87 protein-coding genes are annotated in these 93,705 nt (G+C 41.7%); 45 read left to right on the top strand and 42 right to left on the bottom strand.

The features are described from left to right. The 3 genes from C8D94_RS14000 to C8D94_RS13990 all read left to right on the top strand — a co-directional run. Window positions 1-8,079 (top strand): gliding motility-associated C-terminal domain-containing protein (locus C8D94_RS14000; RefSeq protein ID WP_147278563.1); only part of this gene is annotated, 8,079 nt, incomplete at its 5' end. Window positions 8,080-8,135: 56 nt separating this feature from the next. Continuing rightward, window positions 8,136-9,080, top strand: coding sequence for a PorP/SprF family type IX secretion system membrane protein (locus C8D94_RS13995; RefSeq protein ID WP_115124590.1), 945 nt, complete (start codon window positions 8,136-8,138; stop codon window positions 9,078-9,080). A 24-nt stretch (window positions 9,081-9,104) separates the two neighbouring features. Continuing rightward, the gene (locus C8D94_RS13990) at window positions 9,105-11,051 is read left to right on the top strand and encodes an OmpA family protein (protein WP_115124589.1); all 1,947 of its coding nucleotides are present in this window, start codon (window positions 9,105-9,107) and stop codon (window positions 11,049-11,051) included. 77 nt (window positions 11,052-11,128) lie between these two features. Here the strand turns inward: C8D94_RS13990 and C8D94_RS13985 are convergent, their stop codons facing one another. From C8D94_RS13985 to C8D94_RS13975, 3 genes are read right to left on the bottom strand one after another with little or no spacing between them, the layout of a single operon-like run. Further along, the gene (locus C8D94_RS13985; RefSeq protein WP_115124588.1) at window positions 11,129-11,401 is read right to left on the bottom strand and encodes a hypothetical protein; all 273 of its coding nucleotides are present in this window, start codon (window positions 11,399-11,401) and stop codon (window positions 11,129-11,131) included. A 38-nt stretch (window positions 11,402-11,439) separates the two neighbouring features. Continuing rightward, the gene (locus tag C8D94_RS13980) at window positions 11,440-12,234 is read right to left on the bottom strand and encodes a TIGR03915 family putative DNA repair protein (RefSeq protein ID WP_115124587.1); all 795 of its coding nucleotides are present in this window, start codon (window positions 12,232-12,234) and stop codon (window positions 11,440-11,442) included. Next, window positions 12,231-13,517, bottom strand: a complete 1,287-nt coding sequence (locus tag C8D94_RS13975) for a putative DNA modification/repair radical SAM protein (protein ID WP_115124586.1) — start codon at window positions 13,515-13,517, stop codon at window positions 12,231-12,233. Before C8D94_RS13975 ends, C8D94_RS13980 begins: the two co-directional genes overlap by 4 nt. Window positions 13,518-13,619: 102 nt before the next feature. On the opposite strand from C8D94_RS13975, the gene C8D94_RS13970 reads away from it, so the two are divergent. Further along, window positions 13,620-14,390, top strand: a complete 771-nt coding sequence (locus C8D94_RS13970; RefSeq protein ID WP_115124585.1) for a LexA family transcriptional regulator — start codon at window positions 13,620-13,622, stop codon at window positions 14,388-14,390. A gap of 53 nt (window positions 14,391-14,443) precedes the next feature. Here the strand turns inward: C8D94_RS13970 and C8D94_RS13965 are convergent, their stop codons facing one another. The 3 genes from C8D94_RS13965 to C8D94_RS13955 are packed head-to-tail and all read right to left on the bottom strand — an operon-like array spanning window position 14,444 to window position 15,206. Next, a complete protein-coding gene (locus C8D94_RS13965; RefSeq protein ID WP_115124584.1) occupies window positions 14,444-14,695 on the bottom strand; it encodes a DUF4097 family beta strand repeat-containing protein in 252 nt (83 codons plus the stop codon). A 17-nt stretch (window positions 14,696-14,712) separates the two neighbouring features. Beyond that, window positions 14,713-14,952, bottom strand: coding sequence for a hypothetical protein (locus tag C8D94_RS13960; RefSeq protein ID WP_115124583.1), 240 nt, complete (start codon window positions 14,950-14,952; stop codon window positions 14,713-14,715). A gap of 35 nt (window positions 14,953-14,987) precedes the next feature. Continuing rightward, the gene (locus C8D94_RS13955) at window positions 14,988-15,206 is read right to left on the bottom strand and encodes a hypothetical protein (protein ID WP_115124595.1); all 219 of its coding nucleotides are present in this window, start codon (window positions 15,204-15,206) and stop codon (window positions 14,988-14,990) included. Between the two features lie 122 nt (window positions 15,207-15,328). On the opposite strand from C8D94_RS13955, the gene C8D94_RS13950 reads away from it, so the two are divergent. Further along, complete coding sequence (locus tag C8D94_RS13950; protein WP_115124582.1) at window positions 15,329-15,982, top strand: DUF2461 domain-containing protein; 654 nt, start codon at window positions 15,329-15,331, stop codon at window positions 15,980-15,982. Here the strand turns inward: C8D94_RS13950 and C8D94_RS13945 are convergent. Beyond that, on the bottom strand, window positions 15,979-17,190 hold the full coding sequence (locus tag C8D94_RS13945) for a 3-deoxy-D-manno-octulosonic acid transferase (protein WP_245946342.1): 1,212 nt from the start codon (window positions 17,188-17,190) through the stop codon (window positions 15,979-15,981). The genes C8D94_RS13950 and C8D94_RS13945 overlap by 4 nt on opposite strands. A 138-nt stretch (window positions 17,191-17,328) precedes the next feature. On the opposite strand from C8D94_RS13945, the gene C8D94_RS13940 reads away from it, so the two are divergent. From C8D94_RS13940 to C8D94_RS13930, 3 genes are all read left to right on the top strand, one after another. Beyond that, window positions 17,329-18,486, top strand: a complete 1,158-nt coding sequence (locus C8D94_RS13940) for a DegT/DnrJ/EryC1/StrS family aminotransferase (RefSeq protein ID WP_115124580.1) — start codon at window positions 17,329-17,331, stop codon at window positions 18,484-18,486. Further along, a complete protein-coding gene (gene galE, locus C8D94_RS13935) occupies window positions 18,487-19,506 on the top strand; it encodes a UDP-glucose 4-epimerase GalE (RefSeq protein ID WP_115124579.1) in 1,020 nt (339 codons plus the stop codon). A gap of 105 nt (window positions 19,507-19,611) precedes the next feature. Then, on the top strand, window positions 19,612-19,803 hold the full coding sequence (locus C8D94_RS13930) for a hypothetical protein (RefSeq protein ID WP_115124578.1): 192 nt from the start codon (window positions 19,612-19,614) through the stop codon (window positions 19,801-19,803). Window positions 19,804-19,874: 71 nt separating this feature from the next. Here the strand turns inward: C8D94_RS13930 and fabD are convergent, their stop codons facing one another. The 5 genes from fabD to C8D94_RS13905 all read right to left on the bottom strand — a co-directional run bounded on the left by fabD (window position 19,875) and on the right by C8D94_RS13905 (window position 23,226). Next, window positions 19,875-20,756, bottom strand: a complete 882-nt coding sequence (gene fabD / locus C8D94_RS13925; protein ID WP_115124594.1) for an ACP S-malonyltransferase — start codon at window positions 20,754-20,756, stop codon at window positions 19,875-19,877. 85 nt (window positions 20,757-20,841) lie between these two features. Next, the gene (locus C8D94_RS13920) at window positions 20,842-21,342 is read right to left on the bottom strand and encodes a pyridoxamine 5'-phosphate oxidase family protein (RefSeq protein ID WP_115124577.1); all 501 of its coding nucleotides are present in this window, start codon (window positions 21,340-21,342) and stop codon (window positions 20,842-20,844) included. Window positions 21,343-21,425: 83 nt separating this feature from the next. Beyond that, a complete protein-coding gene (locus tag C8D94_RS13915) occupies window positions 21,426-22,271 on the bottom strand; it encodes a fructosamine kinase family protein (RefSeq protein WP_115124576.1) in 846 nt (281 codons plus the stop codon). Window positions 22,272-22,285: 14 nt separating this feature from the next. Then, on the bottom strand, window positions 22,286-22,768 hold the full coding sequence (locus C8D94_RS13910; protein WP_115124575.1) for a dihydrofolate reductase: 483 nt from the start codon (window positions 22,766-22,768) through the stop codon (window positions 22,286-22,288). Further along, window positions 22,765-23,226 carry a 2TM domain-containing protein gene (locus C8D94_RS13905; RefSeq protein ID WP_115124574.1) on the bottom strand — a complete coding sequence of 154 codons (462 nt, stop codon included), beginning with the start codon at window positions 23,224-23,226 and terminating at the stop codon, window positions 22,765-22,767. Before C8D94_RS13905 ends, C8D94_RS13910 begins: the two co-directional genes overlap by 4 nt. Before the next feature lie 155 nt (window positions 23,227-23,381). Here C8D94_RS13905 and C8D94_RS13900 point away from each other — a divergent pair, with 155 nt between their 5' ends. Together C8D94_RS13900 and C8D94_RS13895 are read left to right on the top strand one after the other, a co-directional pair. Beyond that, window positions 23,382-24,455 carry an aminotransferase class V-fold PLP-dependent enzyme gene (locus C8D94_RS13900; protein WP_115124593.1) on the top strand — a complete coding sequence of 358 codons (1,074 nt, stop codon included), beginning with the start codon at window positions 23,382-23,384 and terminating at the stop codon, window positions 24,453-24,455. A gap of 111 nt (window positions 24,456-24,566) precedes the next feature. After that, on the top strand, window positions 24,567-27,617 hold the full coding sequence (locus C8D94_RS13895) for an HYR domain-containing protein (protein ID WP_115124573.1): 3,051 nt from the start codon (window positions 24,567-24,569) through the stop codon (window positions 27,615-27,617). Between the two features lie 47 nt (window positions 27,618-27,664). Here C8D94_RS13895 and C8D94_RS13890 read toward each other — a convergent pair whose 3' ends face one another. From C8D94_RS13890 to C8D94_RS13870, 5 genes are all read right to left on the bottom strand, one after another. After that, window positions 27,665-27,946: a DUF427 domain-containing protein gene (locus tag C8D94_RS13890; RefSeq protein WP_115124572.1), complete on the bottom strand. Its 282-nt coding sequence runs from the start codon at window positions 27,944-27,946 to the stop codon at window positions 27,665-27,667. Between the two features lie 30 nt (window positions 27,947-27,976). Next, the gene (locus tag C8D94_RS13885; protein WP_115124571.1) at window positions 27,977-28,948 is read right to left on the bottom strand and encodes an L-histidine N(alpha)-methyltransferase; all 972 of its coding nucleotides are present in this window, start codon (window positions 28,946-28,948) and stop codon (window positions 27,977-27,979) included. A 14-nt stretch (window positions 28,949-28,962) separates the two neighbouring features. After that, window positions 28,963-30,123, bottom strand: coding sequence for an ergothioneine biosynthesis protein EgtB (gene egtB / locus C8D94_RS13880; protein WP_115124570.1), 1,161 nt, complete (start codon window positions 30,121-30,123; stop codon window positions 28,963-28,965). A gap of 111 nt (window positions 30,124-30,234) precedes the next feature. Next, a complete protein-coding gene (locus tag C8D94_RS13875) occupies window positions 30,235-30,669 on the bottom strand; it encodes an energy transducer TonB (protein WP_115124569.1) in 435 nt (144 codons plus the stop codon). A 22-nt stretch (window positions 30,670-30,691) separates the two neighbouring features. Continuing rightward, entirely contained in the window at window positions 30,692-31,543 is an 852-nt protein-coding gene (locus C8D94_RS13870) for a thymidylate synthase (RefSeq protein WP_115124568.1), read from the bottom strand. A 142-nt stretch (window positions 31,544-31,685) separates the two neighbouring features. On the opposite strand from C8D94_RS13870, the gene C8D94_RS13865 reads away from it, so the two are divergent. Further along, a complete protein-coding gene (locus tag C8D94_RS13865) occupies window positions 31,686-32,051 on the top strand; it encodes a hypothetical protein (RefSeq protein WP_115124567.1) in 366 nt (121 codons plus the stop codon). Here C8D94_RS13865 and C8D94_RS13860 read toward each other — a convergent pair. From C8D94_RS13860 to C8D94_RS13800, 14 genes are all read right to left on the bottom strand, one after another. Next, entirely contained in the window at window positions 32,048-33,799 is a 1,752-nt protein-coding gene (locus C8D94_RS13860) for a NupC/NupG family nucleoside CNT transporter (RefSeq protein ID WP_115124566.1), read from the bottom strand. The genes C8D94_RS13865 and C8D94_RS13860 overlap by 4 nt on opposite strands. A 19-nt stretch (window positions 33,800-33,818) precedes the next feature. Further along, on the bottom strand, window positions 33,819-34,445 hold the full coding sequence (locus tag C8D94_RS13855) for a bifunctional nuclease family protein (protein ID WP_115124565.1): 627 nt from the start codon (window positions 34,443-34,445) through the stop codon (window positions 33,819-33,821). Between the two features lie 201 nt (window positions 34,446-34,646). Continuing rightward, complete coding sequence (locus C8D94_RS13850) at window positions 34,647-35,615, bottom strand: electron transfer flavoprotein subunit alpha/FixB family protein (protein ID WP_115124564.1); 969 nt, start codon at window positions 35,613-35,615, stop codon at window positions 34,647-34,649. Window positions 35,616-35,731: 116 nt separating this feature from the next. After that, entirely contained in the window at window positions 35,732-36,472 is a 741-nt protein-coding gene (locus C8D94_RS13845) for an electron transfer flavoprotein subunit beta/FixA family protein (RefSeq protein WP_115124563.1), read from the bottom strand. A 194-nt stretch (window positions 36,473-36,666) separates the two neighbouring features. After that, the gene (locus C8D94_RS13840) at window positions 36,667-36,963 is read right to left on the bottom strand and encodes a hypothetical protein (RefSeq protein WP_115124562.1); all 297 of its coding nucleotides are present in this window, start codon (window positions 36,961-36,963) and stop codon (window positions 36,667-36,669) included. Window positions 36,964-37,029: 66 nt separating this feature from the next. After that, window positions 37,030-38,154 carry a T9SS type A sorting domain-containing protein gene (locus tag C8D94_RS13835; protein WP_115124561.1) on the bottom strand — a complete coding sequence of 375 codons (1,125 nt, stop codon included), beginning with the start codon at window positions 38,152-38,154 and terminating at the stop codon, window positions 37,030-37,032. 2 nt (window positions 38,155-38,156) lie between these two features. After that, window positions 38,157-38,486, bottom strand: coding sequence for a hypothetical protein (locus C8D94_RS13830; protein WP_115124560.1), 330 nt, complete (start codon window positions 38,484-38,486; stop codon window positions 38,157-38,159). A 10-nt stretch (window positions 38,487-38,496) separates the two neighbouring features. Beyond that, window positions 38,497-38,832: a hypothetical protein gene (locus C8D94_RS13825; protein WP_115124559.1), complete on the bottom strand. Its 336-nt coding sequence runs from the start codon at window positions 38,830-38,832 to the stop codon at window positions 38,497-38,499. A 6-nt stretch (window positions 38,833-38,838) separates the two neighbouring features. Next, a complete protein-coding gene (locus C8D94_RS13820; RefSeq protein ID WP_115124558.1) occupies window positions 38,839-39,411 on the bottom strand; it encodes a hypothetical protein in 573 nt (190 codons plus the stop codon). 97 nt (window positions 39,412-39,508) lie between these two features. Further along, window positions 39,509-40,309, bottom strand: coding sequence for a response regulator transcription factor (locus C8D94_RS13815; protein WP_115124557.1), 801 nt, complete (start codon window positions 40,307-40,309; stop codon window positions 39,509-39,511). 10 nt (window positions 40,310-40,319) lie between these two features. Then, on the bottom strand, window positions 40,320-42,179 hold the full coding sequence (locus C8D94_RS13810; RefSeq protein WP_115124556.1) for a histidine kinase dimerization/phosphoacceptor domain -containing protein: 1,860 nt from the start codon (window positions 42,177-42,179) through the stop codon (window positions 40,320-40,322). 99 nt (window positions 42,180-42,278) lie between these two features. Next, on the bottom strand, window positions 42,279-42,428 hold the full coding sequence (locus C8D94_RS15370) for a hypothetical protein (protein ID WP_170134784.1): 150 nt from the start codon (window positions 42,426-42,428) through the stop codon (window positions 42,279-42,281). 189 nt (window positions 42,429-42,617) lie between these two features. After that, entirely contained in the window at window positions 42,618-43,268 is a 651-nt protein-coding gene (locus tag C8D94_RS13805; RefSeq protein ID WP_115124555.1) for a response regulator, read from the bottom strand. Beyond that, window positions 43,269-45,290 (bottom strand): tetratricopeptide repeat-containing sensor histidine kinase, encoded by a 2,022-nt coding sequence (locus tag C8D94_RS13800; protein WP_115124554.1) that lies wholly within the window; start codon window positions 45,288-45,290, stop codon window positions 43,269-43,271. A gap of 332 nt (window positions 45,291-45,622) precedes the next feature. Between C8D94_RS13800 and C8D94_RS13795 the strand changes: the two genes are divergently transcribed. From C8D94_RS13795 to C8D94_RS13770, 6 genes are all read left to right on the top strand, one after another. Next, window positions 45,623-46,639 (top strand): pyruvate dehydrogenase complex E1 component subunit beta, encoded by a 1,017-nt coding sequence (locus C8D94_RS13795; protein ID WP_262510550.1) that lies wholly within the window; start codon window positions 45,623-45,625, stop codon window positions 46,637-46,639. 316 nt (window positions 46,640-46,955) lie between these two features. Continuing rightward, window positions 46,956-49,436 carry a DUF5686 and carboxypeptidase-like regulatory domain-containing protein gene (locus C8D94_RS13790; RefSeq protein ID WP_115124552.1) on the top strand — a complete coding sequence of 827 codons (2,481 nt, stop codon included), beginning with the start codon at window positions 46,956-46,958 and terminating at the stop codon, window positions 49,434-49,436. Between the two features lie 104 nt (window positions 49,437-49,540). Next, a complete protein-coding gene (locus C8D94_RS13785) occupies window positions 49,541-50,068 on the top strand; it encodes an inorganic diphosphatase (RefSeq protein ID WP_115124551.1) in 528 nt (175 codons plus the stop codon). Window positions 50,069-50,174: 106 nt separating this feature from the next. Then, the gene (locus C8D94_RS13780) at window positions 50,175-52,679 is read left to right on the top strand and encodes a sodium-translocating pyrophosphatase (RefSeq protein ID WP_115124550.1); all 2,505 of its coding nucleotides are present in this window, start codon (window positions 50,175-50,177) and stop codon (window positions 52,677-52,679) included. 120 nt (window positions 52,680-52,799) lie between these two features. Next, entirely contained in the window at window positions 52,800-54,068 is a 1,269-nt protein-coding gene (locus C8D94_RS13775; protein WP_115124549.1) for an MgtC/SapB family protein, read from the top strand. An 11-nt stretch (window positions 54,069-54,079) separates the two neighbouring features. Then, window positions 54,080-55,078, top strand: a complete 999-nt coding sequence (locus tag C8D94_RS13770) for an App1 family protein (protein ID WP_115124548.1) — start codon at window positions 54,080-54,082, stop codon at window positions 55,076-55,078. On the opposite strand, the gene ppk1 is transcribed toward C8D94_RS13770, so the two are convergent. The 3 genes from ppk1 to C8D94_RS13755 all read right to left on the bottom strand — a co-directional run bounded on the left by ppk1 (window position 55,071) and on the right by C8D94_RS13755 (window position 58,659). Then, entirely contained in the window at window positions 55,071-57,095 is a 2,025-nt protein-coding gene (gene ppk1 / locus C8D94_RS13765) for a polyphosphate kinase 1 (RefSeq protein WP_115124547.1), read from the bottom strand. The genes C8D94_RS13770 and ppk1 overlap by 8 nt on opposite strands. A gap of 159 nt (window positions 57,096-57,254) precedes the next feature. Further along, window positions 57,255-57,869 carry a deoxynucleoside kinase gene (locus C8D94_RS13760; protein ID WP_115124546.1) on the bottom strand — a complete coding sequence of 205 codons (615 nt, stop codon included), beginning with the start codon at window positions 57,867-57,869 and terminating at the stop codon, window positions 57,255-57,257. Window positions 57,870-57,873: 4 nt separating this feature from the next. Then, a complete protein-coding gene (locus tag C8D94_RS13755) occupies window positions 57,874-58,659 on the bottom strand; it encodes a hypothetical protein (protein ID WP_147278562.1) in 786 nt (261 codons plus the stop codon). Between the two features lie 101 nt (window positions 58,660-58,760). Here C8D94_RS13755 and C8D94_RS13750 point away from each other — a divergent pair, with 101 nt between their 5' ends. From C8D94_RS13750 to C8D94_RS13735, 4 genes are all read left to right on the top strand, one after another. Further along, the gene (locus C8D94_RS13750; protein WP_115124544.1) at window positions 58,761-59,591 is read left to right on the top strand and encodes a GLPGLI family protein; all 831 of its coding nucleotides are present in this window, start codon (window positions 58,761-58,763) and stop codon (window positions 59,589-59,591) included. A gap of 95 nt (window positions 59,592-59,686) precedes the next feature. After that, entirely contained in the window at window positions 59,687-60,616 is a 930-nt protein-coding gene (locus C8D94_RS13745; protein WP_115124592.1) for a GLPGLI family protein, read from the top strand. Window positions 60,617-60,672: 56 nt separating this feature from the next. Further along, window positions 60,673-63,399 carry a carboxypeptidase regulatory-like domain-containing protein gene (locus C8D94_RS13740; protein ID WP_115124543.1) on the top strand — a complete coding sequence of 909 codons (2,727 nt, stop codon included), beginning with the start codon at window positions 60,673-60,675 and terminating at the stop codon, window positions 63,397-63,399. A gap of 30 nt (window positions 63,400-63,429) precedes the next feature. Further along, window positions 63,430-64,044, top strand: a complete 615-nt coding sequence (locus C8D94_RS13735; RefSeq protein ID WP_115124542.1) for a DUF4230 domain-containing protein — start codon at window positions 63,430-63,432, stop codon at window positions 64,042-64,044. On the opposite strand, the gene C8D94_RS13730 is transcribed toward C8D94_RS13735, so the two are convergent. The 3 genes from C8D94_RS13730 to C8D94_RS13720 form a co-directional block, all read right to left on the bottom strand. Next, the gene (locus tag C8D94_RS13730) at window positions 64,036-64,362 is read right to left on the bottom strand and encodes a thermonuclease family protein (RefSeq protein ID WP_115124541.1); all 327 of its coding nucleotides are present in this window, start codon (window positions 64,360-64,362) and stop codon (window positions 64,036-64,038) included. The genes C8D94_RS13735 and C8D94_RS13730 overlap by 9 nt on opposite strands. A 79-nt stretch (window positions 64,363-64,441) precedes the next feature. After that, a complete protein-coding gene (locus tag C8D94_RS13725; protein WP_115124540.1) occupies window positions 64,442-64,750 on the bottom strand; it encodes a rhodanese-like domain-containing protein in 309 nt (102 codons plus the stop codon). 27 nt (window positions 64,751-64,777) lie between these two features. Continuing rightward, complete coding sequence (locus C8D94_RS13720; protein WP_245946341.1) at window positions 64,778-66,604, bottom strand: aromatic amino acid hydroxylase; 1,827 nt, start codon at window positions 66,602-66,604, stop codon at window positions 64,778-64,780. A gap of 72 nt (window positions 66,605-66,676) precedes the next feature. Between C8D94_RS13720 and C8D94_RS13715 the strand changes: the two genes are divergently transcribed. From C8D94_RS13715 to C8D94_RS13615, 23 genes are all read left to right on the top strand, one after another. Continuing rightward, the gene (locus C8D94_RS13715; RefSeq protein ID WP_115124539.1) at window positions 66,677-67,243 is read left to right on the top strand and encodes a TetR/AcrR family transcriptional regulator; all 567 of its coding nucleotides are present in this window, start codon (window positions 66,677-66,679) and stop codon (window positions 67,241-67,243) included. Between the two features lie 153 nt (window positions 67,244-67,396). Continuing rightward, window positions 67,397-68,470, top strand: coding sequence for a 2Fe-2S iron-sulfur cluster-binding protein (locus tag C8D94_RS13710; protein ID WP_115124538.1), 1,074 nt, complete (start codon window positions 67,397-67,399; stop codon window positions 68,468-68,470). A 23-nt stretch (window positions 68,471-68,493) separates the two neighbouring features. After that, window positions 68,494-69,471, top strand: coding sequence for a 1,2-phenylacetyl-CoA epoxidase subunit PaaA (paaA, locus tag C8D94_RS13705; RefSeq protein WP_115124537.1), 978 nt, complete (start codon window positions 68,494-68,496; stop codon window positions 69,469-69,471). A gap of 117 nt (window positions 69,472-69,588) precedes the next feature. Continuing rightward, window positions 69,589-69,873, top strand: a complete 285-nt coding sequence (gene paaB / locus C8D94_RS13700) for a 1,2-phenylacetyl-CoA epoxidase subunit PaaB (protein ID WP_115124536.1) — start codon at window positions 69,589-69,591, stop codon at window positions 69,871-69,873. Window positions 69,874-69,940: 67 nt separating this feature from the next. Then, the gene (locus C8D94_RS15490) at window positions 69,941-70,147 is read left to right on the top strand and encodes a hypothetical protein (protein ID WP_245946343.1); all 207 of its coding nucleotides are present in this window, start codon (window positions 69,941-69,943) and stop codon (window positions 70,145-70,147) included. Continuing rightward, window positions 70,096-70,287: a four helix bundle protein gene (locus C8D94_RS15485; RefSeq protein ID WP_245946339.1), complete on the top strand. Its 192-nt coding sequence runs from the start codon at window positions 70,096-70,098 to the stop codon at window positions 70,285-70,287. The genes C8D94_RS15490 and C8D94_RS15485 overlap by 52 nt, the downstream gene beginning before the upstream one ends. Before the next feature lie 60 nt (window positions 70,288-70,347). Next, on the top strand, window positions 70,348-71,103 hold the full coding sequence (gene paaC, locus C8D94_RS13690) for a 1,2-phenylacetyl-CoA epoxidase subunit PaaC (protein WP_115124535.1): 756 nt from the start codon (window positions 70,348-70,350) through the stop codon (window positions 71,101-71,103). Between the two features lie 91 nt (window positions 71,104-71,194). Next, on the top strand, window positions 71,195-71,698 hold the full coding sequence (paaD, locus tag C8D94_RS13685) for a 1,2-phenylacetyl-CoA epoxidase subunit PaaD (protein ID WP_115124534.1): 504 nt from the start codon (window positions 71,195-71,197) through the stop codon (window positions 71,696-71,698). A gap of 102 nt (window positions 71,699-71,800) precedes the next feature. Beyond that, complete coding sequence (locus C8D94_RS13680; RefSeq protein ID WP_115124533.1) at window positions 71,801-72,580, top strand: enoyl-CoA hydratase-related protein; 780 nt, start codon at window positions 71,801-71,803, stop codon at window positions 72,578-72,580. Window positions 72,581-72,637: 57 nt separating this feature from the next. After that, window positions 72,638-73,000 carry a four helix bundle protein gene (locus C8D94_RS13675; RefSeq protein WP_115124532.1) on the top strand — a complete coding sequence of 121 codons (363 nt, stop codon included), beginning with the start codon at window positions 72,638-72,640 and terminating at the stop codon, window positions 72,998-73,000. A gap of 45 nt (window positions 73,001-73,045) precedes the next feature. Then, window positions 73,046-74,281, top strand: a complete 1,236-nt coding sequence (locus C8D94_RS13670) for a 3-hydroxyacyl-CoA dehydrogenase NAD-binding domain-containing protein (protein WP_115124531.1) — start codon at window positions 73,046-73,048, stop codon at window positions 74,279-74,281. Window positions 74,282-74,310: 29 nt separating this feature from the next. Beyond that, window positions 74,311-74,676, top strand: a complete 366-nt coding sequence (locus C8D94_RS13665) for a four helix bundle protein (protein ID WP_115124530.1) — start codon at window positions 74,311-74,313, stop codon at window positions 74,674-74,676. A 42-nt stretch (window positions 74,677-74,718) separates the two neighbouring features. Beyond that, the gene (locus C8D94_RS13660) at window positions 74,719-75,126 is read left to right on the top strand and encodes a PaaI family thioesterase (RefSeq protein WP_115124529.1); all 408 of its coding nucleotides are present in this window, start codon (window positions 74,719-74,721) and stop codon (window positions 75,124-75,126) included. 167 nt (window positions 75,127-75,293) lie between these two features. Beyond that, window positions 75,294-76,505 carry a 3-oxoadipyl-CoA thiolase gene (pcaF, locus tag C8D94_RS13655; RefSeq protein WP_115124528.1) on the top strand — a complete coding sequence of 404 codons (1,212 nt, stop codon included), beginning with the start codon at window positions 75,294-75,296 and terminating at the stop codon, window positions 76,503-76,505. A gap of 9 nt (window positions 76,506-76,514) precedes the next feature. Then, window positions 76,515-79,055, top strand: a complete 2,541-nt coding sequence (gene paaZ / locus C8D94_RS13650; RefSeq protein ID WP_115124527.1) for a phenylacetic acid degradation bifunctional protein PaaZ — start codon at window positions 76,515-76,517, stop codon at window positions 79,053-79,055. A gap of 60 nt (window positions 79,056-79,115) precedes the next feature. Beyond that, on the top strand, window positions 79,116-79,868 hold the full coding sequence (locus C8D94_RS13645) for an enoyl-CoA hydratase/isomerase family protein (protein WP_115124526.1): 753 nt from the start codon (window positions 79,116-79,118) through the stop codon (window positions 79,866-79,868). Window positions 79,869-79,901: 33 nt separating this feature from the next. Then, window positions 79,902-80,276: a four helix bundle protein gene (locus C8D94_RS13640; protein ID WP_115124525.1), complete on the top strand. Its 375-nt coding sequence runs from the start codon at window positions 79,902-79,904 to the stop codon at window positions 80,274-80,276. A 37-nt stretch (window positions 80,277-80,313) separates the two neighbouring features. After that, window positions 80,314-80,919, top strand: a complete 606-nt coding sequence (locus C8D94_RS13635; RefSeq protein ID WP_115124524.1) for an acyltransferase — start codon at window positions 80,314-80,316, stop codon at window positions 80,917-80,919. An 82-nt stretch (window positions 80,920-81,001) separates the two neighbouring features. Then, window positions 81,002-82,273: a dihydrolipoamide acetyltransferase family protein gene (locus C8D94_RS13630; protein WP_115124523.1), complete on the top strand. Its 1,272-nt coding sequence runs from the start codon at window positions 81,002-81,004 to the stop codon at window positions 82,271-82,273. Between the two features lie 92 nt (window positions 82,274-82,365). Beyond that, window positions 82,366-84,435, top strand: coding sequence for an alpha-ketoacid dehydrogenase subunit alpha/beta (locus C8D94_RS13625; RefSeq protein WP_115124522.1), 2,070 nt, complete (start codon window positions 82,366-82,368; stop codon window positions 84,433-84,435). 32 nt (window positions 84,436-84,467) lie between these two features. Continuing rightward, window positions 84,468-86,075 carry a tetratricopeptide repeat protein gene (locus C8D94_RS13620; RefSeq protein ID WP_115124521.1) on the top strand — a complete coding sequence of 536 codons (1,608 nt, stop codon included), beginning with the start codon at window positions 84,468-84,470 and terminating at the stop codon, window positions 86,073-86,075. Window positions 86,076-86,273: 198 nt separating this feature from the next. Continuing rightward, entirely contained in the window at window positions 86,274-86,402 is a 129-nt protein-coding gene (locus tag C8D94_RS15515; RefSeq protein ID WP_262510549.1) for a hypothetical protein, read from the top strand. Then, the gene (locus C8D94_RS13615; protein WP_115124520.1) at window positions 86,377-88,524 is read left to right on the top strand and encodes a T9SS type A sorting domain-containing protein; all 2,148 of its coding nucleotides are present in this window, start codon (window positions 86,377-86,379) and stop codon (window positions 88,522-88,524) included. Before C8D94_RS15515 ends, C8D94_RS13615 begins: the two co-directional genes overlap by 26 nt. An 87-nt stretch (window positions 88,525-88,611) precedes the next feature. Here C8D94_RS13615 and C8D94_RS13610 read toward each other — a convergent pair whose 3' ends face one another. The 3 genes from C8D94_RS13610 to C8D94_RS13600 are packed head-to-tail and all read right to left on the bottom strand — an operon-like array spanning window position 88,612 to window position 91,377. Next, window positions 88,612-89,154: a DUF4136 domain-containing protein gene (locus C8D94_RS13610; RefSeq protein ID WP_115124519.1), complete on the bottom strand. Its 543-nt coding sequence runs from the start codon at window positions 89,152-89,154 to the stop codon at window positions 88,612-88,614. Window positions 89,155-89,166: 12 nt separating this feature from the next. After that, the gene (locus C8D94_RS13605) at window positions 89,167-91,152 is read right to left on the bottom strand and encodes a urocanate hydratase (RefSeq protein ID WP_115124518.1); all 1,986 of its coding nucleotides are present in this window, start codon (window positions 91,150-91,152) and stop codon (window positions 89,167-89,169) included. A 33-nt stretch (window positions 91,153-91,185) separates the two neighbouring features. Continuing rightward, window positions 91,186-91,377, bottom strand: a complete 192-nt coding sequence (locus tag C8D94_RS13600; protein WP_115124517.1) for a DUF5522 domain-containing protein — start codon at window positions 91,375-91,377, stop codon at window positions 91,186-91,188. A 45-nt stretch (window positions 91,378-91,422) separates the two neighbouring features. On the opposite strand from C8D94_RS13600, the gene C8D94_RS13595 reads away from it, so the two are divergent. Further along, window positions 91,423-91,737: a hypothetical protein gene (locus C8D94_RS13595; RefSeq protein ID WP_317047737.1), complete on the top strand. Its 315-nt coding sequence runs from the start codon at window positions 91,423-91,425 to the stop codon at window positions 91,735-91,737. Window positions 91,738-91,746: 9 nt separating this feature from the next. Here the strand turns inward: C8D94_RS13595 and C8D94_RS13590 are convergent, their stop codons facing one another. Both C8D94_RS13590 and C8D94_RS13585 read right to left on the bottom strand, forming a co-directional pair. Beyond that, a complete protein-coding gene (locus tag C8D94_RS13590) occupies window positions 91,747-93,054 on the bottom strand; it encodes a tail fiber domain-containing protein (RefSeq protein WP_115124515.1) in 1,308 nt (435 codons plus the stop codon). Window positions 93,055-93,360: 306 nt separating this feature from the next. Further along, a partial coding sequence (locus C8D94_RS13585) for a T9SS type A sorting domain-containing protein (protein WP_147278561.1) occupies window positions 93,361-93,705 on the bottom strand: 345 nt, incomplete at its 5' end.

Below are 93,705 nucleotides of genomic sequence, written 5' to 3'. Positions count from 1 at the left end.
TGTACAGACGGTGATGGTGATGGGGTTTGTGATACCATAGATCCTGCCTTCGATTTCGATCAGGATGGCGTACCAAACCATTTCGACCTGGATGCCGATAACGATGGTGTCTACGATGTAGTAGAAACTGGAGGAGTAGATGCCAATAACGACGGTCGTGCAGACGATACGGACGGTAACCCAGCCAACAATGATGGTGTCCCAAGTACTGCAGGAACAGGTAATGCACCTATAGACAGCGGTACAGACCCAACAACGCCAGACTTCTTAGACCTAGATAGTGACGAGGATGGATGTAGCGATGCTAACGAAGCATACAACGATCCTAATGCTGATGCTGGTGATGGAGGACAATATGGAGCCGGAGACCCACTAACACTAGGTGCTGGTGTTGATCCGGACGGAACGGTAACGGCCGCACCATACACTGCCCCTGCAGATAATGATACAAACGGAATTGCAGATTATACTGAAATGGGACCAGATGCAGATGCTGATGGTATCCCAGATGGTTGTGATGATACCTTCAACGATGCCGATATGGATGGAATCCCCGATGGCATCGATGTAGATGATGATAACGACGGGATTGATGATATAACTGAAAGTGGAGGAAACGAACCAAACGGTGATGCAGATGGTGATGGTGTTCCAAACTATTTAGATACAACAGACGATGCTGGTACAGGTGATGGATCAGTTACAGACTACACAGATAGTAACGGTGACGGAATCCCAGATGTGTACGACTTTGATAATGACGGTATCCCGAACCACTTAGATCTTGATGGTGATAACGATGGTATCTTAGATATTGTTGAAAGTGGAAACGGAGCCCTAGATACCGATGGTGATGGAGACGTTGATGATGGTGATGCCGTATTTAGCGACGCCAACATGGACGGTCAGGATGATAATGCAGCCCTGAACACACCAACCGACAGCGATGGAGGTAACGGCAATCCAGACTTCTTGGATATAGATGCAGACGATGATGGTATTCCAGATAATGTTGAAGCACAACCAACAGATGCCTACGTAAGCCTTACGCCAATATTTGTGGATAGCAATATGAATGGTGTGAACGATAGCTACGAAGGAGGCCTAATGGTTGAAGATACCGATGGCGATATGATCCCAGATTACCAAGACCCCGACAGTGACAATGATGGCGTGAGCGATCTATTGGAAGCAGGTCAGGGTACCTTTACAGGAGCCGATACAGATGGCGATGGACTTGACGATGGTTTCGACGACGACAACAGTGCTCCCGGTGTACCTTTCGATGTTAATGATAACTTGGATACAGGTGCCGATGGTACCGATAACGATGACGACCCATCAACTGCCGAAGTGGATTTCAGAGAGACAACAGATAACGATGGAGATGGTGTGCCAGATTCATTGGATCTTGATGATGATAACGATGGTATTGCCGATGTTGATGAAAACCCGAACGGTCAAGACCCAACAGGCGATGACAACGGTGACGGTATCCCTAACTTTATGGACCCTGTAACCGGCGGAGGTGATGCAAACGGTGACGGTATTGCAGACGATTTCGACTTCGATGGAGACGGAGTGCCAAACCATTTCGACCTGGATGCAGACAATGACGGTATCTACGACGTAACTGAAACTGGAGGAACCGACGATAACAACGACGGACTTGCAGATGATACCGATGGAGACCCAACAAACAATAACGGAATTCCAAACACGGCTGGAACGGGCAACACGCCAATAAACAGCGGAACCGATCCGGCAACACCAGACTTCTTGGACCTTGACAGTGATGAGGACGGATGTAGCGACGCCAATGAATATTTCAATGGTGCCAATGCAGACGGTGGCGACGGTGGCCAGTATGGAGTTGGTGACCCACTTACCCTAGCAGGTGGCGGTGTAGACACCAACGGTGCAGTGATCACTGCACCTTATAATAATACTGGTGGAGAGGATACCGATGGAAACGGAGTTTCAGACTATACTGAAATAGGTCCAGAGGCCGATGCCGATGGTATCGCCAATGCTTGCGACCTTGACGATGATGGCGACGGTAACCCAGACGATAACGAAATAGCGAACGGTAACGACCCGTTGAGCCCGAATACGATGGACGATTTCGGAATGACCAACGTGGGGACACCAATAACTGTGGATATTCTTGCGAACGATGATTACCTTCCACAGAACGATCCAAACGTATTGGGTACAACTACAATTACCGATACCGGTCTTGGAACCGCTATGGGAACCGTAGTGTTCGACCCTGCTACTGGTGAGGTAACCTATACCCCAGATGCGGCAGAGAATGGTGACGTGACAATTGTTTATGAAGTATGTAGTGACGATGGAACCAATGCGCCTGTTTGTATGACGGCAGTGATTACCATTACCATTACAGGAACTGATAACGATGGTGACGGAGTATTTGACTTTGCCGACCTCGATGATGACAATGACGGAATACTAGATACAGACGAAACCCCAGCAGGTTTCCCGAACCCAAGTGACGATGATGATAGCGATGGAATCCCGAACTATGCTGATACTGATATTGGGGTAGATGCCAATGGTGATGGGATCGTGGATGCTTATGATAACGATGGAGACGGTGTGCCGAACCATTTCGATCTGGATGCCGATAACGACGGTATTTATGATGTAATCGAAAGTGGCGGTATCGATACCGATAACGACGGAAGGGCAGATGATACCGATGGAGACCCATCGAACAATAACGGTATTCCTAACAGTGCCGGAACAGGAAACACGCCAATAAACAGTGGAACCGATCCAGCAACGCCAGACTTCCTCGATATCGATAGTGACGAGGACGGATGTAGTGATGCCAACGAATATTTCAACAATCCCAATGCCGATGGTGGCGACGGTGGTCAGTATGGAGTTGGAGACCCACTTACCCTAGCGGGAGGTGATGTAGATGCCAACGGTGCTGTAATCACTGCTCCATACAACAACAGTGGCGGTGAAGACACCGATGGAAATTCAATTTCCGATTACACAGAGGTAGGTCCAGAATTCGATACCGATGGAATTGCGAATGCTTGTGATCCAGATGATGATGGTGATGGTAATCCAGACGACATGGATCCAAATCCAACAGCAGCAACAGCTGTGGATGACTCAGCAATGACCGATGTAGGTGTGGCAGTTACAACAAGTGTCTTGGATAACGACGACTATTTGGACAATAACGATCCTAACAACCTTGGAACAACAACGGTTACGGATACGGCAACTGGTACCGCAACAGGAGTAGTGACCATAGATCCTATAACAGGTGAGGTTACGTATGTGCCTTCAGCAAACGAAGCTGGTCAAACGGTAACCATTGTATACGAAGTATGTAATGATGAGAGTGGTGTGCCAGTATGTACACAGGCTACTATCTTCATTGATGTGGACGGTCCTGACAACGATGGAGATGGAGTTTTGGATATTGTCGACCTAGACGATGATAACGATGGTATCTTGGATACAGATGAAACCCCAGCTGGTTTCCCTGCACCAAGTGGAGATGATGATAACGATGGTATCCCGAATTATATGGATACAGACCTTGGTCCAGATGCCAACGGTGATGGAATTGTAGATGCGTATGATAATGATGGTGACGGAGTGCCAAACCACTTCGATCTTGATGCCGATAATGACGGAATCTATGATGTGACCGAAACAGGAGGAACCGACGATAACAACGACGGCCTGGCTGACGATACCGACGGAGATCCAACCAATAACAATGGTATACCAAGTACCGCTGGAACAGGGAATACCCCAATAAATAGCGGAACCGACCCAGCTACACCAGATTTCTTAGATCTTGATAGTGACGAGGACGGATGTAGTGATGCGAACGAAGCATATAACGATCCTAATGCAGATGCCGCTGACGGAGGTCAATACGGTGCTGGAGACCCATTAACCTTAGGTGCCGGAGTGGAGCCAGACGGTACAGTGACGGCCGCCCCATACACCAATCCAAACGTGCCTGCGAACAACTTCCCAGCCGATACGGATGCGAACGGAATTCCAGACTACCAAGAGGTTGGTCCAGAGGCAGATGCCGATGGTATCGCCAATGCGTGTGACCTTGATGATGATGGTGATGGTAACCCAGACGACAATGAGATAGCAAACGGTAATGATCCCTTGAGTCCTAACACAATGGACGATTTTGGTATGACCAATGTAGGTACACCAGTAACCATAGACATACTTTCAAACGATGACTATCTGCCAAATAACGATCCTAACGTTCTTGGTACTACGACCATAACCGATACTGGTCTTGGAACTGCTATGGGAACTGTAGTGTTCGACCCTGCAACAGGTGAAGTTACATATACCCCAGACGCAGCAGAGTTTGGAGATGTGACCATAGTTTATGAGGTGTGTAGTGATGATGGTGTGAACGCTCCTGTTTGTATGCAGGCAACCGTTACAATCACCATAATGGGTACAGATAACGATGGAGATGGTGTTCCGGATGCTGTAGATCTTGATGATGATAACGATGGGATATTAGACAGCGATGAGGCAATGGGACTATTAGATCCTAGCGATGATGATGATAACGATGGTATCCCGAATTATATGGATACAGACCTTGGTGTCGATGCTAACGGAGACGGTATTGTAGATGCGTACGACTTTGATGGCGACGGAGTACCAAACCATTTCGACCTGGATGCCGATAATGATGGTATTTACGATGTTGATGAAACAGAAGGAATAGATACGAACAACGATGGATTGGCCGATGATAACGACGGTGATCCAACGAACAATAACGGAGTCCCCAACACTGCCAACGGTGGTGCAGGTAACCCGCCAATAAACAGTGGAACCGATCCAGCTACACCAGACTTCTTGGATCTTGACAGTGACGAGGACGGATGTAGCGATGCCAACGAGGCATACAACGATCCGAATGCCGATGCAGGAGACGGTGGCCAGTTTGGACTAGGCGATCCGCTTACCTTAGGTGAAGGTGAAGTTGCTCCAAATGGTACTGTAATAGCAGCTGGATACGACACAGGAGTTGTATCAGACGTTACAACCCCAGGCCCAGACATCGATAACGATGGATTGGCCGCGGTTTGCGATCCTGATGACGATGGAGACGGTAACCCAGACGATACCGATCCTAATCCGCTAACACCAGTAGCCGTAGATGATAACGCTGCTACCGATATAGGTGTGCCAGTAACAGTGAGTGTTCTTGATAACGATGATTATTTAGACAATAACGATCCAACAAACCTTGGAATAACTACAGTTACCGATACTGGAACAGGGACAGCAATTGGAGCCGTTACAATAGACCCAGTAACTGGTGAGATAACATACACCCCGGCAGCTACTGAAGCAGGCCAAACAGTCACTATAGTATACGAGGTATGTAATGACGAGAGTGGAGCACCAATATGTACACAGGCAACTGTATTCATAGAAGTAGATGGTCCTGATAATGATGGTGATGGTGTGCCAGATGCAGTAGATTTAGACGATGATAACGATGGTGTCCTAGATACAGATGAAGCAGCTGGTCTATTAGACCCAAGTGGAGATGATGACTTAGATGGCATCCCTAACTTTATGGATACAGACCTTGGTCCAGATGCCAACGGTGACGGAATCGTGGATGATTACGACTTTGACGGTGACGGTGTGCCAAACCACTTCGATCTGGATGCCGACAACGATGGTATCTATGATGTAGACGAAACTGGAGGAACCGATGATAATAACGATGGATTGGCCGATGATAACGACGGTGACCCAACGAACAATAATGGTGTGCCAAACACTGCCAACGGTGGTACAGGTAACCCACCAATTGACAGTGGCCCAACAGCAGGTACTCCAGACTTCTTGGATCTTGACAGTGACGAGGACGGATGTAGCGATGCCAACGAGGCATACAACGATCCAAATGCCGATGCAGGAGACGGTGGCCAGTTTGGACTAGGCGATCCGCTTACCTTAGGTGAAGGTGAAGTTGCTCCAAACGGTACTGTAATAGCAGCTGGATACGACACAGGAGTTGTATCAGACGTTACAACCCCAGGCCCAGACATCGATAACGATGGAATAGCCGCGGTTTGTGATCCTGATGACGATGGAGACGGTAACCCAGACGAGACAGATCCTAACCCACTCACCCCTGTAGCGGTTGATGATAATGGGGAGACTCAAGCTGGAGTTCCGGTTACAGTGGGCGTTCTTGATAACGACGACTATTTGGATAACAACGATCCAAACAACCTAGGAACTACAACAGTAACAGATACAGGTCTAGGAACAGCCCAAGGTATTGTTGTGATAGATCCTATTACAGGAGAAATTACATACACTCCAACGGCTGAAGAGAATGGAAGCACAGTAACAATAGTATATGAAGTGTGTAATGATGAGTCAGGTACTCCTATCTGTACACAAGCAACAGTATTCATAGTTGTAACAGGACCTGATACAGATGGTGATGGTGTGCCAGATTCAATAGACCTTGACGATGATAACGACGGTATTTTAGATACTGACGAAGCAATGGGGCTTCCAATACCAAGTAACGATGATGATATGGACGGAATACCAAACTTCGCAGATCCAGATAATGGACCTGACGCAAACGGAGATGGTATTGTAGATGCGTACGATCAAGATGGTGATGGTGTTCCAAACCACTTAGACCTGGATGCTGATAATGATGGTATCTACGACGTTGATGAAGTAGGAGGTATAGATGCTAACAACGATGGTTTTGCAGATGATACCGATGGTGACCCAACCAACAACAATGGTGTGCCTAATAGTGCAAATAGCGGACTTGGTACCATACCATTTGATACCGATGGAGACGGAGACCTAGACTTCTTAGACCTAGACAGTGATGATGACGGTTGTAGCGATGCCAACGAGGCATACAACGACCCGAATGCAGATGGTGGCGACGGCGGAATGTACGGAGTTGGTGATCCACTAACACTTGCTGAAGGTGAAGTAGATGACTTTGGTAGCGTTGAAACAGCACCTTATGACACAGGTCAAGTAATAGCAGTAGTAGAAGCTGGACCAGACCCAGATCAAGATGGTCTTGCAAACTCGTGCGACCTTGACGACGATGGAGACGGTGTGAGTGATGAGCAAGAAATCATTGACGGTACAGATCCTTTAGATCCTTGTGATTATGTTGAGGAAAACCAAGACCCTAACAACACTGCTGCTTCCTACGATGCACTGGATTGTGACGGAGATGGCGTTACCAATGGAGACGAACTCAACGATGGCACTAGCCCTTTAGATCCTTGTGACTTTGTAATAGCTAGTATCACGCTACCGCCTTCAGGAGACTTCCTAGTGGCAGATTGTGATGGAGACGGTGTAATCAATGGAGATGAATTGTCCGACGGAACAGACCCATTAGACCTATGTGATTTTGTAACCTCCAGTATTACGGTTCAACCCTCGCAAGAATGGCTAGATTTTGACTGTGATGGTGATGGCGTAAGCAACGGTCAGGAATTGATGGACGAGACGGAACCTCTGGATCCTTGTGATTATGATTTCAACAGTCAAACCATAGATTACGAGAACCAGATTGTCGAAGGAGTTAGCGACGATTGGCTAGAGCTGGATTGTGATGATGACGGACTTATAAACGGAATTGAGATTGCCGATAACAATGACAATGGTATTCCGGATTATGACGAAGTGAACAACGGAGATCCAAACTCAGATGATAATCTGGACGTGTTCGATATCTTGACACCAAACGGAGATGGATTGAATGATGTATTTGTAATACGTGGTATAGAACAATACCCTAACAATACATTGGAGATTTACAACCGTTGGGGAGTAAAAGTATACGTTGCCGAAGGGTACGGTCAAGGGGATAAATTCTTTAGAGGATTCTCTGACGGAAGAGCGACTGTAGATAGAGGAGAGCGTTTGCCTGTAGGAACTTACTATTACATACTTAACTATGTAAATGACAATGGCGAGAACAAACGCCTTGCAGGACCTTTATACATAAATAGAAGATAACATCATAAAATAACCTGCCAGGGGATAGACTCCTGGTAGGTCAAATATCAATACCTATGAAAAAATTATACATAACCGTTTTAGCGCTACTGGCCTTAGGATTGTACACCTTTGAAACCAAGGCACAGCAGGATGCGCAATACACACAGTATATGTACAACACCTTGAGCATTAACCCTGCCTATGCTGGCTCTCGGGATGTGTTCAGCTTTGTTGGCCTGTATAGGAGCCAATGGGTTGGGCTTGAAGGTGCCCCACGGTCCTTCACAGCTTCGGCACATTCACCCGTTGGAAAAAAGGTGGGTCTGGGTCTTAATATTACCCGTGATGAAATTTTCATCGCCCAAGAAACCTATATAGATGTAGATTTCAGCTACACCTTAGATGTTTCAGATGAAGGTAAATTGGCACTGGGACTTAAAGGAGGTTTGCACCTTTTGGACATAGATACGGATAGGCTCAACACTGGCCCTTTCAACCCAGGAGATCCTCAAGCACAAATAAATATTGATAATAAGCTGTCCCCGCAAATAGGTGCAGGGGTGTACTACTATACCCAGAAGTTTTATCTAGGGATTAGTGCTCCCAATTTTATAGAGACCGAACATTTTGATGAATCTTCAAACAGTAACAACTCCAGTGCGACCGCAAAAGAACGGGTAAATTATTACTTGATGACGGGCTACACATTTGATGTTACTGAAAACTTAAAATTCAAACCAGCATTTTTGCTCAAATATGTAGACGGGGCACCGCTAGGAGCAGACCTTTCAGCAAATTTCCTCATACACGAAAAATTGACCCTTGGTGCAGCCTACCGCTGGAGTGCAGCATTTAGTGGTTTGGTAGGTTTTCAAATTACAGACCAGTTGATGCTCGGGCTTGCCTACGATAGAGAAACAACCGAGTTACAACAATATAACGATGGCTCGTATGAGGTGTTCCTTCGTTTCGAATTGTTCAACAAGAAAAAGCGTATGATTTCGCCTAGATTCTTTTAAACCAACCCAAAAAATTAGTTACACATGAAAAAGTTTTTAAAAGTATGTATAGCATTCCTACTGTTGGCTGGGGTTTCTGGTTTGGCACAGGAAAAAGCTATTGAAGATGGAAACGAAGAATTTAATGAATTTGCATTTATAGACGCCCGTGAGGCCTACCTCAAGGTTGCTGAAGAAGGATACAGGGACGAAAATATGCTGAAAAAACTAGGAGATTCCTACTACTTCACTGCAGACTATACAAACGCCGCTAAGTGGTACGGGGCCCTATATGATATTTCAGATCCTATGGACCCAGAATATCTTTACAGATACGGTCTTTCCCTAAAAAGTACACAGCAATACGATGCTTCAGATAATGTAATGGAAGAATTTTACGCTTCCAAAGGACAAGATTATAGAGCAAGACTCTTTGCGAATGAAAGAAATTACTTAACCGAGATAGAACAACAATCGGGCAGGTTCGAATTGATAAACATAGGTTTCAACTCTGAACTTTCAGACTTTGCACCCGCTTTCAACCAAGGAAACTTGGTGTTCGCTTCAAACCGAAAAAAAGGGAATATGTCCCGCAGGGTACACGACTGGAATGAAGAGCCCTTTTTAGATCTGTTTATGGTAAATACAGGAAATGAGCAAACTTCAAATGTGGATCATTTCAGTAACGATATAAATACTAAATACCACGAATCTACCGCTGTATTTTCAAAAGATGGGAATACGATGTATTTCACAAGAAATAATTATACAGATAAAGATTACAAAACTGGCTCAAACGGGATTAACCACCTCAAGCTATACCGTGCCAAGAAAAATGGAGACGATTGGGAAGTAGAAGAACTCCCCTTTAATAGCGATGAATATTCTGTAGCACATCCAGCGTTGAGCAAAGACGGTAAAACACTTTATTTTGCGAGCGACATGCCTGGAGGAAAAGGCCAGAGCGATCTCTATAAAGTGACCATTAGTGGCGATGGCTTTGGAAACCCAGTAAGTCTGGGAGACGGTATCAATACCGAAGGACGTGAAACGTTCCCTTTTGTAAGCTCTAAGGACAAACTTTATTTTGCATCAGACGGACACGTAGGCCTGGGAGGTCTGGACGTTTTTGTTGCCGATATGACTACCAATGGTTTTGGAGATGTCTACAATGTAGGAAGACCCATTAACAGCCCTCAAGATGACTTTACCTTCGTTATAAACGGAACCACTGGTATAGGGTATTTTGCCTCTAACCGCGAGGGTGGTGTAGGGAATGATGATATTTATAGCTTTAACAGGGTTAAGGATTTAATTACCGGTTGCACACAAACCCTTAACGGAACTGTGTTGGATCAAAACACCAACGAGGCCATAGGAGGTGCCAAAGTTGTGCTTTTGAATGCCGATGGTGATATGGAAGCTGAAACAATGTCTGCATTGGATGGGAGCTTTACATTTCCACTAAATTGCTCTTCACAATACTCCATTAGGGCTATAAAAGATAACTATGAAACTGCAGAAAAAGCCTTTGCAACATCAAACATACTTAGTGCCGATATTAAGAAAACCCTTTATATGAAAGGTGGAAGAGACTTAGGTGTAACACCGGCGGGCATTGGGTCTGATTTGGTGGGCATTCTAGGGTTAAGCCCAATTTACTTCGATTATGATAAGGATAACATCCGTTACGATGCCGAGATTGAGCTACGCAAGGTAGTGGCCGTAATGAAAACATATCCTAGTATGAAAATAGATGTTCGCTCCCATACCGATAGCAGGGCAGACGATGCTTATAATATGGATCTCTCGGAGCGTAGAGCACAATCTACCATTGAGTGGCTCGTTACCCAAGGAGGGATAGAGAGAAGCCGTCTTTCTGGTAAGGGCTACGGGGAGACCCAACTTACCAACGGCTGTGTAAATGGAGCAAAATGTTCAGAAGGAGCACACCAAATGAACAGAAGGTCAGAATTTATAATTATGCAGTAAAGGTTATTATTTGAATTAAAGTAAAAACGCCCATTCTCAAGAAGGATGGGCGTTTTGTTTAGGGTTGTAGGCCTATTTTATTGGTTGTCGTCTGTTTCGTCCATTTCCTCTTCTATTTCTTCTTCGGTGCCCTCAACGGCATTTTCAATAGATTCGCCAGCTTCTTCAAGGGCATCTTCTGTTTCCTCGGCAGCGTCCTCAATAGCTTCGCCAGCTGCTTCAAGATTGTTTTCTGTGTCTTCTGCAGCAGCTTCAATGGCTTCTTCAGCTTTCTCTCCAGTGGTCTCTCTACAAGAATATACACTTAACGTTAGGGCCAATGCGGCAAATCCTACAAATACTTTTTTCATAATGGTTGGGTTTTAATGTTAATTTACTATAAAAGTACTCATTTTTTTAAATCGGGAAATTTTTCAGACAAGTATTTCCAGTATCTTTTGGGGACGTGTTGTACGTGCAGTTTCAGGTTTTTTCGAGAGGGGATGTTCGTGCTCTTAAAATAATTCTGCCAAAGTTCTTGAAATACTTGTTCGTCTTCGGTAAAATAATAGGTGGCCATACTGGCGTTGTTTATGGTATTGGATACTTCTAGCGAGATATAGTCTACACATTCTAAATCGTAGTAAATACCATACTTTCGTCTTGTGTCATAAATGAGCCATTTTTGGTCCGCATACCTGTTCTTGAAATGTTTTGCGTTTAAGGGGAGCACATTAAAATCTGGCGATACGGTTGCAAAATACAACCCGTCTTTGGTAAGCCTAAACCTAACGAACGCATCCATGCGGTGTTTTTCCCTATGTACCATTTTTACCACTTTTGATATTTTCAGGATTTCGGGATCTGCAAAATCTGTATGGATTTTCTTGCTCTTTCGGATGTCCCCTTCCGAAAATGTTCGCTGTATAAAATGTAATAAGGTGTTTTCGATAGTGAAAATTTCACTCAAAAAAGCTTTGTAGATATTGTTTCTTCCTTCTCCTGAACATCGTTGTGCCAATCCTTTCCATACGCGCTGCGCTTTTTGTGTGTCGGTAACTACGGTTTCAGTACGGTCAAATAATGTTTCGGTGGCAAGGGCTTCTTTCTCTATTATAACATTTGTGAGTTTTTCTTCGAATATCTGAAAAACTGTACTCAAAAATCCTTCGAAAGTACCATCGTACAGCATTTTTGTTTTCATACAGCCATAGGTGTTTCAACGGAAGAAAATAAGTTGAGTTGCTGATTATGGGTGTTTTGGTATTTACTGTTGGAATGTTGTAAAATCAGGCTCTTTATCTGTGCTGCCGTTCGGTCCTTTCGCTCAAAATCACGAGAATCGCACACCATAAAATATTGTGCCCTGTTCATAGCAATACCAATGGCTTTTAAATGTCCCCAGTTCAATTTTCTGAAACGTCTCGCATGCACTATTTTGTTTACGGATTTCATCCCCACACCAGGGATACGGGCCAGCATGGTCTTGTCCGCTTTGTTTACATCCACAGGGAACAAATGTAAATTTCGAAGCGCATAACTCAATTTTGGGTCTATGTCGCTATCTAGGTTTGGGTGCTCTTTGTTGAGGAGTTCACGAATGTCAAACCCGTAGAACCGCAGCAGCCAATCTGTCTGGTACAATCTGTTTTCGCGCAGCATAGGGACCTCGGTGCCAATACTGGGCAAACGGCTGTCGTAACTTATGGGGATGTAGCCAGAGTAATACACCCGTTTCATATTGAATTGTTTGTAGAAGTACGCGGAAGTATACATAATCTCAGCATCGGTCTCGCCGCTGGCACCTATGATCATTTGTGTGCTTTGCCCAGCAGGAGCATAAATAGGGGTGCTTTTTATGAGTTTTTTTTCAGCTTTGTATTGAATAATTTCATTTTTCACTTTTTCCATAGGTTTGATGAAATCTTCCCGCTTTTTGTCCGGGGCCAACAATTTCAAACCTTCTTCAGAAGGTATCTCAATGTTTACCGAAAGTCTGTCTGCATATAATCCCGCTTCCCGCATGAGTTCGTCACTAGCTCCGGGGATGGATTTTAAGTGGATGTAGCCGTTAAAATTTTCTTCTTCCCTAAGCTTCTTGGCAACCTGGACCAAACGATCCATCGTGGTATCGGCATCTTTAAAGATGCCACTGCTCAAAAAAAGACCTTCTATATAATTGCGTCTATAAAATGCTATCGTTAAATCTACCACCTCCTGCACCTTAAAGGCAGCGCGTTTAATATCGTTGCTCTTTCGGGTAACACAATAAGCACAATCGAATATACAATGGTTGGTGAGAAGTATCTTGAGCAGGGAAACACAGCGACCATCCTCGGTATAGCTATGGCAAATACCCATGCCCGAACTATCGCCTAGCCCCTTGTTTTTATTTGTGCGCTTGCTACCACTAGAGGAGCAGGAGACATCATACTTGGCAGCATCAGCAAGGATGTTCAATTTTTCTTTTATTCGTTCAAAATTCATAGCAAAAAAGGAATATATACAAAAATATGGAATGATTCCTTTTACTTGGAAATTATCCCTGTTAAAGTTTGGATATATTCCAAAATATAGTATCTTCGAAGTATGGAAAGCAAATTATCTATTGAGGCCCGACGATTCAAAAAAGTTCGTGAAGAACAGAACCATACACAGCAATCGTTTGCTGAATTACTACAGATAGGTGCTACCACTGCCGATATTGAGCGCGGTAAAACCAAGCTATCGGGCAAGGTGGTCATGGAATTGTTACAGCAGTTTCAAATAAACCCCTTATGGTTGTTTGGCAAAAGCTTTAACCAATATTTGGATGTAAGCGGTGGGAACGTGGCTCCAAAAGTTGTCTCGATAGATCAAGATAACAACGATAGCATTTTGTTGGTAAATCAAAAAGCCGCAGCGGGTTATCCTCACAACATACAGGATGTAGAGTGGTACGAAACCTTGCCAGCATTCAATATCCCTTTACCGCAGTACAGAAATGCAACCTATCGTGGTTTTCAGGTTGAAGGGGACAGTATGCTGCCCAATATAAGGCCTAATGAGTGGGTTTTGGGGAAAGCCGTACCCAGTGTTTCAGAAGCAAGTGATAGTAAAATATATATTGTGGTGCTTCACGACTCGGTCCTCGTGAAGAAACTTCAAAAAATATCTAATTCTCCAGAAAAAGTAAGACTTATCTCGTTGAATCCGGAATACCTGCCTATAGACGTGGAGGTGAAGAATATCCAAGAGTTATGGCTGGTTAACAGCAAACTCACCTTTGGACTTGACGAACCTTCTGAGAGTGTGCTACTGCGACAGTTGCAGCAATCTATGGAAGAACTGAAAGGGCAAATCCAAAATTTGAATACATAAAAAAGCCCTGTGGTTTACCACAAGGCTTTTCTGGGTCGTTAAAAAAAAAGCTTTTAATTATCGTCGTTGTCGGTCTTTACCTTTATTTTTTGGTCTCCGTCATCTTCTTTAATCTTTACTTTTTTATTTTCGGTCTCCATTTTAATCTTTACGTCTCCATCGTCTTCTTTTACCTTAACCTCGGCACCTTCGGCTTGCATTTCTTCTACAAGTTCTTCGGCTTCGGTTTTTTCGGTATCCCTACAAGAGGTAAAGCTTATGGCTACGATTAAAATTGAAATTCCCGTTAAAAGGACTTTTTTCATAATTCTTATATCTTAGATTAGTTGTCGTCTTCGCCAGTAGTGGCGTCCTCAACATCATCGGCAGCGTCTTCAATGGCGTCTCCCGTATCGTTTGCTGCGTCCTCAATGGCATCTCCTGCATCGTCCATAGCATCCTCTACGTCGTCTGCAACATCGTCTGCTTCAACTTCAACTTTAGTTTCTTTTGTGTCTCTACACGAAACAAATGCGGTACTCAATGTAAATAGTACGGCTAGGCTTAAAATTACTTTTTTCATAATGGTTTGTGTTTATTGGTTTACTTGTTTATTAATTAATCGTCGTTTCCTATTTTGTCAATTTCTTCATCAATCTCTTCGTTCACTTCTTTGTCAACTTCCTCTCCAACACGTTCAATGATTCCTTTGTCGTCATCGTTATCCACTTCAACTTCTTTTTCAACGATTACTTCTCTGGTTTCTGTCTTTGTTTCTCGACAAGAGGTTACAAAAACTGCACAAACTAATGCAGCGGCAATCATGACTTTTTTCATAATACTATGGTTTATCTTATGTTTATGTAACAAATCTACATTATTTAACATTTGGCGAATCGTAAAGTTTTATTAAAGTTTTGCACCCGCAATGGACGATTATGTAGCTTTAAAAGAAAAATATGAGCTTTTCAGCAATGTATACTTTTCTCAAAAAACTGCAACAAAACAATACTAAGGAGTGGATGGACGCTCATAGGGAAGAATACCATAAGGTACGTGATTTTTATATTGAATGGCTGGATAAAATGAACCTAAAACTTGCGAAAATAGACCCCAACTATTATGACACCCCAGGGAAAAAGGCCATCAATCGTATAAACAATAACCTGATGTTCCACCCCAACAAACCTATTTATAAGGACCATTTTGGGGCGGGGCTGGACCAGGTGAGCAAGCAGGGTGATTTTTATATACATTTGGGAACTTCCGAAAGTTTTATTGGTGGTGGCTACTGGCATCCCTCTCCCAAAATCCTGAAGAGCATCCGCCAGGCCATAGATTACAATGGCGAGGAACTTAAGAAAATCCTCAACAAGAAAAGCTTTAGGGAGATGTTTGGGGAAATGGTCGTAGACAATCCCTTAAAAACCGCTCCTAAAGGCTATTCGCAAGAGCATGAGCACATAGATTTGCTACGGAGAAAATCGTTTGCAGTGACGGTGGGTCTTACCCAAAAAGAGGTGATGAGCAATAATTTTGAAGAAAGGGTTGTTGAAATCTATAATGAAATGCTACCCTTTAGAAGATACCTGAACCAAGCGATAACGGTTTAAAATTTTAGGTTCCTGAAATAATCCAGCACCATATGCGTAGCTCCCGTATTACTGTTTACAAAGTGTCCGGCAATCATTCCTGATTTTTCCCTAAAAGTTCTATCGGTTGTTAATTTTTTGAGTATTGCTGAACATTCATCAGTGTTTTCAATGCTGAAAAGACCTGCGAGCGACTGCAAACGTTCGGCTTCTGGAAAATTATCATAATTTTTCCCAATGACCACGGGAACCCCAAAAGTTGCAGGCTCCAAGATGTTATGTAGCCCTTCGTTCCCCATGCCTCCACCCACATAAGCAACATCTGCATAGCTATAAATCTTGGTGAGCAACCCAATGGTGTCCACGATAAGCACCGAAGCTTCGGCAAGTGCACCACTTTTGGTATCCAATTGTGTATAGCGAATACTGGCGTGTTTCAGCTTTTTTTCAAAAGAAGAAATTTTGCCCTTGTCCATTTGGTGCGGTGCAACTACAAATTTCACTTTTGGATTGTTGTTGATGAATGGAAGTAGAACGGTATCGTCTTCTGGCCAAGTGCTTCCGCAGACCACACATAACGTATCGCCTTTAAAACTATCCATAAAGGCCAAGTTGTTGTCCTGTTCAATTTGGTGCGAAACCCTATCAAACCTAGTGTCGCCACTTACGGAAACTTTAGTCAAGCCAATTTCTTTCAACAACTTTTCAGAATTTTTATTCTGTACAAATATATGGTTGAAGCATTGTAGCGCCTTTCGCATAAAACCTCCGTACCATTTAAAGAACACTTGGTTCTCCCTAAAAACACCCGAGATCAGCACCGTATGTACGCCTTGTTTCTTCAGCTGAAAAAGATAATTGGGCCAAAACTCGTACTTCACAAAAAAAGCAGCGGTGGGATGTATCGTCTCAACAAACTTACGAGCAGTGACCATGGTGTCCATGGGGAGATATACAACGGCATCTGCAATTGGCGTATTTTTTTTGATCTCATAACCCGAAGGCGAAAAAAAGGAAACTACAATTTTATAAGCTGGGTGTTCCTTTTTAATAGCTTCCATAATGGGAAGACCTTGCTCGAATTCTCCCAGAGATGCACAATGGAACCAAAGCGTCTTGTCCGCAGGCTGTACCTTCTCCTTTAAAATTGAAAAGGTTTGCTGCCTGCCGCGAACAAAAAGCCCCATTTTCTTGCTGAACCCTTGTGAAATCCAAAGGAAAAAGCTCATAATATATGTCGCTATGTTGTAGAGTATCGCCACGGCTCAAAATTATGAAAATTACGGTAGCTATTGTTATTCTTTAAATAATATGGTAGGGGCTTGTGTTTTTCGTATTTTTACGTGCGCAAATTATTATTGGAATAGATGAAAAAAATACAGATGGTCGATCTTAAAGGCCAGTACGAACATATTAAGGAACAAGTAGATACATCGGTACTTCAAGTGCTGGAATCTACTGCCTATATAAACGGGCCAGAGGTACACGCATTCCAAAAAGAACTGGAAGAGTATCTGGGCGTAAAGCATGTGATACCCTGTGCCAACGGTACCGATGCACTGCAAATAGCTATGATGGGGTTAGGGTTGCAACCCGGTGACGAGGTAATTACGGCCGATTTTACTTTTGCTGCTACGGTTGAGGTAATTGCGCTATTGCAGCTCACTCCCGTATTGGTAGATGTAGATCCCGTAAATTTCAATATTGATATAGAGGCCGTTAAAAAAGCGATCACGCCCAGGACTAAGGCCATTGTGCCCGTGCACCTTTTTGGCCTTGCTGCCAATATGGATGCTATTATGGAATTGGCCAACGAGCACGATTTGTATGTAATTGAGGATAACGCGCAGGGAATTGGCGCCAATTATACTTCAAAAGATGGAACAAAAACCAAAACAGGTGCCATTGGGCACGTGGGGTCCACTTCCTTCTTTCCTTCAAAAAATTTAGGATGCTATGGCGATGGCGGTGCAATTTTCACGAATGATGATGACCTTGCACACACCATACGTGGTATAGTCAACCACGGAATGTATGTGCGGTATCACCACGATGTGGTTGGGGTAAATTCGCGGCTAGATTCAATACAGGCTGCTATTTTACGAGCCAAGCTGCCTCATCTGGATACGTACAATGCCGCACGTAGAAATGCTGCAAGAAAATATACCCAGGCCTTCGCTGGGATTGAGGGGATTATCACCCCTAAAGGTTTTTGCGATGTGGGAAATTGTGTTTGTGACGTTTGCGATTGCCACGTGTTTCACCAATACACCCTTAGAATTACCAATGCCGATAGGGACGAACTCGTACAACATCTAAACGAAAACAATATTCCCTGTGGCGTGTATTATCCCATTCCTCTGCACCTACAAAAAGCGTATGCGGACGAGCGATATAACGAAGCAGATTTTGCCGTAACCAACCAGCTGGTAAAAGAAGTAATTTCCTTGCCAATGCATACCGAATTGGACGATGAGCAAATAGCTTTTATTACTGAAACGGTTATTAACTTTGTCTCAAAATAGATGAAAACAATTTTGGTCACAGGCGGGCTTGGATATATTGGCTCCCATACAGTAGTTGCACTGCAAGAAGAAGGATACGAAGTTATTATCGTTGACAACCTTTCCAATACCACTATCGAGGTATTGGAAGGAATTACCGAAATAACCAAAAAACCACCCGTGTTCGAACGGATGGATCTTCGGGTGAAAAGCGACGTTGTACAGTTTTTTAAAAAATATAGCGTTATCGATGGGATTATCCATTTTGCTGCAAGCAAGGCCGTGGGGGAGAGTGTGGAAAATCCGTTATTATATTACGAAAACAATATACATTCGCTTGTGTACTTGCTTCAGGAGTGTAGGGCACATAACATTTCAAATCTTATCTTCAGTTCCTCATGTACCGTGTACGGAGAACCGGATAGTTTGCCCATAGATGAAACGGCTCCCATTAAGGAAGCTACCTCACCCTATGGAAACACAAAACAGATAAACGAAGAAATTTTAAGGGACACATGCAGGGTGACGGATATAAATACAATCGCACTTCGATATTTCAACCCCATAGGTGCACATGAATCTGCACGAATAGGTGAATTGCCCGTGGGTGTGCCACAGAATTTGGTGCCATTCATAACCCAAACGGCTGCGGGCATTAGAGAAGAACTCTCGGTCTTTGGGGACGATTATGACACCCCGGATGGTAGCTGTATTCGTGATTACATCCACGTAGTAGACCTTGCCAAAGCCCACGTAAAAGCCGTAGAGCGTCTCATAAATGCCGAAAATGACACAAAATTTGAAGTGTTTAACGTAGGCACAGGAACCGGAAACAGTGTACTGGAAGTGGTAAATGCTTTTGAAGAAGTGACTGGCAAAAAGCTGAACTACAAAATAACAGCAAGACGTCCAGGGGACGTAGTGGCCGTGTATGCCGATACCAAAAAAGCTAATGAAGTACTGGGCTGGAAGGCTAAAAAAAGCTTAAAAGAATCCCTCGCTTCGGCCTGGAAATGGGAACAAAACATTAGAAAGGATTAATTTTCAAGAAATTTCCTTAACATTTTATTAATAAAGTTTAACAGCCAAAGCTTGGTTTTGGTGTTAATGCTTTGTTGCTTTGCACTTTAAATAAATTAAAACGTAATGCAACTAGTATCAGTCAGAAGAAAGACTAAGAAAGAGAAACGATTTTCAGAAACCATGGGAATATTGACCACCAATGTGGTGTACATCCAAAAAACACTACTCAATATCCCTGTAAAGACCCTTCACAAATACCGTGAAACCTATTACGGAAAAATAAAGGATTGTACCGAATGTAGGATCAGTGCATAAAAAATAAAAACTACCAACCATAAAAAATCCCGAAGTTCATCGCTTCGGGATTTTTTATGGCTTTTAAAATACTATACTTCAGCCTTTCCGGTCTCCACACTTCGGTCTATTTTCCGCATCAATCCCTGTAGCACATTTCCAGGCCCCACCTCAACAAATTGGGTAGCACCATCTTTAATCATATTTTGGATGCTCTGTGTCCATTTTACGGGAGCGGTGAGCTGGAACATTAAGTTCTTTTTTATGTCGGCTGGATTTGTCACGGCAAAGGTGGAAACATTTTGATAGATTGGGCAGGCAGGTTCTGTAAATACAGTATCTTCAATAGCGGCTGCCAGTTCCTCTCGGGCTGGTTCCATCATCGGGCTGTGAAAGGCACCTCCCACAGGAAGTAGCAATGCCCTTTTGGCACCAGCTTCCTTTAAGGCTTCGCAGGCATTGTTCACGGCTTCAATTTCGCCACTAATGACCAATTGCCCAGGACAGTTGTAGTTTGCCGCCACTACGATTCCGTTTTGGTCCGCACAAATGGCTTCAACTATATGGTCGTCCAGTCCCAAAACTGCTGCCATGGTAGAGGGTGCTGCTTCACAAGCCTTTTGCATGGCCTGCGCCCTTTTGGATACAAGCGTTAGCCCATCGCTAAAGGCAAGCGTTCTGTTGGCCACCAAGGCCGAAATCTCCCCAAGAGAATGTCCCGCCACCATGTCCGGTTGGAAGGTATCGCCCATTACTTTGGCGAGAATGGTGGAATGCAAAAATATCGCTGGTTGCGTCACTTTGGTTTCCTTGAGTTCCTCTGCAGAACCTTCAAACATGATCTTGGTAATATCAAAACCCAAAACCTTGTTGGCCTCGTTGAAGAGTTCCTTCGCTTCAGCCGATTTTTCGTATAAATCTTGTCCCATTCCTGTAAACTGGGCTCCCTGTCCAGGGAATATGTATGCTTTCATAAAAGTTGGTTTTAAGTGTGTAAAAATACCATAAAAAATCCCCATCTTGAAATTTCCAAAATGGGGAGGGTAAAGTAATGAGTTCTTAAACGTGCATCTTGCCAGAGGTTCCAATTTCTTGGTCGTTTCCAGTTACTGCCGCTCTTGCCAGTTTAAAGAGCGTGACAAGTTTGTTGCCGTCGTTGCTCCAGTAAGCTGCCTCTTGTGGGGTGAATTTAATGGCGGTAATATTTGGGTCGTCCTCACCATCAAACCACGCATTGTCCGCACTGCTGTACAGTTCTTTAATAATATCCCTGTCGTATATAATTTCAGAAAAACCATATACACTCAAAAATTTCATGCTGCTGGTGCCGCTGTACAATAATTGGGTGTTTTCGTCTTTTACGATAGCTGTGTTGTGGTCGCTATCCTTATTGCTCAAAAACCAAATGGTTCCTGTGTCGTCCACTTTTTTTGTGCTCATGGGAATAGCACTTATGGGTTGTACGCTTAGGTTGGTTGCCATCATACAGAAATCTACATCGGTTGCGATTTCCTTGATTTTGTCTATAGCCTCTTGGCTGTATAAGTTCTCTTTGCTCATAATTTTCTTTCTTTTTTCTTAAAGATACTTATTGCAAACCACGAAGTAGCCCAACAAAATGCCAAACTCTTTTGAAAGTTTTGTTAACTGAATTTTTTAAGAATTCCCTTTACTTGCTGAAGATACCCGTGACCGAACAAATTGAGATGTACCAATAAATAGTACAGCTGAAAAAGCGGCACACGTTCCTTCCAATCTTCCTGTAAGTTGAAAATTTCATCATAGGTTGAAAATACCTCCTGCGGAAATCCGCCGAACAACTGCATCATTGCCAGGTCCATTTCACATGGGGCATAAGCTACTGCGGGATCTATGAGGACAGGTGCTCCTTTTTCTGAAATCAAATAGTTGCCGTTCCACAAATCGCCGTGGACCAACGAAGGAGCTCCATCTGGAATAAGCCGCAACACTTTTTTGTAAAATTTGCCCAAATCCTCAAATTGAAAACCATTGTCCATAGCCAATCGAAATTGCGGAATCAGGCGTTGGTTCAAGTAGAAATCTGCTGCGGTTGTTTCGGGACAATTAAATTGTTTCAAGCTGCCAATGTAGTTGTCGTGGTCCAGCCCGAATCGGTTGTGGGAAGTTTTGTGGAGTGCAGCTAAATTTTCAGCAAACCGTTCCCAAAATCCCGAAACTGGTTTGTCTTGGGGGATGTGTTCTAGCAACAGGTATGCATACCCAGAAATTTCCCCCGTTCCCAATACCTTGGGAATTTTAAAACTTTTTGATGCTGCGAGCCGTTGCAATCCTTTGGCCTCGGCCTCGAACAAAGTGGGAAATTTACTGGCAAGGTTCAGTTTTGCAACAAGATTAGTCTCTTTACATTTCAGTAAAAATACTTGGTTAATATCCCCACCGGAAAGCGGTTTCACTTCGTTTAGGTTACAATCGTGCCGCAGCGCTATTTCCTTTAAGAGAGATTTCATTTTTCTACTTTTGGTTACCTTCTTACCCAGGTTTCATAAGTAAACGCATAGTTGTGGCGTTCATCCTTTTCGTGATGGACCTCGCTAATAAGCTCCCATTGGTTTTTGTCAATTTCGGGGAAAAAGGTATCTGCATCAAAGGTTCCGTGTACCCTGGTGAGTTCGATCTTGTCCGCCACGTCCATCGCCATGTTGTAAATCTCGCCACCACCTATTACAAAGGGTTGCACATCGCTGGCAGCTTTTAGCAATGCTGCATCCAACGAATGTACCACGACGGCGCTTTCTTTTTTATAATCTTTGTTTCTGGTAATTACTACATGGGTTCGGTTTGGAAGGGGCTTGGGGAAACTCTCAAACGTCTTGCGCCCCATGATAATGTAGTGACCGGTGGTAAGTTGTTTAAAACGTTTAAAATCGTCTGGCAGGTGCCACACAAGATCATTGTCCTTGCCCAGCTCGTTGTTTTGGCCTGCGGCGGCTATCATGGTAATCATTTGCTCTCGGGAGGTAATTGGTTGGGGGCGTTTTTTTTTACTGGCGTATTTTGAAGGGCGTCTACTTCACGGGCCGCTTTCACCTCGTCCACGGTAACTTCCTGTACGGCCTGTTTCTTCAATTGGGCGATACGGGTTTCTTGTTGTTTTTTCAGTTTTTCCAATTGTTTGTCTTCCCACTCCTTGCCCATAAACTTGTTGGTAACAAATACATTGAACACGTGGATGAGCAATAGAAAAACCCACGCCAGCACTACCCAGACAGACCAATCTTTCATGAGGGTTTCGTGCCCTTTTTTTAGTACAAGGTCTATTACCAAGAGTAGGATAGCGCCTACCAGGAATATGATGAAATGGGTCATCAACCCCTTTTTTTGCTTTATGCGTTTTCGGGCATATTCGTACTGCTCACGCTGTTCTGCATCTAATCTTTCTTTTTTGTTGGATTTTGAAAACATAGTTGGTTACCTTTAGTCTCAAGTTAATTAACTTGGGCAAGTCCGTAAGACATCAGTTGGAAAATAACTTTTTGACTTTGCGACAAGCCTCGGAATATTTAAGTCTCGATTATCAAGTAAAAATACCGAAATTTAACCGCAAACATCCTTCAGTTATGGAAGATTTAAGAAATCTGTTTCCCGTTAGCAATACCCATACCTATTTAAACACGGCATCATCTGGACTGCTTTCAACCCATTTGTTGGAATGGCGCCGAGAGCACGACACCTCTTTTTTGAACGGTGGAAGTATTTTTAGAGGAGAACAAAAACAGTTCTTGGACGGTGTGCGTGAGACGGTTGCATCCTTTTTGGGCGGTGGAGAACACGAGGTTGCTTTGGTCCCCAACTTTTCCTTTGGGTTGAATACACTGCTGGAAGGGATCCCAGAGGGGAAAAAGGTCTTGCTGCTGGAACGGGACTACCCAAGTATAAACTGGGCTTTTGAGCACCGTGACTTTAATGTATGCTATGCTGAAGTGGACGCAAACCTAGAGGAGAATATCGAAACCGCCGTGGCACGCCATAGACCAGATATTTTTGCTTTTAGTATAGTGCAATATTTGAACGGTGTTAAAATAGATTTCGATTTCTTGAAACAACTGAAAGCCTATCATCCCGAACTCTTGCTCATTGCAGATGGTACCCAGTACGTGGGAACCGAACCTTTCGATTTTGGCAACAGTGCCATTGATGTCCTGGGTGCAAGTGCCTATAAATGGTTGCTAGCGGGATATGGTAACGGTTTTTTTATGGTGAAGGAGGCTGCGCAACAGGATATCCACCCCAGTACCATTGGGTTCAATTCTGCCGATGCTATGTTTGGGAATAAAGAACGTATTCCCTTTATGAAACGTTTTGAGCCAGGGCATCAGGACACGCTCAATTATGGAAGTTTAGGACAGAGTCTTCAATTTTTTAAAAAAATAGGAGTCGATAAAATTTCCGAAGACTTGAAACAGCTTTGTGCGACCGCAAGAGAAGCCTTTCTCGAAAGGGGGCTATTGGATACAGCTGTAGCAAATAGAGATCAATTTTCAACAATATTCAATATTACTGGAGGGGATAAACTCTTTCAGAAACTGGAACAAGAAAAGATAATCTGCTCCCAGCGGGGCAATGGGCTACGGGTGAGCTTCCATTTGTACAACTCGAGGGAAGACCTGAAAAAACTGTTACATTTCTTGTGATATCGTACTAAGAATTGTCTCTAAAAATGCGTAGATGAGATTTGTAAAGTTTTTTTCTGTATCTTTCACTATTAAACCAGTTGCATGATATAAAATTACAATCCTCACCTTATGAAAAAAATTACTCAACTCTCAGTATTGCTGACGTTTCTTTTTACACTATTTTCAAGCACTTCTCTTTTAGCTTCTGAGGCTGAAGTACCCCCAACCTTGAATTGCCCTGCCGATTTGGTGATTTCCAATGATCCCGGAGTTTGTGGGGCTATTGTGGATTATTTGAGCATGGCATCGGCCATAGATCCTGAGGACGGAGATATTTCCATGGCTATCATTACGACCATAGGGCCTACGAATAACTCACTCTTCCCTATTGGCCTTACCGTGGTTGAATTGAGTGTGACCGATAGTGAGGGTAATACGGTGACCTGTAGCTTTTCGGTTACTGTTAATGATACGGAACCCCCAACCATTAATTGCCCTGCAGATATGATGCTTAACAACGATCCCGGTCTATGTGGTGCAGAAGCAAACTTTACCGTTACGGGATCCGACAATTGCGGTGGTGGTGCAACAGCAGGAGAACTTACTACCACATTTGGAAACAATAATGGACAGAATGGGATCATGTTCGATGTAACTGCTTCTGGTGGTGAGGATGTTTCACTTTATGAGATTTTAGGACACTGTGGTCCTAGTTTTGGAAGTCAAATGGTTAATATTTGGGTTATGACAGGCTCACATGTTGGGTTTGAGGCCAATCCAGCTCCGTGGACTCTTCACCAAACGGTGAATGTTATAGACAATGGAAATACAGGGCCGGGAGGAAATATGCCAACCCCCTTGTCTCCCTCTATTGTGATTCCAGCTGGTACAACAATGGGGATCTTTTACGAGACAGATGGTACAGAAGGTATGGATTATACCGATGGTACCACATCATATAATGATGCCTTTATTACTGTAGACAGTGGTTCAGGTAAGGCAATGGGAGGTGCAAATGCTTTTGATGGTACCACATTTACACCACGAATTTTTAATGGAACGTTTTACTATACCACTGGAACCATAAATTCTACCCAAACAGCAGGTTTGCCTAGCGGAAGTATATTTCCGGTAGGTGTAACTACAAATACTTTTGAAATTACAGATCCATCGGGTAATACGATATCTTGTAGTTTTGACATTACGGTAGCCGATACCGAACCTCCTGTAGCCAATTGCCAGAACGTCACAGTGCAGCTGGACGCAACTGGAAATGCAACCATCACTGCTGCCCAAGTTGAAAACGGAAGCACAGATAATTGTGGAGTTGCTTCATCAAGTATAGATACTACCAACTTTACCTGTAACGATGTAGGGACCAATAATGTAACCCTAACCGTTACGGATATATATGGAAATACAGGGACCTGTAATGCTGTTGTCACGGTGCAGGACGTAACGCCTCCTACAGCTGTTTGTCAAGATATTACAGTACAGCTAGATGCCTCCGGTACAGTAACCATAGCCCCGTCTTCTTTGGATGGTGGTAGTACGGACCTTTGTAGCATTGGAGGGTTTGCGGTAGATATTGATACCTTTACCTGTGCCGATCTTGGCCCCAACGATGTAACACTTATTGTCTCGGACGGTAGCGGAAATACAAGTACCTGTACCGCAGTTGTAACAGTGGAAGATGCCGTAGCACCTACTGCTATATGTCAGGATATTACCGTGCAACTGGATCCTTCGGGAACTGTAACTATTGCTCCTGGTGATGTAGATGCTGGAAGCACCGATAACTGTGGTCCTGTAACAGGAAGCTTGGACATTGATACATTTACGTGTGCCGATATTGGGCCAAATAACGTTACACTAACCGTGACAGATAATGAAGGAAATACAAGTTCTTGTGTAGCGGTTGTAACAGTTACTGAGACACAAAGTCCTACAGTGGTTTGTCAAGATATTACCGTAGCGTTGGATGCTACTGGAATGGTCGTAATCACTCCCGCCGATATAGACAACGGAAGCTCAGACAATTGTGATATTGCTTCTATGACGTTAAATAACGATACGTTTACCTGTGTAAATGTAGGTATTCCCAATAATGTGATACTTACGGTAACAGATACTTCAGGAAATACTTCAAGTTGTAATGCAACAGTAACCGTGATAGACGATATGCCTATAGACGCTGTATGCCAAGATATAACCGTTACCTTGGACAATGATGGGGAAGTTACCATAACAGCGGCAGATGTTGATGGAGGTAGCTCAGATAATTGTGGTGTTTCCAACCTGAGTGTGTCACAAACTTTATTTACCTGCGCAGATGTTGGCCCTAATGAAGTAACCCTTACGGTAACCAACTCAAATGGTGAAACAGCTACCTGTACGGCAGTTGTTACAGTACAGGAAACTATTTTACCTCCCACTGCTATATGCCAAAATGTTACGGCTCCGTTAGGTCCTGATGGTACTGTAACCATTTCGCCCAACGCAGTTAACAACGATTCTTTGGGAATTGGATGTAATGGAACACTTAGTTTAGATCTAGACACCTTTACTTGTGATGATGTAGGAGACCCTATTCCCGTAACTCTTACAGTTATGAACGAAGATGGTGAGATAGATACGTGTACAGCATTTGTTCACGTTGTAGATTCTTTGGATCCAACTATTGAATGCCCCGATACTCAAAACGTACAATCTGCAGGACCCTATACTCTGCCAGATTATTTTGCACAAGGCGATGTTATAGTGACAGATAACTGCGAAAACAATCTCACGATAACACAAACACCACCACCTGGAACTGTTTTGGATGCAGGCGGTTACAATATAACCATGACGGTAACCGATCCTTCTGAAAACGAAGCTGAATGTACCTTCCAGTTATATATTGATAATACCTTAGGCGTTGATAACCAAAAGGATATTTCCTCTTTAGTATTGTACCCTAACCCAGCTTCAACGTATGTGGCCTTGGCAAATCCACAGGGAATCTTGCTCAAGGATGTTACCTTGTTCGATATTGGAGGGCGTATTATAAAGCGTGTGAACCTTGAGGATATGGGACTGGAACAAAGGATAGATGTTTCTGGGTTGGCAAGTGCGACCTATATGGTTGTAATCAGTTCAGATACAGGTACCCTGGTGAAACAATTTATCAAAGAGTAGCGAATATGATCTTTCTTGAGAATCCCTTCAGTTTTGGAGGGATTTTTTTATTCTGAAATTTCTACTCCCTTCCAAAATGCAACGTAACCTTCAATGGGTTTTGCAGCGTGACTGGTTTCTGGATAATACCAAGCAGCATCTTTATTGGTTTGGCCGTTTACTTCAATAGTGTAATAGGAAGCTTCTCCTTTCCACGGACAATGGGTATGGGTATTGGATGTCTTGAAGTATTTCAAATCGATACTTCCTGGGGGGAAATAATGGTTGTTTTCAATCACTTTGGTGTCATTGCTTTGGGCCAATACAGCTCCTTTCCAAATAGCTCTCATCTTTACAGTGAATTTTTTAAGTATTATTAGTTACGCTCTCTTAAAGACGTAATTTTTATAAAAACCTTTTTCATCTTCAAAAGAGGTGTGGATTTTCAATCCTGCAGATTCGGCCAACCATTGCACTACCTTGTCGTCATACTTTTGCGAAATCTCTGTATGGATGGTTTCCCAAGCATCAAAATGTACATTGAGATCTAATGCGCTTATGGCCACATCCATGGCTTCGGTGGCTACCAAAAAGCTTTTTGCAGTTCCCGTCTCAGGATTATAAACCTCCCAATGTTTAAACTTTTCAAGATTGAAATCGCCACCTAGCTCTCTATTGATACGGGTAAGCAGGTTTTTGTTGAATGCTTCGGTTACTCCCGTTGCATCATTGTACGCATCGAGAACTATTTGCGGATCTTTCTTTTGGTCAAACCCCATAAACAGGAAATCTTGCGTGCTCATAATATCCTTGAGCTTTGTTAAAAAATCTATGGCCTTTGGGTGCAATAAATTCCCAATGTTAGAGCCCAATACCATAAGCACTTTTTTCCGAGAGTTGTAGTGTTGTAGTTGTTCCAACACTTCAAAATACATCCCTTTTTCACCTTCTACGGTAATGTTTGGAAATTCTTCGGAAAGATTTTTTGATAAAGAATCTATCGCATTCTGGCTTATATCAATAGGCTTATAGACAAAATTGAAATCGTTTTCAGCTAGATGTCCCAAGAGAACCTTGGTTTTTTTACCATCTCCGGCTCCCAATTCTATAAGATCAAAACCTTTGTCAGGGTCGTTGAAAAGTTGTGCTATCTCTTCGGTATGAAGGGATAGGATGTCAAACTCACAGTTGGTAAGGTAGTACTCTGGAAGATTCATTATTTCCTGAAAAAGTTTGTCCCCCTTTTCATCGTAGATATATTTTGAGTACAAAAACTTGGGAAAGGTAGTGAGCCCCTTGTGTACATCAGTTTTAAAAGATACATCTATTGCTATGGAATTATTTACGCTCATAAATAGTATGGGATTTATTTTACAAGTCTTATACCGGTATATTGCCACCGCAGGTTGGCTTGGAAAAAGTTTCGATAGGTAGGCCTTGTGTGGTTGGGCGGTGTTACTACAGAGCCGCCCCTAAGCACTTTCTGGTTCACCATAAACTTACCGTTGTACTCACCAATAGCACCGGGTGCTTTAGTATATCCAGGATAAGGTAGGTAGGCACTCTCGGTCCATTCCCATCGCTTTCCCCAGTTTAATCGTTGTTGTGCTACTTCCCATTCAAACTCTGTGGGGAGACGGTGTCCTTTCCACTGTGCATAGGCAAAAGCTTCGTAATAGGAGACGTGGCAAAGCGGTGCCTTTGGATCGATGGGTTTGAGGCCTTGTAACGTATAGTGATGCCAGTCCCCGTTGACCTTGTGCCAATACATAGGATGTGCATGGTTTTCTTCTTTTACCCACTCCCAGCCGTCTGCATGCCAGTAGTTGAAATCTTGATAGCCCCCAGCTTCAATAAACTCTATAAACGCTCCATTGGTGACCAGTTTGTTGGAAATCTCAAAATCTTGGATATACGTTTTGTGTCTTCCCAACTCATTGTCATAACAAAAAGTGTCTTTGTTGTGTCCTATCTCATAAACACCCTCAGTAAAGGAAAGCCACTCTTGGGTTTCGGTTTGTGGTGTATGTTCCTTAAAATCGTTGCTGTATTTGGGAAGCAGGGGATTGTTGCCAAGAATATATTTAATGTCGGTCATCAATAACTCCTGATGTTGTTTTTCGTGATGGATTCCTATCTGGATCAATTCTTCTATTTCTGCTGAAATTTCAGTAGCCAGAAGCTCTTTTATTTCATTGGTCACATAGTGCCTATAATCGTAAACCTTGGCAACTCCAGGTCTTGAAAGGTTTCCACGGTTGCTACGTACCACACGCTCGCCCAAGGTTTCGTAATAACTGTTGAAAACATAGGCAAAATCCTCGTGGAAAAGTTTGTAGTTGGGCTTGTGGTGCTTCAGTATAAATTCTTCAAAAAACCAAGTGGTGTGTCCTAAGTGCCACTTTGGGGGGGAGACATCCATAGCGGGCTGTACCACGTAGTCTTCGATTTCCAGAGGCTTGCAAAGGGTTTCGGTATGGTTCCTGGTATCAGTAAAGAGATCTAAGAGTGTTTGTGTGTCAATCATAAAAAAAGTGTAAAAACGTAAATGTTTCTACACTTTAAATATACGGTTTATAGATGTTTTTTTCTGAAACCTATACCGTTAAACCCGTGTTAAACTAGGGTTTTTGATATGCTATCTGCCTGTCTTAAAGGTGATTGGCACAATGTATTGGATGGCTCTTGGTTTTCCTCCCATCATACCTGGTTTTTCCATCTTAGGAATTAAGCTAATATTTCGCTTAGCCTCTGCTTGCAAAGCTGGGGTGCCGCCTGTTACTTTTTTTATATCCACCAATCCTTCTTCAGTGATATAAAATTCTACAACTACGCGCCCTTGTTCATTCTTCTTATAGGAATCTTTAGGGTATTTGAAGTTTTTTGCAATGTGGGTTGCTAACTTTTGTTTGAAACAAGTGTCCTTTAGAGAGCCGGTTTGCGACTCGCACCCTGGCCAAACAGGGGCTATTTCTTTAAGGGTAAGTTTGTTCTTTTCCATGTCTCCCCACTCTCTTTGGGCCAAAAGGGTGGTGCTGAAAAGTAAACTGAAGATAATAACTGCGTATTTCATAAAAGGAATTAATTTTTTGGGGTTAAATCGCAACGGCACCTTTAATGTGCGGATGTGGATTGTAATCTACCAGTGTAAAGTCATCAAATTTAAAGCCAAAGATATCTTTTACATTTGGATTTAACAACATTTTTGGTAATGGGCGGGGTTCCCGAGACAATTGTAACTCCAATTGTTCGAAATGGTTGCTGTAAATATGGGCGTCTCCAAAGGTATGGACAAAGTCCCCAACTTGGTAGCCACATACCTGTGCCATCATCATTGTGAGCAATGCGTAAGAAGCTATATTAAAAGGAACTCCCAGAAAAATATCGGCGCTACGTTGGTACAGTTGGCAAGATAGCTTTCGGGTACTTTCGTCTCCTTCAACCTCGGGTGCGCTAACATAAAACTGAAAGAATGCATGGCAAGGAGGAAGCGCAGCTTTTCCTTTGGCTACGTTTTCAGAAAAAGGGATGGATGTATTGGGCATCACGCTGGGATTCCAAGCGCTTACCAACATTCTTCGGCTATCTGGATTGGTTTTTAAGGTCTTGATGATTTCCGAGATCTGGTCTATCTCTTCACTGTTCCAGTTTCGCCATTGGTGGCCATATACAGGACCTAGATCGCCGTTTTCGTCTGCCCATTCGTTCCAGATTCGCACTCCGTTTTCTTGCAGATATTTAATATTGGTGTCTCCGTTCAAAAACCACAATAATTCATAGATAATAGATTTTAAGTGCAGTTTTTTGGTGGTGACCATAGGGAACCCTTCCCTTAAGTCGAAGCGCATCTGGTACCCAAAAACACTCTTGGTGCCAGTCCCTGTCCGGTCGTTTTTTTCATTTCCGTTTTCTAGTACGTGTTTAACTAGGTCGTGGTATTGCTTCATCTCTCTCCTTGTTTTTTAAGGCTTTAAATGTAAAAAAGAAGGGTGTTACTTGTAACTGAAATTTGTTGGATTTATTACAAGTTATCAACGAATGTATGTTTGTTAAAAATTTCTTAAATTGCATTAGTGAAAGCTAACGCTTATGAAAACTACTTACAAAACGCCTCACGGCCCTATGGACTGTTACTCTAATTACTTGGTCTTTAGACTGGAGGGTGATGGTATCTCTGAAATTTCAGCTAAAGAAATTATGCAATATGCATATAACCATTATGGAAGGAACCCTTTTGTTTTTATCTCAAATCGTGAGTTTGCCTCAAACATAGACCCAAAGGCGTACAATGCCATAGACCCTAAGTTAATGATCGGGCTTGCTATAGTTTCTGCAGAAGAAGCAGTAAAGCAGGAAGCGTTTAATGAGCAGAAATTGTTTGAAGGTTCCTTTAGTTATTTTAAAACTGTTGAAGAAGCCATGGGTTGGGCCGATACGGTCGTGAAAAACCATTAGCCAATCAACATTCCAGCAATGGTAGCAGTGAGCAATGCTGCAACCGTACCACCAATAAGCGCTTTAATACCAAATTTGGCCAAGGTGGTTCTTTGTTTGGGCGCTAAGACCCCTATCCCCCCAATCTGGATTCCTATAGAGGCAAAATTCGCAAATCCGCAAAGGGCATAGGTCGCAATTACGATAGACCTATAATTTGTAATCGCGCCAGCTTGCTTCAATTCGCTCAACGAAGCATACGCATAGAATTCGTTTAAAATGGTTTTTTCACCCAAGAGTTGCCCGATCACTACAATGTCTTCGGCAGGGACGCCAATGATCCAAGCTACCGGTGCAAAGATATTCCCCAAAATGTATTGTAGCGAGAAACTATCGTACCTACCTTCGGTTGCTGATGCAATTACATCGTTGAGGCCAGTGGGAGCGCCAATGAGATCGGCAGTGATCCAGTTAAAAACAGCAATCACTGCTGTAAATACCAATAGCATGGCACCTACGTTAACGGCTAGTTTTAGTCCTTCGGTAGTCCCCCTGGAAATAGCATCTAGGATATTGGTTCCAATTTTTTCCTTGCTTATGTTCAGTTTTTTATCTACCGTTTCGGTTTCGGGATAGAGCATCTTTGCAATGATTATAGCTGCAGGGGCCGACATAATAGAAGCCGTTAACAGGTGTTTCGCAAAAATTATTTTTTCAGCATCACTATCACCGCCCAAAAAGGCAATGAAAGCTGCCAGGACCCCACCAGCAATGGTAGCCATGCCGCCTACCATAAGGCAGAGCATTTCAGACTTTGTCATTCGGTCCAAGTAGGGTTTAACCACGAGGGGTGCTTCAGTCTGGCCTATAAAAATGTTTGCTGCCGCCGCAAGACTCTCGGCTCCGGAAAGACGCATGGTCTTGCTCATGACCCATGCAAATGCTTTTACGAACAATTGTAAAATACCCAGATAGTAGAGTAGTGAGGTAAATGCCGAAAAGAACACAATCGTGGGCAGTACCTTAAAAGCAAAGATGTACCCAAAGGTATCCATATCTGTCCCTAATCCGCCAAATAGAAACTCTGCACCTTTTTCGCTGAAATTTAAGAAGGTAACCACTTTATCGCTTATCCAATCAAAAACAGAGGCAACTAGCGGTACCTTTAGTACGAGTAGCGCAAAGATGATTTGCAACGCGAGCCCAGTACCCACCAATTGCCAATTAATGTGCTTTCGGTTGCTGCTCAATAAAAAACAAACAAGCAGCAAAAAAACCATCCCAATGATACCGCGATAAATACTCTTTAATGTTATTCCTACGCCTTTGGTAACGTCCAGTGCAATATTGCTCTTGTCGTTGCCCTCTAATTTCTGGGATGAGGTGGAGAGGTCCGAAATTTCAGTTTCCGAAGGAGCTGTAAAGTGGTATGTAATATTGTTTTCGGTAAAACTTAGTTCGGTATCTGTGAGCTGTGAAATCCTGTAACGCCGTATGGTGTCTTGTGGCTTGTTGTAAAAAAGGACTAATAAATTATTCTGAAATATATAATCTCCCGAAGCTTGTAGGCTATCCTTTGCCAATAGTTGGTATTCAAAAGCTCCTTCACTTAGGGTGAAAGTATCGTTCTCAGAAATGCTGAAAAGTGACTTTCCTGAAGCATCCTCAATGGATGAAAAGTTCCAATCCCTCTCTATGGACTGTCCAAAAAAACTTGCTGTGCAACCTAAAAGGGTTATGAATAGAATGATTTTCTGAAAGTGTTTCATACAAAAAACAAGTAGGGCTTTAGGAGCGTTTGGAGATTTCGTCCCTTAGTTGGGCAGCTCTTTCGTAATCTTCATTGGAGACAGACTCGTCCAACATTTCGTTAAGTTCCTTAAGGGTGTACTTTGAAAAATCCTGTGCTTTGGGCGGTTTGGATTCTGCATCCTCTCCCAGTATGAGTTCTTCCAGGATGGTTTCCTCCTTTTTTGAAATTTTCTTCTTTTTTGAAGGTGCAGATTTAAGATAGATACCTGCTTTTTCCAAAATGGCCTTGTAGGTAAAAATAGGTGCCTTGAACCTTAGGGCCAATGCTATGGCATCGCTGGTGCGGGCATCTATTATTTCTTCCAGTCCTTCCCGCTCGCATATAATACTAGAGTAAAAAACACCATCTACCAGTTTGTGGATGATCACCTGTTTTACCACGATACCGAACCTATCTGAAAAATTCTTGAACAGGTCGTGGGTAAGCGGGCGAGGGGGCTTGATTTCTTTTTCCAATGCGATGGCTATGGACTGCGCCTCAAAAGCACCGATTACTATAGGTAGTTTACGCTCGCCTCCTTCTTCGTTCAAGATAAGGGCGTAAGCGCCATTTTGTGTTTGGCTATAGGAAATACCTTTTATGTTTAATTTAACGAGGCTCATTTGCTGTGGTAAGAAACAAAAATACCATAATAAATGGAAATGGAAATGGAAAAAGCGCTAAAGCCACCGTTTAAAAATTTCGGTAACAATGTGCACATTCGACTTTGCATATTGGGCTTACTAAAAAAGCCACCTTAAAAAGATGGCTATATTTCTGGTCACTGTCCCAATCTTCCTTGAGAGGAAGAAAAGAGGTTGTGGTTAATTGTTTTGCGCTTTAAATTCTTTAAGCTTTTCCACCAATTGTGGTACTACCTCAAACGCATCACCTACAATACCATAGTCCGCAGCCTTAAAGAACGGGGCTTCGGGGTCGTTGTTTATTACAACTTTGGTCTTGGAGGCGTTTATTCCTGCCAAGTGCTGGATAGCCCCAGAGATACCAATTGCGATATACAAATTAGACGCTACAGGTTTTCCTGTTTGCCCAACGTGCTCGCTATGTGGTCTCCAACCCATATCACTAACAGGTTTTGAGCAGGCAGTTGCTGCACCAAGGGTTTCGGCCAGCTCTTCGATCATTCCCCAATTTTCGGGACCTTTGAGTCCGCGACCTGCTGAAACTACTATTTCGGCATCGGCAATGGTTACCTTGTCTGTTGCTTTATCTACTGAGACTACCTCTGTTGAGAAGTCGTCTTCAGAAAGTGTTGGCGAGAAAGCTTCGGTGGTGGCTGACGTTTCGTTTTCCTTTATTCCGAAGGCGTTTTTACCCAAACCTACAATTTTAACATTGGTGTTTATTTCGGTATTACTGAAGGCTTTGTTGGTAAACACACTGTGCTTTACGGTAAAAGGCGAACTGGAGGAAGGAAGTTCTGTTACGTTGGGAACGTAGCCAGCTTCAAGGTTCACAGCTACCAAGGGTGCCATAAACTTACTATTGGCACTGGAGGTTAACACCACCACCTGTGCATCTTCCTGCTTAGCGGCCTGTGCAATTACATCGGCATAAGCTTCAGCATTAAAGTTGTTCAATTTATCGTTGGAAACCTCAAGTACTTTTGAAGCGCCAAATTTCCCTAATTCTGAAGTATCGTTAGCGTTTACAGCTAGAGCAGTAACGCTGGTTCCCATCATATCTGCAATTCCCTTTGCATAGGAAACAGCTTCGTGGGCAATTTTTTTAAATGATCCGTTTTCGGATTCTGTATATACTAATATGCTCATAAAATTTATTTCTAGTTAATTCCCCCTTTGAAGGGGGCTAGGGGGATGTAAATTTAGTTTACTTCATAAGACACACCCCTCTAACTCCCCTCAAGGGGAGAAAAAAATTGTTATTTTCAAATTACTTTTGCTTCGTTGTGTAATAAGTTGACCAATTCATCCACACTATCCACCAGTTTTACATCTCCTTTCGGAGCTGGTTTTTCAAAAGAGTTGGTATTGGTTTCAGCATTTGCGTCAACTGGTTCCTTTACGTGCAAGGGTTTGCTACGTGCTTGCATAATACCTCGCATATTTGGGATGCGAAGGTCGCTTTCCTCCACCAATCCTTTTTGGCCACCCACTACTAATGGAAGTTTTGTTTTTATGGTTTCCTTACCGCCGTCTATCTCACGGATTGCCGTTGCGCTGTCGCCTTCAACCTCTAGGTTGATGCAGGTATTCACAAAATTGGCATCTAGCATCTTGGCAACCATACCTGGTACCATCCCTCCGTTATAATCAATACTTTCACGACCCCCTATAACGAGATCGTAGCCGCCTTCCTTTACAACGTTTGCCAATTGTTTTGCAACGCTGTACCCGTCGGTTGCTGGGGTATTCACTCGAATGGCTTCATCGGCTCCAATGGCCAATGCCTTTCTCAAGGTCGGTTCGGTTTCTGGGCCACCCACGTTCACAACGTGTACGCTGGCTCCTTGTTTTTCCTTGAACCACATAGCGCGGGTAAGGCCAAACTCATCGTTCGGGTTGATTACAAACTGAACCCCGTTCGTGTCGAACTTGGTATCGCCATCGGTAAAGTTTATCTTGGAAGTTGTATCTGGTACGTGGCTTATGCACACTAGAATCTTCATATTTCTATCTGTTTTTTGAGTAAAAATTAAGGATGCCAAAGATAGCGAATATTATTCAGAAATGCTATGCATGCATAGTAAAATTTTGATAAACAAAAAACCACACCTATTACATCTCCTCAAATGGTCTAGGTGTGGTTTAGTGGACTAAAAATCTGGTTTGGTTAGTTTTTTACAAACTTTTTAGTGATGGCTTATTTCTTATAGTAGGTTCTAGAATTTCCACTGGGGTATGTTATAATCATAGTATCACCAACTATTTCAAAAGGGAATGATGAGTTACTTACTATCTCGTTAAGTATTCCATTTCTACCATCAAATGTATATGTACCGTCGAAAAAAGGTTCTCCCGGATCTTTAAATGTGTATTCTGTATTACTTGTAAATGTATAAATACCATCTTCTTCAGTATCGCCTTCCCAAGTTGTGTTTACTAATATATTATCTCGATTTTCTTCGGGATTGTCATCATCACTTTTACAGGAGTTCATTAGTAAGGGGAGCGTTAAGAATAATAAGAATATTTTAAATTTCATAACTGTATTTTTTATGATGTTTTATTGTTTTAAAAATTTATGGGTGGTTGTACCTTGATTAGTTTTCATGATTATAAAGTAAAGCCCCGTGCTTAAATTAGAAACATCGACGCAGCTATTTTGAAAGTCTGCAGGGTATGTTTGCCCTTGAAGGTTGGAAATTATTACATTGTCAACATCAATGCTTGCAGTAGTATTTATATTTAATTTTGTTATTGCTGGATTGGGGTAAATCGAAATTTCAATAGGAGTCATATCTTCTGTTCCCAAAAACATACAGTCTTCACTAAATGTAACACCTGGGTCAAATTCCCAGCTGGGAGGTACATTTCCTGGGATTCCAGGGTCTACTTGTATACAGGTGAGATTTGGGCAACTTGTTGTTCTAAATGTCGAAATCAATGGGTTATTTCCATTTTGTATATTGAGTATGGTAAGTTGTGGATTTTCTCTTAAGTCGATGCTGCTAATATTAACGTTTTCAGAAAAATCGATTTCCTCTAGGGAATTCTCATTTGCAAAAACTCTAGTGATATTTAAATTTTGACTTAGGTCTATAGACGAAAGGTTGTTATAACCAATTATTAATTTTTCTAAAAGATTATTTTGTTGTAAATCTATAGTAGCTATCATATTAAAGTTTAGGTACAATTCTTTAAGAGATGCGTTGTTCGTGATGTCAAGGTCTTGCAGCTCACAGGATTCACAGAAGAATAGCTCTAAATTTGTTAGATTCGAAATGTCAACTGCCCCCAACGGATTATTTGCCAAGCTCAATACTTCCAAGTTTATATTATTTGAAAGGTCTAAATTCGTTAGTTCATTTCCTTGAATATCTAAAAATGTAATTTGTATATTATTAGAAAGATCTATGTTTGATATATTGTTATTGTCGGCACTTAGAGATACAATATTTGTAAAAGCTTCAATGCCAGTTGGATTGGAGATTGATTGACCAATAATGTTTAAACTGCTGGAAAAATCATTTGCTTCGCTCACCTGTATTTCTCCATCACTATTTGTGTCTATAATGGGGTTGTGATTTAATAGCGCAGTTTTAAAGTTAGCATCAGGGATGTTTACTATTTGAGCGTTTACTAAAGAGGTTAAATATATCGCAAATAAAATAGACATGAGGTGTTTCATAATTATTGAATTTTAAAGTATGTTCTTGGATTTGTGTTTATTGTGTCTGTAACAGTCATTATAGTTCCTGAGACTCCAAAATTTGCGGTGAATCCTGTTTCTTCCATCAGTACCCCTTGGCGACCGTCGAAACTATAATTTCCATCCACAAATGGTTCTCCAGGATCCTTAAATGTGTATTCAGTATTGCTTGTAAAGGTGTAAATACCATCCTCGACTCTTTCACCCTCCCAAGTTGTGTTGACTAAAATATTGTCATTGTTTAACGGATCATCATCTTTTTTACAAGATAGTAGTGCTAAAAAAATAAATGCGGTTAGTAAATATTTCATAGTATGTGTTTTAGTTTTTCTTGAATATATAATTCTGTAATATCATAGCGTTATCATTTCCACCACCACCAGATGTCCCAATCAATTCATAACCATATTTTTTAATATCGTTCAATATTTTCGAGATGATTTTGAAGTTGTTTTTGTGAAATTTTTCCAACTCAATTTTTTCTATGTTGTTATCTCCTCTGTCTATGAGTATCATGCTTTGATTTGCGGAATCTCCTCCTTGGCACTCTATTACCCTAACTATTATATATGGGTCAGTTGGATTTTGATTAACAATTGCATTGGATGGGATTGCAAGAAATAAAACAGCAATTAGTGTGATTAAGGTAGTTTTCATAATTTTTTATTTTAAAGTATTTAAAAAACATTCGAATTGTTCTTTCATTTTCCGTTTAGCTCTTTTGTTAGGTTTATCCTGTACTATAGAGCCACCTTCTTCTTTTTCAATTCGATACATTTCTAAAAAATTTTCAGAAAGTATTTTTGCTTCTTCAATTGTAATTTTACCATTCAACTCAAAAATTTGATAATAACTTCCAAAAGTGCTCTTTTCATTCTTTATTACATTGTCAGTGGTAAATTGGATTAAACTATTTTCAGTTTTTAAAAGAATTCGTTCTCCGGCTTGATGTGTCTTATCGAGTATTGCTGCATTTTTCGCTAAAACAATGTAGTTTATGTAAACAGTGGCATTTATAAGAGTATCGCCCTTGTCCCTATCGTTGAGATAAAGCATAGTATCATGTCCAATCTTGTTGCCCAATGATGTTTGGCCTCCGATTTTACCACCCCAACCTTCAACTTTTTCATTTGTCATTTCATCAACTTTCGACAGCGAGGGTTTGCATTTTTGTGCCAAAACGTTCTGGCAGAAAGTTGACAATAAAAATAAAGTAAGGAGTAGATAACGTTTCATTTTGATAAGTTTAAGGTTTCACGCCCCTAAAACTCAACAAATGAAAACGTATAAAAAACAAAAAATGAAAACTAACCCCAATCCTATGAAAATCTGCCTAGCGGAGCTTGTGGTATAGCAGGCGGATGCGGTTTTCCACCTCGGCCTTGTAGGTCTTGGAGATGTGGTACACGGTTTTACCTATCTTTAAACGGGTGCCGTTAATGCGGCCGTCCAAAATATCCTCGCTTAAGTTCACGATCTCGCTCTCGTTGACGCGGGCAAAAGGTAGGGGAAGCTGTGTTGCTATCTCCGTTAGGGAAACAGGAAGATAATAAGATTTTTTGTTGTGGGTCTCCACCCGCACATAGTTGGGTTTGAGCTTTTCGCCAGAAGCATTCTTAGTGGTGAGCTTCACGATTTCTTGATAGGGGACAGGCACTTCGGAAACTGCATCTTTTGCCTGTTGTTTTAGGTCGCTTATATACCCAGTGTAGCAAAATAGGGAGTTTTTGGTCTCGCCATCTTTTGCCTCATTGCAACGCGAAAGTACCGTTTGTATCGTGCGCAGCAACTCCTTGGTGTCCAGGTGCGGTTTGGTCTTCACCATAAAATGCTCGTGCTTGGTAGCAAGGCCTTTGTGAAAGGTCTCGTCATCTTGATAGTCGGTCACGTAGATAAACGGGATGCTGTACTTAGATGAAAGTGTCTCCCCCAGGTCCAATCCGGTCTTGGTTCCCTCCAGGTCTATATCCAATAGCGCAATATCTGGCTTTTTTTTGTGGATGGCCTCCAGAGCAGAATCATAGGATGGTGTGTAGCTTGAAACACTGTAATTTTCTTCTTTCAGGAACATTGCCAGACGTTTGTATAGCATAGCTTTGTCTTCAACCAATAAAATATGTGCCTTGGGCTTCATAAGTATGTATCTATTTGGATAATGTTATGATTACTGAAACGCCATTCTCATTTTTTATACTGAAATTTCCTTTGTGTTCCAACGCCAATAAGCGCATGGTGTCTATCCCAAAGGAATTAAGCTCCTCCACCGTGAAATCTTCGGGAAGTCCCACGCCGTTGTCACTCATGTGTAATGTGAGTACATCGTTTTGTGCTGTTAACGAGATAAATATAGTACCTTTTTTGTATTTCGGAAATGCATATTTTAGGGAATTGGTTATAAATTCATTTACGATGATCCCTATGGGAAAGGAAGTGCCGGCCTCCAAGTACAGTTGCTCTTCAATTTCCGTTTTGAAAGTTATGTGGCCGGAAGGATAGGTGTTCTTGGCGTTTTCCACGAGGCTTTGCAAATATTTATCAGCGTGAACCCGTGTTACATCTTGGGTGTTGAAAAGTTGCTGGTGTACCGTGAACATGCTGGCAATCCTGTTCTGTAGGTCATTCAGTTTTTCGTGATAGGCGGGATCGTTGAATTTTCCTTTGGCAAGACTTATAAAAAGATCGATAAATGAGAGATTGTTCTTTAAACGGTGGTGCAGTTCTTTTTGTAGCAGTTCGATTTTATTTTTTTGTTGCTCAATGGTTTTCCTGTCTTTCTTTTCTTTCTGAAATTTTCTAAACAAAACAAACCCAACCAGAATGGCAGATACCAATAGAGCCATAATGAGAATTTCTCTTTGTTGCTTTTCGGCCAAGTTCTGTGCGGTAATCGCTATTTCCTCTTTTTGCCGTGCTATTTCAAGTTCCTGTTCCTTGGCCTGAAATTTTGCAACGGTATAATCGTTTATGGATTTTTGTTTGGCCCTTGAAAGGCTGTCGGAAAGAAATATATACCTATTTGCTTGTAATTTGTTCGCTCTGTCCAAAGATATAATATGTGCCAATGCTTCCATTTCTGAATATGGACTCTTAATTTTTTGTTTGGCAATGGTAAATGCATTCTGTGCGTGCGTGTACGCCATTGGTTCATCGATCTCTCTATAATAAGTTGAAAGATGGATGTTTGAAGCGAAAATACCGGACCAATCATTTATTTTTTGTCTAGTGTTGTGTGCTTCGTTCAACAACTGAACCGCTTCGTTATAGTTGCCAGTTTTGTGAAGCGCAAACCCTAGATTGCTTTTAATACGAGCTTCTAAACCTTCTGACGAGGGCAACGATTTGTCAGCTAACGCTGTCCTGTACACTTCAATGGCTTTTTCAAAATTGCCTTGGTCTTTATGGTTTACTCCTAGATTGTTTTTTATTTTGAGGACTTCATTCTCGTTATTTGTATATCTCAACGCATTGGTGTAGGCGTTTTCGGCTATATCAAATTCAAAATTATCAGAAGAAGCATTCGCTAAGCATATATGCAGTTTATATAGATTGACACTATCTTTTAGTATTGCTGCTGCTTCTATTCCTTGTACAGCGGTTTTCTGGGCTTCTTTATAATCTCCAATTTTGGTTAAAATATTAGCTTTATTTACACTTAACTTGGCTTGGTAACTTTGATTGCTTGATGCTTTGGCCAATGCAATTCCAAGGGAGTAGTGTTTCAGTGCATTATACGGTTCATCTATTCTTTCGTTGTAAAATGCTTGTCTATGGATCCCTTGTAACCATTTAGCGGTGTCCTTCAACTTTTCTCCATAGGCCGCCAGTTTGTGGGCCATTTGCAACGCAGCTTTGTAGTCCCCTTTTTTTGCTAGGATTTTGTTTTTCTGAAGTAAATTTTCAAATACAGTGTCCTGATCATTTTCAACTAGGTTCTGTGAAAATAAAGCTCCTGTAAAGAGCAAGAGGCACACAATTGTAAGTATTGAGGATATCCAACCAACCATAATGCTAATATAGATATATTGAATTATAGTTGCCCCGTGGAAAAGTAAGTTAATTAGAACGGCTGCCCTGAATGACAGCCGCTTGTATAGTAAATTGCTTTAATCACCCGAATCAGGATCGTTGGTCTCCCCAGCTTTCTCGCCTTCGGTTAATTGCTCTGAAGGAGTTTCAATAAGGGGTTGTTTGGTACAGTTTGAAAAACTGAGGCATACGAGTACTATGGCACAGGCCGAAATCATTTTTTTCATAAGAGTTGTATTATGGTTAAAAAAATGTCCGTGTGCCGCGCGGCTAGAAGGGCGAAAAACTGTTTTGGGACCCAGCCTCCCTTAAGGCTGCAAACCAGTATCTTCGTTTATGTAGTAAATGTAGTGTGGTTGTAAAGGAAGGCTATTCCAGTATTTGGAAGTAAAATTGGAAAATTTTGGAAAATGGAGTTATTCTATATATCCCAATCGCATTAGTTTGAGTAACAGTTGCTTGTCATTGACCACATCAAAATCTATGTACATACGGTCCAGTTTTGCCTTTATGGTCTTTGAGCTTACAGGTACAGGAGTGTCTTTCCAGTCTGCTGCCGTGTTTATGGTAGGTAGGTATTTAATAATAAGATCATCTACAGCATCCATATTGTGTTCAATCTTGATGCGCCGGCGTAGTTGCCGGTTAATGGCATCGGTGTAATGTTTTCCGCCGTTCAGTACTTTCTCAATAGCAAAGTACAGGTCCTTGTGGTTCTGGTGGTCTTTGGTAACAATGCCTGCTGGATCGTGTGATTGTATAATGGGATGCAGTTTTAACAACGACAGGTCTGCTGTATATATAATTGTGGGGAGGGTAATGTCCTTTTCTTTCAACGTATTCATGAGTGCCTTGCCATTTGGGATACGCTTGTTGGTATTGTTCAAAAACTCAAGGTCCAATATCAAAAGATCGATTTTTTGCGAAGGATGTATGATTGTTGAGAAAGCATGATCACAATCGAAGGCTTTTGTTACTCGAAAGTCTGGAAACCTTTCATTGATCTTGGCCTCGAGGCTGTCGAGGATGTCGGGTTGGTCATCTACCAAAAGCAAGTGTTTTTCCATTTACGTTAAAATTATATTGAAGAGAATTTTGGTGCCTTTTTCTGATTGGCTTTCTATGGTCACATCTCCATTTATTTCGTCCATCTTGAGTTTGATATCGCGAAGGCCTATTCCTTTTTTTACATCTTCGGTGCTAAATCCCTTTCCGTTATCCTTCATTGAAACAAACAGAACGCCATCCTTTTTTTCAAAATTGAAGTCTACCCGTGTGGCTTGGGAGTGGTTGTAGATGTTAGAAATATTTTCCTTGATGGCAAAGAGGAGGTTTCGTTTTATGGGTTCGGCTATCTGCTTCCAGTCAATATCCTTTAATCCTGTGAAGGTTACTTGCGTGCGCGCCAAGCGATCGTCTGCGGCCAGGTTGAGCACTTGATCCTTAAAAGGGCTTTCGGAAAAAGGGACACTCTGCACCTTATAGGCCAAATCCTTGATTTTATCCTTGATCTGGGAGATTTTTTCTGCCCAAATGGGTTGGTTGTTGTTTTGCAGACCCGCTGCGATCAACTCTAGATCTTTTGCGTGTTGACCGTGCAGTGTGAGCGCTATCTTGTCTTTTTCCTTCTCTCTGGCAAAGGTGACCTGTAGTTGTGTTTCTTGTGCCATTTGTTTTTCCCGTAGGGCGGTTTCCCTGGCGTCCTGTTTTTTTTGTTGCTGGTTAAAGTAGTAAATACCTGCTAATAGCAACAATGCTGTAATGGTAGCCACTGCAAAAACTACTTTGGTGGTGCGTTCTTTTTCCAGTACCAATTTTTGTTGTGCTTCTTTTTGTTTCAGTTGCAGGATCTGGTTTTCCTTTTGTTTGGTTTTATAGCGGGTGTTTGCGTCAGTAATTTGTTTGTTTTTTTCAATAGAAAAAAGGGTGTCCTTATAAGCCATTGCAACTTCATAGTGTTGTAACGCTAGGGTAGCTTTTTTTTGGATTTTATATATTTCGTATTCGGCTAGAAAAATTTCATATAATAAATCATTATGCTCGTTTTCTCTAGCGATTTCTTTCGCTTTCATTAGAGAGGCAAGTGCATTGTGGTAATCCTTTTTCTTAAAGTGAAGTAAGCCATTTGTCGTGTAGATGCCAGCAGCAACGTAAGGATTGTTTATTTCTTTTATTTTAGAGATTGTTTTCTTTGAGTAATGTAAAGCTTTTTCAGTGTTATCAATTAAATAGGCTTCAGACAATGCTTGGTAAGCAACAGACAAATATATTTCGTATGAGGATCCTTCTAGCTTTTTTTCAGCATTCAAAAGCAATTTAATTCCTCTGTCGTAGTTTCCCATTTTTACTTCGGTATCGCCTAAACCAATTTCAACTACATTTTTTAGAATATTTCTATCTTCTGAAATGTTCACTCTGAGTGCTTTTTCAAAATAGAATTTAGCTTCTTCATATTCTTCAAGTTCTTTAAAGCAAGTTCCCAAATTGTTTAAAGCGTTAAATTCATTATCTGCATCTCCCAGCGAACTTGAAATTTTGTTACTGTCTAGATAATCCTTTATTGCAAGATGAAACTTACCTTTTTTGAAATAAAAATTTGCTTGATTATTTTTTACAATAGCTTTTATGGCTAGTGCTTTTTTTGAAGTGTCGTTTGCAATTTTTTCTAATGCCTCATCATAATAATAAAATGCAGAATCTTCTTGGCTGAGTGCTTCGCAAAAAGCCCCTAATAAGTTATAACATCGAGCTTTAAACTCATCGTGAGGAGCAATATTGAGTGAGAGTGTTGCATATTTTTTTCCAGTTTTAAATTCTGTTTTGTAATAATTTCCTTGGGCAGCAAAAAAATATAGTGAATGTAATGAGTCTAATTTTTTTCTTTTTGCAAGTGCAATTCCTTTTTGGATATACTCTAAAGCCTCATCAAGAGGTATGTTAGACTGGTATAAATCAAAATAAATTGATATTTTTTCTTGATCTGTGGCAGTGGCTAATTTTTCTTTTAAATTTTTAACAGGAGTTTCTTGGCCAACTAATAGTTGGGTAACTAGTAGCGCACAGACTAAAACATTTTTTTTTAGAAGCATTCTTAGTTTATACTTTAGAGTCTAGCATGGATATGGATGATAATTCTTTTTAGACATTATCCCTTTTAAAGATATAGATTTTAGGTTAGTTCCCTGAGAATAATGTCTAGGAGCATTTTCATCTAAAAATTAGCAATTTTCATACAACTGAATTATAAATTCATTAATTGTTGAGTGAGTTTTTTATTTATCATCATCTAAAAACAGAAATTTTTTCTATAATGATTACTTATATCCATTTAAAAAAAACTTTATTCCTATTTTTGTTTTCCTGAAAAAGCTGAAACAACCATTCCGTATTTGGAGTGGTCTCTTATTCAAAGTTTAATAAAATAAAACGCTCTAGGGTTATCGAGCGGAGCCTAAGTATGAAAACACTACAATTCAGAGAAGCCATTTGCGAGGCAATGAGCGAAGAAATGCGAAAGGACGAGTCCATTTACCTAATGGGAGAGGAAGTTGCCGAGTATAACGGTGCCTACAAGGCCAGTAAGGGAATGTTGGATGAGTTTGGTGCCAAACGCGTGATAGACACTCCAATTTCGGAACTCGGTTTTGCAGGGGTTGCCATAGGCAGTACCATGACGGGCAACCGCCCCATTGTAGAATTTATGACCTTTAACTTCTCGCTGGTTGGGATAGACCAAATTATAAACAATGCCGCAAAGATTCGCCAAATGAGCGGGGGGCAGATAAATTGCCCTATCGTATTTCGAGGGCCAACAGCCTCTGCGGGCCAATTGGCAGCCACACACTCCCAGGCTTTTGAGAGTTGGTACGCAAATACCCCTGGACTGAAAGTGGTGGTCCCATCAAACCCTGCCGATGCAAAAGGGCTCCTAAAGAGTGCTATTCGTGATGACGACCCAGTGATCTTTATGGAAAGCGAGCAAATGTACGGTGACAAAGGCGAGGTGCCGGAAGGAGAATATTTAATTCCGTTGGGAGTTGCCGATATTAAACGAAAAGGAAACGATGTGACCATTGTGTCCTTCGGAAAAATAATCAAAGAAGCTTATAAAGCTGCCGAAGAATTGGCCAAGGACGGTATCGAGTGTGAAATTATAGACCTTAGGACCGTACGGCCCATGGACCACGATGCCATATTGGAAAGTGTAAAGAAAACCAATCGGTTGGTCATTTTGGAAGAGGCGTGGCCCTTTGGGAACGTAGCAACCGAAATTACGTACCAAGTACAGAGCCAGGCTTTTGATTATTTGGATGCACCCATAGTAAAAATAAACACGGCCGATACCCCAGCGCCTTATTCCCCTGTTTTGCTCAAAGAATGGTTGCCTAATAGCGACGATGTGATAAAGGCGGTAAAAAAGGTACTGTATATCGATTGAGGTCTACGCAACAAACCCAAAACAATCCTTCCTCTTCATGGAGGTTAGCAGGGACTTCTTTTCTCAACGGAAGAAGTGGTTAAGGCAATAAAGGTATGATATACAAGAAGTAATTATCAACCTGCTCCCACTATCATCCCCTCAAGGCGATATTTAATTACTATTTTTCCTTATTGGAATTTGAGATCTGTTTTTTTTCAGATTTACTGCCAAGCAGGGTTTTAAGAATATTTTAATTGCCCAACACTCTAATAATTGCGTTATTTGCCTTTGCCATAGTGATAAGATATAATGGCTCCTTTTGCAGAACCTACTTATGAAGTATTTCTTAATTTTTTCATTTTTCATTTTTTCCTCCCTATTGGTAGCTCAGACAAAGGTGAGCGGTGTGGTAAAGGATGCTTCAGGCACATCAGTAGCTTTTGCGAATGTAATTTTTAAGGATAGCAATATAGGCACCATTACCAACGAAGAGGGGCGCTTTTACCTTGAGAGTGATGATGATCACGAGGCCGTGGTTTTTTCATTTGTAGGCTATGAAACCAAGGAAGTTGTTTTAGATGGAAGTACTACCTATAAGATGGAAATCATCTTGAACGAAGAGGCATCTGCCTTGGATGAAGTGGTTATCTTCACGGGAAAGACTTCAAAAAAGGATAACCCTGCTTTGGTTATTCTCAGGAAAATCTGGGAGAACCGTCGTGAAAATGGAGTGAAAAAGTTCAACCAGTATAGTTACGATAAATATGAAAAGCTGGAGTTCGACCTCAACACTATAGATTCTACCCTTATAAAAAGTAAGATATTCAAGGGGATGGAATTTATCTGGGACCAGATAGATACCTCAAACATTACGGGGAACAGTTACCTGCCCATTTTCATAAACGAGGCCGTTTCAAAAGTGTATGGCGATAATCTGCTGGATGAGGAAAAAGAAATTCTGAAAGGGAACAAGAACAGTGGGTTCAGTAATAACCAAACCCTTATTGCTTTTGTAAAAGACCTCTATAAGGAATATGATGTATATGACAATTATCTGAAATTCTTCGACAAGGCCTTTACCAGTCCGCTTTCCCGAACGGGGATAGACGTCTACAACTATGTGCTCTTGGATAGTGCGTACCGCGACAATAAATGGTGCTATAATATTGTGTACTACCCTCGCCGTAAGGGAGAGCTTACTTTTAAGGGCGACTTTTGGGTGAACGATACTACTTGGGCGATAAAAGAGATTAATTTAAGGGCCTCAAAGAGCGCCAACCTTAACTGGGTGCGTGAGGTGTATATCGAACAGGAATTCGATGTTCTTAACGATTCGGTGTTCCTCATTACCCGAGATTACTTCTTGAGTGATTTCAGTTTCAGGAAAAAGGAAGAAGCACAGGGAGTCTACGGAAGAAGAACCACCTTGTTCGATAATTACAGCTTCGATATCCCAAAGGAAAAAAGTTTTTATGGCGAACAAGTAGATCCATATAGTGAAGAAATATACAATCGTCCCGACGAGTTCTGGGCCGAAAACCGGATGGAGGAACTCAACAAGGACGAAAAGGGCGTTTATGAAATGCTGGATACGCTCAAGACCGTTCCCCGTTTCCAAACCTTTTACAAACTGGGCGCCACCTTGGCCACAGGGTATTATGAAGTGGGTGATTTTGATGTGGGTCCCGTATTTTCCATTTTTGGTTTTAATGAAGCCGAAGGATTCCGAGTTCGTCTGGGTGGGCGTACCTACTTTGGGCAGAACGACCCCTGGCGAATTGAAGGTTTTGGAGCGTATGGGTTCAGGGACCAACGTTTCAAATATGGTATCTCCGCAAAATGGCTCTTGGATCGAAAGAGCAGGCTCACCGTATTTGCAGGGAACCGAAGGGATGTAGAACAAACAGGCGCCAGCCTTACTAACAGTAATGATGTATTGGGGAGAAGTTTAGCGTCTTCTTCTTTGATATCGGTGGGCGCAAACGATAGGCTTACACGAATAAATTTAACCACCGCAGGATTTTCTTTCGAGCCTGCCAAGAATTTTCAAGCAAGGGTAACGGGCTCATACCGTACGTTGGAATCTGCAACCGAAACGTTCAGTCTGGATTATCTGGATGAAAACGGTAACGTACAATCTGAAATTTCCCAGCCTGAAATTGAATTGGGACTATTTTACACCCCAAAGCGAAAAACCTCTGGTTACGGAGTGGAGCGGACCATTATCAACGATGGTGATTTTGCCAATATATACCTGGGCTATACCTACGGAATAAAAGATGCCTTTGGTGGCGATTTTGAATATTCCAAGATACAGGCACTATACAGCCAGCCTTGGAATATTGGTGGGTTTGGACGCCTGTTCACCACTGTGGAGGCCGGGACCATCTTAGATCCCGTTCCATTGGGATTATTGAGTCCTATTCCTGGAAACCAGACCTATTTTAGCTTGTACAATACCTTCAGCAATCTAGATTTTTACGAATTTGTGAGTGATACCTACACCTCTTTGCACCTGCAACATAATTTTGGCGGAAGGATCTTCTCCAGGATCCCTTTCCTTAGAGACCTCGACCTGCGTGAGGTGGTTGGTTTTAGGGCTGTTTATGGAAGTATTTCAGACGAAAACATCGCCCTGAATGCCCCTAATGGGTTGCTGCTCCAAGCACCAGAAGACATCTACTACGAGTACAGTATTGGGGTGGGCAATATCTTTAGGATTTTCCGTCTGGACTTTAACTTTCGGGGGAACTATCTGGACAATCCCGGTGCCAGGCGTTTCGGTGTGACGGGGATTTTTGGATTTTCTTTTTAAAAGAAAAAACCTTCACGATAGCTTAACACAAATAAACCAATTCCAGTAGGCTAAAAGCCGAAAAAAGCGTACTTTTGCACCCGTTTTCAGAAAAAGAAACAATTATGACAGCAGATAAAGTAACTACCTTTGACGTATTGATTGAAATCCCAAAGGGAAGCCGAAACAAATACGAGTATGATTTCGACCTGAAGAAAATACGTTACGACCGTATGATATTTTCTTCTATGATGTATCCCGCAGACTATGGTTTTGTGCCAGAGACCCTTGCGCTGGACGGTGACCCCCTGGATGTGTTGGTGTTGGTGACCGAGCCTACGTTTCCCGGATGTGTGATAGAGGTGAAGCCCATTGGTGTGTTCCACATGGCAGACGAGAAGGGGCCGGACGAAAAAGTGATCTGTGTGCCGGTAAGCGACCCCATTGCCAACCGAGTGAACGACTTAAATGAACTGAACGAACACCTCATTAAAGAGATAGAGCATTTCTTTCAGGTATATAAAGATCTGGAAGAAAAGAAAGTAGATGTTGGTGGCTGGGGAGATGTAAACGAGGCAAAGGATATCGTTGCAAAATGTGTGGACCGCTTTAGGGCGAGTGATGTTCCCGTACAGGAAGTGAGCATTCGATAAGACGATTTTACCCTATAAATATTTGAGCAATAACCCCTTCGGTTATTGCTTTTTTGTTTTGCCCCTTTTTGTTACTTTAGCACCCACTTAAACCAAACCTTATAAAATGGAAGAAAATATTATTTATGTACCTATTGCACTGGCCGTTCTAGGCCTTTTGTTTATGCTCGTGAAAATGAGCTGGGTAAAGAAGCAGAGCGCAGGGAGCGAGCGCATGCAATCTATTTCAAAAAGTATTAAGGAAGGGGCTTTGGCATTCCTTTCGGCAGAATATCGCTTGTTGGTAATTTTTGCTATCATCGCTTCAGGACTGTTGTTCTTGGTTTCTACCTTGGTAGAATCTACTAGTTGGATGATTGTTCCAGCATTTATAGTAGGAGCCATCTTTTCGGCCCTGGCAGGAAATATAGGGATGCGTATTGCAACAGAGGCCAACGCACGTACCGCAGAAGCAGCCAAAACATCGTTACCACAAGCGCTAAAGGTTTCTTTTGGTGGTGGTACCGTAATGGGGCTTGGCGTTGCCGGGCTCGCAGTATTGGGACTTAGCTTGATCTTCTTATTCTTCTTGGGGCAATTTATGGGCAACGATGGTTCTTTTTACGATAATATGACCGTTGTCTTAGAGGCCTTGGCCGGTTTCTCTTTGGGAGCAGAATCTATTGCACTTTTTGCTCGTGTGGGCGGTGGTATCTATACCAAAGCTGCCGATGTAGGAGCAGACCTCGTGGGTAAAGTAGAAGCTGGTATCCCAGAGGACGATCCCCGTAACCCTGCAACCATTGCAGATAACGTAGGTGATAACGTTGGTGATGTTGCCGGAATGGGAGCCGATCTTTTTGGCTCGTATGTAGCAACAGTGTTAGCCGCTATGGTGCTCGGAAACTACGTTATACGAGATATTGCAGTTGCTAATGGCGGTGCATTTACCGATGCGTTCAACAATATGGGACCAATTTTGTTACCGCTTGTTATTGCAGGGGTAGGAGTCTTGGCTTCAATTATCGGGACCTTTTTAGTGAGTATTAAGAACAACGATGCAAAGGAAAGCAAAGTACAGGCGGCTCTAGACCGTGGAAACTGGGCAGCTATTATCATTACCCTCATCGCAAGTTACTTTTTAATAGAGTGGATGCTGCCTGAGACTATGGCAATGAAGTTTTTTGGTGAAGGTGTGAAAGAAGTTGCGGCTATTAACGTGTTTTGGTCTGCTTGTATCGGCTTGGCCGTAGGAGCGTTGATCTCTATGGTAACGGCCTATTACACCTCTCTGGGTAAAAAACCAGTGATGGATATTGTTGAAAATTCTTCAACAGGTGCAGCAACTAATATTATTGCGGGACTTTCGGTAGGGATGTATTCTACGTTTGCATCGGTAATATTGTTTGCAGCGGCTATTTATGGGTCGTACGAGTTGGCTGGATTTTATGGGGTTGCATTGGCAGCTTCAGCAATGATGGCAACCACCGCTATGCAATTGGCTATCGATGCCTTTGGTCCTATTGCAGATAATGCAGGGGGTGTAGCCGAAATGAGCGAATTGGAACCACACGTACGAGAAAGAACCGATATTTTAGATTCCGTTGGTAACACGACCGCTGCCGTAGGAAAAGGTTTTGCGATTGCTTCAGCGGCATTGACGGCCTTGGCATTATTTGCAGCCTATGTAACGTTTACAGGTATCGATGGTATTAATATTTTCCGTGCCGATGTTTTGGCAATGTTGTTCGTAGGAGGGATGATTCCCGTAGTATTTTCAGCAATGGCTATGAAGAGTGTGGGTAAAGCTGCGATGGAAATGGTACAGGAAGTACGCCGCCAGTTCCGAGAAATACCTGGTATTATGGAAGGAACAGGTACGCCAGAATATGCCAAATGTGTAGATATTTCAACCAAGGCAGCATTAAAGGAAATGATTTTACCCGGATTGTTAACCATTATTACTCCTATTGTTATAGGTCTTTTGTTTGGTGCGGAACCCTTGGGAGGCTATATGGCAGGAGTGTGTGTGAGCGGTGTAATGTGGGCGATTTTCCAGAATAACGCTGGAGGTGCTTGGGACAACGCCAAGAAGAGTTTTGAAGCAGGGGTGATGATCAATGGCGAAATGACCTACAAAGGAAGTGACGCCCATAAAGCAGCCGTAACAGGAGATACCGTGGGTGACCCATTCAAGGATACCTCAGGACCCTCTATGAACATCTTGATTAAATTAACGTGTTTGGTAGGTTTGGTAATCGCTCCAATATTGGGTGGCCATGGAGCCGATCACGATACAGATGGTGCAACTACCGAAGAAATGGTGTTTATAGATGAAGATGGAAACAAAACTATCCTCACTGATAAGCAAGTGGAGCAAGTTGAAAAAGCCGATAGAACCGAAATCTCCAAAGAAGTAATGGTAACTATGAATACTGAAGGAGATGTGACCACTGCCGAAGTAACCATTGAAACCACCAAAAACGGTGAAACCACTATTGAAAAGAAAACCTTTACAGGTACCGAAGAAGAGGTGATGGAACAGATTGAAGAGTTAAAAGATACCGAGGTAAAAGTTGAAGGTGGAGCTAAAGTGATAAAGAAAGTTAAAGTGGAGGAGAACAAAGGGTGACAATCTGCTTGCTTTGTTGAAACGAAAAGTTTCAATAAAGTTTCAATTTAAGTTAAATAACTACTAAACCCTGCCCGTGCGGCGGGGTTTTTTTATGGAATTTAGTAATTTCATAATATAATGAATTACGACGACCTCATAACTCTAGGAATAGCTTTTGGGCTGGGTTTGCTCATTGGACTGCAACGGGAAAGAACCGACAATAAAATGGCCGGTGTGCGCACTTTCACCCTCATTGCTGTGTTAGGGGTGGTTTCGGGGTTTTTAACGCGCGACTTTGACAATCCGTATATCCTTCCCGCCATAGGAATTTCATTAACAGCACTTTTGGTAGTTGCCAATATCATCAAGCTCAAAAAATTTTCTGAAGCAGATGTGGGCCAAACTACCGAGGTAGCAGTCCTGCTCGTATTTGCTATAGGAGCCTATTTGGTTCTGGGCAGTCAAATTATTGGTGTTATAGTAGGGGGTACCATGGCAGTGTTGCTGTATGTAAAAGAACATCTACACAACTTCATTGAAAATTTAAAAGAAAAAGATCTCGCTGCCATAATGACCTTTGCGGGAATTTCCTTGATTATATTACCAATTCTGCCCAACCAAACGTACGGTCCCTTAGACGTCCTCAACCCAAGAAACATCTGGTTAATGGTAACCCTTATTGTTGGTATAAGTGTAGTAGGATATTTTATATACAAATTTGTGGGTAAAAAAGTGGGTATAATCTCCAATGGCGTACTGGGTGGATTTATAAGTAGTACCGCTACTACAGTGAGTTATGCGCGTAAAACCGCAAATTCAAAAAAAATAAACAAAATGGCTGCCTTTGTTATTACGGTGGCCTCAACCATTGCCTTGGTAAGGATAATAGTAGAAATAGGTATAGTAATCCCTGAAAAACTCCCACAATTAATTTTACCGCTCGCCGTGGAATTTGTTTTCATGGCTGCATTGTGTGTAGGATTGTTCTACCTCATCAACAAAGACACTTCAGAAGATGATGAAATGCCCGAACCAAAAAACCCAGCACAGTTTAAGAGTGCCTTGATATTTGGGCTACTATATGGGCTTATACTCTTGGCCGTTGCGTTTACAAAACAGGAATTTGGCAACCAAGCTCTCTACGCCGTTGCTGTAATTAGTGGCCTTACCGATGTAGATGCTATAACACTTTCCCTCTCACAACATATGAGGAACGGTGGTCTGGAAACCAGTAGCGGTTGGCGATTGATTTTACTTGCATCGCTTTCAAATTTGGTTTTTAAGGGTATCATGGCAGGTGTCCTTGGTACAAAACAATTGGCAAAATGGATAGCCTTGTCCTTCGGGCTGTCTATTATAGCAGGACTGCTGCTTATGTGGTTGTGGCCAGAAGGGTGGCATTTTTAATTAAAACCTATATGGCACTGTTTAAAAAAGACCCGTTACAAATTATACCCTTTCAGAGTTATGGTACCAATAATCACTTTTATGGCCGGGGAAGGGCGCTAGAGGACGAAAACATAGATCTATCCAAAAGAGGTTTTTTCTCTTTACTGAAAAATACCTGGAAACGTTTTGAGACAGACGAAATCCCAAACACAAAACTTCGCATCACCCTGCCCGATAACACCGTATTGTATACTGAAACCGATGCTGCCGGATACTTTAAGATTGCTGAGGATATTTCAGAACTGGACAAAATGGCCAATGAAGAAGGGTGGCTCTCTTATGAGATGGCTTTCGAGGAAAAATTCCCGGGAAGGATATTTCAAAACGATAACCGATTCCAAGGGGAACTATTGATACCTTCAGCAAACAGCAGCTTTGGCGTAATAAGCGATATAGACGACACTATCCTTCACACGGGAGTTACTTCAACATTAAAATGGCGGCTCATATTCAACACACTTTTCAAGCACGCTGAAAGTAGAAGCCCCTTAGAGGGTGCAGCAGAATTTTACCACCTCTTACATCGTGGAAAGAACGGAAAGGAGGCCAATCCCGTTTTTTATGTGAGTCACAGCCCTTGGAACTTGTATAGGTATTTAGAACTTTTTCTTCGGAAGAACAATTTTCCCAAGGGTCCCATTTTATTGCGTACCATTAGTGCTATGCGCGGAAGGGAAAAAGCTGAAAAGCCCCAGAAACAAACTGAGATCATTAACATATTGAATAGGTATCCCGATAAAAAATTTATTTTGATTGGCGATGGCGGCGAACATGACCCTGATATTTATATAGAAATAGCAGAAAACTTTCCGAACAGGATATTGGCTATTTACATTCGCAGCGTAAGGCACAAAAAAAAAGTCCTACGCATTAAGGGTCTTTTTGAAAACTATAAGACTACCCCTGCTGTTTTGGTGGAAAGCAGTAAAGAGGCTGTGGAGCACGCTAAGAAGCATGGGTTTATTTAAAATAATCGTATGTAGCCAGTTGTGCTTGTAATTTATCACTGTCGTTGCTCACGTAAGTGTTTTTTTGTTGCTCATCAATTATCCTTGCCTTTACATTGTCTTGCAATTGTAGTTCAATTAAATCCAAGAGTGTTTTTTTATGGTCTTCATCAAGAATAGGGGTTACCACTTCAATACGGTGGCTCAAGTTGCGCTTCATCCAGTCTGCAGAGCCTATAAAGATTTTTGGGTCGCCATTGTTCCCGAAGATATATACACGGCCATGTTCCAAAAATCTGTCTAAAATAGAGGTAATGTGAATGTTCTCGCTTTGTCCTTTTACGCCTGGTACCAATGAGCAAATTCCCCGAACCAACAATCTAATGGTCACGCCAGCATTGCTGGCACGGTAGAGTAATTTTATCATCGCCTTGTCCTCGAGGCTGTTCATCTTTAGGGTGATATTGGCGGGTTGTCCAGCTCTGGCAAGTTGCATTTCGGTTTGTACCAATTCTGTAAAGCCACTGCGGGTAGTGTATGGCGAAACCAACAGGCGTTTGGTCTTGGGGACCAATATTTTTTGTTGTAATACCAAAAACACCTTGTTGAGGTCCTTGCATATTTTTTTGTCGGCTGTCATTAGCCCAAAATCGGTATAGAGTTTAGCGGTTTTTTCGTTAAAGTTGCCCGTTGCAATGTATCCGAAACGTTTTTTCCCGTCTTCGGTTTTCTTCTCTATGTACAGTATTTTACTGTGTATCTTAATATCCGGGAAACTGTATATAACAGTAGCTCCGTTGTCTTCAAAAATCTTTCCCCACTTTAGGTTGTTCCGTTCATCAAAACGTGCTTTTACTTCAATAAAGACCACTACCTTTTTACCGTTTTTTGCAGCTGTGACTATAGCGTCGTTCAACCTAGATTCTGCTGCGGCACGGTAAATGGTCATTTTAATGGTGGTTACCTCGGGATCCTTTGCCGCTTCTTCCAGCAATTTAATGAGCGACTCGAAAGACTGGTAGGGGTAATGTAACAATTGGTCTTTCTTTTCAATTTCTCTTAAAATAGAATCACAACCTGCCAGCACAGGGTGGGGTAGTGGGGTTAATTTCTCGTTGCTCAGTTTGGTCTCGGTAGGATTTGGGAACCCGAAAAAATCCTTGAAGTTATGGTAGGTCCCGCCATTGACAATATCTGCATTGTACACATCCAGTGCACTCTTGAGAATTTCCTGAAAATCCTTTGGCATCCGTTTGTCTATCAGCAATCTAGTGGCTTGTCCCGTTTCCCGCTTGCTCAAAGAGTTCTTTATTTTTTCGGCAAGATTGCCGGACAGTTCATTCTCGATATACAATTCTGCATCCCTTGATTTCTTAATGCTATAAAAGGTGATATCACGCTCCATTTTTGGGTTTTGGCGCAGGTTGTACTTTAAAATATCATCAATAAACGTGATGTAATGTTTGCCATTGTGCTTTGGGAAGGTAAAAAAACGGGGTTCGTCCTCGGGGATGTTGATTACCGCAAACTGGGTGTCGCTCAATTGGGTGGTGAGATAGAGTGCTTCATTTTCAACGAACACTTGATTTTCTTCTGAGGTGTTATAGGTGTTCACTTCAGTTTTCTGCTTCAGTGTTTCCTGGTAGTAGGTCTTTGCAATTTCTTTCTGGTTGGTAGAAAATTCCTTGTGTCCTATGAGGTGTATATTGTGTTTTTTTAGTTCGGGAATTATTTCAGTCTTAAAGATAGCGCCAAATTCTTCTTGCTGAATCTCTACCTGTTTTTTAATCTCGCGCAACACCTTATTGGGCTTAGTGATGAGCTTTTTCCGTAGTGGTTTCTCAATCTTTTTTATCTGCCGGATATCGCTCACCCGCACCTTAAAAAATTCATCTAGATTGGAGGAGAAAATTGCCAAGAACTTGATGCGTTCGTACAATGGGTTTTTCTTGTCTGCAGCTTCCTGCAGTACGCGGTGGTTAAAACGCAACCACGATAGGTCACGGTGATAGTATTTCGAGTTGTAGAGCTTGCCCATTTAATAGTGTTGCTTTGTACAAAATTCGACAATAAACGGCTGGAACTGTGTTGCTGAAATGTTAAGTTTCCGAAAGAAAAAAATATGGCTACCCCAATTGATTGTTGAAGTGTTTATCATTTGCACTCGACTGCCAGGACGGGTAGGAACTAGGATCTTTTAAAACAACCCGTGCAACTCTGCATCAATCTTGTTGATCACGGCACCCAAGTCCTCGGGGTTGTCCACAAAATTGAGGTTGTCCACATCTATAATAAGTAAGTTGCCCTTGTCGTACTCATGAACCCAGGCTTCGTAGCGCTCGTTCAGGCGGCTCAAGTAGTCTATGCTTATGCTGTTCTCGTAGTCGCGACCACGTTTGTGGATCTGGTTCACCAAGTTGGGGATGGTGCTACGCAAATAAATAAGGAGGTCTGGACCCTTGGTAACGCTTTCCATTAAATCGAAAAGTGACTTGTAGTTTTCAAAATCGCGATTGGTCATAAGCCCCATGGCGTGCAGGTTTGGGGCAAAAATGTAGGCGTCCTCGTAAATGGTACGGTCCTGTATTACCTTTTTGCCACTTTCCCTAATATCCAAAATCTGGCGGAAACGACTGTTCAAAAAGTAAATTTGCAGGTTGAAGCTCCACCGTGCCATGCTGTTGTAGAAATCGTCCAGATAGGGATTGTCCTCAACATCTTCATAATGTGCTTTCCACTTGTAATGTTTTGAGAGTAAACGGGTAAGGGTGGTTTTTCCAGAGCCTATATTTCCTGCAATCGCAACGTGCATGGGTTTAATTCTTTGGTGGGTTATGGGTAAATATATGGAGTATTTTTCCGTCATAAATATACAGTAAATCCTGTGTAAGGTGCAACTGTTTCACGGTAATTTCGGGAATGTTTATTTTTTTTAATTCCGAAGGTTTTTCAGGCGAGTGCAATCCTGGTTCGGCCAGTCTAAAAATGATGTTCTCTTTTACCAGCCACACGTCTTCATCATTTTCAGTAATGGAAGTACCGTTTTTTACTTCAATTTCAGAAAGAAAACTTCCGTACACATTGTAGGTGAGCAAAGTATCCTCAAAAAGTAGGTAGCAATAATTAAAATTGCTCGCCATGGCAATTAAGGTACCCGCTATGGGCAGGGAGGTTTGTAGTTTTCGTTCCAGCCGGTAATCGTACAGTTCCAGTTGCTGGTTGTCCAGGTTAAAGAGCCACACCCTATTGTTACCCGCATTGCCGGCGGCACCAATATTGGTAAATGCCGAAAGGGTATTGAAATTTATACGTTCTACCTCATTCAATCTATTGTCCACAAAAACAACCGTATTGGTTTGTTGGTAGAACAGCATAATCTTTAAAGGGTTTATGAGGTCTACCTTCTCGATAGGTCCCAGTGAAAAGTCCTTAAACACAAAGCTGCCATCCGGGCCTTTTTTGTAAAAGGCCATTTCGTGGATAAAATAGTGGTTCTTGTAGGCGTCGGAGCCAATGTAGGTGTCTGCCTGCAATGGTATTTTTTCAGGCTGTGCCAAAACTGGCGCACATAAAAATAGCAAGCATAATAGTGAAAACCGCATAGTGCCGAAAGATACAAAATGTTACTTGTATATGTTGCGAGAACGTTTTGAAACATTGGTTTTGTATTTTCGTCATTTAACAAACCAAAAAAACCAACCTTATGAAAACAATAGTACACGTACTTGTGTTGCTTATATGTTTCACAAGCACTGCATTGGCACAAAAATTTGAAGGAATAGCCACCTATAAAACCGACCGAAAGGTAGACATAAAAATGGACGGCGAAGGAATGGACGATGCCATCCAGGAACAAATGGCGGCCATGTTGCGCAAACAGTTCCAAAAGGAGTTTACATTGACCTTCACCAAAAATGAGTCTATCTATGAGGAAGTGGAGGGTCTGGACGCACCTGCACCAAAAGCGTCAAATGGTCTAAGTATCGTAGTATCTGGAGGTAGTGATATCTTGTACCGAAATATTTCTGAAAATAGCTTCACCAACCAGACCGAGATTATGGGCAAGCAATTTTTAATTGAGGATAGCTTGCAAAAACCTGAGTGGATATTGGAGAAGGAAACCAAGAACATAGGTAACTATACTTGTTTTAAAGCTACACGGAGCAGGGAGGTGAAAGAACAGCAGCTGACCTCAGAAAGCGATAGCTTGGTAGAAGTAACAAAGCTTGTAACCACTATCGCCTGGTACACTTTGGATATTCCCTTGCAGCACGGCCCTAGTGATTATTGGGGGTTGCCAGGGTTGATATTGCAGGTGGAAGATGGAGACCTTACCATACTGTGTTCCAAAATTGTATTGAACCCAACAGAGGAAATCACCATAGAAGCTCCCAAGAAAGGCAAAAAGGTAAGTGAGGCAGCATTTGAGAAAATCCAAAAAAAGAAAAACGAGGAAATGATGGAGCGCTTTAAGAGCGACGGTCGAAAGAAGAAAGATGGCAATAGTTTTAGCATAAAAATAGGAGGTCAGTAATTTGGTCGTTAAACCTTTTGTTGGTAAAATAGTCCAAGATTACTGTAACAAAAATGGTAACTTGTTACTAATTGGAAACTATTAAAACCGTTGCTATGAAATTATATACTCTTGTACTAGTCGTACTTTTTTCAACATTTTCTTTTGCCCAAAACATCAGTGGTAAGGCCTACTACGAGTCCAAAACTACTGTAGATATGGATAATTTTGGAGGAAGGGAGATGAGCGAGCAAATGAAGAAGATGATTGCCGAGCGTATGAAAAGTATGCTGGAAAAAACGTATATCCTCACTTTCAACAAAAATGAGTCCATCTACAAGGAAGAAGAAAAACTGGAGTCCGGTCCAGGAGGGGGGTTCGGGATGATGATGAACAGTTTCTCGGCCGGTGCACAGTACAAGAACCTCGAAAAAAACCAGATCTTGGAAGAACGGGAGTTTTTTGGGAAGCAATTTCTCATTAACGATACCATTTCAAACCTGGAGTGGCAGGTAACCGACGAGAAGAAAATGATAGGAAACTACCTCGCCGTAAAAGCAACCGCCATAAAAAAAATAGACTCTGCCGATATGGCTTTTGCACGTCCACGAAGAGGAAGGGAAGACAGAAAAAAGGACGATGCTGAAAAAGCGAAAGAAGAAAAAATTGAAGTTGGGGACGAAGGAGGTGGCAATACGAATGAAACCGCAAACGGGGAAGAAAAAAAAGAGGAAGACCCTATGAATAACTTCGAGATTCCTGAAGAAATTGAAGTAACCGCTTGGTTTACACCGCAAATCCCGGTAAGCAATGGCCCGGGAGAATACGCTGGGTTGCCGGGACTCATTCTGGAAATGAACATGTACCGTACTACTATTTTATGTTCCAAAATAGTGTTGAGCACCAAAGCAGGTGAAAAGATAGAGGCTCCGGACAAAGGCGATGAGGTAACCCGAGAGGAGTACAACAAAATCGTTAAGGAAAAGATGGAAGAGATGCGCGAGAATTTCCGTGGACGCGGTAGGGGAGGCCGTAGAGGATTTTAAGATCCAAATTTCCTATTATAGCTACTTAGCTTCACAGAACAAATCACTAACTAACTATGAAAAATATACTTTGGGCATTGGTCCTATTAAGTTCTATTTCGGTTTCTGCCCAAAGCATTAAAGTGCGCGGCGTTATAAAGGATTCGCTCAACACCCCACTAGAGTTTGCCAATGTGGTAGCAACCGTTTCCAATAGCGGGGCGATAGAATCTTACGCTATTTCAAACGAGAAAGGAATGTACCAACTGGATCTGCCCAAAGGGGAAACCTACGATCTAAAAGCGAGTTTTCTAGGCTATCAAACACAACAAAAAACAGTGGCTGTTGCTGAAGATGATGACGATAAAACCCTCGATTTTATACTGAATTCGTTAGCCGATGAACTGGATGGTGTTGAAATAACCTACGAGATGCCCGTCACCGTAAAGGGTGATACCATCGTGTACAATGCCGATAGTTTTACCACCGGCGATGAACGGAAACTAGGTGATGTGATGAAAAAACTACCTGGGGTCGAAGTGAACGACGACGGAGAGATACAGGTAGAGGGCAAGACCGTCCAAAAAGTAATGGTGGAGGGAAAAGATTTTTTTGATGGCGACTCCAAACTGGCTACCAAGAACATCCCAGCCGATGCTGTGGACAAAGTAGAGGTGCTCCGCAACTACAACGAAGTAAACCAAATGCGCGGTTTGGGGAACGATCAGGACAATGTCGCCATTAACATTAAACTGAAAGAGGGTAAAAAGAATTTTTGGTTTGGAGAGGTAGCTGCTGGAGGTGGTACCATAAACGAAGACGAATTCGGGTATCTGGCGCACCCAAAACTGTTTTACTACAGTCCAGAATACAGCCTGAATTTCATAACCGATTTCAACAATATAGGAGAAGTGCCGTTTACGTTTCGGGATTATTTCAATTTTACCGGAGGGTTCCGGAATTTCAACCAAGGCGGGGGTACTAGATTCAATGTCTCAGAAAGTGACCTGAGCTTTGCCGTGGCGCAGAACAACCGTGCCAATGAGATTGAAACAAAATTCTTGGCAGGAAATTTTAGTTGGAAGGCTTCAAACTCATTGGATGTTAGCGGCTTTGGAATATTTTCGGACAACCGTACCAATATCGTGACCAATAGTATCCGGCAGTATATTTCTACTGGAGCTACCGAGAACACTTCCAGCAATACCGATCAGCGTAGCCAATTGGCAATGCTGAAACTGAGCGGTGTTTATAAACCGAATTCCGACTTGCAAGTAGACTACGATGCCCTTATAAAGACAAACAAGCAGACTGAAGATGCCAACACCCTTTCGCAATTTGGTCCCGTGAACAACAATATTGAAGAGAACAAGGAAAATACCCCAGTAGCCATAAACCAAAACGTGAATGCCTATTACACGTTGAACGATAAGAACATCTTTGCGGCCCAGATCCAGCATTTGTATCAAGACGAAGACCCTTTCTACAGCGCCATTACCGATATTTTGCCGTTCGCAGGAATCATTCCCGCAGATACTACACAGAATAGATTCAATACCAATCAGCAAAAAAATATTATAACCAACAAGCTGGACGCCAAAGTAGATTATTATTATGTTTTGAACAATACCAGTAATCTCAATTTTACTTTGGGAAGTACCTATAGCAATCAATTGTTCGACAGTTCTATTTTTCAGGTATTGGACAACGGGAACCGATTAAATTTCACCAATACACCTGAAATCAATGGCGAAACACTCCCTTTGACCAACGATGTGAATTATACCTTTACCGATGTGTTTCTAGGGCTACATTACAAGCTGAAAACAGGGCAGTTCATATTTACCCCGGGCGCAACCTTGCACAATTACAACTTAAAAGATGAGCAATTAGGCACCGAAAACTCCCAGAACGACTGGATGGTGCTTCCAGATTTCAACGCAATATGGAACATAAAGAAGAGTGAGAGCCTTCGGTTCAATTATGCGCTCTCGGCACAATATACCGATGTGAACGACTATGCCGAGGCATTCGTGTTCAACAACTATAACCGCTTGTTCCGTGGTAATAGAAATTTGGAAAACTCCTTGGCGCATACGTATACGTTAACGTATTTCAGTTTCAACCTCTTCAACTATACCAATGTGAGTGGAAATATAAGCTACTCCAAAACACTCAACAATTTTAAGAACAATACCGAGATCATTGCCATTAACCAAGTGAGCAACCCTTTCAATATCGATAGTAACTTCCCAGATGAGGTAGTTTCGGCTTTTGGAAGATTCAGCAAACGCATAAAGAAATTACAGTTTACCCTTCAGGCTAATGGGGCGTACAGCATATTTAATAACTTTATTAACAACCAGATCGTGGAGAGTGAGAGCTTTACGCAAAATTATCGTGCCAGCGTACGTAGCAGTTTCAGGGAATGGCCCAATTTTGAAGTAGGGTATCGTTTAGTTGTAAACCAATACGATAACGGAGGAAGAGAGCAAACATTCTATACCCAAAGACCTTTTGCCAACGTGGATGTAAATTTCCTGAAGCATTTCACCTTGAGTGCAGAGTGGGATTATTATAACTATACCGATGCGAACAATACCGTAGAGAACGATTATTCTTTTGTGAACGCAAACCTGTACTACCAAAAAGGCGATAGTCCGTGGGAGTTCAAGCTTCAGGCAGATAATTTATTGAACACAGAATTTACCAACCAGGATAGTTTTAATGAGCAGTTCAACACTACATCGCAGTATTTTGTTTTGCCACGTATCCTTATGCTAGTGGTAAAATATGAATTGTAATTCCCAAAAAAGCGTATCTTTCTGGTGAAAATGCGAAACATTGTCTTAGGAATTATAATCGCCCTTGTTGTAGTCTTTGGTCTCCGTTACTGCGAACACCAAAAAGACCAGCGGGAACAATTAGTGGAAAGCACTGCATTCATCCAAAAACAGCTCAAAAACGTAGGAAAATTAATAGTGACCGAAGGCAATTACGCGCAGGTCTTCAGTTACAAGGATACCGATAAACTTTTCGGGTTTTTGGAAGCCAATAAAAAAGCGTTGATAGTGGTAAATGCTGAAGCGACCATCTCTTACGATTTAAGCAAGATTGAAACTGAAATTGATGAAGTCTCTAAAACGGTCACCATAAAAAACATTCCCGAACCCGAGCTGAAGATAAACCCGAATATTGAATATTACGATGTGTCACAAGACTACCTGAACCAGTTTGAGGCCAAGGATTATAACATAATAAGGCAGCGTGTAGAAAAACTGCTGCGAACAAAGATTGAAGCTTCGCAGTTAAGGGAAAATGCCGAAAACAGGTTGATTTCCGAACTACAGAAAATTTATATCCTCACAAACTCTATGGGATGGACCCTGCAATTCAACCAGACCACAATAGAACAAACAACCGATTTCCAAAAGATTGACTTACGGTAAGTATGGCACTGCGTGGCCATTGTCTACAAGCCATTGGTTAATATTGATATCGCCCAACATAATAGTTGCGAGATAGCGACCAAATTTCCCCTGTTTGTCCTTGTAGGTGTGTATCTCAACTTCTTTGTCCAAAATCATTTCACGAACAATATCGCGTACTTCGAGGCCTCGTTCACGTTCCTCGCCACGTAATTCTGGAGTGTCTATTCCGTAGAGCCGTAATTTCATTACCTGAAAATGTAAAAAACCAAGGTCTACCTGTGCGGTTACCGTATCGCCATCGTATACGCCCTGTATAAGTGCTTTGTAGTGGTACATTGTTTTTTTGTTTTAGTTAGTAGTTAAAATTACTAAAACAATGTAATGTGTTGATCTACAGGGGAGTGCTATTTTTCTGTCAATCTAATTTTCTGTACAACGATTGCCATCCACCGCCGTTCATGGCCTCAACCCCATTGCTTTTTAAGATTGCCGCAGCGCTCCCACTTCGCACGCCACTGGCACAACAGGTAATAACAGGCTTGTTCCATTTTTTTATGGTAGCAACTTTACTTGCCACTTGTTGCAACGGTATGTGTTTGGAGCCAGGTATGGCGCCGCTGTCATATTCTGCTTTGCTGCGCACATCCAAGATCACGGCATCACGATTTTTAAAATCTTGGATTTTTTTTGTTTTATTTCCGAATAAAAAATTTAAAAGTCCCATAGTTATTGCCCGCGCTGGGGTATTTTTTTAAACAATATTTTGTTTGTCAAGTAGCGCCAAACCTCCATCTATAAGATGTGCTATTTTGGGCCGTCGAGTTTTCAGCTGCTGTAAGTAGTCGAAAACTTTTTCACTAGCTGTCAGTTCAAAAATCTCAAGTGGCAACAGCCAATCATTGGGGAATTTCTTGCTAACGGTATTAAAAATTACTATTAGTTGGTTTTTAATCTCAGGGTCAGTTCTGAAATTCCCCTCTTGAGGGGGGCTAGGGAGGTGTTTGGCCCTGGTTTTTCTTACTTCAGCATAAAGAAAATTCAATTCCTTTTCCTCTTCTGTCATTTCAGCCACATCTCCCAACGTACTCAACTCGTGCTCCACCAAGTCGAAACTTAAAAAATCTGCCGCGCCAGCAAATGCTGAAACAATCTCTTTTCCTACGGCCATATCAAAATCGCCGTCCTCTGGCGTGAACAATACTTCTTCTTTATAAGTAACCGTACAATCTGTAAACTGTATTAACATCAACTCACCTTTCAAATTTCGCATTCCGGTCACATTCATCCCCTTTACGTGGATACCGCTCTCAAACTCAAATTCAATTGGTTTTCCATCGTAAAAATTATAGGCGGCAAGGTCACGGGGTCCCATATTTTCAATAGCAAGGTTGATACCCTTCAACTTCCCCAACGGACTCCTAAAGCCTTTTTTGTGACGGGAAACACCGTGACCAATTACTTCGGTCTCACGATAGGCGAGTGCAGTCTGGCCTTCGGTTTCAAACCAAACTACTTCGTTGTCTTCATTTTGGATCATTCGGGTGAAGTTCCCCGAAATCTGTAATCCCGTAGAGATTTCAATAGTCCCCAGTTGTTTGCTTTCAATGAGTTTGTTTAGCCCACGCCAACCACCTTTGCGCACTGCCATTGTGTTTGCAAATTCTTCCAGTACTTGCTGTAAATAAGCAAAATCTGGCGTTACATACAGTTGGGGCTGTGGTTTCGTGATGTCAAAATCCTTATAAGCCGCATCAATCGAATACGGAATTTTTTTCACTTCGTCCTTCATGCACCATTCACTTTCCCCAATGGACGATAGCAATCCAGCTCCATAAATCTTGGGATTTGAAACCGTTCCCACCAGACCATACTCCACGGTCCACCAATGTAAGTTACGGATTAGTGCAATTTCAGAAGGCTTAACTTTTTTGTTTTGCAGTTCTTCTACTTGTGTTTCGGCAGCTTCAATTTTATCCAAATGGTTTTTCAAAGAGAAATTTACCCCTCCTCCCTTGGGGGAGGCTGGGAGGGGGACCTCTTTTAAAATACTTAAAGTCCTCACGGCCTCGTACAGTTCCATATCGTGAGCCGAAGAGATGGCTTTTGCTCCAATTTCCCCAAAACGGCGTAGATATTCGGCATAATCTGGACTTGCGATAATAGGCGCGTGCCCGGCTCCTTCGTGGATGATGTCCGGGGCTGGGGTATATTCTATATTTTCCAGCTGGCGGATGTCGCTTGCAATTACGAGCACTTTATACGCTTGAAATTCCATAAACGCATTGGGCGGTATAAATCCATCTACCGCAACTGCGGCCCAGCCTATTTCCTTCAGGATACGGTTCATCCCATACATAGACGGAATCTCATTGATTGAAATTCCAGTTTTTTGCAGTCCCTCCACATAGCTCTCGTGCGCCACTTTGCTCAGGTAGTTCACGTTTTTTCGCATTACATAACGCCAAACCGCCTGATCGATAGCGGTGTAATGGCCGTAATTTTGCGGTTTTATGTACTGCTTTAAGTGGGGTGGCAGTCTATCGAGTAGCTCGTTGCTTTCAATGCGTTCTTCAATCATAGCTCAAAAGTAAGAAATTCGATTTCGATTTCAGCTTGGATTTCGATTTCAAAAATTATCTTTACCCTTCCAATGAAACCTACCCGTAAACAGGAAATTATCTCACGTGCCGCATCACTCTTTAACGAAAGGGGCTACAGTGCCGTATCCATGCGCGATATTGCAAAGGCGATGGATATGAAAGCGGCAAGCTTGTACAACCATATTTCAGGCAAGCAGGAAATCCTATCATCACTCATTCTTGAAGTAGCTGAAACGTTTACGAATGCGATGCAACAGATTACTTCGGAAGAGATTGCTTCCGTTGAAAAAATTCAAAAAATAATTGAAGTCCATATTGATATTACGGTTTCCTTCTCCGAAAACATTGCTACCCTCAACAACGATTGGATGCATCTGGAAGGGGAAGATTTAAAACGCGTGGTGAAAATGCGCGAAGATTACGAAGAAAATTTCCGAAGTATTATCCAACAGGGAATTTCCGAAGGGGCTATAAAGCAAAATCATCCAGAAGTTATATTATTCTCCATTCTCTCCACCCTTCGAAACCTGTATCTCTGGAACGAGAAACGTGGCAAAATGGATGTGAACGTTTTGAAAAAGGATATGGTTTCGGTAATGTTGAAAGGAATAGTTTGAAGGGTTGTTTCTGTTCGAGCGCGGTCTAGAACTATACTGAACTTCTGAAAAACAGCTAGCTAATTTAACAACGTTCAACGGTATCAATCAAAGATTTGCAAATCAAACTAACAATCGTTAGTTTTGTGGAACAATTTTTGTAATTTATATACTGTGGCAACATTCCATAAAATAAGGGTTAAGGACATTTACAAGGAAACGGACGACTGCTCCGTGATTACCTTTGATGTTCCTTCTGAAATTTTTGATGAATTTAAGTTTCGTCAAGGGCAACATTTAACTTTGAAAGCCGATATTAACGGGCAGGATACCCGTCGTTCCTACAGCTTGTGCTCTGCGCCACAGGAAGGTATATGGAAAGTTGCGGTAAAAGAAATATTGGGAGGTGCATTTTCAACGTTTGTAAACCAGGAATTGAAAGCTGGCGATACCCTCGAAGTAATGGCGCCCAGTGGCACGTTTGGGGTGGACTGTAGCCCAAATAAAGCGAAAAACTATCTCTTTTTTGCCGCCGGTAGCGGAATTACCCCTGTGCTGTCAATGATCAAATCGCATCTAGCGGCTGAAAAAGAGAGTACTTGTAAGCTCTTTTATGTGAATAAAACAGCAAAATCCATTATCTTTAAGGAGGAATTGGAGCAATTGCGCAACACCTATTTCGGAAGGTTGGAAATCTACTATTTCCTAACTAAAGAAAAAAGGGATATCGAACTCTTCAACGGTAGGTTTGATGACGAAAAAATGGAGGTATTGACAAAGACATTTATCGATATTCCCGATACAAGCGAAGTCTTCCTCTGCGGCCCTGAAAAAATGGTGCAATATGTTTCTAATTATTTAATCGAAGCAGGATTGCCTAAAGAATTGGTGCATTTTGAACTGTTTGTCACAGGACTCTCTGACGAAGATATTGCACGACAAGAACGATTGGCACAACAAAACGTAGAAGGAACTGAAGTTATCATCGTAGATGGCGGAAAGGAATTTACCTTCACAATGACCAAAGAGTATGACAACATTCTCGATGCGGCCCTGGGTGCTGGAGCAGATTTGCCTTTCGCCTGTAAAGGAGGAGTGTGCAGCACCTGTAAGTGTGAAGTAAAAGAAGGCAATGTAGAGATGAAGATAAATTATGCGTTGGACGATAAAGAAGTGGCGCAAATGTTAGTGTTGAGTTGCCAAGCCGTGCCAACCACAGATAAAGTAAAAGTAGATTTTGATGTATAATCACTATCTTATAAAAAAGAATTATGGAAAAAGATGTTAAAAACCCACGGTCTGAGCGTAGTCGAAGTCTAGAAGAAATCTTTGAAGCCCGCATAGCGCGCGACGAAAAAATTGAACCTAAAGACTGGATGCCAGAAAAGTATCGCAAGACCCACATTCGGCAAATGAGTCAGCACGCACATTCTGAAATCATCGGGATGTTGCCAGAAGGGAACTGGATTACCCGAGCTCCCTCTCTGAGAAGGAAAGCTGCCTTGTTGGCAAAGGTGCAAGATGAAGCGGGACACGGATTGTACTTGTACTCAGCTTGTGAGACTTTAGGTATTTCTCGTGACGAATTATACGAACAATTACATTCAGGCAAAGCAAAGTATTCCTCAATTTTTAATTACCCCACGGTGACCTGGGCTGATATGGGTGCCATAGGTTGGTTAGTAGATGGCGCAGCCATTATCAATCAAGTACCGTTGTGTAATACCTCTTTTGGACCTTATGCGAGAGCAATGGTGCGTGTGTGTAAGGAAGAAAGTTTCCACCAACGCCAAGGGTATGAGATTATGCTGAAACTTTGTAATGGAACTCCAGAACAAAAGGAGATGGCGCAAGACGCTTTAAATAGATGGTGGTGGCCAAGTTTAATGATGTTAGGCCCAACCGACGATAAAAGCGTACATACCGAACAGTCTATGAAGTGGAAACTAAAACGTAAAACAAACGATGAATTGCGTCAGCAATTTATTGATCAAACTGTACCACAAGCAGATATCTTAGGCTTGACCATCCCAGACCCAGACCTCAAGCGGAACGAAGAGACTGGTCATTATGATTTTGGTGAAATTGATTGGGAGGAATTCTGGCAAGTGGTTAAAGGTCACGGCCCGTGTAACAAAAAGAGAATGAAAGCCAGAGTAGATGCCTGGGAAAATGGAGCGTGGGTTAGAGATGCCGCCATGGCGTATGCAGAGAAGCAAGAAAAGAAAAATTTAAAAAAAGCAATTTAATCGACATAAGACTATACGACATAAGACGTAGGATAAAAAAAGCTTACGTCGTAAGTCGTTAAGCGCAGTGGCGCTGTGCTGAGCGTAGTCGAAGTATCATAGTCAAATATCTACTATATGAGTAAGAATTGGCCCCTTTGGGAAATCTTCGTAAGAAGTAAAAATGGATTAGAGCATAGGCACTTTGGTAGCCTGCACGCTGCAGATGCTGAAATGGCCTTGGCGAACGCCCGAGATGTATATACACGCCGAATGGAAGGTGTAAGTATTTGGGTAGTAGAAAGTAAGCATATTACCGCCAGCAATCCTGAAAATAACGGCGAACTATTTGAACCTGCACAAGATAAAATATATCGTCATCCTACATTTTATGAATTGCCAGACGATGTAAAGCATATGTAGCGCGCGCTGCGCTTGAAGTTGAAGTCGAAGTTGAAATCGAAAATGAATAATCTCGAAAATTTTATTTATGAGTAAGAAATATGATTTGGACTCTAGATTAGAAGATTATGCCGCTTCAGTTATATTGGTATATGACAAATCACCGAAGACTTTTGCTTCAGATTATTTAGCAAAACAATTAATTCGTTCTGTTTGTTCTTCAGCTTTAAATTTTGAGAGGCGATGGGAGCAGGTTCGACAAAAGATAAAGCTAATAAGCTTAGAATATGTTTAAAAGAATTAAGAGAAAGTCTACGCAACTTAAATATTCAGCGTAAAGCAAAATTATATTCTGAAAATGAATTGCTTCCGCTGATTAAGGAAAATGATGAATTAATAAGAATAATAGTAACATTACTAAAAAATTTACTTTGAAAATCAAGAGGTTAATTCGACTTCATCTTCGTCTTCAACTTCATCTTCAAAAAGAAACAAATGAATAACGAAAATCTATATAATTACATCCTCTCCATCGCGGATAATTCCCTAATCCTCGCTCAACGTCTCGGTGAACTCTGTGGCCATGGGCCTACCTTGGAAACCGATATTGCAGGCACCAATATATCATTAGATTTAATTGGGCAAACCCGAAGTTACTATCAATACGCAGCAAAGATACAGGGAGAGGGAAAAACAGAAGACGATATTGCTTTTCTACGTTTAGAACGTGACTATAAAAATGTATTGCTCGTAGAACAGCCCAATACACACTTTGGTTATGTTATGGGAAGACAGTATTTGTTCGATGTGTTTCACTTAATGCTTATGAACGAACTGTTAAAAAGCAAAGATGATACACTAGCCGCAATTGCAAAAAAAGGAATCAAGGAAGTAAGTTATCACAAACGATTTTCAGGCGATTGGGTAAAGAGATTAGGTGATGGGACGGAAGAGAGCAACCAGAAAATGCAAGAAGCCATTGACGATTTATGGACGTATACTGATGAGCTTTTTGACTTAACCGAAGCAGACAAAGCAATGATAGCTGAAGGAGTTGGGGTAGATACCTCAAAATTTAAAGAACAATACTATACTGAAGTTTCAGACCTATTGAAAGAAGCTAACCTTGAAGTTCCCGAACGGAAATATTTTACTCGTGGAGGTAAAAAAGGAACCCATAGCGAATATATGGGCTACATTTTAAGTGATCTTCAGTATATGCAGCGCACCTATCCCAACATGGAATGGTGAATTCCCGCCTAGGTGGGAAACTGAAATCGAAGTTAAATTTTTTAGTCTCCCCTTGAGGGGAGATTTGGAGGGGTGTTTAGCCCAAATTATAATGACCGAAACAAAACCAGCAAATATCGCCCCGCACCTAATCCCCATCCTGGAGCAAGTAAGTGACCCCGAAATCCCGGTTTTGACGGTTTTGGATTTAGGCGTAATTCGTGAGGCAATTGAGGAAGATGGAGTGATAAAGGTTAAACTAACGCCAACATATAGTGGCTGCCCGGCGATGGATGTGATTGGCGACGATCTTAGAGCAGCCTTTGTAAAAGAAGGAAAAGAAGTTGAGGTAGAGCTAGTGCTATCTCCAGCCTGGAGTACAGATTGGATAAGCGAAGCGGGACTTCAAAAAATGGAAACTTACGGTATCGCACGGCCACTTTCTGAAAGTGCAGATAAAGACGTATTGCTTGGCAATGCAAAAAAAGTAAAGTGTACCAATTGTGGGAGTACAAATACGCATTTAGTAAGCCAATTTGGTTCCACGGCCTGCAAAGCGTTGTTTAAATGCGACGATTGCCAGGAACCTTTTGATTACTTTAAATGTTTGAAATAGACTAAAAGTGAACACAGAACATCGAATAATGAATCACGAACACCGAAGTAAAACTTTATCATTCGTTATTCTGCTGTTCGATATTTGATATTCAAAACTTATATGAAACCAATTATAAAAAAAATTAATAACGGAGTTGCAACCCTAACCCTAAACCGCCCCGAAGTCTTCAATAGCTTTAACCGTGAGATGGCGTTGTTGTTACAGGATGAACTAGATGCTTGCGAAAAAGATGAAAACGTAAGAGCTATCTTATTAACTGGAAACGGAAAAGCATTTTGTGCGGGTCAGGATTTAAAAGAAGTCACTTCGCCAGAATTAAACCCTGGATTTAAGAAAATTCTCGAAGAGCATTACAACCCTATTATAGAGCGCATCAGAGAAATTGAAAAACCAATCATTGCTGCAGTCAATGGAGTAGCTGCGGGAGCGGGAGCAAACATCGCACTAGCTTGTGACATTGTTGTTGCACACGAAAAAGTGAGTTTTATTCAGGCGTTCAGTAAGATTGGCTTGGTACCAGACAGTGGTGGGACGTTCACATTACCTAGATTAATTGGCTTTCAAAAAGCTAGTGCCTTAATGATGCTTGGCGATAAAGTTTCTGCTACAGAAGCAGAAACAATGGGAATGATTTATAAGGTAACTTCGGTAGAAGATTTTACTTCGGAAATATCGAAGATTTCAGAAACGCTAGCACAAATGCCCACCAAGGCTTTGGGGATGACCAAGCGATTGTTGAATGAATCAATGACAAATTCGCTCAAAGAGCAACTCGATTTAGAAGGAAAGTTACAAATAGAAGCCGCTCAAAGTGAAGATTATGCTGAAGGAGTAGATGCGTTTGTGAATAAGAGAAAACCGAATTTTAAAGGGAGGTAAAATGATTAACGATTGCTGATTTTTGATTGCTGATTTTTGAATTAAAACTTTAAAAATATGAAACCAAACCAGTTAGAAGAACGATTGATTCAATTTGCGGTAGATATTATTCTGCTTTGCAAGAGTATGGACAAATCTTTTGCTGCTGAGCATTTAACAAAGCAACTAATAAGGTCAACTACATCTGTTGCGCTCAATTATGGTGAAGCACGAAGCGGTGAGTCGACTCGAGATTTTCTTCACAAAATGAAGATAAGTTTAAAGGAATTAAGAGAGTCTCACGTAAATATGAAAATTCAAAAAGGAGCAAAATTAATATTGAATCTAAAAGAGTTGGACAGGTTGATAGATGAAAATAATCAATTAATTTCCATATTTGTGGCGAGTATTAAAACAGCATCAAATAAACTAATAAAATAGTTCAAAAACCCACAATCCACAATCGTTAATCTCCAATCTTAAAAGATGACAGTTCAACAATCAAAAATCGACAATCCACAATCGCCAATCTGCCGAGTAGGCATTATAGGAGCAGGAACAATGGGCAGCGGCATTGCACAAGTTGCATCCACGGCAGGTTGTACCGTAAAGCTATTCGATTTAAACCAAGCCGCGCTCGACAAAGCAAAAGCAAGTCTTGAAAAAATAATGAGTCGGTTGGTTGAAAAAGGGCGCATTGATGCTGAAGAAAAAAATCGTATTCAAGACAATATCACTTACGTCAATTCCCTAAAAGAATTAAGCGATAGCGATATGACCATCGAGGCGATTGTTGAGAATCTGGATATCAAAAAGAAAGTCTTTCAGGAGTTGGAAGGTTATGTTTCAGAAGAATGTATCATCGCTTCAAATACTTCTTCTCTATCCATCGCTTCCATCGCTTCCTCTTTGGAAAAGCCAGAGCGTTGTGTGGGGATTCACTTTTTCAATCCGGCACCGTTGATGAAATTGGTAGAGGTAATTCCCGCGATACAGACCAGTGAAGAAACGCTTAAAATTTCGGAAGAAACCATAGGCAATTGGGGCAAAGTGGTAGCCATTGCAAAAGATACTCCTGGGTTTATTGTGAACCGTGTAGCCAGACCGTTTTATGGCGAGGCGCTTAGAATTTACGAAGAGGGAATTGCGAGTTTTTTTGAAATAGACCACGCGATGAAAAGCGTAGGTGGATTTAGAATGGGACCTTTTGAATTAATGGATTTTATAGGAAACGATGTAAACTACATAGTGACCGAAACCGTTTTTAAAGCCTTCTACTACGACCCTAGATATAAACCCGCCTTTACTCAAAAACGCTTCGCCGAAGCAGGTTATTTGGGAAGAAAATCTGGACGAGGGTATTACAACTATGAAGATGGAAAAATGCAGCAACGTCAACCTGAGCGCAGTCGACTTGCATCCGATGAACGAGGCACGAGTGAGAGGAATGCACAATATATTTTCAACCGTATTCTAGTAATGCTCATAAACGAAGCTGCAGATGCACTATTTTTAAATATCGCAAGCGCAAAGGACATCGATAATGCAATGACTAAAGGCGTAAATTATCCAAAAGGATTACTTGCTTGGGCAGACGAAAAAGGCATTGATTGGTGTGTTGAGCAAATGGATAAATTATACGAAATGTATCACGAAGATAGATATCGCTGTAGTCCGTTGTTGAGAAGGATGAAAAATAAGGGTATGAGGTTTGGGCTGTGAGCTATGAGTGTAAACCACAAATAAAAGCTATGTTTGAAAGTGAATATCATTTCAGTTTTGAAAATTTACAAGTCTACCAAAAAGCAATTCTCTTCGGAGAAAAAGTTAACAAATTAGTTGACACATTTCCAAAGAAAGAGATGTATCGATTGTCATCTCAGTTTTCAAGGGCTGCAGATTCGATTGCTGCAAATATTTCTGAAGGTTCTGGAAGTACAGATGCTAATTTTAATCGATATCTTAAAATGGCTTGGGATTCAAGTCACGAGTGTGTAACTTGGAATTCTAAAGCATTTTTAAGAAATTATATTTCAAAAGAAACTTTTGAAGAAAACAGAATGTTGCTCACTGAACTCGGAAAAATGATTTCGGGATTAAGAAGAAAACTTAAATGACTAATTGCTCAAAGCACAAAGCTCACGGCTCACAGCTAAAATATGAAAGGAGAAAAAATCCCACATAAAATGTTATCCCAAGATGCCTATAGTCAGTGGCTAGGAATTGAAATTCTAGAATGTGAAGTGGGTAGAGTGAAAGTGGGAATGACCATCCGCAAGGAAATGCTCAATAGTATGGATAAAGCGCACGGCGGGATAAGCTATAGTCTCGCGGATACTGCTTTTGGGTTTACCGCAAATACCCACGGTAAATATGCGGTATCAATAGAAACTAGTATTAATCATATAGAAGCACTCGAAGAGGGAGATTACATTACAGCCGAAGCTACCGTAAATCTGCAAAAGACCAAAGTAGGTTTCAATATAGTAGAAGTAAAAAGAGAGAACGAATTAGTAGCGCTTTTTAAAGGCGTAGTGTACAGAACGAATAAAGATTGGGAAAATTAAAGATAACGAATATAGAACCGAAGAATAAAGAATAATGAAGTGATATCTCGATATTCGGTGTTCAAAATTAATCATTCTATATTCAAAGTGAATATTAAATTAAAAAAATGAAACCTAAATAAAGGTTGTTTCGATTTCAACTTCGATTTCGGTTTCGATTTCATTTTATGGAAGCATATATCATAGACGGCGTACGAACGCCCATAGGAAATTATAAAGGAACACTAGGCGCTGTGCGAACGGACGACTTAGGTGCCCTTGTAATGAAGGAACTAGTAAAAAGAAACCCCAACATCCCGCAGGAAGCTTACGATGATGTGATTATGGGCTGTGCCAACCAAGCCGGAGAAGATAACCGAAACGTAGCTCGTATGAGTTTGCTTTTGGCAGGATTGCCATACACGGTGCCTGGAGAAACGGTAAACAGATTGTGCAGTAGCGGACTTTCGGCAATTATCCACGCCAATCGTGCGATTAAGGCTGGCGATGGCGATGTATTTATTTCAGGCGGTGTGGAGAATATGACACGCGGGCCTTGGGTGATTTCTAAAAGTGCCTCTCCCTTCGGAAACGATAGTAAAATGTACGATTCGTCTTTTGGTTGGCGCTTTATTAATCCCAAGATGCAAGAACTATACGGAACTGACGGAATGGGCGTCACTGCTGAAAATTTAGTTGAAAAGCACAATATTTCAAGAGAAGACCAAGATGCATTTGCCTACCATAGCCAGATGAAAGCTACCGAAGCTCAAAAGAGCGGCCGATTGGCAAAAGAAATCGTTCCGGTTGAAATTCCGCAGCGAAAAAAAGACCCAATTATCTTTAAGGAAGACGAGTTTATAAAACCCACGACCACAAAAGAAATCTTGGCAAAACTACGTCCAGCCTTTAAAAAAGAGGGCGGAAGTGTTACAGCAGGAAATGCATCGGGATTGAATGATGGTGCCGCTGCTACGATTATTGCTTCCGAAGATGCCGTAAAGAAGTATAACTTAAAACCCTTGGCAAGGATAGTATCTTCAGCAGTAGTGGGTGTGGAGCCAAGAATTATGGGGATTGGTCCTGTAGAAGCGTCAAACAAAGCACTGAAAAAAGCAGGCTTGACCATGGAGGATATAGACATCATAGAACTTAATGAAGCCTTTGCATCACAAGCTTTGGCCTGTATTAGAGAATGGGGATTAGAAGATGATGACCCTAGGATAAACCCGAATGGTGGTTCTATCGCTATTGGTCATCCGCTAGGGGTAACAGGAACGCGAATAGCATATTCTGCAGCTTTGGAATTACAAGAAACCGGAAAACGATACGCATTGGTTACAATGTGCATTGGCGTGGGACAAGGCTATGCAGCAATAATTGAAAATGTGAATTTATAATTCAGAAGAATGCAAAAAACACAACACTACATACACGGGCAATGGCAATCTGGGCAGGGCGAAGGTGCTCCTGTGTACGATTCCATTACGGGCGAACATTTTACTAGTACCACTGTAGAAGGCTTGGACATCCCATCCATTTTACAATATGGTCGTGACAATGGCGACACGTTGCGAAAAATGACCTTCCAGCAACGTGGAAATATGTTGAAGAGCCTTGCTTTGTACTTGACCAAAAGAAAACAACAATTTTACGAAATCAGTTACCGAACAGGCGCCACAAAACGCGATAGTTGGGTAGACATTGAGGGTGGATTTGGAAACTTGTTTGCCAATGCTTCATTGCGTAAATTATTTCCCAACCAAACGTATCACGTTGAAGGTGATCCTATCGATTTGTCTCGTGGTGGCCGATTTATGGCACATCACATTATGGTGCCTCGCGAAGGGGTGGCGGTACACATCAACGCTTTTAATTTCCCAGTTTGGGGAATGCTGGAAAAGTGTGCGGTAAATTGGATGGCAGGAATGCCGGCCGTGGTTTTGCCTGCACCACAAACAGCTTATTTGACCGAAGCCGTTGTAAGAGAAATCATCGCATCAGGAATTTTACCGGAAGGCGCTCTGCAGCTTATTTCAGGGACGGCTAAAAATATTCTAGATACCGTTGGCTCTCAGGACGTGGTTACATTTACAGGTTCCGCAAAGATTGGTCGCCAATTAAAAACACACCCCCAGTTAACAGCAGAATCGGTGCCATTCACGATGGAAGCCGATAGTTTAAATGCTGCTATTTTAGGAAAAGATGCTGTACCTGGAACTCCGGAATTTGATTTGTTTATCAAGGAAGTCCGCAATGAAATGACGACCAAATGTGGTCAAAAATGTACGGCTATCCGTCGTATCATCGTTCCACAAGATTTAGTGGAAGATGTACAGATCGCGCTTGCCAATCAGTTGGACAAAGTGACCATTGGCGACCCACGACTCAAAGAAGTACGAATGGGAAGTCTCGTGAGCAATGCCCAAAGAGACAGCGTGCGGGAGCAAGTTGCTAAAATTTCAGAAACTGCTAAAATTGTCTACGGAAATACTAATGATTTTGAAGCATTAGGAGCCGATGCTGAAAAAGGTGCATTTATAAAACCTATTTTGCTAAGAGAAGACAATCCGTTGCAAAACGAAAATGCCCACGTGACCGAAGCCTTTGGTCCTGTGAGTACAATTATGCCCTATGATACGCTGGAAGATGCTATTAAATTAGCAAAGATGGGGAAAGGTTCGTTGGTAAGCTCAATCGTGACAAATGACGATAAGATAGCCAGGGAGTATGCTGTAAATGCGGCCACACATCACGGACGTATTTTAATATTGAACCGAGAATCTGCCAAACAAAGTACAGGGCACGGTTCGCCTTTACCCGGATTAATTCACGGTGGTCCGGGACGTGCTGGAGGTGGCGAGGAAATGGGAGGAATGCGAGGCATAAAGCATTATTTGCAACGTTGTGCCATCCAGGGAAGCCCAACAACATTGACGGAGGTTACAGGAATTTATCAAGCTAAAGCCAATTATAAAGAATCGCCAAAACACCCATTTGCATACCATTGGGAAGACATCAAACCGGGAATGTCTATTAAAACCCATAACCGAACGATTACAGATACCGATATTGTGAACTTCGGAAATTTAACGTGGGACCACTTTTATGCACATACCGACATCACGAGTCTGGACGGAAGTATTTTTGAAAAACGAACCGCCCATGGCTATTTTATCATTTCAATGGCTGCCGGATTATTTGTGTATCCTAACAAAGGCCCTGTGGCGGCTAATTATGGATTGGAAGAAATTAGGTTTTTACGTCCAATTTATCACAACGACACTTTGTACGTACGTTTAACGTGCAAACAAAAAGTAGACAGAGATAGCCGCGGAAAAGAGCATCCCAGCGGCATTGTAAAATGGTATGTTGAAATTTTTGATGCCAACGTAGATGCTGCCAACGCTATTTTACCAGAAGGAGCGGAAAAAGAAGACCCATTAGTGTGTATCGCAACTATTTTAACAATGGTTGAAAAGAAACAAGAAGTCTTTACTGAAATGACCACGGAAAAGATTAAATCTTGTCTCAATAAACTTTCAGAAGACACAAAGCCCAAGTGGGGGATAATGACTCCACAGCATATGCTGGAACATTTGGAATATACGTATAGAATAACCGCTGGCGAGATTCAGGATTTTGAAATTGCCACGCCGGAAAAGTATTTGGATAAAGTTCGCGACAGTTTATATAACTACGAGAGATTTCCACAGAACTCACAATTTCCGCAGTTGGAAAAAGACACGTTAGCACCATTAAAGCATCCGGATTTAGAAACCGCAAAACAGAAGTTTTTAGAACAGCGCTACAGGTATTTACAGTTTTTTGAAGAAAATCCCGATGCGGTTTTAAAGAATCTGGTCTTTGGAGAGCTAAACAAATACGAATCGTATCTATTAGAACGGAAACACTTAAACCACCACTTTGAGCAGTTTAACTTAATATAACCCAATCACAATGTCTGGTCGAGCGCAGTCGAGACCTAATTTAAACGATAATTGAAAAATATGACAGCACCCTACGTAAAAGAAGAAATAATAAACGGAATCTCAACCATAGAATTTTTCCACCCGGCGCACAACAGCTTGCCAGGAGATATATTAGCAAAACTTGCTAAGACCATTACTGAGGCAGGTAATAGCGAGGAAGTAAAAGTGATTATCTTAAAAAGCGGTGGCGATAGAACGTTCTGTGCCGGCGCCAGTTTTAAGGAACTCATCAATATAAATGATGCTGGAACAGGAAAGGTGTTTTTTAGTGGCTTCGCAAATGTGATAAATGCAATGCGAAAATGTCCAAAATTTATCATTGGTCGTGTTCAAGGAAAAACAGTAGGTGGCGGCGTAGGTGTTGCCAGTGCGACAGATTATTGTATGGCGACCAAGTTTGCAAGCATCAAATTGAGCGAGCTGAATATAGGAATTGGCCCTTTTGTAGTAGGTCCGGCAGTGGAGCGCAAATTAGGATTGAGCGGTATGAGCCAGATAGCCATAGATGCCAATAGTTTTTACGATGCTGAATGGGCAAGACAAAAAGGATTGTATGCCAGTGTACACGAAAGTACCGAAGCACTCGATGAAGCCGTACAAGCTTTTGCCGAAAACCTTTGCAACTACAATCCTGAAGCAATGAAAGAGATGAAAAAAATTATGTGGGCAGGCACTGAAAACTGGGATGAATTGCTTGCCGAACGAGCGGTTATTTCGGGAAGATTGGTGTTGAGTGAATTTACAAAAGAAACGTTGAAAAGGTTCAAATAGAGAGTAGAGGGTAGTTTTTAGAGGGTAGAAATTATGAAAAGTGAATACCATTTTAAATTTGAAGAACTTACAGTATATCAAAGAGCGATAGAGTTTGGAGAGGTAGTTCATACTCAGGTTTCAAAATTCCCTAAAATTGAAGATTACAGACTTTCTTCTCAGTTTGCAAGAGCAGCAGATTCAATCGCCTTTAATATAGCCGAAGGTTCAGGAAGTTCAGATGCAAGTTTCTTGAATTATCTCAGAATTGCCAGAGATAGTTCTCGAGAAAGTGTTGCGGCAACAACAAAAGCTTTTCTAAGAGGTTATATTACTTTTGAAGAAAGTGAAGAAAACAGAAGAATTTTAGTTGAAATTAATAAAATGCTAGCGGCATTGATGAAACATTTAAAAAATAAAAATAATTGAGACACCAACCTCTACCAACTAAAAACCACCCACTAAAATGATTTACAGCTTCAAAAACCACATACCCGTCATTCACCAATCCAGCTTTGTACATCCACTCGCTGCGGTTACGGGCAATGTGATTATTGGCAAGGACTGTTATATTGGACCTGGTGCGGCGATACGTGGCGATTGGGGCGAGATTATTTTGGAGGATGGAGTGAACGTTCAGGAAAATTGTACGGTGCATATGTTTCCGGGGAAATCTATTGTGTTGCGAGAAGGTGCACACGTAGGTCACGGAGCTATTATTCACGGTGCTAATTTGGGCCGAAACTGTTTGATAGGAATGAACAGCGTGATTATGGACGATGCCGAAATAGGAGATGAATGTATCGTGGGAGCGATGGCGTTTGTAAAAGCTGAAATGAAGTTTGAGCGCAGACAATTAATTGTCGGAAATCCCGCTAAGGTAATTAGAGAAGTAAGTGACGAAATGATTGAATGGAAAACTGCTGGCACTAAACTGTATCAGCAATTACCGGCAGATTGTCACGAAAGTTTAAGGGAAGTGGAACCTTTGAGAACGGTTCCGAAGGACAGACCAAAACAAGAAGATTTTTATAAAACGCTTCAGGAAATGAAAGCGAAAAATAGTAAATAATTTAAGTCACACTGAGCTTGTCGAAGTGCCTTCGATTTGTAATTGTGGCTTCGACAGGCTCAGCCTGACAACAAAGAGACAAATGTCAAAGACAGAATTCAAAATGCCCAAAATGGGCGAAAGTATTACAGAGGGAACCATCATCAATTGGTTGGTACAAGAAGGCGATAGCTTTGAAGAAGGCGATATCCTCGTAGAAGTGGCAACCGATAAAGTAGATAACGAAGTCCCTGCACCCAGTGCTGGAAAGATGATTTCGCATAAAGTTTCGGCAAAAGATGTTGTACCAGTGGGTGAGGTGATTGCAGTATTGGAACTAAAAGAAGGAGCTGCAAAAAAAGACGTCAATTTTGAAGAGAAGGCTGATAAACCAGCTAAAAAACCAGTTCGTTCAAATTCGAGTTCGAGTTCAAAAGCATTCAAGGTAAACGAAAACCTTTTCGTTTCCCCACTAGTAGATGCGATGGCTCGTAAAAACCATATTTCGTATGAGGAGTTAGCACGTATTTCAGGAACAGGAAAAGACGGAAGGCTTCGGAAAAGTGATGTAACTAATTATTTAAATGAAGGCAGACCATTTCAATTTGCGCAAGCAGTTGCAGAATCATCAGGCTTTCAGGTTCCAGATTTAAAGTTTGATAAGGGAACGGGAAAGATTGTGGAAATGGACCGAATGCGCGAGATGATTGCAGACCATATGGTATATAGCAAACATACATCGCCCCACGTAACGGCTTATGTGGAAGCAGACCTTACCAATATGGTACAATGGAGAAATGAAAATAAGCTAAAGTTCCAGGAGAAAAACGGCGAAAAACTAACATTCACTCCGCTGTTTATCGAGGCAGTAGCAAATGCCATTAAGGACTTCCCAATGATAAATTCCTCCTTGGATGGAAAGAATATCATTGTAAAAGAAGACATCAATATCGGTATGGCAACCGCTTTGCCTTCGGGAAATTTAATCGTTCCCGTAGTTAAGAATGCTGATAAAAAAGATTTGAAAGAATTAGCTGCATCGACCAACAAATTAGTAGAAAAATCACGTGCGGGCAGTTTAAAAGGCGACGATTTAAAAGGTAGCACCTTTACGATTAGCAATGTTGGGACCTTCGGAAGTCTAATGGGAACGCCTATTATCAATCAGCCAGAAGCGGCAATTCTTGCTACAGGAATTATAAAGAAACGCGCTGAGGTTATCGAAAAAGAAGAGGGAGACATTATTGAAATTAGAAGTATGATGTATCTCTCACTTTCCTTTGACCATAGAATTGTAGATGGGTATTTGGCAGGCTCATTCTTAAAAAGAATTGCAGATAATATGGAAGGGTTTGATGTGGATAGAAAGTATTAAGCTTGTCTGGTCGAGCGCAGTCGAGACCTTCATAAAATAGATTGCACTTAAATCATTTAACCGAATGCGCAACGAGTGCGCATTGACTGAGTATGAAAATAACTAAAAAACAAACACTTAAAGCCTTTAAAAATCTCGTCACTGCTAAAGCAATGACCGAAATCTATGAGGAGAATTTTAAGGTGGTATCAAAATATGTACACGCCACTTCGCGTGGACACGAAGTGATACAAACGGCCGTTGGGATGCAATTGCAGCCTCAGGACTATATGTTTCCGTATTATCGAGATGATTCGATGTTACTGGCAATTGGGATGACGCCTTATGAGTTAATGTTGCAGGTGCTTGCGAAAAAAGACGACCCTTTTTCTGCAGGCCGTACGTATTATTCACATCCTAGTTTAAAGGATGACGACAAACCTAAAATTCCGCATCAAAGTAGTGCTACAGGGATGCAGGCGATTCCGGCGACCGGGGTTGCAATGGGCTTTTGGTATAAGGAGAGTTTAGGACAGGATGAGCCGATTGCGAAACAAGTGCACAATGACCAGCCCATTGTAGTTTGTAGCTTGGGTGATGCTAGTGTAACTGAAGGCGAAATAGCCGAAGCTTTCCAGATGGCAGCGTTAAAGCAATTACCCATTTTGTATTTGGTACAGGACAATGGTTGGGATATTTCAGCCAACGAAGCCGAAACCCGTGCTCAAAATGCAGCAGAATATGCCGCTGGATTCCACGGATTGGAAGCCATTTCTATAGATGGAACCGATTTTGAAGAAAGCTACACGACGGTACAAAACGCTATCGAAACTATTCGGAAGGAGCGCCGTCCTATTTTAATTCACGCCAAAGTTCCATTGCTGAACCATCATACTTCGGGCGTTCGGATGGAATTTTATCGCGACGATTTGGACGAGGCAAGGAGCCGGGACCCGTATCCGAAAATGTTGAAATTACTTCAGAGTTTTAATGTTTCAGAAGAAGAAATAAAGGAAATCGAAACCGAAATCGAAACTGAAGTTGAAAAATCACTCAAGCGTGCCTTAGAAGCAGAAGACCCAAAACCCGAAGATTTATTTACACACGATTTTGCGCCAACACCAATTACACAAGAAGTAGGAGAGCGTTCGCCAGAAGGCGGAGAAAAAGTGGTGATGGTAGATTGTGCTCTCTTTGCTATTGAAGAATTAATGGCGAAGCATCCTGAGTGTTTGTTGTACGGACAAGACGTGGGAGGTAGGCTAGGAGGTGTGTTTAGAGAAGCGGCTACCCTGGCGCAAAAATTTGGCGATAATCGTGTGTTTAACACGCCTATTCAAGAAGCATTTATAGTGGGCTCTACCGTGGGGATGAGTGCCGTAGGATTGAAGCCTATTGTGGAGGTTCAGTTTGCCGATTATATTTGGCCGGGTCTCAATCAATTATTTACAGAAGTTTCTCGAAGCTGTTATCTCTCCAACGGAAAATGGCCCGTATCTATGATTTTGCGCGTGCCTATTGGTGCTTATGGAAGTGGTGGTCCTTATCATTCCTCTTCGGTTGAAAGTATCGTGACAAACATCAGAGGCTTAAAAATTGCGTATCCAAGTAATGGAGCCGATTTAAAAGGCTTGATGAAAGCCGCCTATTACGATCCTAATCCGGTAGTGATTTTTGAACATAAAGGATTGTATTGGAGTAAGGTAAAAGGAACCAAAGGCGCTACCAGCCTGGAACCTGCCGAAGATTATATCTTACCTTTTGGAAAAGCGTGGGTATTGCAGGAAATCTGGCCACAGGAAGAAGAGGAAACATTAAGCATTATTTCTTACGGAATGGGCGTGCATTGGGCATATAACGCTACACGTGAGTTAGGTGTGACCGATACGGTTGAAATTGTTGACCTTCGAACACTGCATCCCATAGATTGGGACACTATTTTTAAGAGCGCCAAAAAATGCGGAAAAGTACTGGTGGTAACCGAAGAACCTTCTGAAAATGGATTTGCCCGAAGTATCCAGGGTAAAATCCAAGAGGAGTGCTTTCAGGAATTGGATGCTCCTGTAATGCTCATAGGTTCAGAAAATATGCCAGCAATTCCTTTAAATTCGGTATTGGAAGAGACTATGATCCCTTCAACTAAAAAGGTAAGGGTGAAGATTGAGGAGATTTTAAACTACTAAAATTTCTGTATCTTTTCAGTCCAATTACCACTATGCGATTTTGCTTATTATTGCTTTTAGGTTGCTTTCAAGTTAGTCAGGCTCAAGATGAGGTATCTGTTTTAATAGATAGTTTAGCTGGAGCTTCTTCTCCTGTAGAAAAAACACATTTAAGTCTCTCTATCGCCGAACAATTACAGCATTCTAATTGGTCACGTGCAATACATTTTCTTGATGTTGCTAAGGAAACTGCAACAACATCTAATAGCGATTCCTTACTCGCTGAAGTGAATATGGTAGCTGGCGATATGTATTCAAACAAAGATGCGCTGGATATTGCACTGGAAAATTATTTAAAAGCGTATGATTACTATGAAGATAAAAAGCCCTCAGAACGTTTTAGATTAGAGAATAATCTGGCTATCGTCTATGCCAGGAGCAATAACGAAGAGAGTGCTTTGACGTATTTTGATAAAGTGTATCAATATCAGTTAGCGCAAAAAGATTCTTTGGTTTTGGCACAGATTCTCAACAATATGGGGAATCTGTATCTTGGCAAGAATGCAGATTCGGCCTTGACATATTTTGAAAAAGCAGAGCAATTAGCCGCTAAAATTAATAATCCAGACCTCTCTATTTATGTACAAACCAATCTTGGGCGTAGCTATCTTAAGAAAAATGAAATGAATAAAGCGAGAGCGTCTTTTCAGAAGGCTTTAAATACACTTTCAAAAACAACTAATGTACGAACCGTTTCGTTTTTAAATAATGAAATGGCACAATTCTATGCTGAAAACAAGCAATTAGATTCTGCTTTGTTGTATGCAAAAAAAGTAGTGGCGGCTAATGATACGCTGGCCCCATTTAGTTTTGAACAGCAAGATGCAGTGGAACTAGTGTATAAGAGTTTGTTAGAAAAAGGCGCATATAAGGAGGCATCAACATATTTTGAAAAATTCAACCAAATTAGAGACTCCCTTGCGTTAGAGGACAAACTTGTAAATGTAGAGCGAGTTATCATTGAGGAAAAATATCGCAATAAGGATAAAATACGCGAGTTGGAAGAAGGAAAGCAACGCGCTAGAAATTATATGATTCTACTGGCTTTATTAGTGGCACTTGTAATATTAGGTGCCTTGTTGCTTAGGTATAGAGCAAAATTAAAAAACACCATACTTGAAAAACAACTTGCCACGGCCAAGCAAAAAGAACTTAACACACAGCTTCAATTAAAGAACAAAGAGTTGGTAGGGAAAGCAATGATTGAACTACACCGCACCGAAATTATTGAAGAAATATTGACAGACCTAAAATCAGTACGTTTAAAAGCGGCTAAAAGAGAAACCCAAAATGCCATAGATTATGTGGTTAAACGGCTGAAAAGAGATACAAATACCAATTTGTGGGAGGAATTTGAATTGCGTTTTGAGCAGGTACACGAATCTTTTTATAAAAACCTCATTACTAAGCATCCCGATTTAACTCCCAAGGATAAGCGTTTATGTGCACTTTTAAAATTAAACCTCACCTCTAAAGAGATTGCACAAATTACGGGACAGACAGCAAAATCTGTTGAAAACGCACGTACAAGACTACGGAAAAAACTTGATATTACACATTCTGAGACAGATCTTTCTGCCTACTTATTCAGTTTCGACTGAAATATTTTTACTTTTTTATAAGATCGTAAACCACTGATTATCAATTATATGAAAATAATTGAGTGGTGTTGCTATGGTTAGTAATTAGCTGTGAGTGTTTTTGTGGTGGCTATAAAATTTTGATTGCAACATTCTGCATTTACATTTGTTTCAGAATTAATAGCAAAGCCAGGTGCGCTATAAACTTCAAGATAGAAAATGAAGAAAATTACAGAAGATAAAAACGAGCTAGACGAACTTTTTGAGAACAACAAGGACAAAAAAAATGCCCTCAAGAAGATCGTGAAAAAACTAGAAGAAAATGAAAACACGAACAGAAAACAATAACCTAAAAAAGTTGAATATCATGAAAACAATTTTTACATTTTTGGCCCTAGTGGTCATTACAGCTGCACAAGCACAATGGAACGCAGATACCGCAGTGAACACATTGGTTGCAGACACACAAGCTGGAACTATGCATGCCAAGGGCACCTCTACGGGCGAAACCTATGTGGTTTTTTGGAAATCAGTTCCCGCACCCACAAACTTCGAACTTAGAATGCAAGTACTGGATGCAGATGGAAACCAAACCTTGGGGCCAGATGGTATGCTCATAAGCGACCAAATACCCATGGGCACATTTACGGTTACTATGACTACCGTAGTAGATGCAAACGACAACTTATACGTAGGTGTTACAGGAACTGGCGGGGGTGATCCTGCTTTTGTATATAAACTTGATACCAGTGGGCAGAGTTTATGGGCTAATAACAGTGTAGGTAGCGGTTTTTTAGTAACCGTACTGCCACTTGCCTCTGGTGATGCAATTGTGGGTATGTTGGGCAATAGCGGTGGCGTCATGCAAAAATATGATAGCACAGGTACAGCAGTATGGCCAAGCGTGCAATCTATAGGTACTGGTGCTGGCTTTAAGGCTCCCGCAAACTTTTTTGAGCTGCCTGGTGGCGAGTTTATGTTGGTGCACCATGTATTGGTAGGCGGTGTAAATTCTAATCTCTATGCACAACGATATGATGTGGACGGAGCCCCACAATGGGCTAACGATACACAACTGTCTAATAGAACTACACTGTATAACCGTACCTATACGGGAACACAAGGAGATGGCGCTGTATTTATGAGTTATTTTGGCAGTAATGGAAGCCGTTTCGATGCATTCTTACAACGTATCAATCCAGATGGTACTTTGCCATGGGGGTTAAATGGTTCAGACTTTGCAACAGACGATGTGAATTACGAAACCAACGTAGACCTCGCAATTACTGCAGACGAGAGTACTATTTACGTAAATTCTAGATATACCAATACCGGACAATCCATGACAGGCACCTATATCCAGAAATTTGATACTGCTAACGGGAATAGGTTATTTACAGATGCAGCCAAAGAAGTGTTTGCTATTGGAGATGAAACTGTGCCGGCCGGAAAAATGCATTTATTTAACAATACCCCTTGGTTTGTAGTGAACAGCGGGTTTAATAACGGAGCAACGCCTACAGAATTGGAAGCAGTGTACTTAGATGCAAATGGCGATTTTGTATGGGCATCCGAAACAATACCCTTGGCTACATTTGTAGCAAATAAAGGTGCGGTTGAATATACCAAACCCGTAAATGGGCAAAGTGTTGTTGTGTTTATTGAGGATAAAGGTGCCGGTGAAAGAATATATGCCCAAAACTCTGAAGACCCAAATGCATGTACCATAGCAATCACATGTCCAGCTACAGTGGTAGTGGAGACAGATGCAGGAATGTGTACAGCTTCAGCAGTTATTTTGGGGACAGCTAGCACCAATGGATGTAATGGAGAAATAGTGACCAACGATGCACCCGCTGTTTTCCCAATTGGAGAAACTACGGTAACTTGGACTGTAGATGATGGAACCACCACGGAAACTTGTGTACAACTTGTCGTGGTTGAAGATAATATAGCTCCCACAATTACCTGCCCCCAAGATGCTGCAGTTGAGGTTGCTACTGGATCACAATATACATTGCCAGATTATTTTGATAACGGTGAAGCCTCTGCAATAGATAATTGTACCGACCCAGTTACAATGACATCACAAGACCCTGCTCCAGGAACCGAACTTGCCGTGGGGACACACCAAATTACGTTGACTGCAGAAGATGAATATGGAAATGAATCTACCTGTAGCTTCCAACTTACTGTTGATGATGTATTGGGTACCGAAATTTTTACAAACAAAAGTATCTCCTTGTATCCTAATCCAACCAGTGGTACTGTTACATTGAGCAATCCCTCAAATTTCAATTTGAAGAGCATCCAAGTATACAGTGTTTCCGGAAGATTGATTAAAAATATCGATATTGAAGAAATGGGAACCAGTAAAGTGTTGTCTATGGCAGAGATGGTAAGAGGTGCCTACTTCTTATTGATCACAGGTGAAGAGGGCCAAGCGACAAAAAAGATCATCAAAAATTAAAAAAGCAACGTAGTATAGCTTATAAAACAAAAGCCAATCAATATTTTTTGATTGGCTTTTTTTATGTGCCGTAATTTGTTGTAACAGTTAGTTGTTTTCCATAACCCCAGGAGGGTATTCAGCTAAGATCTCAGCAACTATTTCACGGATTTTTGCCTCTCTTTTGTCAATATCGCTACCTGTGTATAATTGGGAACTTCCTATGCCCTGCCATACCAGTTCGTTGGTTTTGGCGTCTATCAAGTCTATATATAAACTTCCTTCAGTAGAACGGGAAACGGTATTTCCCCAGCGACCGCCCCACCAAGGGTTCCAGCCCCAACCCCAACCAAAGTTGTTGTTGTACACATCTACGCGTTCACGTTCTTTGGTAAAGATGCTCACCAAAAGGGAAGGGGTTTGTGATTTCGTCATTCCCTTGGCCTGAAGATTTGCTTCAATAGCTCGAAGGATCCGTTTTTTGTCCAAGTCGCTTATCTGGGCTTCATCGATGCCCGGTTTGTAAAAAGCGAAGGAGTTATAATTGCTGAAATTTGCTTTTCGGTCGTAATCGGTTGCCACCCTTACCGAAGTACAGGAAGCAAATACTACGAACAACAGTAAAAGCGGGGTTAATTTAAAGATTCTCATAGCGTAATTTTTTTAAAATAATGATTCGTCAACGAAATTGGGAAGCGTGACCTTGAGGTTTGGGTTGCGGTCCATTTCTCTTTTAATGGCGAAAATAGCTTCATCGTTTCGTGCCCAACTTCGTCTTGCTATTCCGTTATTTACATCCCAGAACAGCATGCTTTCCAAACGGCGTTGCGCATTGGTACTACCATCAAGAACCATGCCGAACCCGCCATTGATCACCTCTCCCCAGCCTACACCACCACCGTTATGGATGCTTACCCAGGTAGCTCCACGAAAGCTGTCGCCAATCACGTTGTGTATGGCCATATCTGCCGTAAAGCGGCTTCCGTCGTATATGTTGCTGGTTTCCCGGTAGGGGGAATCGGTACCGGAAACATCGTGGTGGTCACGACCCAGTATCACTGGTCCAATTTTTCCTTCTGAAATAGCTTTGTTGAAAGCACTGGCTATTTTCATCCTCCCTTCGGCATCTGCATATAGAATACGTGCCTGGCTGCCCACGACCAGTTTATTTTCTTGGGCACCCTTTATCCAGGTGATGTTATCCTGCATTTGTTGCTGTATTTCTGAAGGTGAATTCTTCATGATTTTTTCCAGTACCTCACAAGCCAAGTCATCAGTTTTTTGAAGATCTTCAGGCTTCCCGGAAGCGCACACCCAACGGAAGGGTCCAAAACCATAGTCAAAGCACATAGGTCCCATGATATCCTGTACGTAGCTTGGGTATTTGAATTCTCTTCCTAGCTCAGGATTGTCCGCCATTACATTGGCTCCCGCTCGGGAAGCTTCCAATAGAAAGGCATTTCCGTAGTCGAAGAAATACGTGCCATTTTCAGTATGCTTGTTGATTGCCTCAGTCTGGCGCCTCAATGATTTTTGAACTTCTTCCTTAAATTTCTCAGGATTGTTTGCCATCATCTCGTTTGCTTCCTCATAGCTTAATCCTGCCGGATAATAGCCGCCGGCCCAAGGGTTGTGGAGAGAAGTTTGGTCGCTTCCCAAATCTATTTTAATATTTTCTTTATCAAAATGCTCCCATACGTCAACAATATTTCCATCGTAGGCAATAGAAACCGTTTCTTTTGCTGTGATAGCTTTCTGTACACGAACCGATAATTCATCCAAATCTGAAATCACTTCGTCTACCCAACCTTGGCTATAACGTGTTTTGGTTGCTTTTTTATTTACTTCGGCACATACGGTCACACAGCCTGCAATATTTCCTGCTTTAGGCTGTGCGCCACTCATTCCTCCTAAACCAGAGGTTACAAATAAGCCTCCGCTGGGTTCTTTTTTTATTTTTCTGAAACCATTCAAAACTGTAATCGTAGTTCCGTGAACTATGCCTTGTGGACCAATGTACATATAGCTTCCCGCTGTCATCTGGCCGTATTGTGTAACGCCCAGGGCATTAAATTTTTCCCAGTCGTCGGGTTGCGAGTAGTTGGGGATCATCATTCCGTTTGTAACGACAACACGAGGTGCATCTTTATGGGAAGGAAATAACCCAAGTGGATGCCCAGAATACATCACGAGGGTTTGCTCGTCTGTCATTTCAGCAAGATATTGCATTACCAATCTGTATTGCGCCCAGTTCTGGAACACAGCGCCGTTGCCTCCATAGGTAATGAGCTCGTGGGGATGTTGCGCTACGGCGTGGTCCAGATTGTTCTGTATCATCAACATAATAGCTTTTGCCTGTTCACTCTTTCCGGGATATTCGGCAATAGGACGAGCGTAGATTTTGTAATCCGGTCTATAACGATACATATAAATCCTTCCGTAGTCTTTCAGTTCTTTTTTAAACTCGGGTAGGAGGGTGGCGTGATGCTCTGGGTTAAAATATCTTAGGGCATTTTTTAAAGCAAGGGTTTCCTCTTCAGCAGAAAGTATTTTTTTACGCTTGGGTGCGTGGTTTACTCCTGTATCATAAGGTTTTGCCTCTGGAAGTTGCTTTGGGATGCCTTGTAAAATTTCGTCTTTGAATGTCATATACTAAGTTAATGAGTTTAGATGTTGGGAAGTTTAGTTATTCTCATCCTTTTTGCGTTTGCTGAGCGGAGTTGAGGGATTAAATCCATAAGGACAATGCCTGCAACCGCTTTCACAGCAATAACCACGTTTTAAGTGATATTGCTCTGTAAAGCATCTATAACCTTCTGGCGTGAGGTAGTAATCTCCTTCTTCTATTTCTATCTTTTTCTTTGGGAATAGCATATAACAAAAATACCAAATTCTTATCTTGTAGGTGTGATTGTAGTTGTGAATAGATTTTTACTTCGGAAAGGCTTTAACGGGATTGCCCTTTGGCCCTTTGTAATTCTTCGGAAAAAGGAGATGAAAACGGATAAACGTATGTTGAACCACGAGCGAATTCACATACTACAACAAGCCGAATTGTTGGTTGTCTTTTTTTACATATGGTACGGTGCTGAATTTTTTGTGAGATGGTTTCAGTATAAAAACAAGTATGTTGCCTACCGAAACATAAGTTTTGAAAGGGAAGCGTACGCAAACGAAAAAGACCTCGACTATTGTAAGAGGAGGTCTTTTTTTGGGTTTATTGGTTATATCTAAGCTGTTTTCTTAGTCAATTTTGTTTTGTAAAGTCTTGACTTCTTTTTTCAGGAATTCAATTTCAGATTGTTGCTCTTGAATAGCTTTGAGCATAATAGGAATTAATCCCACATAGTTTACACCTTTCAAGGATTTTATTTCTGAATTTTCTAAATCCACCTTTTTTTCCTTTACCAATTCAGGCAAAATTTCTTCGATCTCTTGGGCAATCAAGCCGTATTCGTTTTCTTGAGTCATTGGGGCTTTCCTTCCAGTGGCTTTAAGCTCAATGCGTGAGGCGACCTTTATTGGGACGTCCTTTTTATCAATCACTTTGTCGTATACTACAGGACGTAATTTATTAATGGTAGCAGTTGCGTTATCAATATTTCTTATGTTCTTTTTAACTCGCACATCAGATGTGTTAATAAGCATTCCCGCATAGTAAATATCCTGATCGCTATTAATATCACCAGCAAAATACCCTGCCCAGTCTAAAGAAATATCAACTGGCTCTCCGTATATTCCGAAGAAACCATATCCATAAGCACCAAAAGCTCCTTGGGCTAAAATTCCATAGTAGCCCGTAGCTATCATGCCTGCTCCGGCAGCTGGATTTGGGTTGAATGCTTCAACTGCGGACCAATTGGAAGCCACGTTCGTGATATTTGAGAAGATAGCACCCTGAGTATCACTTGCCTCTACAGTTTCAAGGCTGCTAAGGGCTGCTCCTCCTTTATTGATAGCGATGTTTCCGTTGTTGCCAACTCTAAATCTTTCTATGCCACCAGTTGAAAGGCCAACTATATCTGCTCCAATACGATACATGCCTGAATCCGTATCGGTATTCCAGGAAACAATTGGGCTTACGGCCGTCCCATCCTGAAACAATTGAAAGCTTCCTGCATTAGTTATTTCCAGTGCATTGGTGTTATTAGTTCTAAATCTTAGCCCGACATTATCTGTTGTACCCATGAAATCTGTTGCTGCGGTAGTCCCTGCATTTCCGTTCTTTTTCCAGTCTTTATTGCCATCGACCGAAACCCAAGAAGTTGCTGTAGCGTCCCAAACCAATAGTCCTGGGCCTGTAGTTGTATTGGTGTTATAGACTAGTAGTCCATTGGGAGCTCCGCCAGTAATGGGGGCAATTGTGCTTAAGTCTGCAATGTCTATTCTGGGAATAAGAACTCCTTTATCTGCACTGGATACATCAAGTATAGACCCTGCTGTTGGTGTGATTGTGTTAATCCCTACTTGGGCAACAATTGAAAATGTTGAAAATAGGAAGACCAAATAAAAAATGGACAATCTTGTTGTGGTAGTGTATTGCTTTTTCATAATATTTTAATTATAAAAAGCAGGTAAGCAGGGTAGATTTGGGTGGTAAATCTATGATTAATTAACAATAGTAATTAAAATAATTTAATTATTTTGTTAAATTACTGTAGGAAAATTAATATAATTTTCTAGAAGATAAGTAGTAAGCTGCTATTTGAGATGGAAAAACAGTTGTTGGTATTAAAATTCCACATTTTTCTACAGCAACCTGAACTTTATTGATATAGATTCTTTTCTGTATGCAAAAAAACACCCCTACCAAAGCTGATAGGGGTGTTCTTGTGATTTTGTTTATGACCTTTAGCTCTATATTTTTATTACTCTTTTAGTTATGGAGCCATCTTCGGTAGTAATGTTTACAAAATAAATAGCCGAGTCCAAATTACTTAGATCAAGTTGGAAATTTCTTGTACTGTTCTTTATGTCATATAACTTCTGGCCTAATATTCCATAAACAGAAATTTCTTTAATGTTAGATTTCTCTGAAACGATATTCAAAATCCCATCTGTTGGATTTGGATGGATTGAAATACCCTTCAGGTCTGAACTCCCGACACCCAGCTGTGGGTCGCGCTCGAAGAGCACCGTGAACCTGCGGTCCTGGTTCGCCTTGTTGCTCCTGAAGGTATAGTCCCCCTGGGTGAGGTCTGT

It is taken from the genome of Marinirhabdus gelatinilytica, assembly GCF_003353425.1.
Taxonomy (GTDB): Bacteria; Bacteroidota; Bacteroidia; order Flavobacteriales; family Flavobacteriaceae; genus Marinirhabdus; species Marinirhabdus gelatinilytica.
This window is presented reverse-complemented; position numbering and strand designations above follow the sequence as displayed.

Coding starts and splice junctions, on each gene's coding strand:
- C8D94_RS13720 (WP_245946341.1), bottom strand. CDS start 66,604: ATGATTGAAGAACGCATTGAAAGCAACGAGCTACTCGATAGACTGCCA.
- C8D94_RS13960 (WP_115124583.1), bottom strand. CDS start 14,952: ATGAAAAAAGTAATTTTAAGCCTAGCCGTACTATTTACATTGAGTACC.
- C8D94_RS13615 (WP_115124520.1), top strand. CDS start 86,377: ATGAAAACACGAACAGAAAACAATAACCTAAAAAAGTTGAATATCATG.
- C8D94_RS13895 (WP_115124573.1), top strand. CDS start 24,567: ATGAAAAAAATTACTCAACTCTCAGTATTGCTGACGTTTCTTTTTACA.
- C8D94_RS13915 (WP_115124576.1), bottom strand. CDS start 22,271: ATGAAATCTCTCTTAAAGGAAATAGCGCTGCGGCACGATTGTAACCTA.
- fabD (WP_115124594.1), bottom strand. CDS start 20,756: ATGAAAGCATACATATTCCCTGGACAGGGAGCCCAGTTTACAGGAATG.
- C8D94_RS13810 (WP_115124556.1), bottom strand. CDS start 42,179: ATGGTTGGTTGGATATCCTCAATACTTACAATTGTGTGCCTCTTGCTC.
- C8D94_RS13640 (WP_115124525.1), top strand. CDS start 79,902: ATGAAAAGTGAATACCATTTTAAATTTGAAGAACTTACAGTATATCAA.
- C8D94_RS13740 (WP_115124543.1), top strand. CDS start 60,673: ATGAAAAATATACTTTGGGCATTGGTCCTATTAAGTTCTATTTCGGTT.
- C8D94_RS13660 (WP_115124529.1), top strand. CDS start 74,719: ATGAAAGGAGAAAAAATCCCACATAAAATGTTATCCCAAGATGCCTAT.
- C8D94_RS13670 (WP_115124531.1), top strand. CDS start 73,046: ATGACAGTTCAACAATCAAAAATCGACAATCCACAATCGCCAATCTGC.
- C8D94_RS13875 (WP_115124569.1), bottom strand. CDS start 30,669: ATGAAATACGCAGTTATTATCTTCAGTTTACTTTTCAGCACCACCCTT.
- C8D94_RS13610 (WP_115124519.1), bottom strand. CDS start 89,154: ATGAGAATCTTTAAATTAACCCCGCTTTTACTGTTGTTCGTAGTATTT.
- C8D94_RS13835 (WP_115124561.1), bottom strand. CDS start 38,154: ATGAAACACCTCATGTCTATTTTATTTGCGATATATTTAACCTCTTTA.
- C8D94_RS15370 (WP_170134784.1), bottom strand. CDS start 42,428: ATGAAAAAAATGATTTCGGCCTGTGCCATAGTACTCGTATGCCTCAGT.
- C8D94_RS13975 (WP_115124586.1), bottom strand. CDS start 13,517: ATGAATTTTGAACGAATAAAAGAAAAATTGAACATCCTTGCTGATGCT.
- C8D94_RS13790 (WP_115124552.1), top strand. CDS start 46,956: ATGAAGTATTTCTTAATTTTTTCATTTTTCATTTTTTCCTCCCTATTG.
- C8D94_RS13780 (WP_115124550.1), top strand. CDS start 50,175: ATGGAAGAAAATATTATTTATGTACCTATTGCACTGGCCGTTCTAGGC.
- C8D94_RS13945 (WP_245946342.1), bottom strand. CDS start 17,190: ATGAGCTTTTTCCTTTGGATTTCACAAGGGTTCAGCAAGAAAATGGGG.
- ppk1 (WP_115124547.1), bottom strand. CDS start 57,095: ATGGGCAAGCTCTACAACTCGAAATACTATCACCGTGACCTATCGTGG.
- C8D94_RS13885 (WP_115124571.1), bottom strand. CDS start 28,948: ATGAGCGTAAATAATTCCATAGCAATAGATGTATCTTTTAAAACTGAT.
- C8D94_RS13600 (WP_115124517.1), bottom strand. CDS start 91,377: ATGCTATTCCCAAAGAAAAAGATAGAAATAGAAGAAGGAGATTACTAC.
- C8D94_RS13840 (WP_115124562.1), bottom strand. CDS start 36,963: ATGAACTCCTGTAAAAGTGATGATGACAATCCCGAAGAAAATCGAGAT.
- C8D94_RS13745 (WP_115124592.1), top strand. CDS start 59,687: ATGAAATTATATACTCTTGTACTAGTCGTACTTTTTTCAACATTTTCT.
- C8D94_RS13605 (WP_115124518.1), bottom strand. CDS start 91,152: ATGACATTCAAAGACGAAATTTTACAAGGCATCCCAAAGCAACTTCCA.
- C8D94_RS13990 (WP_115124589.1), top strand. CDS start 9,105: ATGAAAAAGTTTTTAAAAGTATGTATAGCATTCCTACTGTTGGCTGGG.
- C8D94_RS13845 (WP_115124563.1), bottom strand. CDS start 36,472: ATGAAGATTCTAGTGTGCATAAGCCACGTACCAGATACAACTTCCAAG.
- C8D94_RS13625 (WP_115124522.1), top strand. CDS start 82,366: ATGAAAATAACTAAAAAACAAACACTTAAAGCCTTTAAAAATCTCGTC.
- C8D94_RS13850 (WP_115124564.1), bottom strand. CDS start 35,615: ATGAGCATATTAGTATATACAGAATCCGAAAACGGATCATTTAAAAAA.
- C8D94_RS13955 (WP_115124595.1), bottom strand. CDS start 15,206: ATGAAAAAAGTCATGATTGCCGCTGCATTAGTTTGTGCAGTTTTTGTA.
- C8D94_RS13785 (WP_115124551.1), top strand. CDS start 49,541: ATGACAGCAGATAAAGTAACTACCTTTGACGTATTGATTGAAATCCCA.
- C8D94_RS13865 (WP_115124567.1), top strand. CDS start 31,686: ATGAAAACTACTTACAAAACGCCTCACGGCCCTATGGACTGTTACTCT.
- galE (WP_115124579.1), top strand. CDS start 18,487: ATGAAAACAATTTTGGTCACAGGCGGGCTTGGATATATTGGCTCCCAT.
- C8D94_RS13620 (WP_115124521.1), top strand. CDS start 84,468: ATGCGATTTTGCTTATTATTGCTTTTAGGTTGCTTTCAAGTTAGTCAG.
- paaA (WP_115124537.1), top strand. CDS start 68,494: ATGGAAAAAGATGTTAAAAACCCACGGTCTGAGCGTAGTCGAAGTCTA.
- pcaF (WP_115124528.1), top strand. CDS start 75,294: ATGGAAGCATATATCATAGACGGCGTACGAACGCCCATAGGAAATTAT.
- C8D94_RS13900 (WP_115124593.1), top strand. CDS start 23,382: ATGGAAGATTTAAGAAATCTGTTTCCCGTTAGCAATACCCATACCTAT.
- C8D94_RS13800 (WP_115124554.1), bottom strand. CDS start 45,290: ATGCTTCTAAAAAAAAATGTTTTAGTCTGTGCGCTACTAGTTACCCAA.
- C8D94_RS13635 (WP_115124524.1), top strand. CDS start 80,314: ATGATTTACAGCTTCAAAAACCACATACCCGTCATTCACCAATCCAGC.
- C8D94_RS13980 (WP_115124587.1), bottom strand. CDS start 12,234: ATGAAAACAAAAATGCTGTACGATGGTACTTTCGAAGGATTTTTGAGT.
- C8D94_RS13920 (WP_115124577.1), bottom strand. CDS start 21,342: ATGAGCAAAGAGAACTTATACAGCCAAGAGGCTATAGACAAAATCAAG.
- C8D94_RS13770 (WP_115124548.1), top strand. CDS start 54,080: ATGGCACTGTTTAAAAAAGACCCGTTACAAATTATACCCTTTCAGAGT.
- paaC (WP_115124535.1), top strand. CDS start 70,348: ATGAATAACGAAAATCTATATAATTACATCCTCTCCATCGCGGATAAT.
- paaB (WP_115124536.1), top strand. CDS start 69,589: ATGAGTAAGAATTGGCCCCTTTGGGAAATCTTCGTAAGAAGTAAAAAT.
- C8D94_RS13675 (WP_115124532.1), top strand. CDS start 72,638: ATGAAACCAAACCAGTTAGAAGAACGATTGATTCAATTTGCGGTAGAT.
- C8D94_RS13735 (WP_115124542.1), top strand. CDS start 63,430: ATGCGAAACATTGTCTTAGGAATTATAATCGCCCTTGTTGTAGTCTTT.
- C8D94_RS15485 (WP_245946339.1), top strand. CDS start 70,096: ATGGGAGCAGGTTCGACAAAAGATAAAGCTAATAAGCTTAGAATATGT.
- C8D94_RS13940 (WP_115124580.1), top strand. CDS start 17,329: ATGAAAAAAATACAGATGGTCGATCTTAAAGGCCAGTACGAACATATT.
- C8D94_RS13870 (WP_115124568.1), bottom strand. CDS start 31,543: ATGAAGCAATACCACGACCTAGTTAAACACGTACTAGAAAACGGAAAT.
- C8D94_RS13970 (WP_115124585.1), top strand. CDS start 13,620: ATGGAAAGCAAATTATCTATTGAGGCCCGACGATTCAAAAAAGTTCGT.
- C8D94_RS13630 (WP_115124523.1), top strand. CDS start 81,002: ATGTCAAAGACAGAATTCAAAATGCCCAAAATGGGCGAAAGTATTACA.
- C8D94_RS13750 (WP_115124544.1), top strand. CDS start 58,761: ATGAAAACAATAGTACACGTACTTGTGTTGCTTATATGTTTCACAAGC.
- C8D94_RS13930 (WP_115124578.1), top strand. CDS start 19,612: ATGCAACTAGTATCAGTCAGAAGAAAGACTAAGAAAGAGAAACGATTT.
- C8D94_RS13775 (WP_115124549.1), top strand. CDS start 52,800: ATGAATTACGACGACCTCATAACTCTAGGAATAGCTTTTGGGCTGGGT.
- C8D94_RS13860 (WP_115124566.1), bottom strand. CDS start 33,799: ATGAAACACTTTCAGAAAATCATTCTATTCATAACCCTTTTAGGTTGC.
- C8D94_RS13760 (WP_115124546.1), bottom strand. CDS start 57,869: ATGCACGTTGCGATTGCAGGAAATATAGGCTCTGGAAAAACCACCCTT.
- C8D94_RS15515 (WP_262510549.1), top strand. CDS start 86,274: ATGAAGAAAATTACAGAAGATAAAAACGAGCTAGACGAACTTTTTGAG.
- C8D94_RS13950 (WP_115124582.1), top strand. CDS start 15,329: ATGAGCTTTTCAGCAATGTATACTTTTCTCAAAAAACTGCAACAAAAC.
- paaD (WP_115124534.1), top strand. CDS start 71,195: ATGACCGAAACAAAACCAGCAAATATCGCCCCGCACCTAATCCCCATC.
- C8D94_RS13830 (WP_115124560.1), bottom strand. CDS start 38,486: ATGAAATATTTACTAACCGCATTTATTTTTTTAGCACTACTATCTTGT.
- C8D94_RS13905 (WP_115124574.1), bottom strand. CDS start 23,226: ATGTTTTCAAAATCCAACAAAAAAGAAAGATTAGATGCAGAACAGCGT.
- C8D94_RS13680 (WP_115124533.1), top strand. CDS start 71,801: ATGAAACCAATTATAAAAAAAATTAATAACGGAGTTGCAACCCTAACC.
- paaZ (WP_115124527.1), top strand. CDS start 76,515: ATGCAAAAAACACAACACTACATACACGGGCAATGGCAATCTGGGCAG.
- C8D94_RS15490 (WP_245946343.1), top strand. CDS start 69,941: ATGAGTAAGAAATATGATTTGGACTCTAGATTAGAAGATTATGCCGCT.
- C8D94_RS13755 (WP_147278562.1), bottom strand. CDS start 58,659: ATGCGGTTTTCACTATTATGCTTGCTATTTTTATGTGCGCCAGTTTTG.
- C8D94_RS13725 (WP_115124540.1), bottom strand. CDS start 64,750: ATGGGACTTTTAAATTTTTTATTCGGAAATAAAACAAAAAAAATCCAA.
- C8D94_RS13665 (WP_115124530.1), top strand. CDS start 74,311: ATGTTTGAAAGTGAATATCATTTCAGTTTTGAAAATTTACAAGTCTAC.
- C8D94_RS13995 (WP_115124590.1), top strand. CDS start 8,136: ATGAAAAAATTATACATAACCGTTTTAGCGCTACTGGCCTTAGGATTG.
- C8D94_RS13645 (WP_115124526.1), top strand. CDS start 79,116: ATGACAGCACCCTACGTAAAAGAAGAAATAATAAACGGAATCTCAACC.
- C8D94_RS13965 (WP_115124584.1), bottom strand. CDS start 14,695: ATGAAAAAAGTCCTTTTAACGGGAATTTCAATTTTAATCGTAGCCATA.
- C8D94_RS13910 (WP_115124575.1), bottom strand. CDS start 22,768: ATGATTACCATGATAGCCGCCGCAGGCCAAAACAACGAGCTGGGCAAG.
- C8D94_RS13590 (WP_115124515.1), bottom strand. CDS start 93,054: ATGAAAAAGCAATACACTACCACAACAAGATTGTCCATTTTTTATTTG.
- C8D94_RS13815 (WP_115124557.1), bottom strand. CDS start 40,309: ATGAAGCCCAAGGCACATATTTTATTGGTTGAAGACAAAGCTATGCTA.
- C8D94_RS13805 (WP_115124555.1), bottom strand. CDS start 43,268: ATGGAAAAACACTTGCTTTTGGTAGATGACCAACCCGACATCCTCGAC.
- C8D94_RS13985 (WP_115124588.1), bottom strand. CDS start 11,401: ATGAAAAAAGTATTTGTAGGATTTGCCGCATTGGCCCTAACGTTAAGT.
- C8D94_RS13890 (WP_115124572.1), bottom strand. CDS start 27,946: ATGAGAGCTATTTGGAAAGGAGCTGTATTGGCCCAAAGCAATGACACC.
- C8D94_RS13820 (WP_115124558.1), bottom strand. CDS start 39,411: ATGAAACGTTATCTACTCCTTACTTTATTTTTATTGTCAACTTTCTGC.
- egtB (WP_115124570.1), bottom strand. CDS start 30,123: ATGATTGACACACAAACACTCTTAGATCTCTTTACTGATACCAGGAAC.
- C8D94_RS13825 (WP_115124559.1), bottom strand. CDS start 38,832: ATGAAAACTACCTTAATCACACTAATTGCTGTTTTATTTCTTGCAATC.
- C8D94_RS13715 (WP_115124539.1), top strand. CDS start 66,677: ATGAAACCTACCCGTAAACAGGAAATTATCTCACGTGCCGCATCACTC.
- C8D94_RS13730 (WP_115124541.1), bottom strand. CDS start 64,362: ATGTACCACTACAAAGCACTTATACAGGGCGTATACGATGGCGATACG.
- C8D94_RS13855 (WP_115124565.1), bottom strand. CDS start 34,445: ATGAGCCTCGTTAAATTAAACATAAAAGGTATTTCCTATAGCCAAACA.